The organism is Microbispora rosea (assembly GCF_900156315.1).
GTDB lineage: Bacteria > Actinomycetota > Actinomycetes > Streptosporangiales > Streptosporangiaceae > Microbispora > Microbispora rosea.
Genome location: NZ_FTNI01000005.1, coordinates 202,167 through 311,793, shown reverse-complemented (window position 1 = coordinate 311,793; position 109,627 = coordinate 202,167). Strand labels below are relative to the sequence as shown.

General features: G+C 71.5%; 115 protein-coding genes and 1 pseudogene (1 of these 116 running past the window's edge). 64 read left to right on the top strand and 52 right to left on the bottom strand.

What is annotated here, in order from left to right:
- Together BXA11_RS10250 and BXA11_RS10245 are read right to left on the bottom strand one after the other, a co-directional pair.
- Positions 1–395 carry the 5' portion of a response regulator gene (locus BXA11_RS10250; protein ID WP_076434282.1) on the bottom strand. It extends 250 nt beyond the left edge of the window, so 395 of the gene's 645 nt are visible here — the first part of the coding sequence; its start codon is at positions 393–395; its stop codon lies beyond the left edge, outside the window.
- Positions 386–1,534: a sensor histidine kinase gene (locus tag BXA11_RS10245; protein ID WP_239105206.1), complete on the bottom strand. Its 1,149-nt coding sequence runs from the start codon at positions 1,532–1,534 to the stop codon at positions 386–388. Before BXA11_RS10245 ends, BXA11_RS10250 begins: the two co-directional genes overlap by 10 nt.
- Positions 1,535–1,644: 110 nt before the next feature.
- Between BXA11_RS10245 and BXA11_RS10240 the strand changes: the two genes are divergently transcribed.
- Positions 1,645–3,060: a serine hydrolase domain-containing protein gene (locus BXA11_RS10240; RefSeq protein ID WP_076434281.1), complete on the top strand. Its 1,416-nt coding sequence runs from the start codon at positions 1,645–1,647 to the stop codon at positions 3,058–3,060.
- Positions 3,061–3,316: 256 nt separating this feature from the next.
- Here BXA11_RS10240 and BXA11_RS10235 read toward each other — a convergent pair whose 3' ends face one another.
- Positions 3,317–4,465 carry an epoxide hydrolase family protein gene (locus BXA11_RS10235; protein WP_076434280.1) on the bottom strand — a complete coding sequence of 383 codons (1,149 nt, stop codon included), beginning with the start codon at positions 4,463–4,465 and terminating at the stop codon, positions 3,317–3,319.
- 62 nt (positions 4,466–4,527) lie between these two features.
- Between BXA11_RS10235 and BXA11_RS10230 the strand changes: the two genes are divergently transcribed.
- A complete protein-coding gene (locus BXA11_RS10230) occupies positions 4,528–5,493 on the top strand; it encodes a helix-turn-helix transcriptional regulator (RefSeq protein WP_076434279.1) in 966 nt (321 codons plus the stop codon).
- 158 nt (positions 5,494–5,651) lie between these two features.
- Here the strand turns inward: BXA11_RS10230 and BXA11_RS10225 are convergent, their stop codons facing one another.
- Both BXA11_RS10225 and BXA11_RS10220 read right to left on the bottom strand, forming a co-directional pair.
- Positions 5,652–6,809 carry a radical SAM protein gene (locus tag BXA11_RS10225; protein ID WP_204053929.1) on the bottom strand — a complete coding sequence of 386 codons (1,158 nt, stop codon included), beginning with the start codon at positions 6,807–6,809 and terminating at the stop codon, positions 5,652–5,654.
- A gap of 184 nt (positions 6,810–6,993) precedes the next feature.
- Complete coding sequence (locus BXA11_RS10220; protein ID WP_076434278.1) at positions 6,994–8,163, bottom strand: TetR/AcrR family transcriptional regulator; 1,170 nt, start codon at positions 8,161–8,163, stop codon at positions 6,994–6,996.
- Positions 8,164–8,261: 98 nt separating this feature from the next.
- Here BXA11_RS10220 and BXA11_RS10215 point away from each other — a divergent pair, with 98 nt between their 5' ends.
- Positions 8,262–9,470 (top strand): cytochrome P450 family protein, encoded by a 1,209-nt coding sequence (locus BXA11_RS10215; protein ID WP_076434277.1) that lies wholly within the window; start codon positions 8,262–8,264, stop codon positions 9,468–9,470.
- 203 nt (positions 9,471–9,673) lie between these two features.
- On the opposite strand, the gene BXA11_RS10210 is transcribed toward BXA11_RS10215, so the two are convergent.
- On the bottom strand, positions 9,674–10,159 hold the full coding sequence (locus BXA11_RS10210) for a GNAT family N-acetyltransferase (protein WP_076434276.1): 486 nt from the start codon (positions 10,157–10,159) through the stop codon (positions 9,674–9,676).
- Positions 10,160–10,223: 64 nt separating this feature from the next.
- Complete coding sequence (locus BXA11_RS10205; RefSeq protein ID WP_275409751.1) at positions 10,224–10,709, bottom strand: GtrA family protein; 486 nt, start codon at positions 10,707–10,709, stop codon at positions 10,224–10,226.
- Positions 10,710–11,398: 689 nt separating this feature from the next.
- Between BXA11_RS10205 and BXA11_RS10200 the strand changes: the two genes are divergently transcribed.
- The 4 genes from BXA11_RS10200 to BXA11_RS10185 all read left to right on the top strand — a co-directional run bounded on the left by BXA11_RS10200 (position 11,399) and on the right by BXA11_RS10185 (position 13,291).
- Positions 11,399–11,722, top strand: a complete 324-nt coding sequence (locus BXA11_RS10200) for a DMT family transporter (protein WP_076434274.1) — start codon at positions 11,399–11,401, stop codon at positions 11,720–11,722.
- 107 nt (positions 11,723–11,829) lie between these two features.
- A complete protein-coding gene (locus tag BXA11_RS10195; RefSeq protein ID WP_076434273.1) occupies positions 11,830–12,498 on the top strand; it encodes a TetR/AcrR family transcriptional regulator in 669 nt (222 codons plus the stop codon).
- Positions 12,495–12,812 carry a DUF952 domain-containing protein gene (locus BXA11_RS10190; protein ID WP_076434272.1) on the top strand — a complete coding sequence of 106 codons (318 nt, stop codon included), beginning with the start codon at positions 12,495–12,497 and terminating at the stop codon, positions 12,810–12,812. Before BXA11_RS10195 ends, BXA11_RS10190 begins: the two co-directional genes overlap by 4 nt.
- Positions 12,813–12,892: 80 nt before the next feature.
- Entirely contained in the window at positions 12,893–13,291 is a 399-nt protein-coding gene (locus BXA11_RS10185; RefSeq protein ID WP_076434339.1) for a VOC family protein, read from the top strand.
- A gap of 86 nt (positions 13,292–13,377) precedes the next feature.
- On the opposite strand, the gene BXA11_RS10180 is transcribed toward BXA11_RS10185, so the two are convergent.
- Complete coding sequence (locus tag BXA11_RS10180; RefSeq protein WP_076434271.1) at positions 13,378–14,133, bottom strand: helix-turn-helix domain-containing protein; 756 nt, start codon at positions 14,131–14,133, stop codon at positions 13,378–13,380.
- 28 nt (positions 14,134–14,161) lie between these two features.
- Positions 14,162–15,184: an NAD-dependent epimerase/dehydratase family protein gene (locus BXA11_RS10175; protein WP_076434270.1), complete on the bottom strand. Its 1,023-nt coding sequence runs from the start codon at positions 15,182–15,184 to the stop codon at positions 14,162–14,164.
- 84 nt (positions 15,185–15,268) lie between these two features.
- On the opposite strand from BXA11_RS10175, the gene BXA11_RS10170 reads away from it, so the two are divergent.
- A complete protein-coding gene (locus BXA11_RS10170) occupies positions 15,269–15,718 on the top strand; it encodes a MarR family winged helix-turn-helix transcriptional regulator (protein WP_076434269.1) in 450 nt (149 codons plus the stop codon).
- A gap of 38 nt (positions 15,719–15,756) precedes the next feature.
- On the opposite strand, the gene BXA11_RS10165 is transcribed toward BXA11_RS10170, so the two are convergent.
- From BXA11_RS10165 to BXA11_RS10155, 3 genes are all read right to left on the bottom strand, one after another.
- Complete coding sequence (locus BXA11_RS10165; RefSeq protein WP_076434268.1) at positions 15,757–16,416, bottom strand: response regulator; 660 nt, start codon at positions 16,414–16,416, stop codon at positions 15,757–15,759.
- Positions 16,413–17,600 carry a sensor histidine kinase gene (locus tag BXA11_RS10160; RefSeq protein WP_076434267.1) on the bottom strand — a complete coding sequence of 396 codons (1,188 nt, stop codon included), beginning with the start codon at positions 17,598–17,600 and terminating at the stop codon, positions 16,413–16,415. The genes BXA11_RS10165 and BXA11_RS10160 overlap by 4 nt, the downstream gene beginning before the upstream one ends.
- Before the next feature lie 281 nt (positions 17,601–17,881).
- Entirely contained in the window at positions 17,882–18,376 is a 495-nt protein-coding gene (locus tag BXA11_RS10155) for a GNAT family N-acetyltransferase (protein WP_076434266.1), read from the bottom strand.
- Between the two features lie 113 nt (positions 18,377–18,489).
- Here BXA11_RS10155 and BXA11_RS10150 point away from each other — a divergent pair, with 113 nt between their 5' ends.
- On the top strand, positions 18,490–18,813 hold the full coding sequence (locus tag BXA11_RS10150; protein WP_076434265.1) for a VOC family protein: 324 nt from the start codon (positions 18,490–18,492) through the stop codon (positions 18,811–18,813).
- An 88-nt stretch (positions 18,814–18,901) separates the two neighbouring features.
- On the opposite strand, the gene BXA11_RS10145 is transcribed toward BXA11_RS10150, so the two are convergent.
- Positions 18,902–19,375, bottom strand: coding sequence for a cupin domain-containing protein (locus BXA11_RS10145; protein ID WP_076434264.1), 474 nt, complete (start codon positions 19,373–19,375; stop codon positions 18,902–18,904).
- A gap of 66 nt (positions 19,376–19,441) precedes the next feature.
- On the opposite strand from BXA11_RS10145, the gene BXA11_RS10140 reads away from it, so the two are divergent.
- Positions 19,442–20,404 carry a DUF5937 family protein gene (locus BXA11_RS10140; protein WP_076434263.1) on the top strand — a complete coding sequence of 321 codons (963 nt, stop codon included), beginning with the start codon at positions 19,442–19,444 and terminating at the stop codon, positions 20,402–20,404.
- Positions 20,405–20,429: 25 nt separating this feature from the next.
- On the opposite strand, the gene BXA11_RS10135 is transcribed toward BXA11_RS10140, so the two are convergent.
- The gene (locus BXA11_RS10135) at positions 20,430–21,191 is read right to left on the bottom strand and encodes an SDR family oxidoreductase (RefSeq protein WP_076434262.1); all 762 of its coding nucleotides are present in this window, start codon (positions 21,189–21,191) and stop codon (positions 20,430–20,432) included.
- A gap of 192 nt (positions 21,192–21,383) precedes the next feature.
- On the opposite strand from BXA11_RS10135, the gene BXA11_RS10130 reads away from it, so the two are divergent.
- Entirely contained in the window at positions 21,384–22,238 is an 855-nt protein-coding gene (locus BXA11_RS10130; RefSeq protein WP_076434338.1) for a helix-turn-helix domain-containing protein, read from the top strand.
- Here the strand turns inward: BXA11_RS10130 and BXA11_RS10125 are convergent.
- Complete coding sequence (locus BXA11_RS10125; RefSeq protein ID WP_076434337.1) at positions 22,225–23,256, bottom strand: helix-turn-helix transcriptional regulator; 1,032 nt, start codon at positions 23,254–23,256, stop codon at positions 22,225–22,227. The genes BXA11_RS10130 and BXA11_RS10125 overlap by 14 nt on opposite strands.
- A gap of 242 nt (positions 23,257–23,498) precedes the next feature.
- Between BXA11_RS10125 and BXA11_RS10120 the strand changes: the two genes are divergently transcribed.
- The 3 genes from BXA11_RS10120 (at position 23,499) to BXA11_RS10110 (ending at position 25,934) form a co-directional block, all read left to right on the top strand.
- Positions 23,499–23,921 carry a VOC family protein gene (locus BXA11_RS10120; RefSeq protein WP_076434261.1) on the top strand — a complete coding sequence of 141 codons (423 nt, stop codon included), beginning with the start codon at positions 23,499–23,501 and terminating at the stop codon, positions 23,919–23,921.
- Between the two features lie 104 nt (positions 23,922–24,025).
- Positions 24,026–24,817 (top strand): aldo/keto reductase, encoded by a 792-nt coding sequence (locus tag BXA11_RS10115; protein WP_239105212.1) that lies wholly within the window; start codon positions 24,026–24,028, stop codon positions 24,815–24,817.
- A gap of 4 nt (positions 24,818–24,821) precedes the next feature.
- Entirely contained in the window at positions 24,822–25,934 is a 1,113-nt protein-coding gene (locus tag BXA11_RS10110; protein WP_076434259.1) for a winged helix DNA-binding domain-containing protein, read from the top strand.
- A gap of 51 nt (positions 25,935–25,985) precedes the next feature.
- On the opposite strand, the gene BXA11_RS10105 is transcribed toward BXA11_RS10110, so the two are convergent.
- From BXA11_RS10105 to BXA11_RS10095, 3 genes are read right to left on the bottom strand one after another with little or no spacing between them, the layout of a single operon-like run.
- A complete protein-coding gene (locus BXA11_RS10105; protein ID WP_076434258.1) occupies positions 25,986–26,786 on the bottom strand; it encodes an ABC transporter permease in 801 nt (266 codons plus the stop codon).
- The gene (locus BXA11_RS10100; protein ID WP_076434257.1) at positions 26,786–27,559 is read right to left on the bottom strand and encodes an ABC transporter permease; all 774 of its coding nucleotides are present in this window, start codon (positions 27,557–27,559) and stop codon (positions 26,786–26,788) included. The genes BXA11_RS10105 and BXA11_RS10100 overlap by 1 nt, the downstream gene beginning before the upstream one ends.
- A gap of 1 nt (position 27,560) precedes the next feature.
- A complete protein-coding gene (locus tag BXA11_RS10095; RefSeq protein ID WP_081903551.1) occupies positions 27,561–28,496 on the bottom strand; it encodes an ABC transporter ATP-binding protein in 936 nt (311 codons plus the stop codon).
- A gap of 184 nt (positions 28,497–28,680) precedes the next feature.
- Between BXA11_RS10095 and BXA11_RS10090 the strand changes: the two genes are divergently transcribed.
- A complete protein-coding gene (locus tag BXA11_RS10090; protein ID WP_208865558.1) occupies positions 28,681–29,130 on the top strand; it encodes a universal stress protein in 450 nt (149 codons plus the stop codon).
- 45 nt (positions 29,131–29,175) lie between these two features.
- Here the strand turns inward: BXA11_RS10090 and BXA11_RS10085 are convergent, their stop codons facing one another.
- Positions 29,176–29,988 (bottom strand): ATP-binding protein, encoded by an 813-nt coding sequence (locus BXA11_RS10085; protein WP_076434255.1) that lies wholly within the window; start codon positions 29,986–29,988, stop codon positions 29,176–29,178.
- A gap of 200 nt (positions 29,989–30,188) precedes the next feature.
- Between BXA11_RS10085 and BXA11_RS10080 the strand changes: the two genes are divergently transcribed.
- On the top strand, positions 30,189–30,584 hold the full coding sequence (locus tag BXA11_RS10080) for a DUF3224 domain-containing protein (RefSeq protein ID WP_076434254.1): 396 nt from the start codon (positions 30,189–30,191) through the stop codon (positions 30,582–30,584).
- A gap of 29 nt (positions 30,585–30,613) precedes the next feature.
- Positions 30,614–31,570, top strand: coding sequence for a diacylglycerol/lipid kinase family protein (locus BXA11_RS10075; protein ID WP_083744109.1), 957 nt, complete (start codon positions 30,614–30,616; stop codon positions 31,568–31,570).
- A 103-nt stretch (positions 31,571–31,673) separates the two neighbouring features.
- Here the strand turns inward: BXA11_RS10075 and BXA11_RS10070 are convergent, their stop codons facing one another.
- A complete protein-coding gene (locus tag BXA11_RS10070) occupies positions 31,674–33,026 on the bottom strand; it encodes an FAD-binding oxidoreductase (RefSeq protein ID WP_239105205.1) in 1,353 nt (450 codons plus the stop codon).
- A 201-nt stretch (positions 33,027–33,227) separates the two neighbouring features.
- Here BXA11_RS10070 and BXA11_RS10065 point away from each other — a divergent pair, with 201 nt between their 5' ends.
- The 7 genes from BXA11_RS10065 (at position 33,228) to BXA11_RS10035 (ending at position 39,840) form a co-directional block, all read left to right on the top strand.
- Entirely contained in the window at positions 33,228–34,157 is a 930-nt protein-coding gene (locus BXA11_RS10065; RefSeq protein WP_076434253.1) for an RNA polymerase sigma-70 factor, read from the top strand.
- Positions 34,158–34,433: 276 nt separating this feature from the next.
- The gene (locus BXA11_RS10060) at positions 34,434–35,843 is read left to right on the top strand and encodes an MFS transporter (RefSeq protein WP_204053928.1); all 1,410 of its coding nucleotides are present in this window, start codon (positions 34,434–34,436) and stop codon (positions 35,841–35,843) included.
- A gap of 102 nt (positions 35,844–35,945) precedes the next feature.
- Positions 35,946–36,500, top strand: coding sequence for an RNA polymerase sigma factor (locus tag BXA11_RS10055; RefSeq protein WP_076434251.1), 555 nt, complete (start codon positions 35,946–35,948; stop codon positions 36,498–36,500).
- Positions 36,497–37,435, top strand: coding sequence for a zf-HC2 domain-containing protein (locus BXA11_RS10050; protein ID WP_076434250.1), 939 nt, complete (start codon positions 36,497–36,499; stop codon positions 37,433–37,435). The genes BXA11_RS10055 and BXA11_RS10050 overlap by 4 nt, the downstream gene beginning before the upstream one ends.
- Positions 37,436–37,466: 31 nt before the next feature.
- The gene (locus tag BXA11_RS10045; protein ID WP_076434249.1) at positions 37,467–38,156 is read left to right on the top strand and encodes a hypothetical protein; all 690 of its coding nucleotides are present in this window, start codon (positions 37,467–37,469) and stop codon (positions 38,154–38,156) included.
- Positions 38,153–38,953, top strand: a complete 801-nt coding sequence (locus BXA11_RS10040; RefSeq protein ID WP_076434248.1) for an ABC-2 transporter permease — start codon at positions 38,153–38,155, stop codon at positions 38,951–38,953. The genes BXA11_RS10045 and BXA11_RS10040 overlap by 4 nt, the downstream gene beginning before the upstream one ends.
- Before the next feature lie 20 nt (positions 38,954–38,973).
- Complete coding sequence (locus BXA11_RS10035; protein ID WP_076434247.1) at positions 38,974–39,840, top strand: ABC transporter ATP-binding protein; 867 nt, start codon at positions 38,974–38,976, stop codon at positions 39,838–39,840.
- 383 nt (positions 39,841–40,223) lie between these two features.
- On the opposite strand, the gene BXA11_RS10030 is transcribed toward BXA11_RS10035, so the two are convergent.
- Together BXA11_RS10030 and BXA11_RS10025 are read right to left on the bottom strand one after the other, a co-directional pair.
- Complete coding sequence (locus BXA11_RS10030) at positions 40,224–40,649, bottom strand: VOC family protein (RefSeq protein WP_204053934.1); 426 nt, start codon at positions 40,647–40,649, stop codon at positions 40,224–40,226.
- Positions 40,650–41,125: 476 nt separating this feature from the next.
- Positions 41,126–41,857 carry a dienelactone hydrolase family protein gene (locus BXA11_RS10025; RefSeq protein ID WP_076434245.1) on the bottom strand — a complete coding sequence of 244 codons (732 nt, stop codon included), beginning with the start codon at positions 41,855–41,857 and terminating at the stop codon, positions 41,126–41,128.
- Between the two features lie 502 nt (positions 41,858–42,359).
- On the opposite strand from BXA11_RS10025, the gene BXA11_RS41220 reads away from it, so the two are divergent.
- Complete coding sequence (locus BXA11_RS41220; protein ID WP_083744108.1) at positions 42,360–43,715, top strand: nitroreductase/quinone reductase family protein; 1,356 nt, start codon at positions 42,360–42,362, stop codon at positions 43,713–43,715.
- Positions 43,716–43,833: 118 nt separating this feature from the next.
- Here the strand turns inward: BXA11_RS41220 and BXA11_RS10010 are convergent, their stop codons facing one another.
- Positions 43,834–44,310, bottom strand: a complete 477-nt coding sequence (locus tag BXA11_RS10010) for a MarR family winged helix-turn-helix transcriptional regulator (protein WP_076434244.1) — start codon at positions 44,308–44,310, stop codon at positions 43,834–43,836.
- 41 nt (positions 44,311–44,351) lie between these two features.
- Between BXA11_RS10010 and BXA11_RS10005 the strand changes: the two genes are divergently transcribed.
- Positions 44,352–45,311, top strand: a complete 960-nt coding sequence (locus tag BXA11_RS10005) for an alpha/beta hydrolase (RefSeq protein WP_076434243.1) — start codon at positions 44,352–44,354, stop codon at positions 45,309–45,311.
- Positions 45,312–45,346: 35 nt separating this feature from the next.
- On the opposite strand, the gene BXA11_RS10000 is transcribed toward BXA11_RS10005, so the two are convergent.
- Complete coding sequence (locus BXA11_RS10000) at positions 45,347–46,582, bottom strand: MFS transporter (protein WP_076434242.1); 1,236 nt, start codon at positions 46,580–46,582, stop codon at positions 45,347–45,349.
- A 184-nt stretch (positions 46,583–46,766) separates the two neighbouring features.
- On the opposite strand from BXA11_RS10000, the gene BXA11_RS09995 reads away from it, so the two are divergent.
- The gene (locus BXA11_RS09995) at positions 46,767–47,654 is read left to right on the top strand and encodes a LysR family transcriptional regulator (protein ID WP_076434241.1); all 888 of its coding nucleotides are present in this window, start codon (positions 46,767–46,769) and stop codon (positions 47,652–47,654) included.
- 57 nt (positions 47,655–47,711) lie between these two features.
- Positions 47,712–48,479, top strand: coding sequence for a group II truncated hemoglobin (locus tag BXA11_RS09990; RefSeq protein WP_076434240.1), 768 nt, complete (start codon positions 47,712–47,714; stop codon positions 48,477–48,479).
- Between the two features lie 13 nt (positions 48,480–48,492).
- Here BXA11_RS09990 and BXA11_RS09985 read toward each other — a convergent pair whose 3' ends face one another.
- Positions 48,493–48,912, bottom strand: coding sequence for an ester cyclase (locus tag BXA11_RS09985; protein ID WP_076434239.1), 420 nt, complete (start codon positions 48,910–48,912; stop codon positions 48,493–48,495).
- A gap of 227 nt (positions 48,913–49,139) precedes the next feature.
- A complete protein-coding gene (locus BXA11_RS09980; protein ID WP_143734172.1) occupies positions 49,140–49,832 on the bottom strand; it encodes an SDR family oxidoreductase in 693 nt (230 codons plus the stop codon).
- Between the two features lie 167 nt (positions 49,833–49,999).
- Between BXA11_RS09980 and BXA11_RS09975 the strand changes: the two genes are divergently transcribed.
- From BXA11_RS09975 to BXA11_RS09950, 5 genes are all read left to right on the top strand, one after another.
- Positions 50,000–50,929, top strand: coding sequence for a helix-turn-helix transcriptional regulator (locus tag BXA11_RS09975; RefSeq protein ID WP_076434237.1), 930 nt, complete (start codon positions 50,000–50,002; stop codon positions 50,927–50,929).
- A complete protein-coding gene (locus BXA11_RS09970; RefSeq protein ID WP_239105204.1) occupies positions 50,926–51,759 on the top strand; it encodes a phosphotransferase enzyme family protein in 834 nt (277 codons plus the stop codon). The genes BXA11_RS09975 and BXA11_RS09970 overlap by 4 nt, the downstream gene beginning before the upstream one ends.
- A 269-nt stretch (positions 51,760–52,028) precedes the next feature.
- On the top strand, positions 52,029–52,976 hold the full coding sequence (locus tag BXA11_RS09960; RefSeq protein ID WP_159454755.1) for a DUF2218 domain-containing protein: 948 nt from the start codon (positions 52,029–52,031) through the stop codon (positions 52,974–52,976).
- Between the two features lie 152 nt (positions 52,977–53,128).
- Positions 53,129–53,593, top strand: a complete 465-nt coding sequence (locus BXA11_RS09955) for a ribosomal protein L7/L12 (protein ID WP_051761737.1) — start codon at positions 53,129–53,131, stop codon at positions 53,591–53,593.
- A 53-nt stretch (positions 53,594–53,646) separates the two neighbouring features.
- The gene (locus BXA11_RS09950; protein ID WP_076434331.1) at positions 53,647–54,759 is read left to right on the top strand and encodes a tyrosine-type recombinase/integrase; all 1,113 of its coding nucleotides are present in this window, start codon (positions 53,647–53,649) and stop codon (positions 54,757–54,759) included.
- A gap of 8 nt (positions 54,760–54,767) precedes the next feature.
- On the opposite strand, the gene BXA11_RS09945 is transcribed toward BXA11_RS09950, so the two are convergent.
- Together BXA11_RS09945 and BXA11_RS09940 are read right to left on the bottom strand one after the other, a co-directional pair.
- Positions 54,768–55,322: a GyrI-like domain-containing protein gene (locus BXA11_RS09945; RefSeq protein ID WP_076434236.1), complete on the bottom strand. Its 555-nt coding sequence runs from the start codon at positions 55,320–55,322 to the stop codon at positions 54,768–54,770.
- Positions 55,319–56,176, bottom strand: a complete 858-nt coding sequence (locus tag BXA11_RS09940) for a MerR family transcriptional regulator (RefSeq protein WP_239105203.1) — start codon at positions 56,174–56,176, stop codon at positions 55,319–55,321. Before BXA11_RS09940 ends, BXA11_RS09945 begins: the two co-directional genes overlap by 4 nt.
- Positions 56,177–56,289: 113 nt before the next feature.
- Here BXA11_RS09940 and BXA11_RS09935 point away from each other — a divergent pair, with 113 nt between their 5' ends.
- From BXA11_RS09935 to BXA11_RS09925, 3 genes are all read left to right on the top strand, one after another.
- Positions 56,290–56,697, top strand: a complete 408-nt coding sequence (locus BXA11_RS09935) for a YciI family protein (protein ID WP_076434234.1) — start codon at positions 56,290–56,292, stop codon at positions 56,695–56,697.
- On the top strand, positions 56,694–57,839 hold the full coding sequence (locus BXA11_RS09930) for an RNA polymerase sigma factor (protein WP_076434233.1): 1,146 nt from the start codon (positions 56,694–56,696) through the stop codon (positions 57,837–57,839). The genes BXA11_RS09935 and BXA11_RS09930 overlap by 4 nt, the downstream gene beginning before the upstream one ends.
- Before the next feature lie 108 nt (positions 57,840–57,947).
- The gene (locus tag BXA11_RS09925) at positions 57,948–58,706 is read left to right on the top strand and encodes a MerR family transcriptional regulator (protein WP_030508118.1); all 759 of its coding nucleotides are present in this window, start codon (positions 57,948–57,950) and stop codon (positions 58,704–58,706) included.
- An 82-nt stretch (positions 58,707–58,788) separates the two neighbouring features.
- Here the strand turns inward: BXA11_RS09925 and BXA11_RS09920 are convergent, their stop codons facing one another.
- Entirely contained in the window at positions 58,789–59,235 is a 447-nt protein-coding gene (locus BXA11_RS09920; protein ID WP_076434232.1) for an SRPBCC family protein, read from the bottom strand.
- The gene (locus BXA11_RS41215; RefSeq protein ID WP_239105202.1) at positions 59,232–59,741 is read right to left on the bottom strand and encodes an ArsR/SmtB family transcription factor; all 510 of its coding nucleotides are present in this window, start codon (positions 59,739–59,741) and stop codon (positions 59,232–59,234) included. Before BXA11_RS41215 ends, BXA11_RS09920 begins: the two co-directional genes overlap by 4 nt.
- Before the next feature lie 97 nt (positions 59,742–59,838).
- Here BXA11_RS41215 and BXA11_RS09910 point away from each other — a divergent pair, with 97 nt between their 5' ends.
- Positions 59,839–60,576, top strand: a complete 738-nt coding sequence (locus BXA11_RS09910) for an HAD family hydrolase (RefSeq protein WP_076434231.1) — start codon at positions 59,839–59,841, stop codon at positions 60,574–60,576.
- A 16-nt stretch (positions 60,577–60,592) separates the two neighbouring features.
- Here BXA11_RS09910 and BXA11_RS09905 read toward each other — a convergent pair whose 3' ends face one another.
- From BXA11_RS09905 to BXA11_RS09880, 6 genes are all read right to left on the bottom strand, one after another.
- Positions 60,593–61,357, bottom strand: a complete 765-nt coding sequence (locus BXA11_RS09905; protein ID WP_076434230.1) for a GNAT family N-acetyltransferase — start codon at positions 61,355–61,357, stop codon at positions 60,593–60,595.
- Positions 61,358–61,365: 8 nt separating this feature from the next.
- Positions 61,366–62,793, bottom strand: a complete 1,428-nt coding sequence (gene purB, locus BXA11_RS09900; RefSeq protein WP_076434229.1) for an adenylosuccinate lyase — start codon at positions 62,791–62,793, stop codon at positions 61,366–61,368.
- A gap of 110 nt (positions 62,794–62,903) precedes the next feature.
- Complete coding sequence (locus BXA11_RS09895; RefSeq protein ID WP_076434228.1) at positions 62,904–63,914, bottom strand: RNA polymerase subunit sigma-70; 1,011 nt, start codon at positions 63,912–63,914, stop codon at positions 62,904–62,906.
- A 98-nt stretch (positions 63,915–64,012) separates the two neighbouring features.
- Positions 64,013–65,347 (bottom strand): MFS transporter, encoded by a 1,335-nt coding sequence (locus tag BXA11_RS09890; RefSeq protein ID WP_083744104.1) that lies wholly within the window; start codon positions 65,345–65,347, stop codon positions 64,013–64,015.
- Positions 65,344–65,973 carry an ArsR/SmtB family transcription factor gene (locus BXA11_RS09885; RefSeq protein WP_076434227.1) on the bottom strand — a complete coding sequence of 210 codons (630 nt, stop codon included), beginning with the start codon at positions 65,971–65,973 and terminating at the stop codon, positions 65,344–65,346. Before BXA11_RS09885 ends, BXA11_RS09890 begins: the two co-directional genes overlap by 4 nt.
- 84 nt (positions 65,974–66,057) lie before the next feature.
- The gene (locus BXA11_RS09880; RefSeq protein WP_076434226.1) at positions 66,058–69,351 is read right to left on the bottom strand and encodes an efflux RND transporter permease subunit; all 3,294 of its coding nucleotides are present in this window, start codon (positions 69,349–69,351) and stop codon (positions 66,058–66,060) included.
- 111 nt (positions 69,352–69,462) lie between these two features.
- Between BXA11_RS09880 and BXA11_RS09875 the strand changes: the two genes are divergently transcribed.
- The 3 genes from BXA11_RS09875 (at position 69,463) to BXA11_RS09865 (ending at position 71,494) form a co-directional block, all read left to right on the top strand.
- Positions 69,463–70,023, top strand: coding sequence for a MarR family winged helix-turn-helix transcriptional regulator (locus BXA11_RS09875; RefSeq protein WP_239105200.1), 561 nt, complete (start codon positions 69,463–69,465; stop codon positions 70,021–70,023).
- 45 nt (positions 70,024–70,068) lie between these two features.
- Positions 70,069–70,842 (top strand): SDR family NAD(P)-dependent oxidoreductase, encoded by a 774-nt coding sequence (locus BXA11_RS09870; protein WP_076434225.1) that lies wholly within the window; start codon positions 70,069–70,071, stop codon positions 70,840–70,842.
- Between the two features lie 193 nt (positions 70,843–71,035).
- On the top strand, positions 71,036–71,494 hold the full coding sequence (locus BXA11_RS09865; RefSeq protein WP_076434224.1) for a hypothetical protein: 459 nt from the start codon (positions 71,036–71,038) through the stop codon (positions 71,492–71,494).
- 246 nt (positions 71,495–71,740) lie between these two features.
- On the opposite strand, the gene BXA11_RS09860 is transcribed toward BXA11_RS09865, so the two are convergent.
- Positions 71,741–72,352 carry a TetR/AcrR family transcriptional regulator gene (locus tag BXA11_RS09860; RefSeq protein WP_076434223.1) on the bottom strand — a complete coding sequence of 204 codons (612 nt, stop codon included), beginning with the start codon at positions 72,350–72,352 and terminating at the stop codon, positions 71,741–71,743.
- A 145-nt stretch (positions 72,353–72,497) separates the two neighbouring features.
- Here BXA11_RS09860 and BXA11_RS09855 point away from each other — a divergent pair, with 145 nt between their 5' ends.
- Positions 72,498–73,232, top strand: a complete 735-nt coding sequence (locus BXA11_RS09855; protein WP_076434222.1) for an SDR family NAD(P)-dependent oxidoreductase — start codon at positions 72,498–72,500, stop codon at positions 73,230–73,232.
- 33 nt (positions 73,233–73,265) lie between these two features.
- Positions 73,266–73,889 (top strand): NADPH-dependent F420 reductase, encoded by a 624-nt coding sequence (locus BXA11_RS09850; RefSeq protein ID WP_076434221.1) that lies wholly within the window; start codon positions 73,266–73,268, stop codon positions 73,887–73,889.
- Between the two features lie 143 nt (positions 73,890–74,032).
- Here BXA11_RS09850 and BXA11_RS09845 read toward each other — a convergent pair whose 3' ends face one another.
- Together BXA11_RS09845 and BXA11_RS09840 are read right to left on the bottom strand one after the other, a co-directional pair.
- Positions 74,033–74,446, bottom strand: coding sequence for a hypothetical protein (locus tag BXA11_RS09845; protein ID WP_204053927.1), 414 nt, complete (start codon positions 74,444–74,446; stop codon positions 74,033–74,035).
- 56 nt (positions 74,447–74,502) lie between these two features.
- The gene (locus tag BXA11_RS09840; RefSeq protein WP_143734170.1) at positions 74,503–74,967 is read right to left on the bottom strand and encodes a MarR family winged helix-turn-helix transcriptional regulator; all 465 of its coding nucleotides are present in this window, start codon (positions 74,965–74,967) and stop codon (positions 74,503–74,505) included.
- A gap of 79 nt (positions 74,968–75,046) precedes the next feature.
- Here BXA11_RS09840 and BXA11_RS09835 point away from each other — a divergent pair, with 79 nt between their 5' ends.
- Positions 75,047–75,427 (top strand): ester cyclase, encoded by a 381-nt coding sequence (locus BXA11_RS09835; RefSeq protein WP_076434219.1) that lies wholly within the window; start codon positions 75,047–75,049, stop codon positions 75,425–75,427.
- An 18-nt stretch (positions 75,428–75,445) separates the two neighbouring features.
- Here BXA11_RS09835 and BXA11_RS09830 read toward each other — a convergent pair whose 3' ends face one another.
- Both BXA11_RS09830 and BXA11_RS43870 read right to left on the bottom strand, forming a co-directional pair.
- Positions 75,446–76,198 (bottom strand): hypothetical protein, encoded by a 753-nt coding sequence (locus BXA11_RS09830; protein ID WP_076434218.1) that lies wholly within the window; start codon positions 76,196–76,198, stop codon positions 75,446–75,448.
- Between the two features lie 153 nt (positions 76,199–76,351).
- Positions 76,352–76,864: pseudogene (locus BXA11_RS43870) on the bottom strand (zinc-binding dehydrogenase); the annotation flags it as partial.
- A 23-nt stretch (positions 76,865–76,887) separates the two neighbouring features.
- On the opposite strand from BXA11_RS43870, the gene BXA11_RS45295 reads away from it, so the two are divergent.
- On the top strand, positions 76,888–77,016 hold the full coding sequence (locus BXA11_RS45295; RefSeq protein WP_275409749.1) for a hypothetical protein: 129 nt from the start codon (positions 76,888–76,890) through the stop codon (positions 77,014–77,016).
- A gap of 292 nt (positions 77,017–77,308) precedes the next feature.
- On the opposite strand, the gene BXA11_RS09820 is transcribed toward BXA11_RS45295, so the two are convergent.
- Positions 77,309–77,593 carry a hypothetical protein gene (locus BXA11_RS09820; RefSeq protein WP_076434217.1) on the bottom strand — a complete coding sequence of 95 codons (285 nt, stop codon included), beginning with the start codon at positions 77,591–77,593 and terminating at the stop codon, positions 77,309–77,311.
- A 79-nt stretch (positions 77,594–77,672) separates the two neighbouring features.
- On the opposite strand from BXA11_RS09820, the gene BXA11_RS09815 reads away from it, so the two are divergent.
- The 4 genes from BXA11_RS09815 to BXA11_RS09800 all read left to right on the top strand — a co-directional run bounded on the left by BXA11_RS09815 (position 77,673) and on the right by BXA11_RS09800 (position 81,949).
- A complete protein-coding gene (locus BXA11_RS09815) occupies positions 77,673–78,305 on the top strand; it encodes a TetR/AcrR family transcriptional regulator C-terminal domain-containing protein (RefSeq protein WP_076434216.1) in 633 nt (210 codons plus the stop codon).
- A 156-nt stretch (positions 78,306–78,461) separates the two neighbouring features.
- Entirely contained in the window at positions 78,462–80,534 is a 2,073-nt protein-coding gene (locus BXA11_RS45290) for a cellulose binding domain-containing protein (protein ID WP_076434215.1), read from the top strand.
- Positions 80,535–80,594: 60 nt separating this feature from the next.
- Entirely contained in the window at positions 80,595–80,972 is a 378-nt protein-coding gene (locus BXA11_RS09805; RefSeq protein ID WP_076434214.1) for a MerR family transcriptional regulator, read from the top strand.
- On the top strand, positions 80,969–81,949 hold the full coding sequence (locus tag BXA11_RS09800) for an aldo/keto reductase (RefSeq protein WP_076434213.1): 981 nt from the start codon (positions 80,969–80,971) through the stop codon (positions 81,947–81,949). Before BXA11_RS09805 ends, BXA11_RS09800 begins: the two co-directional genes overlap by 4 nt.
- 210 nt (positions 81,950–82,159) lie before the next feature.
- Here BXA11_RS09800 and BXA11_RS09795 read toward each other — a convergent pair whose 3' ends face one another.
- The gene (locus tag BXA11_RS09795; RefSeq protein WP_204053925.1) at positions 82,160–82,987 is read right to left on the bottom strand and encodes an SCO6745 family protein; all 828 of its coding nucleotides are present in this window, start codon (positions 82,985–82,987) and stop codon (positions 82,160–82,162) included.
- 273 nt (positions 82,988–83,260) lie between these two features.
- On the opposite strand from BXA11_RS09795, the gene BXA11_RS09790 reads away from it, so the two are divergent.
- On the top strand, positions 83,261–84,616 hold the full coding sequence (locus tag BXA11_RS09790; protein ID WP_076434212.1) for an FAD-binding oxidoreductase: 1,356 nt from the start codon (positions 83,261–83,263) through the stop codon (positions 84,614–84,616).
- Between the two features lie 9 nt (positions 84,617–84,625).
- On the opposite strand, the gene pdxR is transcribed toward BXA11_RS09790, so the two are convergent.
- The 3 genes from pdxR to BXA11_RS09775 form a co-directional block, all read right to left on the bottom strand.
- Positions 84,626–86,101: a MocR-like pyridoxine biosynthesis transcription factor PdxR gene (pdxR, locus tag BXA11_RS09785; protein WP_076434211.1), complete on the bottom strand. Its 1,476-nt coding sequence runs from the start codon at positions 86,099–86,101 to the stop codon at positions 84,626–84,628.
- 144 nt (positions 86,102–86,245) lie between these two features.
- The gene (locus BXA11_RS09780) at positions 86,246–86,989 is read right to left on the bottom strand and encodes an alpha/beta fold hydrolase (protein ID WP_076434210.1); all 744 of its coding nucleotides are present in this window, start codon (positions 86,987–86,989) and stop codon (positions 86,246–86,248) included.
- Positions 86,986–87,576, bottom strand: a complete 591-nt coding sequence (locus BXA11_RS09775) for a LysE family translocator (protein ID WP_076434209.1) — start codon at positions 87,574–87,576, stop codon at positions 86,986–86,988. The genes BXA11_RS09780 and BXA11_RS09775 overlap by 4 nt, the downstream gene beginning before the upstream one ends.
- Before the next feature lie 255 nt (positions 87,577–87,831).
- Between BXA11_RS09775 and BXA11_RS09770 the strand changes: the two genes are divergently transcribed.
- From BXA11_RS09770 to helR, 3 genes are all read left to right on the top strand, one after another.
- Positions 87,832–88,296, top strand: coding sequence for a GbsR/MarR family transcriptional regulator (locus tag BXA11_RS09770; protein WP_076434208.1), 465 nt, complete (start codon positions 87,832–87,834; stop codon positions 88,294–88,296).
- Between the two features lie 9 nt (positions 88,297–88,305).
- On the top strand, positions 88,306–89,118 hold the full coding sequence (locus BXA11_RS09765; protein WP_076434207.1) for a class I SAM-dependent methyltransferase: 813 nt from the start codon (positions 88,306–88,308) through the stop codon (positions 89,116–89,118).
- A gap of 344 nt (positions 89,119–89,462) precedes the next feature.
- Positions 89,463–91,610 carry an RNA polymerase recycling motor ATPase HelR gene (helR, locus tag BXA11_RS09760; protein WP_076434206.1) on the top strand — a complete coding sequence of 716 codons (2,148 nt, stop codon included), beginning with the start codon at positions 89,463–89,465 and terminating at the stop codon, positions 91,608–91,610.
- Positions 91,611–91,652: 42 nt separating this feature from the next.
- Here helR and BXA11_RS09755 read toward each other — a convergent pair whose 3' ends face one another.
- Entirely contained in the window at positions 91,653–92,396 is a 744-nt protein-coding gene (locus BXA11_RS09755) for an SDR family NAD(P)-dependent oxidoreductase (RefSeq protein WP_076434205.1), read from the bottom strand.
- 196 nt (positions 92,397–92,592) lie between these two features.
- Between BXA11_RS09755 and BXA11_RS09750 the strand changes: the two genes are divergently transcribed.
- Positions 92,593–93,522: an RNA polymerase sigma-70 factor gene (locus BXA11_RS09750; protein ID WP_076434204.1), complete on the top strand. Its 930-nt coding sequence runs from the start codon at positions 92,593–92,595 to the stop codon at positions 93,520–93,522.
- A gap of 8 nt (positions 93,523–93,530) precedes the next feature.
- Here BXA11_RS09750 and BXA11_RS09745 read toward each other — a convergent pair whose 3' ends face one another.
- On the bottom strand, positions 93,531–94,538 hold the full coding sequence (locus BXA11_RS09745) for a helix-turn-helix transcriptional regulator (RefSeq protein WP_076434203.1): 1,008 nt from the start codon (positions 94,536–94,538) through the stop codon (positions 93,531–93,533).
- A 70-nt stretch (positions 94,539–94,608) separates the two neighbouring features.
- On the opposite strand from BXA11_RS09745, the gene BXA11_RS09740 reads away from it, so the two are divergent.
- The 3 genes from BXA11_RS09740 (at position 94,609) to BXA11_RS09730 (ending at position 97,343) form a co-directional block, all read left to right on the top strand.
- The gene (locus BXA11_RS09740) at positions 94,609–95,388 is read left to right on the top strand and encodes a DeoR/GlpR family DNA-binding transcription regulator (protein ID WP_076434202.1); all 780 of its coding nucleotides are present in this window, start codon (positions 94,609–94,611) and stop codon (positions 95,386–95,388) included.
- Between the two features lie 409 nt (positions 95,389–95,797).
- Positions 95,798–97,018: an MFS transporter gene (locus BXA11_RS09735; protein ID WP_076434201.1), complete on the top strand. Its 1,221-nt coding sequence runs from the start codon at positions 95,798–95,800 to the stop codon at positions 97,016–97,018.
- 64 nt (positions 97,019–97,082) lie between these two features.
- On the top strand, positions 97,083–97,343 hold the full coding sequence (locus BXA11_RS09730) for a GntR family transcriptional regulator (RefSeq protein ID WP_030508081.1): 261 nt from the start codon (positions 97,083–97,085) through the stop codon (positions 97,341–97,343).
- Between the two features lie 27 nt (positions 97,344–97,370).
- Here BXA11_RS09730 and BXA11_RS09725 read toward each other — a convergent pair whose 3' ends face one another.
- Genes BXA11_RS09725 through BXA11_RS09715 form a run of 3 tightly spaced genes read right to left on the bottom strand, consistent with a single transcriptional unit; the run spans position 97,371 to position 100,118 of the window.
- Positions 97,371–97,976, bottom strand: coding sequence for a GNAT family N-acetyltransferase (locus BXA11_RS09725; protein ID WP_083744102.1), 606 nt, complete (start codon positions 97,974–97,976; stop codon positions 97,371–97,373).
- On the bottom strand, positions 97,973–99,445 hold the full coding sequence (locus BXA11_RS09720; RefSeq protein WP_076434200.1) for an APC family permease: 1,473 nt from the start codon (positions 99,443–99,445) through the stop codon (positions 97,973–97,975). Before BXA11_RS09720 ends, BXA11_RS09725 begins: the two co-directional genes overlap by 4 nt.
- A 31-nt stretch (positions 99,446–99,476) precedes the next feature.
- Complete coding sequence (locus BXA11_RS09715; RefSeq protein ID WP_076434199.1) at positions 99,477–100,118, bottom strand: GOLPH3/VPS74 family protein; 642 nt, start codon at positions 100,116–100,118, stop codon at positions 99,477–99,479.
- Between the two features lie 565 nt (positions 100,119–100,683).
- Here BXA11_RS09715 and BXA11_RS09710 point away from each other — a divergent pair.
- Together BXA11_RS09710 and BXA11_RS09705 are read left to right on the top strand one after the other, a co-directional pair.
- Positions 100,684–101,223 (top strand): hypothetical protein, encoded by a 540-nt coding sequence (locus BXA11_RS09710; RefSeq protein WP_204053924.1) that lies wholly within the window; start codon positions 100,684–100,686, stop codon positions 101,221–101,223.
- Between the two features lie 60 nt (positions 101,224–101,283).
- Positions 101,284–101,484 carry a DUF3072 domain-containing protein gene (locus BXA11_RS09705; RefSeq protein WP_030508076.1) on the top strand — a complete coding sequence of 67 codons (201 nt, stop codon included), beginning with the start codon at positions 101,284–101,286 and terminating at the stop codon, positions 101,482–101,484.
- 230 nt (positions 101,485–101,714) lie between these two features.
- Here BXA11_RS09705 and BXA11_RS09700 read toward each other — a convergent pair whose 3' ends face one another.
- The gene (locus tag BXA11_RS09700; protein WP_076434198.1) at positions 101,715–102,578 is read right to left on the bottom strand and encodes an SDR family oxidoreductase; all 864 of its coding nucleotides are present in this window, start codon (positions 102,576–102,578) and stop codon (positions 101,715–101,717) included.
- A 135-nt stretch (positions 102,579–102,713) separates the two neighbouring features.
- Here BXA11_RS09700 and BXA11_RS09695 point away from each other — a divergent pair, with 135 nt between their 5' ends.
- The 6 genes from BXA11_RS09695 (at position 102,714) to BXA11_RS09670 (ending at position 109,481) form a co-directional block, all read left to right on the top strand.
- Positions 102,714–104,288, top strand: a complete 1,575-nt coding sequence (locus BXA11_RS09695) for a pentapeptide repeat-containing protein (RefSeq protein WP_076434197.1) — start codon at positions 102,714–102,716, stop codon at positions 104,286–104,288.
- A 113-nt stretch (positions 104,289–104,401) separates the two neighbouring features.
- Positions 104,402–105,286, top strand: a complete 885-nt coding sequence (locus BXA11_RS09690; RefSeq protein WP_076434196.1) for an ABC transporter substrate-binding protein — start codon at positions 104,402–104,404, stop codon at positions 105,284–105,286.
- Positions 105,277–106,230: an amino acid ABC transporter permease gene (locus BXA11_RS09685; RefSeq protein ID WP_083744100.1), complete on the top strand. Its 954-nt coding sequence runs from the start codon at positions 105,277–105,279 to the stop codon at positions 106,228–106,230. The genes BXA11_RS09690 and BXA11_RS09685 overlap by 10 nt, the downstream gene beginning before the upstream one ends.
- Positions 106,231–106,247: 17 nt before the next feature.
- Positions 106,248–107,000, top strand: a complete 753-nt coding sequence (locus BXA11_RS09680) for an amino acid ABC transporter ATP-binding protein (RefSeq protein WP_076434325.1) — start codon at positions 106,248–106,250, stop codon at positions 106,998–107,000.
- Positions 106,997–108,622: an N-acyl-D-amino-acid deacylase family protein gene (locus BXA11_RS09675; protein WP_239105199.1), complete on the top strand. Its 1,626-nt coding sequence runs from the start codon at positions 106,997–106,999 to the stop codon at positions 108,620–108,622. Before BXA11_RS09680 ends, BXA11_RS09675 begins: the two co-directional genes overlap by 4 nt.
- Positions 108,623–108,635: 13 nt before the next feature.
- Positions 108,636–109,481 carry a serine hydrolase gene (locus tag BXA11_RS09670; protein ID WP_143734169.1) on the top strand — a complete coding sequence of 282 codons (846 nt, stop codon included), beginning with the start codon at positions 108,636–108,638 and terminating at the stop codon, positions 109,479–109,481.
- Positions 109,482–109,627: the final 146 nt, after the last annotated feature.

Below are 109,627 nucleotides of genomic sequence, written 5' to 3'. Positions count from 1 at the left end.
GGGTCGAAGGCCGTGCCGCCCGCGCGTATCCGCTCCAGCGCGTCGAGGAAGTCGGCCACCTCCGTGACGCGGTCTTTGAGCAGGTAGCCCAGCCCTTCGGCATCGCCCGCGAGGAGCCTGGCGGCGTAGGTCTTCTCCACGTACTGGGACAGTACGAGCACGCCGACGCCCGAGTGGCGCCTGCGGATCTCCAGCGCCGCGCGGAGTCCTTCGTCGGTGTGAGTCGGTGGCATGCGTACGTCGATCACCGCCACGTCGGGCGGATGTTCATCGATCGCGTTCAGGAGCGCCTGCGCGTCGCCGACGGCGGCCACGGTCTCATGCCCGGCGTCGGCGAGCAGCCGCGTCAGCCCTTCGCGGAGCAGTACCGAGTCGTCGGCCAGGATCACCCGCACGGGACCTCCTTGGGCAGCGTGGCCGCGACCCTGGTGGGCCCGCCCGGCGGGCTGTCGACGGTGAACGACCCGTCCAGCGCCCGGACGCGCCTGGCGAGACCGGACAGCCCTCCGCCGGAGGGGTCGGCGCCACCCGTGCCGTCATCGGAGACCGCCACGCTCACGGTCTGCTCGTCCTCCTCCACGGCGACCAGGATGTCACGTGCGCCCGCATGCTTGATCGCGTTGCTGATCGCCTCGCGAACGATGAAGTACAGGGCAGTCTCGATCTCGGAGACGGGCCGTTCGCCCAGCAGGTAACGCACGGTTACGGGGACGCTGGACTGCTCGGCGACGCCGGAGAGCGCGGCACGCAGCCCCAGATCGTCGAGCGCGGTCGGGTAAATCCGCCAGGCCACGCTGCGCAGCTCGTCCAGGAGCCGGCGTGACTCGGTGTAGGCCTGGGCGACCAACTCGCCGGCCTTGGCCGGGTCGGCAGCGTGCTGGGCGCGGCCGATCAGCATGGCCAGCGCGATCCCTCGCTGCTGGACGCCGTCGTGCAGGTCCCGCTCGATCCTGCGGCGCTCCTCGTCCACGGCGCGGACGATGTCGGACCTGGTGGCGGTGAGCTCGGCGATGCGCCGGCGCATCCGCTCCTGGCTGCTCGGCCCGAGGAGCCGGTCGGCGAGCAAACGCTCCGTGGCAGCGGCGGCAAGCGCTCCGGCCTGAGTCAGCACGAGTACGAATCCGCCGATCAGCAGCCCTACGACACCGCTGTTGCTGATCACCTTCACACCGGGGAAGTCGACCGGTACGGACTCGCTTTCGCCGGTGAGCAGGTCCCACATCCCTCCGAATATGAGCAGGCCGCTGAGGAACAATCCGGCGAGCACGCCGTACCCTGCCACCACTCCTACTGTGGCCCGCACAGCGAGAAAGCCGTACCCGCGACCGGCTGGGGCCGTCCGATGCCCCAGCCATGTGGCGAGCCGTGCCCGTTCGAGTGACAGCAGCCGTTTCGCGATCCGGTCGCAGGGGCGCCGCATCGCCGGGATGAGGTGGAGCGGCCCGGCCACGCAGAGGAACACCAGCTCGACCACGCCGAGGACCGCTCCCGCCAGAAGTCCCACCAGACTGTGCGCACCACGCCGACCTGACACGGCCCGCAGTCTAGGCATCACACCACCTGAGCGCTCATAGCGGTTTCCCGTAAAGGACGCGGAGGGTTCCCACAATGGTGGACGGTGAGGGACCTCCGTAGCTTCGTCAGGTGCTCAGAACCACCCTTGTAGCAATCTGTCTCGCCTTTGTCCCCGTCATATCCGCGTCGGCCTCCGCGTTGGCCTCCGGGTCGATTCCCGCGTCGGTCGACGCCTACGTCGAGCGATACCGGGCGGCGACGGGCCTGCCGGGCGTCGAGGTGGCGATCACGAAAGGGGGGAAAGTCATCCACGCCAACGGATACGGCAAGACCGCCACCGGCGAGCGCGTCACAGCCGACACCCCCATGGCGATGGCCTCGGTCAGCAAGTCCTTCACCGCCTTGGCCGTCATGCAGCTGGTCGAGAAGGGCAAGGTCGCCCTCGACCAGCCGGTGTGCCGCTACCTGCCCGAGTTCACGATGGCCGACCCCCGGGCCGCGAAGATCACCCTACGGCAGTTGCTCAACCAGACCTCCGGCATGGCCGACTCGGCCTTCCACGAGAAGAGCCTGCCTCAGCCCGGCACGCTCGAAGGTGCCGTGGCACGACTCAAGACGGCCAAGCTCGCCACACCGCCGGGAACCGCTTTCAGCTATCACAACACCAACTACCAGGTCGCTGCGCGGCTCGTCGAAGTGGTGAGCGGCGAGCCGTTCGCGGCATACCTCCACGCGCACGTCTTCACGCCGCTCGGGATGGGCAACAGCAAGACCGTTGACACCGATCGTGACCTGCCCGGCAGCGCCCGCGGCCATCTGGTCCTCCTCGGCCGGGCCGTCGCCGTGCCGGAGCCGGCCGGGTTCGGCAATGGGTCCGGCGGTGTCCTCAGCACCGCCAACGACATGGCTCGATGGCTGATCGCGCAGAACAACGGCATCCTCTCCCGCGAAAGCATCAAGGAGATGCGCACGCCTTCGGAGCAGAACCAGGAGTACGCCCTCGGCTGGATGATCGGCACGACGGAACGCGGCACCCCCGTCATCGAGCACGACGGCGATCTGTTCACCTCCACCGCCGCTCAACTGCTGATGCCGGAGCCGGGGTACGGCGTCGCGGTCATGGCGAACACCGGAACGGCCTACGGCGACGCCGACGCCCTCATGGACGGCATAGTCGCCATGATCGAGGGAGGCGCACCCCAGATTCCCTCCTCGCCGCCCTACCTTGTCACCGACATCCTGTTCACCCTCCTGACCCTGGCGACCGCCGGGCTGGCCGTTCGCGGCGTGGCCCGCTCCCGGCGCTGGGCCGCCACCTCCGGGGCGTGGCGGCGGTGGCGGCTGCTGCCCTACCTGGGCCCGCTCGCACTGTGCATCATGATCGTCCCAGTGATGCGCGTGCTTCTTCGGGGCGGTGACATCAGGTGGATCCAGGTGGTCTACCTCTACCCGACGTTCATGGTCTGGCTGGTGACGGCCTCGGCCGCGGGCCTCACGGTGGTCACCGCGCGCCTCTGGGGCACAGCACGTCTACGACGGCAATGAAGCGTGCCGTGGCGAGATCATCTGGTCGCGGTTCTGCTCGATCAGAGGGCAGGTACGTCTCCGGGTCACGGACCAGGTCTCCACAGTCCGGGTGGCAGCTCGATCGAACGCACCGCCGTCAGCGTGCGGATCTCGGTCATCGACCACAGGCTCACGTTGCCCGACGCCGACGTGACGAAGGCCGGCAGGTCGAAGCCGTCGTCCTCGTCCGCCGTGGGCCGGCGGCCGGTGTGGCCCGTACACGCCGGCCACGCCCCTACCGGGCTCTCAGACTCCGGAAGAAGTCCCGGACGTCGGCGACCAGGAGATCCGGGGCCTGCAGCGAGGCGAAGTGCCCGCCGCGGGGAAACCGCGACCAGTGGACGACGGTGTTCGACAGCTCGGCCAGCCCGCGGATCGCCCGGTCACCGAGGAAGTTCGCCACCCCCGTCGGCACCGGGGATGGCGGGGGGCGCCGGCCCCACGCCTCCGAGGCGGTCTCCAGGTACAGCCGCGCGGCCGAGCCCGCCGTGGCGGTCAGCCAGAAGATCGTGACGTTGGTCAAGACGGTGTCGCGGTCGACGGGGGTTCGCTCGGTCCGGGTGGGATCCCAGTCCACGAACCACTCCAGGTTCCACGCGAGCTGGCCGGCCGGGGAGTCGTTGAGCGCGTACGCCAGGGTCTGCGGCCGGGTGGACATCTGGGTGGCGTAGCCGGAGTGGCCGTACCACCACGACTGGTTGCGCCTGGCCTGTTCGCGCTCGTCGTAGGAGAGCTTGTCCAGCTCGCCGGGGTCGATCGGCGTCGAGGCGGTGGCCAGCGCGTTGACATGGACGCCGATCACGCGTTCCGGCGCGATCCGGCCGAGTTCCGGGGAGACGATGCTGCCGAAGTCGCCACCCTGAGCGCCGTAACGCTCGTATCCCAGGCGTCGCATGAGCTCGGCCCAGGCCCGGGCGACGCGGCCCGCCCCCCAGCCGGTCGCGCGGGTCGGCCCGGAGAACGCGAAACCCGGCACCGAGGGCGCGACGACGTGGAAGGCGTCCGCCGGATCACCGCCGTACGCCCGGGGGTCGGTCAGCGGCCCGAGGATGTCCAGGAAGTCGTACACCGTGCTCGGCCAGCCGTGCGTGATGATCAACGGGGTGGCGTCGGGCTCGGGGGAGCGTACGTGCAGGAAATGGATGTCCTGGCCGTCGATCTCGGTGGTGAACTGCGGGACCCGGTTGAGGCGGGTTTCGTGCTCGCGCCAGTCGTAGCCGGTGCGCCAGTGCTCGACCAGCTCCATGAGGTAGTCCTTGTTCACCCCGTAGGACCAGCCGGTGCCGGGAAGCTCGTCGGGCCAGCGGGTGCGGGCCAGACGGCCGGCCAGGTCGTCGAGGTCGGCCTGCGGGACGTCGATGCGAAACGGTCGTGGTGTGCTCACGGCAGTCAGCCTGCCCGGTGTGTAGGACAGCAGCGGTCCTACACATCCGTCACCATGGACGAATGGTGGACACCGACACCCCGGCTCGCCTGCTCCGGCTGCTGTCGCTGCTGCAGACCCACCGCGACTGGTCGGGCACCGAACTCGCCGAACGCCTGAACGTCACGACCAGGACGGTGCGGCGCGACGTCGAAAGGCTGCGCGGGCTGGGCTATCCGGTGCACACCACGATGGGCCCCGCGGGTGGCTACCGCCTCGGGGCCGGCGCCTCACTGCCCCCGCTGCTGCTGGACGACGAGGAGGCGGTGGCGGTGACCGTGGGGCTGCGCGCCGGCGCGCCGAGCAGTGTCAGCGGGTTCGAGGACGCGTCGCTGCGTGCGCTGTCCAAGGTCGAGCACGTCCTGCCGTCGCGGCTGCGTCACCGGGTCGAAACCCTGGGAGACGCCATGGTGGCGATCCCGCCGCGCGGCGGGCCCACCGTGGACGCGGCGGTCCTGACCGCTGTCTCCGCCGCGATCCGCGCTGCGGAGACCCTCCGCTTCGACTACGTCGGCCACGAGGGGGCGCCGTCGGCCAGGACCGCCGAACCCCATCGCCTGGTCTCCTGGGGCCACAGGTGGTACCTCGTCGCCTGGGACGTGGACCGGGGCGACTGGCGCACGTTCCGAGCCGACCGGATGTCGCTGCGCACACCCAACGGGCCCCGCTTCACACACCGCGAGCCACCCGACGGCGACGTGGCGGCCTACCTCCGCAGGACGATCGGCCGTGACATCTGGCCGTACCGCTGCCGCCTGACGGTGCACGCCCCCGCTTCGCGGATCGCCGGACGCGTCGACGGGGTCGTCACCCCCATCGACGACGACAGCTGCCTGCTCGAACTGGCCTCCGACTCGCTCGACCTGGTCGCGCTCGTGGTGGGCACGCTCGGCGTCGACTTCGACGTCCAGTCGCCGCCGGAACTCGCCCGGCACCTTCGCACGCTGTCCGGCCGCTTCGCCAGGGCGGCCGGACAGCGCCGAAGGTGACGGGCCGGGGAGGCGTCGTTCAGCTCCGACCGGCGGGCGATGCGGGCCGGCGCGCCGATTTCCGGCGTCGCCCACAGCGCCCCTGCCGCGACTCGGTCCTCGGTCCTGCCACGGCCCGGACGGCTCGGGACCGGTGGCGGCTCAGGTCACCCGAGGAGTCAGACGAGGGCGAGCTGGCGGGCGGGGGAGCGGCGCCGCCGCCAGCGCCGCGCGTCCCTGCCGATGCCGTAGGTCTCGGCGAGGGACCGCACCTGCTCGGCGATCCGCAGGCGGTAGCCCTCCTCGGCGACCTGGCCCCTGCCGTACAGCGCCTGGTAACGCGGCACGAGACCGGGATGCTCGCGCTCCAGCCACCCCATGTACCACTCCCGCGCCCCCGCCGGCAGGCGCAGCACGACGGGGGTCACGCTGACCGCGCCCGCCTCGGCCGCCCGCCGCACGGTCGCCAGCAGGTGATCGGTGGAGTCGGTGATGAGCGGCAGGATCGGGGCCATCAGCACCCCGCAGGGAATGCCGGCGTCGTTCAGCGTCGCGCAGATCTCCAGGCGCCGCTGCGGCGTCGCGGCTCCCGGCTCGACGGCGCGCCGCAGGCGGTCGTCGACGAACCCGACCGACACCAGGGCGCCGACCTGGGTCACCTTCGCCGCATCGCGTAACAGGTCCAGATCGCGCAGGACCAAAGGGCTCTTGGTGAGCACGGTGAACGGGTTGGCCGCGTCGGCGAGGGCCCGGATGACACCGGGCATCAGGCGGTAGATCTCCTCGGCCGGCTGGTAGCAGTCGCCGGTGAGGCCCAGCGCCACCGGATCGCCGCCCCAGCGGGGGGATGCCAGCTCGCGCCGCAGGCGGCGCGCCAGGTCGGTCTTGACCACGATCTTCGTGGCGAAGTCGGCGCCGGGGTCCAGGCCCAGGTAGCGGTGACCGCGGCGGGCGGCGCAGTAGCCGCAGCCCGCCTCGCAGCCGCGATAGGGGCTCGCACCCCATGTGAAGGGCAGCTCGGCGCCCTCGGGCACCCGCTCCAGCGCCGCGCGGGCCGGCACCTCATAGCAGGTGATGCCGTCGAAGACGCGGGTGACGGCCTGCCGCTCGATGCGCGGGCGGGCGGGCCCCTCACCGACGAGCGACTGCTGCCCAGACTCCCGAGGCTGTCGCTCAGGCTGTCGCCCAGCCTGCACGGGCCGCCGCGCCTGCTGCTGTGCGGACTGTCCGGACTGTCCGGGCTGTCGCACGGGCTGCCCGGGCTCCTGCACCGTCTCCTGCACTTGGGGCCGCGCCGGGATCTGGTCCTCCGCGCGGGAAGTGGCGTCGCGACGCATGAGGTTCAGTAGAACACGCATTCGACCGTCGCGCCAAGTGTCCACGCCCACACGCATCCCGCCCGTGCAGGGCTCGCGGCGTCCCGCGCGGCTGCTCGGCGCTCGAGGTTCGGGGTCGGGGTTCGGGGTCGGGGTTCGGCGGTCCCCGCGGCTGCTCAGGGTTCTGCGCTCGGGGGTTCTGCGCTCAGGGCTCGGCGGAGGCGGCGGCGTGACAGGCGCCGTATCCGTCGGCGCGCGCGACCACACGGCCTGACCGCACCCGCACGGCCGCCTCGGTCCCGTCGCTCACCGCGGTCACCCCGGCCGCCGCCGCCACGGCACCCTCATCGTCGTGCACCACGCGCAGGCGCGGCCAGGCCGCCTCGGGCAGGGCCTGCCGGAGGCAGGCGCGTACGTCGGCGAGGGCCAGCCGGGCGAGCGGCCCCAGTTCGCCGGGATCGCCGGTGACCAGGACCGCGGTGACCTCGTCGCCGGGCGGCGTCGCGCGCACCGCCTCCTCCACGGCCTCCAGCCGGTTCAGTCCGAGGACCGCCACCACGCCGTCACGCGCGAGCGAGGCCGGCTCACCCCGCACCGCGTCCACCGCGAGCGGTGGCGACCAAGGCTCGTCGGCGGGCCGTGCGCGGGGCGCGAAGGGCAGGTGAGGGGGGTCCCACCGGTCGCCGAGGTCGAGGTCCGCCAGCGCGGCGCACGCCGTGACGATGTCGAACGGCTCGGCGAAGCCGGGCGCCGCGTCGGCCATCTGGCTCGCGCCGTGCAGGGTGGTCAGGGCGGTCTCCGCGATCCGCACCCGGCGCCGCGCGGACGTGTTCCCGTCGAGTCGTTCGAGCGCGAGCCCGAGCACGATCGCGTTCAGCTTCATCAGCTGCGCGAACGGCTGGCGGACCCGCTGGTCGGCGAGCACCTCCGGCATCAGGTCCATGCCGAGCCTGCCCGGGCCGTCGGTGGCCAGAGGGAGCCGGGAGACCCAGGCGCGCGCGAACGCGGCGAGCGCCTCCCCGGCCGTGGCCGCGCCGGGTGTTCCCAAATCAACTGTCCCGAAATCAACCGTCCCTGCAGCGTTCGTCCCGGCATCGGCTGCCTCGCCGACGGGCGTTTCGCCTGACGCGGAGGAGGACCGCCGTAGGCCGTCCGGCCCGGCTTCGCGCTCGGCCAGGCCGGCCAGCACCGAGAAGTACAGCGCCCGTTTGCCCGGGAAGTTGGAGTAGACCGCGCCACGGGTGAGCCCGGCCCGGTCGGCGATGGCGTCCACCTTGGCGTCGCGGAAGCCCCGCTCGGCGAACTCGTCGCGGGCGGCGGCCAGCACCTTGGCCCGGTTGCGTGCCTGAAGCTCGGCCCTGGTGAGGCGTCCCATCCATCTCCTCGTCCGCATAACGCCCGCTTGCCGTAGGGGCGGACCCAAGATACCGTCGCCACTCAGATGATAGGAACATCTGATTTAAACATCTGGAGATGCTCGTGATCACACTGCCCGAGGTGGACATCACCGATCCCGAGGTCCTGCGCGACCCGTTCACGACGTACGGACGGGCGCGCGAGCGCGCGCCGCTCGCCCGGCTGCTCGTCCCCGGCCTCGGCCCGATATGGGCCCTCACCAGGCATGACGGGGCGCGGGCGATGCTCGGCGACGCCCGTTTCGAGCTCACCGCCGACAGCTTCATGCGCCCGCGGGTCCCCGACGACTGCCTGCCGTACATGCGGACCATGAGCGAGATGAGCGGCCCCGAGCACGCGCGGCTGCGCAAACTCGTCGCCCCGGCCTTCACCCCCCGGCGGGCCGCCGAGTTCCGGCCCGCGATGGAGGCCATCGTCGACGCCCTGCTCGACGACCTGCCCGCTCACGCCGACGGCGGGCGGGTCGACCTGCTGCGGCACTTCGCGCGGCCGCTGCCGATGGACGTCATCTGCGCGCTGGTCGGCATCCCCGAGGAGGACCGCCCACGCTGGCGCGAATGGGGCGCCGCCGTCGTCGCCGGGGCGGGTCAGGACTTCGCGCGGGCCATCCCGGGAATCATGGCGGGCGCCAGGGACGCCGTCGCCGCCCGCCGGGCCCGGTCCCGGCAGGAGGACGACCCCGGGGACGTGCTGGGCGAGCTCGTGCGGGTCCAGGCCGAGGACGGGGACCGGCTGAGCGACACCGAGATCGTCACGATGGTCTGGCACCTGGTCCTCGCCGGGCAGACCCCGACCAACCTCATCGCCAACGCCGTGGCCGCCCTGCTGTCCCATCCCGCCCAGCTCGCCGCCGTACGCTCCGACCCCGCGCTGATGCCCGGGGCCGTCGAGGAGCTCATCCGCTGGTGCGGCCCCTCACTGCTGGCGGTCCCGCGCCACGCCCGCCAGGACGTCGAGCTGTACGGCGCGACCGTGCCCAAGGGCGCCAAGGTCACCGCCCTGATCGCCGCAGCCAACCGCGACCCGCGGGTGTTCGCCGACCCCGACCGGCTGGACGTCGGCCGGACGCCCGGTGCCGGCCATCTGGGGTTCGCCCACGGCCCCCACTTCTGTCTCGGCGCGTCCCTCGCCCGCGTGCAGACCCAGGTCGCGCTCACCGCGCTGCTGCGCCGCTTCCCCCGCTTGGCGATGGCCGGGCCGCCCGAAGAACTGCGCGCCCCCGACCCCGGCACGTGGCGGCTGGCCGCGCTGCCGGTGACCCTGTGAACGGGGCTTGAGGAACATCGGAGAGAAAGCCGGCGCTGAGCCCCGTCGGGGCTTTCAGGCGCTTCGACATGGTTCGCGGGGGTGTCTCGATGCTGGGCCGCTACTCCTTCTCCCTTCCCGGACTTGCCAGAGGTCTGCGGCCCCTGCGCGAGCCGGCGGACGAGCAGCTATAGGAGCCGGCAGGAAAAAGCCGCTCAACCCGTTCACGGCAGTTGTTCCAGCACATGTTTCATCGGCAGGAAGCCGGCGGCTTCATAGAACGACCGGGCTTCATCGTTGCAATCCAGGACCTCTGTGAGGAGGCGCCGGCATCCCGCCTGCCTTCCTGCCTCACGGACCGCGTTCACCAGGGCGATTCCAACCCCGTGGCGCGTCGCCTTCGGCGCCACGGCCAACTGGTTCAGAACGATGAAGGAATCCGCGTGCATGAGAGCACTGGCGGCACGCTGCTGCAAAGACGCGGACGCGTACCCGACGCACTTGCCCTCCGGAAGCTCAGCGATGAAGATTCGCACAGACTCCCGGCTCAACTGGTCCTTGTAGAGCGCCATGAGCTCGTCTGGTGACGGATGCTCTCTGTATGTGTCCGGCCGACGCGCCACGTGCAATCCATCATGCACGTGGCCGTTCAGCTCGGCCAGAAGGCGGGCGTCCTCGGGCGTCGCTCGACGAATCGTCAGAAGTGACATTCACCGAGTGATTCTCCTGTTGAACGACAAGCCGACGGAGCCTCGATGCAGCAGTACATCGCGGCTACTCGGCGGGCGGAGGGCTGGAGCAGACCGCCTCGTCCTTCGACTTGGGCTTGGGAACCGGAGCCAGCCGTACACGGCCGGGGCGGGCCTCCTCGTGCGGGAAGACCCACCTCCGAAATGCCCAGAAACGGAAGGCCGCGGCGATCAGCGTGCCGATGACCTGCGCGCTCACGAAGTCGGCGATCTCCTGGGTGACCAGGCTCACGTCCGGGGTCTCCAGCAGGAACATGTACCGGGAGATCCACAGCGGCACTGAGCTGAGCACCAGACCGACGCCGCTGACCAGGAAGAACAGCGCCGCCTCGTGGTGTCGCTCGCGGCCGCCTCTCGTCCGGAACGACCATTCACGGCTCAGCACATAGGACACGATCGTCGCCACAAGCACCGCGATGACCTTCGCAGTCACCGGCTTCGGTTCCAGAATAGTTAGCTTCAGCCCGTAAAACACGGTGTTGTCAACGAGGAACGACGTTCCACCTACCACAGCGAACTTCAGCAGCTCACGATGCTTCACGGCAAAGGCGGGCACTGCTGGTAATCGTGCGAGTGCTGTTTGTGTTATTGCGAAACGTCCTGATCTTCTCACCTGCCGGACACCCTGGTTTCAGACTCACTGACACGGCCTTTCCGGCTCGGGCGACTGGAGCCGCGCCTGTCGGCATCTGGTATCAATGCTCACCCCCACCACAGTCGAGTACTGCGCGATGGAGCGCCCGTCAGGAGTCGAACCATCTCGGTGACCGGATGAGCCACCCAGTAAAACTGCGGTCCGGACACGACGTCGGTATGACTTTCCCGCTGAATCCGATGCTCACCACCGATCAGGCGGCCACCATACATCGCTTTTCACGGCCTTCACTCGGCCGGCACACGCCGCCTCACTCCCCGGCACCTCTGTACAGCCTGCGAATGGCAGGCTTTTGGCGACATGCAGTCGTACCTCGCCACAGGGCTGGACGTGCCGCCAGAACAGCGGTGTCACCCCACGCCGGTCGGCGGGCTTGGGCAGCCCGACCTATTCGGTGTCGGCGAGGACGTCCTGCGGCGCTGAACCACGGTCGGCGCGCGATCGGCCCACAAGCCTGGGGTTCCTGGTCGGCCCGCCCATGGCTTTGCCGCGCCGCGCCGCGTAAAATTGGGACAAGCGTACCGTTTTTATAGATGAGGTTCCCCATGGCCTGGCTCCTGCTCGTCGGCGCGATCGCCTCGGAGGTCCTGGCCACCTCCGCGCTCAAACTCAGCGACGGCCTGAGCCGCTGGGGGTGGACCATCGTGGTCGCCGCCGGATACATCGCCTCGTTCCTCCTGCTGGCCTGGGCGCTCAAGCTCCGCATGCCCGTCGGCATCGCGTACGCGGTGTGGGCGGGCACCGGGACCGCGGCGATCGCGCTGATCGGCGCGTTATTCCTCGGCGAGCACATGAACCTCGTCAAGGCGGCCGGCATCGCCCTGATCATCGCCGGGGTCGCCGTGCTCAACCTCTCCGGCGCCCACTGATCGCTCGGCGCCGATCGTTTGACCCGGCGGCGCGCGCCCGTTAAGGGTGATCAGGACGACTTCCCGCCCAAGGGCGGAGCCCCGACGACCCAGGGGAGGAACACGGCGTGCCCGATAAGGACCGGCCCGCGCCCGTCCCGGCGGCGGCCCCCGCACGCGGCGTCGCCGTGCGGGCCGTCTCGCCCCAGCCGCGGCGCCCGCAGGAGCGTGCCGTACGCCGCAGGGAGGCGCTGCTCGACGCGGCCGTCGACCTGCTCGGCGACGGCGGCTTCGCCGCCGTGACGCACCGCGCCGTCGCCCGCCGGGCAGGCCTGCCCCTGGCCGCCACCTCCTACTACTTCACCAGCCGCGACCAGCTGCTGGCCGAGGCGTTCGCCCTGCTGGTCGAGCGGGAACTGGCCCGCATGCGGGCCACGGTGGACCACCTCGCGGGCCGTACGCCGCTCGCGGTCGCCGAGACGCTCACCGGCGTGTACGCCTCCGACCGGATGCGCCAGCTCGGTTTGTGGGAGCTGTATCTGCAGGCGGGCCGGGACCCGGCGCTGCAGGCCATCGCCCGCGCGTGGACCGACGGCTGCGACGACATCGTCGCCGCGGTGCTGGGCGGCGCGGGCTACCCGTGCGGGCCCGGGGAGGTCCGCTTCGTCGCCGGTCTGCTGTCGGGACTGTGGGTGGAAGAGGTCGTCGAGGCCCGCCCGGACGGCAGGCAGCGGGCCCGGGAGGCGGTGGCCCGCGCGCTGGCCGCACTCGGACCGCCCGCTAAGGTCGGCCCATGATCTTCCATCTCGCGCTGGCCGCCGACTGGGACGCGGCCGTCCTCGCGGGCGAATACCGCGTCTCGACCCTCGGCCGCACCCTGGAGGAGGAGGGCTACATCCACGCCTCGGCCGACCCGGGCCAGGCGCGTGGCGTGGCGGGCCGCTATTACGGGCACGTCACCGAGCCCCTGGTGCTGTTGGAGATCGACGAGGACCGGCTCGGCTGCCCGGTCAGGCTGGAGGTGCCCGAGGGGGCGGACGAGGCGTTCCCCCACATCTACGGGCCGATCCCGGTGACCGCCGTCACGGCCGTCACGCCCTTCTCCCGCTGAGTGCGCAAGTCCTGGCGCCCGCAGGCGGCTGTCCGATTCGTTCAAGACGACCGAGCGGGCCGCCCCCTAGCGTGGTCGTCATGGCACCTTCGTTCGATCTCATCGGCCTGGTCGTGACCGACATGGCCGCCTCCCTGTCCTTCTACCGCCGGCTCGGGCTGGACATCCCACCCTCGGCCGACACCGAGCCCCACGTGGAGGTGACCCTGCCCGGCGGGCTGCGCCTCGCATGGGACACCGCTGATGTCGTCCACTCGTTCGACCCCGCCTGGTCGCCCGGCAGCGGCGGGCCGCGCATGGCGCTGGCCTTCCGCTGCGACGGCCCCGAGGAGGTCGACCGCCTGTACGCGGACCTGGTCGAGGCCGGATACGAGGGATACCTGCCGCCGTGGGACGCGTTCTGGGGGCAGCGCTACGCGGTGGTGCATGACCCGGACGGCAACGGCGTGGACCTGTTCGCCGCCCTGCCCACCGTCTGAAGGGCCGCAGGGCGGCAGCAGGGCGGCAGCGGGTCAGCAGCAGGGCGGCAGCGGGTCAGCAGGCCACCAGGCAGGGGCTCAGCGGCTCAGCGGATCAGCGCGCCGAGGGTCACGCCGGTCAGGGACCTCACCTCTCGAGACAGGTGGGCCTGGTCGGCGTACCCGGCCACGGCGGCCACCGTGGCCGGTGGCGTGCCCCCGCGGGCCAGGTCCACCGCCCGGTTCATCCGCAGGATGCGCCCCAGCGTCCGTGGCCCGTATCCGAACGCGTCCAGGCACCGGCGGTGCAGCCGCCGTTCGCCGACGCCCGTGTCGGCGGCGATCCGCGCGACCGGCAGGCCCGCGCGCACGCCCGTGACGACGGCGCCGACGAGAGCGGCGTCGACGCGGCGGGGCGCCCTGCCCAGCCGGCGTGCCGCCTCCTCCTCCAGCACCGCGCCCAGCCAGGGGCCCGCATCGGCGGCCTCGCCCGCCCGTTCCGTCAGCCGCCGCGCCTCGGCGCCCGGCCACAGCTCGGCCAGCGGCACCCGCCGGTCACGCAGCTCGTGCGCCGGGACCCCGAAGACCAGCGGTCCGGTGCCCGGGCCGAAGCGCAGCCCCACATAGCGGGCGCCGGGCCGGTCGGTCACCACGTGTGCGGCGGTGTCCGGCCCCGCCACCAGCAGCGCGCCGTCCGCCCAGATCACGTCCATGCACCCGTCCGGCAGCACGCGCCGCTCGGCGGCCCCGGTGCCGGGGGAGGCGCCGGGGGAGGCGCCGGGGGAGGCGCCGGGGGAGGTGCCGGGGGAGGTGCTCCACCACAGCACCGCGTCCGGCACACGCGACACCCTCTCCCGGTACATGCCCCGCATTATCCCGTGGGTGCAGCGATCAGCGGCGGTTGCCCGCCCGCAGCCAGCCGACGTAGTCGGTCACGGCCCGATCGAGGTCCCACTCGGAGGCGTAGCCGGTGTCCTCCCGCAGCCGGGAGATGTCGAGACAGGCGTCCACGGCGGGCGCCGCGGGGGAGCGCCCGGGGAGCAGCGCGGGCGCCGCCCCCGGCACGGCCCTGCCGATGGCGGCGGCGACCTCCCGGTTGGCGACGGCCCGGCCGCCACCGACGTTGTAGGTGCGGTGGCGCAACGTCGCCGTCGTCTGCAGGAGCGCGAGAGCGCGGCCGCAGTCGGGCGCGTAGCACATGTCGACGGCGTCCTCCGCGTAGGAGGGTGGCGCCTCGCCTGGCACGCCGCCCTCGCCCGCGGCCTGGGCTTCCCCCGCGCGGGCGGCAGAGGAGACGCTCGCGCCGCCGGCCGCCATCGCATGCCGCGCGGCGGCATGGACGAGCCGGGGAGTGGCGAAGAACGGCGAGGACGGCCTGCCCAACGGGCCCCAGATCGCCCCGATCCGGGCGGCGACCACGTCCAGCCCGGATGACGCGGCGATGTCGGCGGCGACTTCCGCGATCTTCTTGGCGGCCGGGATCGGATGCGGGCTCGCGACCGGCAAGGGCGCGTCCTCGCGGAGGGCCGGGTCCGTGACCCCCGCGTACACGCCGATCGTGCTCGCGACGACGACGCGGCCGGCGCCCCACTCCCGCGCGGCGCGCAGCACGGTGAACAGCCCGGCGGCGTTGGCCGACAGCTCGTCCAGCGGCGCCGACGCGCCCATCCCCGCCGCGGCCAGGTGCACGATGCCGGTCACGCGGTGACGCCTGCCCGCCGCCAGGACGCTGCCGAGGTCGGTGCAGTCCATCTGCTCCACCACGGCCCGCCCCTCCCGCACCTCCCGTTGGGTCACCAGGGCCGGCGGAGGTCCCGCCGCCCGCTGGCCGAGCACGCAGCGTTCGCCGAGGTCGAGCAGGGCACGCACGGTGTGCGCGCCGATGAAGCCGCGTCCGCCCGTCACAAGGATCATGCGGATCCCTCCAAATCGATAGCAAGCTAACGATCAGCGTAACGGTGGGATCATTAGCGCGCAAACGAATCGTAGGATGGCCAGGTGACCGAAGTGCTGAGGCTGCTCACGCGGGCGCAGAAGCTGTTGCGGGCGGCGGCGGACGAGGCGATGAGCCGCCACGGCGTGCGCGTGGGGCAGAACCTCGTGCTGGAGGTTCTGTGGGAGACCGACGGGCTGACACCCGGGGAGCTGGCGGCCCGCCTGCAGGTCACCACCCCGACCGTCGTCAACACCGCCACCCGGATGGAGGCGGCCGGGCTGCTCGTGCGTCGCCGCGACCCGGCGGACGGCAGACTCGTCCGGCTGCACCTGACCCCGAAGGCCCGCGCCGCGGAGCAACCGATCGCCGAGGCCAGGCGCCTGCTGGCCGAACACGCCACCGCGACCCTCACCGACGAGGAGCGGCGCCACCTGCACAGCGCCCTGAAGAAGATCATCGAGCAAATGACCGCATCCGCACCACCCCCCGGCCCCGGTGCGGACGGGGACTGAGGTACCCCCGCGTCCAGCTCCGCCGAGGCAGGACGCCATCAGCGCGGCAGCGTCACGAGTCCCATCTCATAAGCGGAGATCACGAGCTGGACCCGGTCCCGGGCGCCCAGTTTGGTGAGCAGCCGTGACACGTGCGACTTGGCCGTGGCCACCGTGATGAAGAGGTCCTGCGCGATCTCGGTGTTCGACCGGCCGCGTCCGACCAGGGTCAGCACTTCCCGTTCCCGCTCGGTGATGCCCTCGATCGCTCGCGCGGAGCGTTGGGCGGTGCCGGGGCGCCGAACGAAGTCCGCGATCAGGCGGCGCGTCACACTCGGCGCGATCAGTGCGTCGCCGGCGGCCACCACCCGGATCGCGGCGAGGATGTCGTCCAGCGCCATGTCCTTGACCACGAAGCCGCTCGCGCCGGCCCGGAGCGCGCCGTAGACGTGGTCGTCCTCGTCGAAGGTGGTCAGGACGAGGACACGCGTCGTCGCCGCGCCGGCCGTGATCCGGCGGGTCGCCTCGATCCCGTCCATGCCGGGCATCCTGATGTCCATCACCACCACGTCGGGGCCGAGTTCGCCGACGAGCCGGACCGCTTCTGAGCCCGTGGCGGCCTCACCGACGACATCCAGGTCGGGGTGGTCGGCTATGAGCACGCGCAGCCCTGACCGCACCAGCGGCTGGTCGTCGGCGAGCAGGATCCGGACGGTCATCGGGCCTCCACCGCGGATCCGGCGGGTTCGGGCAGCGGCAGCCGGGCTGCTACCCGGAAGCCACCCTCAGGGCGCGGCCCGGCGCTGAGGTGGCCGCCGAGCAGGCCGACCCGCTCCCGCATGCCGACGATGCCGAAGCCCTGAGCCGGTCGGGCCGCTGATCCGTTCCCGGTGGCGCCGCACCCGTCGTCGACGACCTCAACGGACAGTTCCTCGTCTCCGAAGTCGATGGCCACCCGGCAACGGCCGGTGTCCGCGTGGCGGACCACGTTGGTCAACGCCTCCTGCACGATGCGGTAGGCGGCCAGATCGACGTCGGCAGGCAAAGGACGTTGCTCCCCACTGCGGCGCACATCGACGCGTACTCCCGCGTCCGCGGTCGCCGCCGCCAGTTGTCCGACGTTCGACAGGCCAGGCGAGGGGGCGAGCGGTGACCGCTCCGGCCCGATCGCGCCCCCGTCGGCCTGGCGGAGCGCCACAAGCGTGCGCCGAAGGCTCGACAGGGTCTGTCTGCTGGCGGCCTCGATGGTGCGCAGCGCCTCGCCGGCCTCCGCCGGCTGTGTCTGGATGACCCGGCTCCCCACGCCGGCCTGGATCGCGATGATGCCGATGCTGTGCGCGACCATGTCGTGCAGCTCCCGTGCGATCCGCAGCCGTTCCGCGGTCACGGCCTCGGCCACCTCCTGTGAACGCAGCGCCGCCGCGTGCTCACGGCGCTCGCGAGTCAGCAGACCGGCCATGCACGACGCGGCTATCGCCAGGAGGGCGATCACCCCGTTGACGGTCAGGTCGTCCCCGTGCGCGAAGCCGCCGATCAGCAGGAGTTGCACGGTGAAAGACACGGCCACGGCGACGATCGAAGCCCGTCGCGCACGGGTGGCGACGACGAAGCCCAGAACGAGGTCCACTGCCAGATACGACAGGAACTGGCCCTGATACGACGCCGCCAGGCTTTCCTGGGCGGCGCTCGGAGGGCCCGCCACCACGGCTGTGGATCCGATGAGCGTCATCGCCAGAGCCGACAGCGGCATCCGCCGCACCATGCCGGCGAGCAGGCTCACGGCGAGCAGGGAACCGGCGGCGTGGACCGTGCCCGGCGCCTCCGGCGCGCCCCACACCAGCAGGCCCACCATGAGGAGGTAGGAGGCACCCCCCACCCAGGCCATGGCCTTCGTTCTCGTCATCGGCGGCGCGTCCTCTCGTGGACGAAGGTGCGACAGGCAACGCGCGCAGAAGACGGGGCGGCCGTTGAGGGGTTCATGCCCCGAGGCTAACCGGCCGCCGCCGAGGTGGCATCGGCCCGGGGACGTACGCCCGCAGGCCAACCCCGGCCACACGAGTGCCGCCGACGGCGCCGTGACCGTGTTCTCGGAGAGCGATCGCTGGTCGGCGGACGTCACCCATGTGGCCACGGGCGCGCACGCGCTGCGGACGCGCCGGAACGGCGTCACCCGCGTCACCGGCGTCACCCCTCGCCGACGCCCCTGGCCATGACGTATTTGCGCAGGCCAGAGTCGCGCGGGTGGAGTTCGTATTCGCCCGTGTCGCGGAATCCGAGCCGCCGGTAGACGCGTTCGGCGGAATCGTTGCCGGAGATCACCCACAGCTCCACCCGGGACCGCCCTGTCTCGCGCGCCCAGGCCACCACCTCCAGTGCCAGGCGCTCGGCGATCCGCCCGCCTCTGGCCCGGGGACGCACCCACATGCCGAACAGCTCGACGGCCCCGGCCCGGTCCGCCGGCACACGCCCCGCGGCCACGCCCAGCGGCGCGTGCCCGTCGAACGCGACCGCCTTGACACCGTCCTCCGTCCACGCGCGCCACCGCGCCTCGTCGTAGGCCCGCTCCTCTTCCAGGTCGCCGTGGAAGACGCCGGGCGCGTCGGCCAGCGCCGCCAGGCGCAGACGACGCCAGGTGCGCCAGTCCTCACCGCTGAGGCGGCCTATGACAACCGGGCTCATGCTCGCGCTCCTCGCATTTCCTCGGAAGATCCTCCTTCTGCCATGGTCGATATCCGGTCCGGGCCGGACAACCGGGCCCGGACATAATCGATCCGTACGCCGAGAGGGGAGCAATGAGCATTCGCCTGGGTGGCGTGGTCATCGACGCCAACGACCTCGACGGGCTCGCCGCGTTCTGGAGCCGCCTGCTGGAGCGGGACATCACCCGTCGCGAGGACGACTGGATCAGTCTCGGTCCCGACCTGGCCCTGCAGCGGGTCTCCGAACCCAAGACCGCGAAGAATCGCGTCCACCTGGATCTGGTCACCGACGACTTCGCCACCGCGGTCGCCCGCGCCACCGCGCTCGGGGCCACCCCGGTAGGGGAGATGCACGAGGATCTCTGGCAGGTCTGGCGGGATCCCGAAGGCAACGAGTTCTGCGTCTGCGTGTCCTGACTCGTCCCCAGGTGATCACGCCTGAGCGCGGTGAGCGCATGGTCGGGCACCGCGTGGAGCGGGGTGGGGCGGGCTGCCGCCGGTGCCGTCACCGTTCGCAGTCGCCGACGAAATGGTTGTCGTGGGCGTCGTGGAGCCGGCTCAGGTCCCGCTCGTGCACAGTGGCGAGCTCCGCGAAGTACTCCTCCCGGAGCACGCCCGGTGAGAGCACCATGAGGAGGGTGGCGGGTTCGGCGCGCTCCTTGCGGATCGCGTGGACGTCGCCCATCGAGGCATGCGCGGTGTCGCCGGGCCGCAGTGTTCGCCAGGCCCGCCCGTCGAAGTAGTCGACTTCACCTTCTTCGACGATGAAGGTCTCGCTGAAGGTCGTGTGGAAGTGCGGGGAGGGTCCCCGGCTGGAGGGCGACATGCGCCACCGGTAGATGCTCACGATCCCGCCGGTCTCCGCCTTGCGGGCGAGGACCTCGATGGTCGATCCGCCGGCGCCCAGCCGGATCGTTCGCGTCTTTCCGGCTTGCTCGGGCTGGGAGCAGCACCCGTCCGTCTGCGTGGTGTCGGTCATGGCCCGAGTCTCGGGGCTTCGCCGCTCCGCTCGCCCTCACTTCGGCGGTGGCCTAACAATCGGGAGATGATCCGCTACCGATTGGGCGCCGGGGCCGCGGGAGTGCGCTGGGCGATGTCGCCGATCCACGAAGTGGTCAGCCTCGCCCGGCTGTTGACCGAGCCGCAGCGTCACCCGATGTTCCACTCGTGGCTTCGCCGTCGCCGCCACCGCCTTTCCGGCCTGGACCTGACCGCGCTCACGGTCTTCATGGCCGATGGCGCCTATCGGCCCGACTTCCTCGACCCGTCGCCGATGTCCAGCGAGCCGACCTTCGACGAAGGCATGGACGCCCTCCTGTCCACCCCGGCGGATCAGGTCTACGCCGAGCTGGCCGACGCCGCCGCCGGCCGTGGGGCAGAAACAGGCCGTCGGCTGCTCGGCGACCCCGCCCGCACCAGGGTGGAGGCCGCCGACGCGGTGCGCCGACTCTGGAAGGCGGCCGTGGAACCGGAGTGGCCGTCCATGCGGCAGGCGCTGCGTGCCGAGATGCTGGACCGGGCCCTTCAGGTCAACCGCGAGGGGCTGCGCACGGTCCTCCCGCGCCTGCACCCCTCCGCGGGGTGCGAAGGCGACACCATCACCGTCGAGTCGGCCGTCGACATCGACGTCGACTGCCCCGGGGGGCTCATTCTCGTTCCGTCACTGTTCATCACCGACCGCGTGCAGTGCACCACCTCACACCACTGGGCCCCGGCGATCTATTACCCGGCGTCCGGGCGGTACCTCTGGGCGGCGCCCCCCACTCCGAGATCCCTCGACCGGCTTCTGGGAACGACCCGATCGAGGATCCTGGCCGCGCTCACCACACCGCTGCAGACGACCGTCGTGGCCGGGCTCGTGAGCGTCACCGCCCCGACGGCAAGCGAACACCTGGCGATCCTGCGCGACGCCGGGTTGATCGACAGCACCCGGGCCGGTCGCACGGCCACGCACGAGCTCACCGCGGCCGGACGCGCTGTCCTCGAGGCGGCCTCGCCGCGACCGTGACCGGTCCGGGGCTGCCCGTCCGCGCCTACTGACGGCTCGGGAGCATCGCGAGCGCCTGCGACCGCTGGGCGACCAGATCGGCGTAGGTACCGTCGCGCTCGGCCCAGCGGTGCATCAGCACGCCCTTGACGAGGATCTCGTGTGGAGTGGGATCGGCCTGGAGCAGATCCATCACCTCGGTGGCGAACTCGGCGAGGTCGAGCGCGCGGGGGTTGAGCCGAGCCTGCTCGGGCGTGGTGGCGACAGCCGGAGGGACGAGTTCGGACACCTCGATGCCCGTGCCGTCCAGTTGCGCGCGCAGCGCCTCGGAGTAGGCGTGCACCGCGGCCTTCGACGCCGCGTACGTCGGCATGAGCGGGAACGGCAGGAACCCGATACCCGAGGTGACCGTGATGACGGTGCCGGCGCCGCGCCGGACCAGGTGCGGGGTGAACGCGTCGATGACGCGGATGGTGCCCAGGAGGTTGGTGTCGATCATCTGCCGTGCGGCGCCGAAGTGCGCGGGATCGCGCAGATCCTCGGGCATCCCGACCCCGGACATCGTCATGATCGTGTCGAGGTCCGGGTGGGTGCGGAGGATCGTGTCGCGGGCACGGCCGACGCTGTCCTGGTCGGTCACGTCGATGGCAACGGTGCCGAACCCCTCGGCTGCCAGCCGGTCGAGCAGGTCGGCTCGCCGGCCGCCGACGACGACGGAGCTGCCGGCCGCGGCGAAGCGGCGAGCGAGCTCGAGACCGATTCCCGAGGTGGCGCCGGCGATGAAGACCGTGCGGTTGGTGATGTCCATTGAATGCTCCTGCTCAGGGTGGGCCCGTCCGCGGCGAAGCCGCTGGGCGCGCCCGTCGAAGTTCCGGATTGCGGTTCCTGCGCCGCGGCGTCTTCAGTGTCGATCCCTTCTCCGGCTGGAGGCAGTGCCCCCGTCTTCCGGGGTCCTGCCAGGGCCCCCTTGGCGCGGAAGGCCCGAAATACGATGGCGAACATGAGCGACGACGACCGCGCCAACCTGCTCGGCGGCTACCTGCGTGCCCGGCGGGCCCTGGTCACCCCGCAACAGGCCGGGCTCGCGCCGGGCCCGAACCGGCGCGTTCCGGGGCTTCGCCGTGAAGAGGTCGCCATGCTCGCGGGCATCAGCGCCGACTACTACCTGCGGCTGGAGCGCGGCCGCGACCGGAACCCCTCAACGCAGGTGCTCGAATCGCTCGCGCGGGTCCTGCACCTCGACGAGCTGGAACAGGACTACCTTCTCGGCCTGGCCGCCGCACGCCCCAGGCCCCGGCGGCGCAGGAAGCCCGAACGTGTCCCCGCGCGGCTGCACCAGCTCCTGGCGAGCGTGCAGGTTCCCGCCTTCGTGGAGGGGCGCGCGTTCGACGTGCTCGCCTCCAACCGGCTCGCGGTCGCGCTCTCTCCCCGCCTCCAGCCCGGGTACAACCGCCTGCGGTCACTGCTGCTCGATCCCGAGGAGCAGGCGTTCCAGCAGGACTGGACACGCTCGGCGGAAGGATTCATCGCCGCCTTCAGGAAGTCCGCCGGGGACGACATCGACAACCCGCGGTTCGTGGAGCTGGTGGGGGAGCTCGCCCTGTCGAGCGAGCGCTTCCGAACCCTCTGGGCGCGCCACGACATCCGCACCCTCGACGGCGGCACCGCCACCGTGAACCATCCCGTCGTCGGCGAGCTGCGCCTGCACCGGGACAAGCTTCCCGTGGACGGCCTGCTCCTGGTGCTCTACTACGCCGATCAGGGCAGCGAGAGCGACGAGAAACTCCGCATGCTCGCCTCCATGGCCGGGACGGCACCCACCTCGACGGGCGCCGGCTCACCTACGGTGACCTGAGCATCGGCTCGGCCCTCCCCACGCCGCCCATCGCGCCGCCCGCGGCCCTGGCATAGCGGCGGGCCAGATGCGCGAAAGCCTCCCTGAGCTCGGCAGGGCCGACGACCTCGATGTCGGCGTCGAACCTGCCGATGGCGGCGGCCAGGCCGGGCCACGACCACGAGCCCAGGACGAGCCGGCAGCGGTCCGGGCCGAGCTCCTCCACGACGCCGTCGCGGGCGTATCGGGACACGGCGGCGGCCGACAGGGCGAGGATCACCTCACCGCGGCAGGGCCAGTCGCCCGAGCCGTCGAAGCCCCGGAACCTGCCGGCCACGAAGGCGGCCACATCGCCTCCGGGCACCTCACGCGGCGTGAAACGCGGCCCCGTGGGGGAGCGCGGGGTGATCCGATCGGCGCGGAAGGTGCGCCAGTCCCCCCGGTCGAGGTCCCAGGCGACGAGATACCAGCGTCCGCCCCAGGTGACCAGATGATGCGGCTCCACTCGGCGCGGCGGCGTCAGCACCCGGTCGTCCGCGTCCGGAGGGGACGCGGCCGCGTAGTCGAAGCGCAGCACCTCAGCCGCGTGGACGGCGGCGCTGAGCGCCATGAGCACGCTGCCGTCGACCCCTACGTCCGGCCGCGCCGCGGCCCGCTCGACGGCGGTGACCTGGAGGGTGTCGATCCTGTGGCGCAGCCGTGCGGGCATGACCTGCCGGACGGTGTGCAGCGCACGCGCCGCGGCCTCCCCGATGCCGGCGCCGGTCGTGGTGGCGGTCTGGAGGGCCACGGCGAGGGCGACGGCCTGGTCGTCGTCGAACAGCAGCGGGGGCAGCTGCGAACCGGCGTCCAGCCGGTATCCACCGTCGGGCCCCTTGAAGGTCGTGATCGGATAACCGAGCTCACGGAGCCGGTCGACGTCACGGCGGACCGTGCGCGCAGTGATCCGCAGCCGCTCGGCCAGGTCCTCGCCGGACCAGGTGCGACGGGTCTGCAGCAGCGACAGAAGCGCGAGCAGCCGCGCGGACGTCTTCGGCATGAAACCCATCCTGCTCCAGTAGAGGACCCTTCCTGTCCTCTACCCGTGGAACCCTGCGGTCGTCGACACCGACCGAGTCGAACAGAAGCACGATCACCGCAGGTCACCATCCTCCCGGACAGGGGGGACGGACGACAGCGGCGATCGCCCGGAGCGCCGTCGCCGAAGCGGCACACCGCCCGGCCGCTTCCGACACGAGCTCGTCCGGCGCTTGCCCGAATGATCGAAAGCTGGGAGTCATCATGTCCATCACCACCACGACCCACCTGAACTTCCGCGGCGACGCCCGCGCGGCGCTCGACTTCTATCACTCCGTCTTCGGCGGGGACGTCGTCGCCGTCACCTACAAGGACGCGGGCAGCGTGCAGAACCCGGACGAGGCGGACTGGGTGATGTGGGGCCAGGTGGTCGCGGGGAACGGCTTCCACGTCATGGCCTACGACGTGCCCTCCCGCACACCGTGGAACCCGGGCGAGAACGCCGTCTTCGTCTCCGTACGCGGCGACGACACCGACGAGCTCACCTCCCTCTGGGGCAAGCTGGCCGTCGGCGCGACCATCGTGCAGCCGCTGGCCCCCGCGCAGTGGGCGCCGCTCTACGGCATGCTCAAGGACCGCTTCGGCGTCGTCTGGGTCCTGGACGTCGCGGCGCCGTACAACGGCTGAGTACGGCTGACCTCCCCCGCGGAGGAGGGGTGCGGCGGGGCGTCCGCCCGTCTGCCGCACCCCTCCGCTTCCCTGAATCGAAGAGGAATCGGACCACTGTGAGAATGCGCGAGCTGGGGCGAACCGGCATCGAGGTCAGCGCCTACTGCCTGGGCACCATGATGTTCGGCCCACTGGGCAACCCCGACCACGACGACTGCGTCCGCATGACCCACCGGGCGCTGGACGCCGGCATCAACTTCGTCGACACCGCCGACGTGTACGGCTACAGCGAGACCGAGGTGATCGTCGGCAAGGTCCGCGCCATCGGCTCCTCGAACCTGCCGCCCTCGGAGATCGTCGAGGCGCAGTGGGTGTCCGAACGGCGTGCTCTGCACCGGCTGCGCACCGAGCAGCCGACGTACTCCATCCTCAACCGCGGGATCGAGCGAGAGGTCCTGCCCGTCTGCCGGCGCTACGGCCTGGGCGTGCTGGTGTGGGGCCCCCTGTCGTCGGGTCTGCTGAGCGGCCGCTACCGCAAGGGCGCCCCCCGCGAGGACAACGCCAGGATGCACTGGGTGCCCAAGCACCTGACCGACGAGCGCAAGCTCGACGCCGTCGAACAGCTCATCGCCGTGGCACAAGACGCCGGCATGCCCCTGGCCCACATGGCGATGGCCTTCGCCACCACCCACCCCGGCATCAGCGCAGCCATCATCGGCCCCCGCACCATGGAACAACTCGAGGACCTGCTGGCGGGCGCCGCCATCACACTCGGCGACGACATCCTCGACAAGATCGACGAGATCGTCCCGCCCGGGACCGACGTCGGCCCCCTCGACATCTCCTACGACCCGCCGGCTGTCACGCACCCGGCGCTGCGCAGGCGCCCAGCCGACGACCGGGCCGTGGCCTGACACCATGACGGTCCTCGACAGCCGCGCGCTCAACCGTGCCACGCTCGCCCGGCAGTTCCTGCTCGACCGCACCGACACACCGGTCCTCGGCGTCGTCGCGCACCTGTGCGGCATGCAGGCACAGGAACCGCAGGAGCCGTTCGCCGGGCTGTGGTCGCGGGTGCGCGCCTTCCGCCCCGCGGCCCTGGACGGCCTGCTGACCGGACGGGACGTGGTGCGCACCCACCTGATGCGCCGCACCGTCCACCTCGTCACCGCCGGCGACGCGCTGGCCTGGCGTGCCCGGCACGACGCCATGCTGCGCCGGCGGGTGCTGACCACCTACCGCCGTGAACTGGCCGGGCTCGATCCGGACGAGGTGGCGGCGGCCGGCCGGGAGGTCATGGCCGACGGACGGCCCCGCACGATGGCCGAACTCGTCGACGCGCTCACCGGCCGCCGGCCCGCGCCGCCGCGCCGGGCCCTGGGCGAGCTGCTCGTCGCCGCGCTCATCCCCATGGCCCAGCTGCCCCCGCGCGGACTGTGGCGCGCCAAAGCAGGGGTACGCAACCTTCCCCTCGCCGCATGGCTGGGACGCGACATCGCCCCGCTCTCCCCGGACGGATCCGACCAGGCCGGGCGGGCGCTGGTCCGCCGCTATCTGGCCGCCTTCGGGCCCGCCGCGTCCGCCGACCTGCGCGCCTGGTGCGGACTGGCCGGGCTGCCCGCCGCGGTCGAAGCCGTACGCGAAGAACTCATCGCCTTCCGCGACGAACGGGGCCGGCAACTGCTGGACCTGCCCGGCGCGCCGCGTCCCGACCCCGGCACCCCCGCGCCCGTGCGCTTCCTGCCGGCGTTCGACAACGCGATCCTCGGCTACCACGACCGCAGCCGCATCGTCGACGACGCCCACCGCGGCCTGTCGGTCGCCGGCGCCCGCGTCGTCCTGGTGGACGGCCGGGTCGCCGCGACCTGGAACCTCACCGCCGGCACCGGCACCGGCACCGTGACCGTCACCCCGCTGCGCCGCCTGTCCCGATCCGACCGCGCCGCCGTGACCGAGGAGGGGCGGTCGCTGGCGTCGTTCCTGTCGGACGGCGACAGCGACCGCGTGCAGATCGACGCGTCATCCGCCTGAGCGCCCGGGCACCGGCGGGTGCGGGGCCGCGAGTCGACCCCGCACCCGCCGTCAGTCACACAGGACCCGGGTCAGGCGCCGGGAGGCGAACCAGACCCCCGCCCCGGCCAGCACGACCAGGTAGACCGCATGCCCCAGCAGCCCCCACCCCAGCACTCCCATGCACAGGCCCCGCACCAGCTCCACCGCGTGGTAGAGCGGCGTGAGCTGGATCAGCACCTCGACCCCGACCGGATAATCCTGCACGGGGGAGAACGTCCCGGAGAACAGGAACAACGCGAACTGCCCGGTGCCCATCAGGTCGAAGTCCTGCCAGCCGCGCATCAACGTGCTGACGGCCATCCCCAGCCCGCCGAAGGCCAGCCCCACCAGCACGGTCGCCGGAAACGCGGCCAACGCCCAGCCGGGCTCCGTCAGCCCCATCGCCACCATCACGACCAGGAAGATCACGGTGTAGAGCGAACCCCGGACGATCGCCCACACCAGCTCGCCCACCGCGACTTCGGCGGGCCGCACCGGCGTCGCCAGCACCGCCTCGAACGTCTTCATGTATTTCAGCTTGAAAAAGAAGTTGTACGTCGTCTCGGCCAGCGCCCCCGACATCGCCGACACCGCCAGCATCGCCGGCGCGACGAACGACGCGTACGACATGGTCCGCCCGTCCACCGTCAGATCACCGACCAGCGCGCCCACGCCGACACCGATCGACAGCAGGTACAGCAGCGGCTCGAAGAAGCCCGACAGCAGCACGATCCAGTACGACGGCCCGGAGCGCAGCGCCCCCACGTTGCGACCGATTACGGCGCCCACCCGGCCGGGGGAGACCCGGGACGCCACCAGCGTCGTCACCATCAGTCCTCCAGCCTCCGGCGGAACGCCCGAACCGCCAGGAAAAGACCCGCCGCCGCCCACACCAGCAGATAGGCGGCATGCGCCGGAACCGGCCAGGCCGGGGCCGCGCCGAGCGTCGCCGCCCGGCACAGCTCCACCGCATGCCACAACGGCGAGGCGTACGCCAGCGGGCGAAACACCGGCGTGAGCTGCTCGACCGGGAAGAACACCCCCGCGAACAACGTCGAAGGAAGAGCCACCAGCCGAAACACCAGGGAGAAATAACTGTCGTGGTCGATCGTGGCGGCGAACGCCGTCACCGGCGCCGCCACCGACACCGTCAGCAAGGCGCACACCAGCGGGGTGACCAGCGCCCACGGCGAGTGCAGCCCGCCGAAGAACACCACCACGACCAGGAAGGCCACGACCGCGATCGTCACCCGGAAGACCAGATAGAGCAGATGCCCCCGGACCATGTCCATCGGCCCCACCGGCGTGGCCCGCATCGCGTGATAGGCCCTGACCCACTTGAAGTCGCCCAGCACCGAAAAGGTCGACTCACCCACCGCGATCTGGAAGGCCGTCGACGCGAGCACGCCCGGCACGATCCACGACAGGTAGTCGACCCCCTGCACCCTGCCGACATAGCTCCCCACACCGATGCCGATGCTCAGCAGGAACAGCACCGGCAGCAGGAACGAGGAGAACACCGACGCCTGCCACAGCCGCCGGTAGAGGGTCAGGTGCCGCTCCAGCACCGCGATCGTCGGATGCACCCCGTGGGTCACGGCCATCTCAGTCCACCAACGTCCGGCCCGTCAGATGGAGGAACACATCCTCCAGCGTCGACCGCCGCACCAGCACGCTCGTCGGCTCCAGACCGCGCCGCTGGATCTCGGCGAGCGCGGCGTCGCCGTCGTCCACGTAGACCAGCACCCTGTCCGGCAGCGGATCGACCCGCTTGCCCACCCCCTCCAGCGCCGCCGCGTATCGCGGCCCCACCTCGGGCATGCCGGGGAACCGCAACTCGACCACCTCGGCCGTCGAGTAGGTCTCGATCAGCGACCTCGGCGACCCCTCCGCCACGATCCTGCCGCCGTCCATCACGACCAGCCGGTCGCACAGCTGCTCGGCCTCGTCCATGTAGTGCGTCGTCAGCACCAGCGTGGTGCCCCGCTGCTTGAGCCGGAACAACCGCTCCCACAACAGGTGACGGGCCTGCGGGTCCAGCCCCGTCGTCGGCTCGTCGAGCAGCACCAGATCAGGATCGTTCACCATCGCCCGCGCGATCGTCAGCCGCCGCTTCATGCCCCCCGACAGCGGCTCGACCTTCCCGCCCGCGCGGTCGCCGAGCTGCACGAACTCCAGCAACTCGTCGGCCCGCCTGCGGCTCTCCGCCCGCGACAGCCCGAAATAGCGGGCGTACGTCACCAGGTTCTCCCGCACCGTCAGGTCGGGATCAAGATTGTCCAGCTGCGGGCACACCCCCAGGCGCGCGCGGATCCTCGGCCCGTCGTGCACCGCGTCCATGCCCAGGATCCGCAGCTCCCCGGCGGTCGGCGTGGACACGCACCCGATCATCCGCATGGTCGACGACTTGCCGGCCCCGTTGGGCCCGAGGAAACCGAACGCCTCACCCGGCGCCACGTCGAGGTCGATCCCGTTGACGGCGGTGAACTCCCCGAAGCGTTTGACCAGGCCACGCGCGTAGATCAAAGGTTGATCGGCCACAATCCGAGACCCTAACCAACGGCCCCGACATTTCCACAACAGGTTATCCGTGCCCCCCGGCCGGGCCCTGCGCCGCCTCCCCGCCTCCCCGCCGCAGCCGTCGCACCGCCACCCGATCCTTCCTGGGCCGCCCCGGGCTCGGGCCCGGATGCGGCCGCCCCCGCGTGGCCGTACCCTGACTTGCGTGAACACGTTCGAGCTGGGCACCGACGGCCCGCGAGTGATCCTCGTCGGCATCGACGGCTCGGAGACCTCCCTACGTGCCGCCGCCTACGCCTGGGGCCTCGCCCGCCGCCAGGGTTCGCACGTCGTCCTCGTCTACGTCACCAACCCCGGAGCGATCAGCACGATGGTGCCGGCCGCGTCGGCATCGGTGATCGAGGCGGGGGAGGAGGTCGCCGCGGACCTGCGCGCGCAAGTGGAGCACTTCGTCCAGACCGCTCACTCCCGTGTCGACTACACCTTCCGCACCGAGCACGGCGACGCCGCCGGCGTCCTGGCCAGGATCGCCGACGAGATCAAGGCGGACGCGGTCGTGGTGGGAGCCTCCACCCAGGCCGGCCACCGCTTCATCGGCTCGGTCGCGCTCCGCCTGGTCCGCACCGGCCGCTGGCCGGTCACCGTCGTCCCCTGACCCGCCGCGCATTCCCCGCGCATTCCCCGGGCATCCGCCGGGGGATCAGCCGCGGTCGGGCCCGGACACGTCCAGGGCCCGCAGGCCCTCCAGCACCCGCAGCAGCGTCGCCTCGTCCGGACCGTCGTCCCGCGCGCCCACCGGGTGCCGCCGCACCCGCCGCGGCAGCGTCCCCGTAGCCGTCCCCGCAGACGTTCCGGCGGACGCTCCCTCAGCGGCGACCGGGACCGCCGCAGCCTGCCGATCCGTACCCTGCTGACCCGCCGCCGGAACCGCCGCCGGAACCGCCGCCGGAACCGCCGCCGGACCCGGCCTCCCGCCCGGTACGGAACCGGCGGCCGGAGCACCCGCCGCCCCCGGCGAGCGCGCCCCCTCCACCGGAGAGATGGCCAGCTCACACCACACGATCTTGCCGCGATCCGGCGCCGAGTAATGACCCCAGCGCCGGGCCAGGCTGCCGACCAGCACGAGCCCCCGGCCGCTCTCGCCCAGCTCACCCCCCAGCTCGCTCCCCGCCTCGCCGTGCGGCACCGGGTCACGGTCGCTGACGTCCCACACCTCGATGAACAGGCTGGGCCGTCCCGACGCCACCCGCACCCGCAACGCCACCGTACGCAGGGCCACCGGGAACATCGACGAGGCCATCGGCGGGCTGACCACGGCGTCCGTCGCCCGCACCGCGTTCGTCACCAGCTCGGACACGACCAGCTCCGCCGTCTCGGCCAGATCCGCGAGCTCCCACCCCCGCAACTGGCACCGCACGAACGCGCGCGCCCGGCGCGGAGCGGTCGCGGCCGACCCGAACACCTTGTACGCGGTCCTGCGGCCCTCCTGGGAAGGGAAGGGGGAGATCAGCATCGCGACGAACGGGCTTGGACGGACCGGCCCGCGAGGACCGGGACGGCCGGTCGGGGAAAACCCATGCCTCCGATCATCTGTCATGAACGGCTGCAAAGTGGCGGGCTTCACGGCATTCGCCTAACTTTCTCCTTCCGCTCACCCATCGGACATCGCCCTACCTGACAGCAGATGACAGGAACACGCGGCACCCTGGACCCATGAACGGACACGCCACCGGCACCTTCGACATCACCAACTGGACCGAACTGGCCACCGAGGACAAGGAAGGCGCCACCTTCGGCCGCAACCACATCACCAAGACCTTCCACGGCGACCTCGTCGGCACCAGCACCACCGAGATCCTCACCGTCGTCACCCCCCAAGGCCCCGCCGCCTACGTCGGCGTCGAACACTTCGACGGCACCCTCCACGGCCGCAAGGGCACCTTCACCCTCCAGCACAGCGCCGGCAGCCACAACGGCGAACAGTGGATGAAATGGCAGATCGTCCCCACCAGCGGCACCGGCGAACTGGCCGACCTCACCGGCGAAGGCGCCATCCGCGTGGACGACGGCCACCACTACCTCCTCGACTACACCCTCCCCGAGGCCTAACCGCCCCCCATCCGGGTAGCCGCCGGTCCATGGTGAAATCCGCTGACCGGCGGCCCGCGGACGATCACGCCGCCGCGCCCGCCACCCCCCGAACCCCGGCACCACCCCGCGTCGCCGTCATCGCACACCGCAAGAAGACCGTCGGCGGCGGCCTCGACGAGCTCCGCAAGCTCATCGCCGGCTACGACGTCGGCGACCTGCTCTGGTACGAGGTCCCCAAGAGCAAGAAGGCCCCCAAGAAGGTCCGCCAGGCGCTCAAGGACGGCGCCGAGCTGTTCTTCCTCTGGGGCGGCGACGGCACCGTGCAACGCTGCGTCGACGCCCTCGCCGGCAGCGACGCCGCCATCGCCATCGTCCCCGCCGGCACCGCCAACCTCCTCGCCCGCAACCTCGGCATCCCCGAAGACCTCCCCGAGGCCGTACGCATCGGCTTCGAGGGCCGCCGCGCCAGACTCGACCTCGGCAAGATCAACGGCGAGCACTTCGCCGTCATGGCAGGCGTCGGCCTCGACGCCGAGATGATCGCCGACGCCGACCGCGGCCTCAAGGACCGCCTCGGCCGCCTCGCCTACATCTGGACCGGCCTGCGCCACGTCGGCGGCACCGTGACCCCGATGAAAATCAAAATCGACGGCAACGACTGGTTCGAGGGCGACGCCAGCTGCGTCCTCGTCGGCAACGTCGGCACCGTCACCGGCGGCATCGACGTCTTCGAAGACGCCCGCTACGACGACGGCTGGCTCGAAGTCGGCGTCTCCACCGCGGAAGGCCCCATCCAGTGGGCCCGCACCATCGGCCGCATGAGCGCCGGCAACGCCGAGAAGTCCCCCTTCGTCCGCATCACCCGCGCCAGAAAGGTATCGGTCAAACTCCGCACCCCCATGGCGTACGAACTGGACGGGGGAGCCCGCGACGAGGTCAAGCGCATCACGGTCAAAGCCGTGCCCCAGGCCGTCACCGTCTGCCTGCCCGACACCCCCGCCTGACCACGCACACCCCGCGGACCACCGCTGCGCGCCCGGCTCGGGACCGACGGCCAACCGCCCGGCCCAGCCGGGCGCCTCGGACGACGCGCCCCGCCCGCGCGGCCTACCGAGGCCGCACGTTGTGATTGCGGGCGAACAGGTTGCCGGGGTCCCACTGGCGCTTGACCGCTGCCAGCCGCTCGTAGGTCCGCGGCGGATAAACCGCCGCCACATCCTCCTCACCCGCCGAAGCGAGGAAGTTCCCGTACGCGCCGCCGACGTGGGGCGCGAGCCCGGCCCAGATCGCCTCCAGAGCCGGCCGCGCGGCCTCCACGACGGGCGCCGGCCCCGCGACCATGGTCACGATCATCAATTCCGCCCGGCGATGCGCGTAGGCCGTGGCATCGCGGGGAACCCGGGCCACCGCGCCGCCGACGCTGCGCACGGACACGAACGGCGCCCCCTCCGCCGCCCCGGCCGCGGCGAGGATCGCAAGGACCTCGCGCACCGACTCCCTGTCGACGAAACCGCTCCGGGTGAACAGACGAATCCCCGGCGGCGCGACGGCGCCGTCCACGAGCGTGTCGGCGTAGGGCCTCAGCGCGACATCGTCGGCGATCACCGTGCCGAGCCGGCGGATCGGATCGATCGCCTGGGCCGCGAGCCGCGGGTCGTCGCCGTCGAAGGCGACCAGGACCTCGATCGGCGCCCGAGGGCCGCCGGCGAGAGGATTGGCGAGATTCGCGGTGGAAGTGAGCTCTTCCGGGGCGCGGCGCAGACACTCCGCCCACCCCTGGAGCACGGTGGCCGCCTCCGACGCCGGGAAGGCGATCCTGCCGAAGAAGACGTCCGTCGTCGGATGCGCGGCGAACGTGAAGGCGGTCACGACGCCGAAGTTGCCCCCACCACCGCGAATCGCCCAGAACAGCTCGGGGTTCTCCTCCGCACCGGCCCGCACCACCTGTCCGTCCGCGGTCACCACCTCGGCCGCGACCACGCTGTCCAACGCCAGACCGTGCTTCCTGACCTTCCAGCCGATGCCGCCCCCCAACGTCAGCCCGCCGACACCGACGCTCCTGGTGTCGCCCGACGAGATCGCCAGTCCGTGCGGGGCCAGGGCGGCCGCGACCTGCCCCCAGGTGGCGCCGCCGCCGATCCGTACGAGGTGACGCTCCTTGTCGACGACCTCGACCTTCGCGAGCCCGCTCAGATCGATCACCACGCCGTCGTCGTTCGTGCCGAAGCCCGCGAAGCCATGACCGCCTCCCCGCACGGACAACACAAGCCCCGCACCGGCGGCGAACCTGACCGCCGCCCGCACATCCCCGACACTCCTGGGCCGCAGGACACAGGCCGGACCACCTGAAGCCAGCACTGTCCGGCTGGCCGACGCGTACTCCGGTGCTCCCGGTTCGATGATGTCGCCGCCGAAATCGCGGCGAAGGCTTTCAACCGCCGCGTTCATGAGGTTGTTCATGACGTTCCTCTCAGCTCTCCATACGGCGAATACGCCGGGCCCCTACGATCCGGCGTCCTGACGAGCAAGAGATCCCGGCGACCCGATCCCTGTGACAGCACAGCTGTGTGACGTGCGTCACCGGCGACGGGTGTCACAAAGCGGTGAGCGGCGGGATCGTATGCAGGCAACGGTCGAGAACCAGCAGACAGGAACCGGTCAATGAGCGAGAGACCACCGGACGCGCCCGGACCCTACGCCCGCGGCGGCCGGACGCAGCCCGCCGTGGACCCGGCCACCGAGGCGTTCGTCGCCCATCGAAATCTGCTGTTCACCGTGGCCTACGAGATGCTCGGCTCTGCCGCCGACGCCGAGGACGTGCTGCAGGAGACCTGGCTGCTGTGGGCGGGCGTCGACCTCGACGCCGTACGGGACCAGCGCGCCTACCTCGTGCGCATCACCACCCGCCAGGCCCTGAAGCGACTCCGCACACTCGGCCGCCGCAGGGAGTCCTACGTCGGGCCGTGGTTGCCCGAGCCGTTGCTGACGGCGCCGGACGTGGCCGAGGACGTGGAGCTGGCCGAGAGCGTGTCCATGGCGATGTTGCTGGTGCTGGAGACGCTGTCGCCGACCGAGCGGGCGGTGTTCGTGCTGCGCGAGGTGTTCGACCTGGACTACGACGAGATCGCCGAAGGCGTCGGCAAGAACCAGGCAGCCGTCCGCCAGATCGCCCACCGCGCACGCTCACACGTCGCCGCCCGCCGCCCACGCGACGCCGTCTCCCCGGACCAGACCCGCGACGCCCTCCACGCATTCCGGCAGGCGGTCGAAACCGGCGACCTCCAACACCTGCTCGACGTCCTCGCCCCCGACATCGTCTTCCTGGCAGACGGCGGCGGACTCAAGCAGGCCGCCCTGACCCCCATCGTGGGAGCCGACCACGTGGCCCACGTGCTGAGCAGGATCACCCCCACGGTTTCGCTGGAGCCCGCACACGTCAACGGCCACCCCGCACTGATCGCCCGGGTCGACGGCCACGTCGACACCGTCATCACCGTACGCATCGACGACGGCCTCGTCACCGGCCTCTATGCCGTACGCAACCCCGAGAAACTGTCACGCATGGAGCGGGAGACCACGGTGACCCGCTGAACCCGGCGCTCCGCCCACCCTCGGCGGCCGTTTCCCGCAATTTCGCCACTGGACAAATCCCGCTCGATATGGCCACGCACCGGCGAGCACGGAGACATTCATCTCATTGCACGGAGCGCCATTTCATGGCCTCCCCATCGCCACCCGATCTGACCTGCGACGAGACACATCGGAAGCAATTTTCCCGGCTTTTCTAGCACCCACGGCAGGCCATTAGGGTGCACAGTCATGGAATCGACCGAACAACCGCACCGAGAAGGTATCCGCGTAAAAGCGTTGCTCACCCTGACCTGCACAGGCCAGTTCATGGTGCTGCTCGACAACACGATCGTCGGCGCCGCCCTGCCCGACATGCAGCAGCGGCTCCACACCGGACTGACCGGCCTGCAGTGGATCGTCGACGCCTACGTGCTGCTGGTCGCCATGCTGCTGCTGTCGGGCGGCGTCTTCGCCGACCGGTTCGGCCGCAGGCGGGTGTTCCTGGCCGGGGTGGCGGTGTTCACAGCCGCCTCCGTGGTGTGTTCGCTCGCACCCTCGATCGGCTGGCTGATCACCGGGCGGGTGCTGCAAGGCGCCGGGGCCGCGGCGCTGAGCCCCGCCTCGCTGGCGCTGCTCGCCGCCGCGTATCCCGCCCCGAGGGAGCGCGTCAGAGCGATCGGGTTGTGGGCCGGGCTCAGCGGCATCGGCCTGGCCGCCGGACCACTGGCGGGCGGAATCCTGGTGGAGGCCTTCGGCTGGCCCGCCATCTTCCTGGTCAACGTGCCCATCGGGGCCGTCCTGCTGCTGGCCGGACTGCGCGTGCTGGGGGAGTCCCGCAACCCGAGCGCGCCGCCGATCGACGTCCCCGGCACGGTCCTGTCCGTCGCCGCCGTGGGCGCCGTGACCTACGGCCTGATCGAGGGCGGTTCCCGAGGCTGGACCTCCCCGGTGATCCTGGGCGGCTTCGCCGCCGGACTGGTGCTCCTCGCCGCGTTCGTCGTCGTCGAGAGTCATGTGCCGACGCCCATGCTGCCGCTGCGGCTGTTCCGCCGGCGACTGTTCACGGCGTCCAACACCGCGATGGTCGTGGTCGGGTTCGCACTCATGGGGTCGTCGTTCTTCTTCTCCCAGTTCTTCGTCTACGTCCAGGGCACCTCGATCCTGGTCGCCGGGCTGCGGACCCTGCCCACCTCGCTGGCCATGGTGATCGTCAGCCCGTACGCGGGCCGCCTCGCGGCCAGGTACGGCTTCCGGGCCGTCGCCGCCATCGGCCTGGCGCTGGCCGGGCTGGGACTGCTCGCGCTGGGCTTCGTCCACGCCGACACCGGCTACGGGAACGTGTGGTGGCGGCTGGCCGTCGTCGGCACCGGATTCGCACTCACCATGTCACCGCTGACCGGGGCCGCCATCCAGGCGGTCAGCCCACAGGAGGGCGGCCTCGCCTCGGGCGTCAGCAGCACCACCCGCCAGATCGGCGCGGTGCTCGGCGTGGCCGTGCTCGGGGCGATCGTCCACACCCGGGAGTCCGGCGGCGCCTCCTTCGAATCCGGCCTCAACAGCGCCTTCCTCGCGGCCGGTGCCGTGACGCTGGCCTGCGCCGTGTTCACCGGCCTGTGGCTGACCGCCTCCGTCCGGTCCGAACAACCAGCAGACCAGGTAGTCAGTGAGCCGCCGCTCACAGCTCCTCCCAGCCGGCTCACGTCATGAGCCGCCCCACGTAGGCACCCGCACCCGAAGCAACCGGACATTGTGAGGGGTATCACACCGGATAGCGCCGAACCCCGCGGCCCGGCACAGTACCCACACACGATGGACGACACGGACCTCCCGCTGCTGCGCCTGGTCGCCGCAGGAGACGAGCACGCCTTCGAACTGCTCTACACCCGGCACGCCCACGCCCTGCTCGCCTACGCCGAAGGACTGCTACGCGACCGCGGCGCCGCAGAGGAGGCCCTCCAGGAAACCTTCATCGCCCTCTGGCGCTCGGCCCGAACCTACGAAGGCCGCTCCACCGTCCGCACCTGGCTGTACGGCATCTGCCGCCGCCAAGCGCTCAAACGCATGAACGGCGGCCGCCCCGCCCCCCGCCCCCTGGACGAGGCCGCCCTCCTCCCATCCACAGAACCCGACCCCGAAGTCGTGACCCTCGCCCGCGCCGACACCGCCGCCGTCGCCGCCGCGCTCACCGCACTGCCCGCCGCCCACCGCGAAGTCCTCACCCTCGCCCTGTCCGCCGGACTGTCCCACGCCGAGATCTCCCAAATCCTGGACATCCCCGTCGGCACGGTCAAAAGCCGGCTGTTCGCCGCACGCGCCGCCCTGGCCAGAGCCTTGCCCGTCGAGGTCGAGGGGAGACCACGATGACCCACCCCACCCACCAACTGCCCGCCTACGCCGCAGGCCACCTCACCGGCGCCGCCGCCGCCGCCGTCACCGCCCACCTGGCCGGCTGCCCCGCCTGCGCCACCCAGGCCCGCGCATGGCACGCCACCGCCACCGCCGTACACGACACCACCGCACGCGTCGCCCCACCATCCCCGGGCATCCTCACCGCCATCCGCCGCCGCCTCGCAACCACCCCCGGCACCACCCCAGGCCTGGCCACCACGCGGCCCGTCCCCACCTACCGGCGCGACATCGGCACCCGGCCCCTCCACCGCGCACTCGGCATCCTCACCCGCCAGCGAACCCTCATCCGATGGCCCGTCTGGACACTCGCCGCCGCACTCATCGCCGGCGGCGCCATCCTGGCCGCGCTCGCCCCCACCAGGCACGCCGCACAGATCCTCGCCATGACCGTGCCACTCGCAGCCGCGCTCGCCGTCGCCGGAGCCTGCGGAACCGACAACGACCCGCCCGCAGAACTCGCCGCCGCCCTGCCCACCCCACCCCGCGTGGTCCTGCTCGCCCGGCTCACCCTCGTGCTCACCGCCACCGTCACCGCCGGCCTGCTCGCCACCCTCGCACTGACCGCACTCACCCCCGGCGGGGGAGCGGCCGGACTGGTCACCGCCTGGTTCGGCCCCCTCGTCCCCCTGTCGGCAACCAGCTTCGCCCTCTCCGTCCTCTACCGGCCCTCCGCCGGCGTCACCACCGCCCTCGCACTCTGGCTGGCCCGCGCCCTGTCGACCGGCCAGACCGCCCCGACCGGCCTCAGCCCGGCCGTACTCCGCCTCGTCGACCCCCTATGGACACCCGGCCCCGCCGTACTGACCGCGGCCGCCGCCGTCGTGGCCACCACATTCCTGCTCAGCCCGCGCCTGCCCCGATCCCGGCACGCCCGACACATCTGGCGATGAACCTTCACACCCCCGCCGGTACCAACCCCCCGTGAAGCACCTACCCCTGTGGCGGCACGAACTGCGCCGCGCGGGCTGGACCGCGTGCGCGGCCCCCGCCGCCGCACTCGCCGCCACCCTCGCCCTCACCGCGACGGCCGCGGCCTTCGGCACCCCACGTCCCCAACTCGAACGCATCCTGCTCACCGGACTCGAAGCACTCATCCCGCTGTCCGCCGGCATGGCCGCCGTCGCCGTCGTCTCCCACGACCCCAGCCGCGAACTCCAGCTCACCCTGCCCACCCCGTACACCACGACCCTCGGCCGCCGCCTGGCCGTCCTCGGCATCCTCAGCGCCGCCCTGTCCATCGCCCTCTCCGCCGCACTCGCCGTCGGCGGCTGGTGGAACGGGCCCGGCCTGCCGTACGCGCCCCTCGTCTGGGCCGCCCCACTCCTGTGGCTCACCGGGCTCGCCCTCCTGGTCGCCGCACTCGGACGCAGCGTCGTGCTCGCCACCACGACCGTCGCCGCCGTATGGCTCGGCGAACAACTGTTCGCCGCGTCCTTCGCCACCACCCCCGGGCTCCGCCCGTTCTTTCTGTTCATGACCACCCGCATCGGCGTCCCCACCGACTGGAACGCCAACCGCGCGGCGCTGGCCACCTCCGGGGCACTGCTCGCGGCCCTCGCCCTGATCCTGCTGCGCCGCCCCGAACGCCTGCTCACCGAGGAGGAGACATGACCACCGTGCGACAGACGTGGGCGGTGACCCGCTACGAGTTCCGCATGCAGGTCCGCAAACGATCCCTGTGGATCACCACCGCCACCCTCGCCGTCGTCCTCACCCTCACCCAGGGCGACCGCGGACCACGCCACCTGCCCCTCGGCACCCCACCCCGCGAGGTGATGGCGGGCTGGGCCCTGCTGATGTCCATCCTCCTGCCGATCGGCTTCGGAATGGTGCTCGCCGACCGCCTCACCCGCGACCGCCGCCTCGGCCTGGCGTCCCTGCTCGAAAGCCTCCCGACCGGCCGGGGCGCGCTCGCCGCCGGCAAGTACCTCGGCGGCCTGACCTCCACCGCGGTCCCCGCCGCGCTGGTCCTCCTCACCGCCGCCGCAGGCGAGACCGCCCACCGGCACGACCCCGCCCTGTTCGCCTGGGCAGCCGTCGCCTTCGCCGTGATCACCCTCCCCGGGCTGGCCTTCGTGGCCGCCTTCGCCCTCGTCTGCCCGCTGCTGACGACCGCCCCGCTGTTCCGGGTGCTGTTCGTCGGCTACTGGTTCTGGGGCAACATGCTCAACCCCGACCTGTTCCCCTCACTGACCGGGACCCTGCTGACCCCCCTCGGCGACTACCCGGCGAGCTGGCTGATGGGGGAGCGGGCCCTGTACGCGGGCACCGACGGCTGGCTGGAGTTCCTGCGACCCGAGCCCGGCGGCGCGACGGCCGTCGTCGCCATCGCCCTGCTCCTCGTGCTCAGCCTCCCACCCCTCGCCCTGGCCCCACCGCTGCTGCGCCGCAGAAACCTGTCCGCCTGACCTCCAGAAAGACACCTCGCATGGACATCCAGATCTCCGGGCTGCGCCGCACCTTCGGCAAGGTCACCGCCCTCGACGGACTCGACCTCACCGTCCCCGGCGGCATGTACGGCCTGCTCGGCACCAACGGCGCGGGCAAGACCACGCTCATGCGCGTGCTCGCCGGAGTCCTGCCGCCCACCGCCGGCACCGTACGCGTCGGCGGCCACGACCTCGCCACCAGGACCGGCCGCCTGGCCGTACAACGCCGGCTCGGCTACCTGCCCCAGGACCTCGGTCTCTACCCCGATCTGTCGGCCCAGGAGTTCCTCGACTACGTCGGCCTGCTCAAGGGGCTCGACGACACCGCCGCCCGCCGCCGCCAGATCGGGGAACTGCTCGACATGGTCGGCCTGGCCGACGCCGCCACCCGCAAGCTGCGCGGCTTCTCCGGCGGCATGCGCCGCCGCGTCGGCATCGCGCAGGCCCTGCTCGGTGACCCCGCGCTCGTCGTGGTCGACGAACCCACCGCCGGACTCGACCCCGAGGAACGCATCCGCTTCCGCACGCTCCTGGCATCCATCGCCGCCGGCCGCACCGTGCTGCTCAGCACCCACATCGTCGAGGACGTCGCCCAGACCTGCCGCGACACGGCCGTGATGGCCCGCGGCAGGGTCGTCTTCAACGGCCCGGTCGCCGACATCGTCCAGCGGGCCGAAGGCGTGACCTGGGAACTGGTCGGCCAGGGACCGCCCGCCACCGGCGTCGTCGTCTCCGCCGTGAGCCGCTCTGACGGCACCCACTACCGTCTCGTCAGCTCCTCCCGGCCCGACCCCCGCGCCGTACCGGTCCAGCCCTCGCTGGAGGAGGGGTACGTCGCGCTCATGCACGCGGGCACGAACGGCTGAACAGCGGGGGAGAGGCGGCCGATCACCGTCGGTGATCGGCCGATCGGCCACACCCGCGGGCGGGGGACCCGCCGATCAGCCGCCGAGCGCGCCGTACGGACCCGATGCCTTCACGCGCCACACCCGCCGGTCCGTTGCCCGCGTACGACCGGTCCGGTCCCGAGTCGCTCAATGTCGAGTGCGCGAGCGCCGTGGCAGGGTCGCACTCGGAGGGAGCCGTCCGGTCGTACACGGGCAGCGGACCGGCGGGAGGAGTGGCCGGGACAGCTAACTTGACATAATGTTCATTATCGAGCAATGGCGGAAGGTGTGGAGAGGGGGCGGTCGGCAGGTTTTCGGAACGCCCTTCGATGTGCGCATACGCCGTCTCCACGACGAGACCGTCAGCCGACCTCCTCGGCCAGCGCGACGACGATTCCCTCGGGCCCGCGGATGTAGCAGAGCCGGTACGCGTCCTCGTACTGCACCACCTTGCCGACGAGTTCGGCGCCGTGGGTGCGCAGGCGCGCGATGACCTCGTCCATGTCGTCGACGGCGAACATGATGCGGCGAATGCCCAGCGTGTTCGCCGGGGCGTCCTCCGGCACGCCGCCGATCGCCGCCGGCGTGTGGTACTTCGCCAACTCGATCCGCCCGTGGCCGTCCGGGGTCCGCATCATCGCGATGTCGACTCGCTGGTCGTCGAGCCCGACGAGACGTGCCGCCCAAGGGCCCTCGATCAGCGCCTTTCCCTCCAGCTCCATGCCGAGTTCCACGAAGAACGCAATGGCGGCCTCCAGGTCGTCGACCACGATGCCGACGTTGTCCATCCGCTGAATCGTCATGGTGATCCTCCTTTGTCGCGGCCCGTCATGGCCGCCCGCAGACCTGGGACGGAGCCGGTGCCGCATTCTCGACACCCGGGTCCCAGGATCTCGCATGTGGCCGTCACCGCCGGGCGTCCACCCTTCCCTAGGTACGACAAAAGCCCCTATTAAGTCCCATACCGGACAGAAGGTGAATTCTGTCTTGTATAGGACGCAATGTCCGCTCTTTCCGTCGGTGACCGGACATTCGCCGATCAGCCTCAGCGCCACCTACGGTGGCGGCCATGAGCATGCATCCCTCAGCACCACGCTCTGATGACCGAGAACGGGGTGATCCCCTGGTCGGCGCAGCAGGCCGTCGAGCTCGGCGACCGGCTCCGCACGGCCCTGTCCGTGGTCGGCGACGACAGATGACCGGAGAGCCGCACGTCGCGCTCCCCCGCACACCGGCCCGGCTCACCCGTGACGTGGCGACGGCCTCAACAAAGGTGCCGCTGGAAGAAGCGCAGCGAGCTGTCGGCCTCGAACGCGGGAAGCTCCCCATGCCTGCCGGGGTTGGCGTGCAGCGTCTTGCCGGCTGAGGCCAAGGCGTCGAACAGCGCCAGCCCCTGGGCCCTCGGCACCCGTTCGTCGTCCCACTGCAGCAGGAACCGCACCGGGACGGTGATCCGCGCGGCGGCCTCGGCCGATGCCAGGGCCCCGCCCAGGCCCAGCACCGCCGCGCGGACCCGGGGTTCGGCGGCGACGAACGGAACGCCGAGACCGCACCCCAACGACACGCCCCAGTAGCCCACCGGCCCGGCGCCGACGTGCTCGAGTCGCTGGAGCTCCCGCAGCACCGTCCGCCATTCCGGGACGGTCTGGCGAGCCACGAGTGCCTGAAAAGCGGCGATCAGCGGAGCCGGCTCCTCCCCTGCCGTGACACGGGCCTGGTTCTCGGTCGCGATCCTGTCGTACCTCTCGTCCTTGGGGCGGTCACCGTGGCCGGGGACGTCCACGGCGGCGACCGCGAAGCCTCCCCCGGTGACGAAGCGGCGCGCGCGGGCCACGACGTCGGGGTCCTTCTTGTGCCTGCCGCCACCGTGGCCCATCAGGATGAGAGGACGGGCGCCTGCGGTGTTTTCCGGTGTCCAGAGCACACCGGGGATCTCACCGAGGATGAAGAGTTGTTCGGTGACGCCGTCGGACGACGTCTGGGAAATGAAGCGCACAGCGTTTCACGCCTTTCGGGATGCCTGCTGCGGGCACTCCCCTAGGCCATGCGAAGGAGGGAGTCCCGACCTGTCACAGCGTTGATCGGTCTCACCTCCTCGGTTCGCGGCGGCGCGCGGTGTCGGCGAACGTATCACAGACAGTCCAGGACGGGACCGCGATGTCATAAATGGGTACAGATGCGGTGTTGCCGCGTTCCTGAGGTGGCGATAGCGTGAGCGCCGTGACTGCCGGGTCGGCCATGGGCCACAAGCGAGTGAGGCACCCGGCCACGGCGTGAGGGCCGGGCGGGCGCGAGGCCCGCCGCGATTTGGACCTCGTGATCTGAATTCTTCCTCCCGCGTATCGGCGCGGCCCGCGGTGTCGGCGAAATCGCCGTCATGCCGCCCCTTTGCCGCCGCGCGCGTTTCCGCTATTCCTTCACAACCGCCTGCCCTCATGTGGCGAGGCGGTCGATTCGCCATGCCCTGACCGAGCAAGCCCTGATCAAGAAAGCAGAGAATGCCGTACGACTTCAATCAGCAGATCATCCAGGAGTTCCGCGCCAATCGGGGAAAGGTGGGCGGCCCTTTCGAGGGGGCCAGGCTGCTCCTCCTGACCACCACCGGCGCCCGTTCGGGAGTCCGTCGCACGGTTCCCCTGGGCTACCTGAATGATGAGGGGGGCCGCATGCTGGTCATCGCCTCGGCCGGCGGCGCGCCGCACCACCCGGCCTGGTATCACAATCTGCGTGCCGATCCCCGCGTCACCGTGGAGACCGGGGTCTTCACGGTCGAGGCCGAGGCCGCCGTTCTGGAGGGCGAGGAACGCGAGCGGCTGTTCGCCCGCGCCGTGGAGGCCGACTCCGGCTGGGCGGACTATCAGGCGCGGTCCGGCCGCGTCCTGCCGGTCGTCGCGTTGACTCCGCGCTCCGTGTCCTTCCCGGACCTGCCGGAAGGCGCCTCTCCCCCGCTGCACGCGGATCGTCTGGACGCCACGCTGGTCCCCGCCACCTCAGACGATCGTGCGGCCGTGATGGCCGCGATCAGGTCCCTGCTCGCCGGTGCTCCGGCGCTCGGCGCCGACGTGACACCAGCGCTTGCTCACACCGGAGGCGTTCCGGGAGTGTGGGTGAGCGCCGCGGGAGGGTCGGCCACCGGGGACGGCGTCACGCTGTACGTGCACGGAGGCGGTTTCGAGCACACCCAGCCGGCGCTGGAGCCGCTCATGGCCTGCCGCCTGTCCGAGGCCACCCGGCGTCCCGCGTTCAAGGTGGAGCAGCGTCTGGCCCCTGTCCATCCCTATCCCGCCGCCCTGGACGACGTGGTGGCCGTGTATCGGAGCTTGCTGGAGCAGGGGGTTCCGTCCGATCGCGTCATCGTGTGCGGCGAGTCGTCGGGCGGCACGCTCGTCCTGTCGGCGTTGCTTGCGCTGAAGGAAGCGGGCGATCCCCTCCCCGGTGCTGCCGTGGCGATTTCCCCGCTGACCGATCTGACCCTGTCCAGCCGCTCCCTGGACGTCGACGACGGCCGGGATGTGATCAGTCGCCGGGTCGCCGAACACGTCACCGCTCAGTATCTGGCCGGAGCTCCTGCCGATCAGGCTCCTCAGTCTCCGCTGCACGGCGACCTGAGTGGCCTGCCCCCGCTCCTGCTCGTGGCCGGGACCGCGGAGGTGCTGCTGGACGACACGCGGCGTTTCGCGGCAGCCGCCTCGGCCGCCGGTGCCGAGGTGACCCTCGACCTGTACGAGGGCATGCCGCACGCCTTCCACGCGAGCGTGATGGCACAGGATCCGCCTGCCGTCGCCATGACGTTCCTGCGCCGCCTCGCGGACTGGGTGGCGGGATCCCGGGCGAGGGGCCGGAGGGGGTGCTGATGCATCCGTAGACGCCTCTGATCGCGCGAGCGGAACAACCGGCTGAGCGTCCCGTCCCGAGGGAACCGCCCGGGCTTCGCGGTTGGGGCGGTCGCCTCGGGGCTCACGTCTCTCGCGGTCAGCCTGTGGGCATGCCGACCTGGTCGCGTTCGAGCAGGGAGCGCAGCGTGGAGACGACCTGCCGGGTGGCCGCCCCGGGGGGACCGTCGAGTGTGTCTCCGATCAGCTCGGCCAATGCGTCGGTGACGGTCGTCTCCGCCGCGTCGACGAGTTGCGAGCCGTCGTCGGTCAGGGCCAGCAGGGAGGATCGGCGATCGGCCGGGTTCGGGCGGCGGACGGCCCATCCGTGTTTTTCGAGGCGGTCGATGCCCTTGCTGGTCGCGCCGATGCCGATGGCGAATTCGGCGGCGAGGTCCGCCACGCGGGATCCGGGGTGGTCGCGCAGGTAGCGCAGCGCCTCGAACTGGGAGGTGACGATGCCGTGCCGTTCACGTAGACGGTCGTTGAGGGCGTTGTACAGGCGCGTCTCGCATCGGACGAGATCGGCGAAGAAGCTCTGGAGGCCGGCTGCCTCCCCGCTCCATTTAGATGCCATGGCATATAGTGTACGGGAATCTACTTACGGCGGGAGTACGCATGAGCAAGGAACAGCGCGCCCGAGTCGACGCGTTGCTGCGGCAGCCACAGCCCGAGGGCCCACGGTCGGTCGAGGCGCTCCGAGCGGGCTTCGAGGCGCTGATGACGCAGATGATCGTGCCTGACGCCCTTCGCCTGACGCGGACGACGCTCGGCGGCCGGCCCGCTCTGCATGTCGAGCCGGACAACGGGCGCCGCGCCGGGACGATCCTGTACTTCCACGGCGGCGGCTGGGTTTACGGATCCCCCGAGACCGCCCTGTCGCTGACGGGAAACCTGGTGGCCAGGACCGGCTTCGAGGCCTACTCGGTGGACTACCGGCTTGCCCCCGAGCATCCGTTCCCCGCCGCGATCGAAGACACCGTGGGCGCCTACCGCGCTCTTCTCGACAGCGGCGTGGACCCGTCGGCCGTCGCGTTCGCCGGGGAGTCCGCCGGCGGCGGCCTCGCGGTCACCACCTGTCTCGCCGCGCGCGACGCTGGTCTTCCGTTGCCCGCCGCGGTCGTGGCGTTCTCCCCGGGGCTGGATGCCACGCGGACGGGCGAGAGCATGGATACCAAGGAAGGCGTGGACCCGATTTTCACCCGCGAGGCCGTCGAGCGCACCGGGGTCATGTATCTCGCCGGGGCCGACCCGCACCAGCCTCTCCTCAGCCCGGCCGTCCTCGCCGATCTGACGGGTTTCCCTCCGATGCTGCTCCAGGTGGGCACCAACGAGCTCCTGCTGGACGACTCCACGCGCCTGGCCGCGCGCGCCCGGGCGGCCGGAGTGGATGTCATCCTGGACGTCACCGCCGGCGTGCCGCACGTGTTCCAGTCGTTCGCCGGCGTGCTGGACGAGGCGGACGAGGCGCTGGACCGCGCGGCTGTCTTTCTCGGCCAGCGGGTCGGCGGGCGCGTTCTCGGCGGGAGAGCGGCGCGCGCGTCCTCCCCCGCCGAGAACCGCTCGGCCGAGTCGTGATCGGTCTCGCCGGGGATTTCCCGCGCCTCGGCTGCTCACGCCCGGTCGGCCGGCTGCGTGCGGGTGGGTGCCGGCGTATCGCCGGGGAGAGCGCGTGAGGTCTTCCGGCGGGTGCCGACGGTGAGGAGCAGCGAAGCCGCTGTCAGCGTCACACCGAACCAGACGACGCTCGTGACGCCCAGGTGATCGGCGAACAGCCCGCCGAACAGCGCGCCGAGTGCGATGGACGTGTTGTACGCCATGGTGTTGAGTGACATCGCGGCTTCGAAGGTGTCGGGTGCGGCGGCCTGCGTCATGGTGATCTGGGAGAGCTGGACGACGCCGAAGGAAACGCCCCAGACAGCAAGCGCGATGATCGACCCGGCCTGCCCGTGAGCGATCGTGAGCAGCAGCAGCAAGGACGTCACGAGTCCCGCGCAGCCGACGATGAAGCTGCCCCTGGGGTTTCTGGTCACCGTGTGTCCGGCGACGAAGTTTCCCGCCGCGCCTCCCGCGCCGTAGGCCATCAGCGCCGCGGTGATGAAGAAGGGTGTGGCGGCCGCGCTGTGCTCCAGGTAGGGGCGTACGAACGTGTACGCGCCGAAGTGGCCGAGCACGAAGAGCACGACGGTGAACAGCACCAGGCGCAGCGGCACGTTCTTCAGCGGGAGGCCGAAGACTTCCCGCACCGAGACCGCGTTCGTCGACGGCAGCGACGGGATGACGGTGACGACCGCGAGGAACACCAGCACGCTGAGGCCGGCCCAGATCAGGAAGGTGGTTCGCCAGCCGGTGAGGCTTTCCAGGAGTGTTCCCACTGGTATGCCGACGACGGCGGCGATCGAGATGCCGGACATCACGATCGCGGCCGCCCTGCTCGCGTGGCGTTCCGCGACGAGGCGCATCGCCATGCTCACGCCGATGGCCCAGAACACCCCGCTGGCGAAGCCCATGATGAGCCGTGTCGTCAGGACCAGTGGATAGTTCGGGGAGATCGCGGTGATCGTGTTTCCCAGGGTCAGTATCGCCAGCAGCGTGGACAGCAGGACGCGCCGGTTGACGCGCCTGGTCCATGCCACGATGAAGGGCACGCCGAGCCCTGCCGAGACGCCGTACAGGGTGACCATCAGCCCGGCGGCGCCTACGGATATGCGCAGGCTGGTGCTCATCGGGGTGAGCAGGCCGACGGGCATCAGCTCGGTCGTGAGGAAGGCGAAGAGGCTGGCGGTGATCGCCGCGACGCCGAGCCATGACCTTACGGTCGCATGCGGGTGTGTGCCGTGAGTGATCATTGGCGTTCTTTCTGGTGGTTGATCGTCCGCCGACGGCATGCGGGCTCGGCCGACGGAAGGAGCCGGCGGTGGAGGGCGTGGTGGAGGGCGTGGTCGAGCCGTCGCCATCAAGGGTGCGCGATCAACGATTGATGAGTCCAACACATACTTTTCATCGATATCGATCGTGGTTCATCATGGTTGAGTGGAGCTGCAGCAGCTGAGGTATGTCGTGGCGGTCGCAGAGACCAGGAACTTCACCCGGGCGGCCGAGCGCTGCCGTGTGGTGCAGTCGGCGCTCAGTCATCAGGTCGCCGCTCTGGAGCGGGAGCTGGGCGCGCGGCTGTTCGAGCGGACCAGCCGGCGGGTGCGGCTGACGCCGGCCGGGGAGGCGTTCCTCGGCGCGGCCCGGGAGTGTCTGGAGGCCGCGGATCGCGCGCGGGCCGAGGTCGCGGCCTCCGCCGGGGAGATCCGGGGACGGCTCGCCGTCGGCGCCATCCCCACGGTGACGGCCGTCAACCTGCCGGTCGCCTTACGGGACTATCGCCGGCGTTATCCGGGGGTGCACATCACGCTCACCGCGGCGGGCAGCGATGAGCTGATCGAGCGGGTCCGGCAGGGTGGTGTCGACGTCGCGTTTCTCGGCCTGCCGGCGCGTGCGGAACCCAAGGGCGTCCAGAGTCGCCGCCTCGGCGGGGGCGAACTGGTCGCGGTGGTCGCGCCCGATTATCACCGGACGGAGACCGAGGTGGACCTGCGGGGGCTGGCGGACGAGCCGTTCATCGACTTCCGTGTCGGCGCGGCCGGTCGGGCGCAGTCGGACGAGGCGTTCGCGGCGGCAGGGGTGCGGCGGGAGGTCCCCTTCGAGGTGTCGTCCGCCGATCTCATGGTCGATTTGGTGCGGCAGGGCCTCGGCGTGGGCATGCTTCCCGCCGCCTATGCGCCGCGCTTCGCCGACCTGCGTGTCATTCGTCTTCGCGATGCTCCCACGCGGGTGGAGCACCTGATCTGGGACAACCGGCGGTCTCCGGCGGCCGCGGCATTTCTTGAGCTGATTCACGCCGATCACGCCGACCCGCCGACCATTACATGATTACAATGCAACCATGATCCTATTTTCGAGTGGCGCAGCCCCCGGGACGGTGCTCACGTGATCGTCGAGTACATCCGCTACCGGATCGACCAGCAGGACGCGGAAGCGTTCGAAGCCGCCTACGAGCGTGCCGCGGTGTCCTTGGCGGCCGCGCCCCAGTGCGTGGACTACGAGCTGTCCCGGTGCGTGGACGAGCCCGAGTCGTACATCCTACGCATCACGTGGACCTCGGCCGAGGATCACCTGCAGGGTTTCCGGGGTGGCGAGCACTTCGGGGAGTTCTTCTCCGCGATCAAGCCGTACGTCCGGCAGATCGAGGAGATGCGGCACTACGAGCGCACCGCGGTGCGCGGCACCGGATCCTCCGTGCCGAGCCTGTACGACTGGGCGGGCGGCATCGAGGCGTTCGAGCGGCTCACCGAGACGTTCTACGAGCAGGTTCTCAAGGACGACCTGATCGGTCCTCTGTTCGCCCACATGGACCCGGGACACCCGAAGTATGTCGCGATGTGGCTGGCGGAGGTCTTCGGCGGGCCGTCCCGCTACACCGACGAGCGGGGCGGCTACCACCACATGCTGGTCCAGCACCTCGGCAAGGCCATCAGCGAACCTCAGCGCCGCCGATGGGTCGATCTCCTCATGAACGCCGCCGACGTGGTCGGCCTGCCCGCCGACCCCGAGTTCCGCGCCGCCTTCGCGAGTTACATTGAGTGGGGCACCCGCCTCGCCTTCGCCAACTCCCAGCCCGGTGCCCGTCCCCCGCAGCAGGCTCCGGTCCCCCGTTGGGGCTGGGGTGTGGCGCCGCCCTACTCCCCCACGTCGTGATCTCGGCGGCGGGTCACCCGATCGGCTCGCCGAGCTGGGACAACAGCTCCAGCTGGTCGAAGTAGAGGCGCATGCTGACGATCAACCCGTTCTCGATCGCGCAGATGTAGCAGCAGCGGAGGTTGAGGGGGCGGCCCGTCGGCGGGATGATCCTGCCGGCTGGTCCCAGGTATGGCCCCTTGTGGGTGCCGATGAGCACGAGCTCGTCGACCGTCGTGTCATCGATGTCGAGCGACTCCAGGAGCACCGTGTGCACGTCAGGGAAGGCCGCCCAGAACTCCTCCAGGTAGGAGCCCAGCTCCTCGCGGCCCTCGGCCACGCCTTCGGGGGTGAGGAACGTCCCGTCAGGGCTGACCGTGCCGAGCAGCGCGTCAATGTCATGCGCATTGAACGCTTCGTTGTATCTGTCGCGCACCCGGCGGGCTTCGCCCACGATGTCGGCCCTCCCCTATCGATGAATGCCCTCCGTACGCGGCGGCGTGTCCCTCGCGCCGCAGTTTTTGCCGAGGTCTGCTCATGGCCGTAGCCCGCTGGGGTCGTCCTCGTCCCGTACGGTGAAGCCGCCGCGGCCGTCGAGGATCACCGTGTGGACCGCGTCGAATCCGTCCGAGGGGCGCGGGCGGCGCGGGCCTCTCACCGTGGTGTGACAACCGAGCATGGTCAGACGGGCTGGCCCATGGGCCGGACGGTCAGGGTGTTGAGGTCGACGCCTGCCGGCTGGTCGAGGGCGAAACGGATGGCCTCGGCGATGGGCTGGGGAGGCAGGGCGAAGGGGGGAACGCCGGCGCCTTGCCAGAACGCGGTGTCGATCATGCCGGGGTTGACAAGAGTGACACCGACGCCGCGGATCGTGGCGAGCAGGCGCAGGTTCTCGGCGAGTCCGGTGACAGCCCACTTGGTGGCCGAGTAGAGATTGCCGGGAGAGTTCTTCAGCCCGGCGACGCTGCCGACGAGCACCAGCCGTCCGCCAGTGGCCTCAAGGTGGGGCAGGGCGGCATGGGCCAGCAGGGCGGGGCCGAGGACGTTGGTGAGCACCATCGGCGCCCACGACGCCGGGTCACCGGCCCCGATGGAGTCACCGGTCATGAATCCGGCGTTGGCCACTGCGGCGTCAAGGGCACCGAAATGCTCCACGGTGCGGGTCACGACCGACTCGGTGGCGTGCCAGTCCGCCGCGTCCGCGACCAGGCCCAGCAGCCGGTCGGGGTGGCCGGCCTCGTCGAGGAAAGCCTTCAGTTTGCTCTCGTCGCGTCCGGTGACCGCCACACGGTGGCCGCGGTCGAGGAGCAGTCGCGCGGTGTGGGCGCCGATACCGCTGGTCGCGCCGGTGATCAGTACGGTCTTGCTGGACATGGTCATGCTCCTGAGGTGTGAAGGGGGACGGCGGACGGCGCTGAAGGAGCGCCGCTCACGTCCGCCGACTCCATGGAACCGGCGCTGTATAAGGCGGGAAAGGTCGCGTTTATGGGGGGTATAAACACAACCTCTCTACCGGCCGCATCATGGGTACTGTTGAACAGATGGAACCTCTGTCCGGAAAACACACCGGTGATCCCACCGACAACCGCTCGGACATCCGCGACTTCCTGACCAGCCGGCGCGCCAAGCTCGCCCCGGAGCGGGTCGGACTGCCCACCAGCGGACGCCGACGGGTTCCTGGACTACGGCGCGAGGAGGTCGCGGCCCTCGCCGGCGTGAGCACCGAGTGGTACACGCGGCTGGAGAAGGGCCACATCGGCGGTGTCTCCGAGAGCGTGCTGGAAGCGGTCGCGCAGGCGTTGCTCCTCAATGAGGACGAGCGCACCTACCTGCTCGATCTGGCCAGAGCGGCTCGCCCCGCCCGCCGCGGGTCGCCGCGCCGCAAGGACGTCAAGATCCCGTCTGCCGTCCAATGGATGGTGGACTCCATGACCATGGCCCCCGCCTTCGTGCGCAACGGCCGTTTGGACATCGTCGCGAGCAACGCGCTGTGCAGGGCCCTGTACTCACCGATGTTCGACAGCGACACCACCGCCGACCGGGGCTGCGCCAATTTCGCCCGTTACTTCTTCCTCGACCCCGGCTCCGCTGACTTCTTCGTCGACTGGGAGGAAGGCGCCAGGGCCACGGTCGCAGTGCTCCGCGCCGAAGCCGGACGTGAACCTCACGACCGGGCCCTGCGTGAGCTCGTCGGCGAGCTGTCCACGCTCAGCCCCGACTTCCGCACCATGTGGGCCAGTCACGACGTCCGGATCCGTCACGAAGGCGTCAAGCGGCTGGACCATCCCGACGTCGGCCGTCTGGAGATGACCTTCCGCTCCCTGAACCTGCCCCTGCCTCAACAGGCCGTCCACGACCTGATCATCTACACGGCCGAGCCGGGCACGCCCGCGGAGGAACGTCTCAAACTCCTCGCCAGTTGGACAGCACCGCAGACCTCCCTCACGGAACAGATCCGTTCAGGCGGGTGAGCGTGGCCGTTCCGGAGCGCGGGGAGGAGGAGCTGACCGGGGGCGGAGTCAACCGCGTCGTCCGGGTCGGGGGCACGGTGCGCCGGCCGGCCCGCAGGTGGACGCCGGCGGTGCACGCCCTGCTGGACCATCTGGCGGAGGTGGGGTTCGGCGGCGCGCCCAGGGCGTACGGGTGCGACGGCGAGGGCCGGGAGGTGCTGGATTTCGTCCCGGGTGAGGTGCCGGACTATCCCCTGCCCGCGTACGTGATGACGGATGAGGCGCTGGCCGGCGCCGGGGTGTTGCTGCGGGGCTACCACGACGCGACGGTGGGCTTCGCGCCGCCGGAGGCCGCCGAGTGGTATTTCCCGCCGCGCGCTCCGGCGGAGGTGGTCTGCCACGGTGACGTGGCGCCGTACAACTGCGTCTTCCGGGAGGGGCGGCCGGTGGCGTTCATCGACTTCGACACCGCGCATCCGGGGCCGCGGGTGTGGGATGTGGCCTATGCCGCCTACCGGTTCGTGCCGTTGCACGATCCCGGCCGTGACGAGAGTGCTCCCGGGGTGGAGGAGCAGGCGCGTCGGCTGCGGGTGTTCGCCGGCGCGTACCGGCTCGGCGTGGAGGACGGGCAGGCGCTGACGCGGACGGCGCGGGCGCGGCTGGGGCATCTGGTGGCGCATATGCGTGCGGAGGCGGCGGCGGGTCATGCGGCGTTCGCCGCTCATGTCGCAGAGGGACACGATCTGCTCTATCTCACCGACAGCGCGCATATCGCGCGTCATGAGGCGGTGTTCCTGGCGGCGCTTTCGCCGGAGGGGCGGGGCGGCGGGGCGGGGATGTCGGCGGGGTAGAGCGAGAGCGGCAGCCCGTACGGCTCGCCGCCGGGGGGCGGGGTGTGCTCGGCCTGGCCGGGCCGGGAGCATCGCCGGATGCCGCGGCTGACCAGGGCGAGGGTCTGTTCGGTGCCGCCGCGTACGTGCCGGCGAGGCGGACGATGCCGGCTTGGCGCAGGACGCGGACGTGGTAGCCGACGGTGCCCTTGGCGGCCTGCAGTGCCGCAGAATTGCCGGGCCGGAAGCTTTGGAAATCTCGACGCTTGATGCGTCACGTGGAGGAAGCCATGCCTCATTCGACGGCGTACGTCGTCACCGACAGACCCGAGCGCTACATCAGGCAGCTCGTTTCCCACATGGGTCACAAGGCGGAGGCCGTGCTCGGCGGCGACGGCCGGGCGGTCATCGAGTTGTCGTCCGGGCGTTGCGTGCTGCGGCCCCGCGGCGGATTGGAGCTGATCGCGACCGCCGCCGACGCGGAGTCGCTGCTCGGCGTGCGGGATGTCGTCACCCGTCACCTGCTGCGGTTCGCCACCCAGGAGGAGCTGGTGGTCGACTGGTCGCCGCCGGTCGCGGGCGACGCGGCGTGGACGGTGTCCCCCGTCGTGGACGACTACCTGCTCACGCACTGCTCCCCCCCGGACGAGGTGCTGAACGACCTGGTGGTCAGGACGCGGGAGGAGACGGGCGGCGCGGCCGGGATGCAGGTCTCGCACGACGAGGGCGCCCTGCTGACGATGCTGGTGCGGATGTCGGGCGCCCGACTGGCCGTGGAGGTGGGGGTGTTCACCGGCTACTCCTCCATCTGCATCGCCCGGGGACTGCCGCCGGACGGGCGGCTGCTGGCGTGCGACGTGAGCACGGAGTGGACGTCGATCGCCAGGAACTACTGGGAGCGCGCCGGTGTGGCCGACCGCGTCGACCTGCGGATCGGCCCGGCGCTGGAGACGCTGCGCGCGCTTCCCGCCGAGCCGGTCATCGGTTTCGCCTTCATCGACGCCGACAAGCAGAGCTATCCGGACTACTACGAGGAGGTGGTCACGCGGCTCAGCCCGGGCGGGCTGGTCGTGCTGGACAACGTGTTCCAGGGCGGGCGCGTGTTCGACCCGGCCTTCCAGGGGGACGCGCAGGCGGCCATACGGCGTCTGAACGAGACGATCGCGCGGGACAGCCGGGTCGAGTCGGTGATGCTGCCGGTGCGTGACGGCGTCACGATCGCCCGGCGGGTGGGCTGACCCACGACGCTCCCGGGTCGCCCCCGAACCAGGCACACGCGGCGATCGGGGCGCCCGGCGCAAGCTGCCGCCCAGGCCCGCCCAGCGCGGTGATCGACCTTCCCGGCCGGCAAGGGCTGGCTGTTGCATGGGGCGGGGCTTACGATGATCACATGTTCGGCTTGGGCACGGTCGAGGTGTTGGTCCTCGCCGTCATCGTGATCGCGCTCGTCGGTGTGGGTCTCGCGGCGGTGCGAGCCGGCGCCCGCCCCGCCGGGCCGCTGGCGTGGCGCAGCCCCGGCCTGCTGCCGCCGGTCTCGGCCGACCTGCAGCACCGGGTCCGGGAGCTGTACGCCGAGAACAAGAAGATCGAGGCGATCAAGCTGATCCGCGAGCAGACCGGGCTGGGCCTGAAGGAGGCCAAGGACCTGGCCGAGGCCCTGGTCGCCGGGCGGCCGCTGCCGGTGGCTCCGGGCCACGCACGGCCTGATCTGGCGTCGCGGGTGCGGGAGCTCAAGGCGGCCGGGCGCGGCGAGCAGGCGGTGTTCCTGGTGCGCGGCGAGACGGGCATGGGCCAGGCGGAGGCCGAGCGGTTCGTCGAGGCGATCGACGTCGCCGACGCCGCCGGCGAGGCGTAGGAAAGACGCCGCCGCGGCGTTTGCTGTCGGTGCGGCTCGGTACGGTGTCGATCATGCTGCCCGTACAGGTGAACAGGCTGACCGTGCAGGAGGCCGGGGACCGCTATGTGGAGCTGGTCCGGGCCAAGACCGTGACCGGTGCGCTGTCACCCGCCACCGCCGAGGTGTACGCCCGGGACGTGGCCACGTTCGTACGGCTGGCCGGGCCGGCCCGGGTGCTGGACGACCTGACCGGTGAGGACGTCGACGCGGTGCTGCTGGCCTTCGCGCGCAAACCGGACGAGCGCAGGAGGAACGGCCAGGGGAAGGACACCGCGAAAGGCACGGGGGTAGGCACCGGGGTAGTTACGGGGCAGAGCGCGGCGTCGCAGGCGAGGTTCCGCCGGTCGGTGTCGGCGTTGTTCCGGCACGCGACGTCGGCGGGGTGGGTGCATCTGGATCCGATGGCGGCCTCGTCGGTGCGGGCGCGCGAGCGGGGTGGGCTGCGGCCGGAGCGCCGGGCGCTGACGCGGGAGCAGGCCGAGGGCCTGATCGAGGCGGCGGGTTCGCCCGCCGCGCCGGCCGCGGAGGCGGCCGGTTCCGGCGCGCCGCGCCGCAGGCGGGCCGACCAGCGGACGGAGGTGCGTGACGCGCTGGTGGTGCTGCTGCTGACCACGCTGGGCCCGCGGGTGTCGGAGCTGGTGCGGGCCAACGTGGAGGACTTCTACACCAACGACGGGGTGCGTTACTGGCGGATCTTCGGCAAGGGCGGGCGGACCCGGGACGTTCCGCTGCCCGACGCCGTCGCCTCCGCGCTCGACGCGTACCTGGCGGTGCGGGCGGGCGGGGACGGTGAGAAGGCGCTGCTGCTGTCGTGGCGGGGCAGGCGGCTGGCACGGGGGGATGTGCAGGCGGTCATCGACCGGGTGCAGCGGCAGGTGGATCCCGGGCGGCGCCGGGCGGTGACGCCGCACGGGTTACGGCACACGACGGCGACGCACCTGCTGGCGGACGGCACGGACATGGACGCCGTGCGGCGGGTGCTGGGCCACAGCGACCTGTCGACGCTCGGCCGTTATCGGGACGACCTGCCCGGGGAGCTGGAGGTGGCGATGGGGTCGCATCCGCTGCTGCGCCGACGGCGCGGCCGGGCCGGGCGGGACGACCAGGCCGGGCCGGACGCCTAGCGGGGTGTTCAGGCGTCGCGCACGGGCTGGCGCAGGATGGTGCGCAGCGCCGCGGGGTCGCTCTCCTGGACGCCGCTGAGGTAGATCTCGTGGTGGAGCCCGGCCGGGCGGAGACCGTGGGCGCGCATGAACTCGTCCATGAGCGCGAGCGACTTCGGTTCCTCGGCGAAGGAGCCGTGGTGGGTCATCTGGACGCACCGCCCGTCGGTGAAGGTGACGAGCTGGACGGCGTCGACGCCGGGGGCGGGGCGGGCGGCCTCACGGGCCTGCTCGGCGAGGGCAGGGTCGAGGGTGGCGGGCAGGCGCAGGAACAGGTGCCAGTGCCACTCGTCCCTGGGGACGTCGAGGGGATGGCGGGTGGTGTCCTCGACCCACCAGCGGCCTTCGAGCACGGGCATGGGCAGTGCGGCGAGTCCGGTGAGGGGTCCCGCGACGGCGTACAGGGCGGTGATCGCGGCCATGTGCGCGGATCCGCCGGGCGCGCCGCGCCCGGTGACACCGAGTCCCGTGACGGGGCCGAAGTCGGCGATTTCGGGGGTGTCTGCGGCGGAATACCAGTTCATCGTTCGTCCTCCAGTCGAATCATCAGGTGAGTGACCAGCCGCTCGGGCGGGGTGGTCGCGGGGTCGGAGACGTAGGCCTCGCGGAGCGGGCCGGTGGGGGCGTGCCCGCGTTCGGCGCACCAGGTGAGCAGGGCGTGGGCGGTGAGCGCGATCTGGTCGTAGGGGCCGACGTGGGCGGCGACGGCGAACGTGCCGCCGGGCAGGATCTCGGGGGCGGCGCCGGGCACCTGCGGCAGGCCGGTGCCGGTGAGGGCGACCGCGACGGGGACGGACTCGCCGTAGTCGAGCGGGAACAGCCCGACGAGGGCGGGTGCGGGAGGCGCGGCGGCCAGCAGGCGGGCGACGCACGCGGAGGTGGCGCGGCCGATGTCCTCGGGGGTGGCCGCCAGGTCGCGGACGACGATCGCGGGGCGCGGCGGTTCGGTGACGAGGGTGACCTCGGCGCTGGGCAGGCCGGTGGCGAGGATGCGTTCGAGGCTCTTGAGGGTGCGCCTGCGGCGGGCGAGTTCGGCCTCCAGGTCGTCCCTGACCCGGGCGAGCGCGGAGGCCGCGAAGCCCCCTCCCGGGGTGTCCCGTCCCCCGTCGCCGCCGCCGGACAACACGTCCGCGATGACGGGAAGGGGGACGTCGAGGGAGCGCAGCAGGCCGATGACGAGCGCGTCGCGGGCCTGTGCGGTCCGGTAGTAGCGGTAGCCGCTGGCGGGGTCGATCCAGGCGGGTTCGAGCAGCCCCAGCGCGGCGTAGTGGCGCAGTTGCTTGACGCTGAGCCGGGCGAGGCGGGCGAACTGCCCGATCGGCAGGAGACCGTCGTTCACGCGCCCCAGCATGGCCTCTCCCCCGGTGGGAGAGTCCATCCGCGGGATTTTTCTGAGAAGTTGTCGTGCCGGGTGTCGAGAATGTGGTGCCGGCTCCGTCCCAGGGACACGAGCGGCGACGACGGGCCGCGCGACGACGAAGGAGAACCACGATGAAATACCTGATCCTGAAGCACTACCGAGGTGGCCCGGCCCCCGTCGTCGACTGCGGGTCGATGGACAAGTGGACGCCGGAGGAGGTCGACGCGCACGTGCAGTTCATGCGCGACTTCGCGGCCCGCCTGGAGGAGACCGGTGAGTTCGTCGAAGGCCAGGCGCTGTCGCCCGAGGGCGCGTTCGTGCGGTACGACGGCGAGGGGCGCCCACCGGTGACCGACGGCCCGTTCGCCGAGACCAAGGACCTCATCGCCGGCTGGATGGTCATCGACGTGGACTCGTGGGACCGCGCGGTCCAGCTGGCCGGGGAGCTGTCGGCCGCTCCCGGGCCCGGCGGCGAGCCGATCCACGAGTGGCTCGAGGTCCGGCCGTTCCTCACCGAGCCGCCCACGGTCACCGAGTGAACGAGTCGCTGCTGCGGGAGCTCGTACCCGCGGTGATCGGTGTCCTCGTCCGGCGCGGAGCCGGCTTCGCGTCGGCCGAGGACGCCGTGCAGGAGGCCCTGATCCGGGCGCTGGACACCTGGCCCGGCGATCCGCCGCGCGATCCGAAGGCCTGGCTGGTCGCGGCCGCCTGGCGCAAATTCCTCGACGCCGCCCGCGCCGAGGCGTCGCGGCGGGGGCGGGAACTGGCCGTGGAGACCGAGCCTCCCGCCGGTCCCGCGCCCGCGACGGACGACACGCTGCGGCTGTACTTCCTGTGCGCGCACCCCACCCTGCCGCAGAGCTCGGCCGTCGCCCTGACGCTGCGCGCGGTCGGCGGCCTGACCACGCGGCAGATCGCGGCCGCCTATCTCGTCCCCGAGGCGACCATGGCGCAGCGGATCAGCCGGGCCAAACGGCGGATCGCGGGGCTGCCGCTCGACCAGCCCGGCGATCTCGGGACGGTGCTGCGGGTGCTCTACCTCGTCTTCAACGAGGGGTACGGCGGAGACGTCGACCTGGCGGCCGAGGCGATCCGCCTGACCCGCCAGCTCGCCGCCTTGACCGACGAACCAGAGGTCGCCGGGCTGCTCGCGCTCATGCTGCTGCACCATGCGCGCCGCGCGTCCCGCACCGGCCCGGGAGGCCGCCTGGTGCCCCTCGCCGAGCAGGACCGATCGCGCTGGGACACGCGCCTGATCGCCGAGGGGGTGGCGATCCTGCAGGCCGCCCTGGCCCGCGACCGGCTGGGTGAATACCAGGCGCAGGCCGCGATCGCCGCCCTGCACGCCGACGCCCGCAGCGCGTGCGAGACGGACTGGGTGCAGATCGTGGAGTGGTACGACGAGCTGCTGCTCCTGACCGGCAGCCCGGTGGTGCGGCTCAACCGCGCCGTGGCGGTCGGCGAGGCCGACGGGCCGCGGGCCGGCCTGGCGGCGCTGGCCGGCGTGGATCCCGGCCTGCCCCGCTACGCCGCGGTGACGGCATACCTGCACGAACGCGCGGGCGATCTCCAGCTGGCCGCCGAGCTGTACGCCGAGGCCGCCCGCGCCGCCACCAGCGTGCCGGAACGCGACCACCTCACTCGAGAGGCCGCACGGGCGCGGCAACTGCTCGCGCCGTGAGCGCGCCGCAGTGCTGCCGCCGGGGACGTCCAGTCATCGGGGAGGCGACCGGATTGACCCTCACGTAGCGGGAGGCCGCAGGCTTGGACCCGGAAGGGAGGAGAACCCATGGGCTACTCGGTCGGCCAGGTCGCCCGCTTCGCGGGGATCACCGTGCGGACGCTGCACCACTACGACGAGATCGGGCTGCTGCGGCCCAGCGAGCGGTCGGCCGCCGGATACCGGCGCTACAGCGAGCCGGACCTCGACCGGCTGCAGCAGGTGCTGTTCTACCGGGAGCTCGGGTTCTCCCTGGAGGAGATCGCCGTCATCCTCGACGAGCCGGGCTCCGACCCGGTGACCCACCTGCGCCGCCAGCACGAGTTGCTGCGACGCAGGATCGGGCGGCTGGAGGCGATGGCGGCGGCGGTCAAACATGCCATGGAGGCGAGGAAGATGGGGATTCCCCTCACGCCGGAGGAGCGGTTCGAAGTGTTCGGCGACTTCGACCCCGCGCAGTTCGCCGAGGAGGCGGAGGAACGCTGGGGCGGCACCGACGCGTTCGAGCAGACCCGCCGCCGGACGGCCCGCTACACCAGGGACGACTGGCGGGCCATCACGGCGGAGGCCGGCGAGGTGCTGCAGGCGTTCGCGGCGGCTTTCGCCGAGGGGGCGCCCGCGGACGGCGAGCGGGCGATGGACGTGGCCGAACGGCACCGGGCGCACATCACCCGCTGGTTCTACGACTGCACCTACGAGATCCACAAGGGTCTCGGGGAGATGTACGTGGACGACCCGCGCTTCGCGGCCAACTACGAGCGGGTCGCCGAGGGCCTGAGCCACTACGTGCGCGAGGCGATCCACGCCAACGCGGCGCGCCACGCCTGACTGACCCCGGACCGCTGACCCGGAGTGCCCGGTCAGCGGTGTCCGGTCAGCGGTGTCGAGCCGGGGTCCGCTGAGGGAGGGGTCACAGCACGGCGGCCAGCGAACCGGTCATCAGGCGGCGCCACCCGCCGTCCATGATGGAGCGGGCCCGCCGCTGCATCTCGTTGCCGGGGTCGAAGCCCTCATGGGTGAGGAACAGCCGGGTGCCCCGGCCTTCGGGTTCGAGCGTCCAGGTGATCGTCCAGTCGGCGCCGCCGGGGCTGGTGGGGTCGGCGTCGCGCCAGCCCAGACGGAGCATGCGTTCGGGCTCGAAGGCCAGCACCTCGGCCTGGACCGTGCCGGAGAACCCGGTGCCGGGCATGGCCGTCCCGCGCATGGTGTAGCGGTGTCCCACGCTGAGGCGGAAGTCGCCCGGCATGAACCACCGCGCGAGCAGGTCCGGGTCGGTCAGGGCCTGCCAGACGCGGGCGGGCGGGTGCGCCAGGTATTCGTCCAGGCGCAGCACGGTCGGGTCGTCGGCGTCGCTCATTGCTTCTCCTCGTCCGGGTCCTCCGGCTGGCCGCCGCCGTCGTGCGGGCGGCCTCCGGCGCCGGTTTCGCCGGTGGTTGTGATGCCTGTCGTTTTTGTGCCTGTCGCTTCGGTGTCCGCGGTCGCGCTGTCGTCGAGCAGGTGGCGCAGGGCGGACAGCTTGTCGCGCCAGAACCGCTCGTAGGGGTCCAGCCAGTCGCGGACCCGCACGAGCGGAACGGGCTCCAGGCTGTAGAGCCGGCGCCTGCCGTCTCTGCGTTCGCTGACCAGGCCCGCCTCACGCAGCACCCGCAGGTGCTCGGAGAAGCTGGGCCGGGCCATGGAGAAGCAGGAGGCCAGCTCCTGCACGGACCGGGGGCCGCGCTCGCGGAGCAGGCGCAGCACCTCCCGCCGCACCGGGCTGGCGAGCGCGGCGAAGATCTCGTCTTCCGCCGACGGCGCCGACCATGACGCAGAAGACGCGGGAGACGACGGTGACTGCCGCCGTACGGCGGGGGTGACGTCCACGCCACCATAATAGGTAGGAAACTTCCTACCTGTCATCAGTGAGGGCTTCACTGACAGGAAACGCGCCGGAAACACGACCCAGTCAAGATGAGGACTCGTGATCAGGGCCATTCTGTTCGACCTCGACGAGACCCTTTTCGATCATCGCCGGGCGGTCGCGCACGCCGCGACCCGCTGGACCGAGTCGGTCTGCCCCGGGCATGAGCTGCTGCCGGAGGCGCCGGCGCTGTGGCTCGACCTGGAGGACAAGCACGTGCCCGCATGGCAGGCCGGGGAGTGCTCGTTCGCCGAGCAGCGGCGCCGGCGGCTGCGCGAGTTCTGCCGGCGGCTCGGACTGCCCGAGCCCCCGGACCCGGACGCGGCCTTCGCCGGCTTCCTGACCCACTACGAGTCGGCCTGGGCCGCCTTCGCCGACGTGCACGAGGCGCTGGACGCGCTGGCGGCCCTCGGCGACGCCCCCGTGCTGGGCGTGCTGACCAACGGCGTGGCCGTGCAGCAGGAGGCCAAACTGCGCAGCATCGGGCTGATGGACCGCATGGAAGTGGTGCTGACGCCCGACACGCTCGGCGCGTTCAAGCCCGCCCCGCAGTGTTACCACAAGGCGGCGGCGAAGCTCGGCCTGCGCCCGCAGGAGGTGCTCATGGTCGGCGACAACCTCCTGTTCGACGCGGTCGCCCCCGCGCGGGCGGGGATGCACGGGGTGTGGCTCGACCGCTACCGCGCCGATCCCGGCGTCTCCTCCCCCGCCGTGGCGAGGATCACCACGCTGCGCGACCTGCCCGACGTGCTGGCCGCGCTGAGTCCGCGCCTGCTCGGCCCGTCACGCGCCGCCTGAACCGCCCAAGGTCCGTTCAAGCAGGCAGGCCCGCCGCGGCGACGCGACGGCGGGCGAAGCCGAGCCGTTCGTAGACGCCGACGGCCGCCCGGTTCCAGTCGTCCACCATCAGCGCCGCGCGGCCGTGTTCGGCGATCAGCGCGGAGGCCACGAACCGGCACACCCGCTCCCCCAGCCCGCGTCCCCGCGCCGGTGCGGCGGTCGCGACCCCGGCGAGCAGGCCCACCGTCGGCGCGGACCACGCGTCGGCCGCGACCGCCAGCAGGGCGCCCGAGCCGTCCCGCACGCCGGCCCACCGGCGTACGCGCGGCAGGCCTGGCACGGCGTAGGAGCCGGGGTTGGCGGCGGCGAGCAGCGCCGCCACCTCCGGGGCGGCGGAGTCCGCCAGCCAGGACGCCGCCCCCTCCAGATCTGTCACCCCCGGGCTCGTCACCTCCCCGCGGGGCGGGGCGAGCTTTTCCGTGCCCATCCAGGAGAAGTGCCCGGCCAGTTCCAGTTCGGGCGCGGCCTCGACGACCCGTTCGATCAGCTGTGCGTCGCCGAGGGGCCGGTACGACGGCCCGCACTCGGCCAGGGCGTGCCGCACGAGCGCGACGACCTGGGCGGCCGTGCCCCGCACGATTAGGCGGTCGCGCCGCGACGCCTCGGGGCTGGCCACCGCCACCGCGTCCCCGCACGCCCAGGCGCGTACGCCGGGCCGCATGCCCTGCGCCGCCCACACCACGAGGTCGTCGTCGCCCGAGGCGGCGACGACCTCGGCCTCGCTCACCAGTTCACGCACGCGCGTCCCTACAGGATCGCGCCCGGGGCGTAGGCGGCGTCGCCGGGATGGCGAGCGGTGATCTCGCCGATCCGCTCGGTCACGGCGGCTACCTGACCGGCGGCCGCGCCGGCGAAGGAGGCCCGGTCGGCCAGCAGCGCGTCGAGCTCGGCCCGGCCGAGCGGGAAGCGGTCGTCGGCGGCCAGGCGGTCGAGCAGCTCGTTGCCGGCGCCGCGCGAGCGCATGGCCAGCGCCGAGGCGACCGCGTGCTCCTTGATGATCTCGTGAGCGGTCTCGCGGCCGACCCCGGCCCGCACGGCCGCCATGAGCATCTTGGTCGTGGCGAGGAACGGCAGGTAGCGGCCCAGCTCGGCCTCGATGACCGCCGGGAACGCGCCGAACTCGTCCAGCACGGTCAGCATGGTCTCCACCAGGCCGTCGAAGGCGAAGAACGCGTCGGGCAGGGCGACCCGGCGGACGACCGAGCAGGACACGTCGCCCTCGTTCCACTGGTCGCCGGCGAGCTCCCCGGCCATCGAGGCGTACCCGCGTAGGATCACGGTGAGGCCGTTGACCCGCTCGCAGGAGCGGGTGTTCATCTTGTGCGGCATCGCCGACGAGCCGACCTGCCCCTCCTTGAAGCCCTCGGTGACCAGCTCGTGCCCGGCCATCAGGCGAATGGTCTTGGCCAGGGAGGACGGGGCGGCGGCCAGCTGCACCAGCGCGGTCAGCACGTCGTAGTCGAGCGAACGCGGGTAGACCTGGCCGACGCTGGTGAAGCGGCGGGAGAACCCCAGGTGCTCGGCGACGCGGTCCTCCAGCGCGGCCAGCCGGTCCTCGCCGCCGAGCAGGTCGAGCATGTCCTGCGCGGTGCCGACCGGGCCCTTGATCCCGCGCAGCGGGTAACGCTCCAGCAGGTCCTCAAGCCGCTCGTAGGCCACCAGCAGCTCGTCGGCGACGGTCGCGAAGCGCTTGCCGAGCGTGGTCGCCTGCGCGGCGACGTTGTGCGAGCGGCCCGCCATGACGGTCGAGGAGTGCTCGGCGGCCAGGCGGCCCAGGCGGGCCAGCAGCGCCACGACCCGCGCGCGCACCAGCAGCAGGCTGTCGCGGATCTGCAGCTGCTCGACGTTCTCGGTCAGGTCGCGGGAGGTCATGCCCTTGTGGACGTGCTCGTGCCCGGCCAGGGCGTTGAACTCCTCGATGCGGGCCTTCACGTCGTGCCGCGTGACCTTCTCCCGCTCGGCGATGGAGGCCAGGTCGACCTGCTCGGCGACCTTCTCGTAGTCGGCGATCGCCTGCTCGGGCACCTCGATCCCGAGGTCGGCCTGCGCCTTCAGCACGGCGAGCCAGAGCCTGCGCTCCAGCACCACCTTGTGCTCGGGAGACCACAGGCGGGCCAGCTCCGGCGAGGCGTAACGGGCGGCCAGGACATTCGGGATACGCGGCTTGGCATTCACGTTGGCCCAGTCTATTGAGCCCGCTCCCGCCGGCTGTCCGCAGGTGCCGCGCACACTCACGGGACTCTCACAGTGCGGTTCTCAGCAGTGCGGTCTCAACAGTGGGGTTCTCACAGCGCAGGGGCGAGCCCGAACGCCGCGAACAGCTCCGGCCCGAACGAGGTGATCTCCGCGACCAGCCCGCCTTCCACCCGCACAAGCGTGAGGGCGAACTCGCGATACGCGGCGTCGCCGGGCCGGCGTACGTACGACGCGACGGCCGGCTGCCGGTTGGCGCCGACCGGCAGCATCCGGAACCGCCCCTGGAAGCCGGGCGAGGCGGGATCGAAGCTGTCGGCGAGCGGCGCCGTGATCGCCTCGCGCCCCTCGAACCAGAACGGGTAGGGCGGCATCGACGCGCGGGCGTCGCCCGCCAGCAGCGCGGCGACGGCGGCGGCGTCGGCCGCCTCGTAGGCCGCCATCAGGCGCCTGAGCACATCGCGCTCCGCGGCCGCCGCGGTGGCGCGCGGCCAGTCGGCCCTGCGCGCGGGCAGGTGGCGCCGCATCGTCGTGCGAGCCCGCTGCAGCGCGCTGTTGACCGCCGGCAGGCTCGTGCCGAGCAGGTCGGCGATCTCCCCGCCGGGCCGGGCGAGGACGTCGCGCAGGATCAGCGCGGCCCGCTGCCGCGGCGGCAGGTGCTGCAACGCGGCCAGGAACGCCAGCTCGATCGTCTCCCGGTCGACCACCTCTCCGCCAGGCCCGTCCTCCTCCAGCAGACGGTCGGGGAACGGCTGCAGCCAGGGGATGTCGGTCCTGGGCCCGGCCGCGGCCCGGCCGGGCTCGCTGGCGGGCTCCAGGTGATGCGGCAGCACCCGGCGCGGCAGCCGTTCGAGGGCGTCCAGGCACGCGTTGGTGGCGATGCGGTAGAGCCACGCGCGGAACGTCGCCCGCCCCGCGAAGCCGGCGCGCCCGCGCCAGGCCCGCAGGAACGTCTCCTGAACCTGGTCCTCGGCGTCATCGAGCGAGCCGAGCATGCGGTAGCAGTGCACCCGCAGCTCACCTCGGTAGCGCTCGCACAGCTCGCTGAACGCCGCCGCGTCGCCGGCCGCCGCGGCGGCCGCCTCCTGCGGCTCCTCCTCCACAAGCGTCTCCTTCGCCTTTTCCTTCACAGCGCGGGCCTGGCCGCTGTACGGATGTGACGGCCGGGCGGGGGAAAACTCATCGGTCCCGGGCCACCGTCTCACGCGACGGGCTCGGCCGCCCGCGACTCGTGAGCGCCCCGGCCGCGCAGGCGGTCCATCTCCCGCCACTGCGGCAGCAGCGCGGCCAGGTTGGTGGTCAGGAAGTACGCCGCGCCGGCCACCAGCAGCACCGGCGCGAGACCGGACCACGCCACCGCCGCCCCCGCGATCAGCCCGCCCAGAGGGATGCCCGCCCACGCCATCGCGTCGCCCAGCGCGTTGACCCGGCCGCGCAGGGCGTGCGGCACCCGCTCGAAGGCGATCGCCCCCAGGATCGGATTGAGGAAGCCCCCACCGGCCCCGCTCACCGCGAACACCGCCAGCACCGCCCACATCGGCGCGCCGGAGGCCAGCACCAGGAACCGCGGCGCACCGGCCAGCAGGAACCCGGCGAAGAACACGACCCGGCGCGGCATCCGATGCGCCACGGCCGCGGCGACCAGGCTTCCCGCGACCGCCGTGGCGCTCCACACGCCGTTGCTCAATCCGATCGCGGTCGGGCCGTTGCCGGACCGCTCGGCCCACACGGGCAGCAGGACGGTGCCGAACGCCGCGTCCAGCAGGTTGGTGATCCCGACCATGACGATGATGGTGAGCAGCAGCGACTCGCCGCGCAGGAAGGCGAAGCCCTCACCGAAACGCCGCCAGTAGCCGGAGCCGGACGCGGCCGGGGCTTGGTCCGCCGGGTGACCCATGCCGCGCGGCAGGGCGAACGCGATGATCAGCGACCCGAGGGCGAAGCACACGGCGTTGAGGACCAGACCGGTCAGCGGTCCCAGCAGCGCCACCATGAAGCCCCCGGCCGCCGGGCCGAGGGTCGAGGCCAGCCGCTCGGTCACGCCGGAGAGGCCGGTGGCCCGCTCCAGCGGCACCCGGGCGCGCTCGGCGGCCTCCGGGACCATGATCTCCTTGGCCAGGTCGCCCGGGCCGCGTACGGCGCCGATCACCGCGACCAGGACCAGCAGCACCGGGAAGGACAGCAGGCCCGCGGCGTGCAGCAGGGGAATCGCGCCGGCCGCGGCCGCGCTGACCGCGTCGGTGCTCCAGGACACGACCCGGGATCCCGTCCGGTCCACCAGCGGCCCGGCCAGCGCCTTGACCACCACGTACGGAGTCATCTCGCAGAAGGCCACCAGCCCGGTCTGGGTGGCGCTGCCGGTCGTGACCAGCACGAACCACGGCAGCGCGACGGCCGACACCCGGGTGCCGGTCAGCGCGACCGCCATGGCCGCGAGCAGCCCGCCCAGCGGCCGCAGCCTCCGGGCGCGGGAGGAACCGCCGGTGATCGCGTCCTTGCCCGTGCCCGTGTCGTTGTCCGTGTCCTCGCCGGTCATGGGGTGTCGTCTTCCGGGGCGGCGGGCGCGTCCAGTTCGGGCAGGATCTCCACGATCAGCGACACTCGTTCGGCGTCCTCGGGGGCGCCGGCCGCCTCCGGCACGTCGCGGCGGTGGCGCGCGATGACCGCCCACAGCTCCTCCCGCAGGGCGATGGCCTCCTGCGGGGTCAGCCGCAGCGCCCAGTCGCTCATGTCGCACGCGGCACGCCACTCGCGGGGCATCGTCTGGAGCTCGTTGATCGCCCGCTGGGTGCGCATGGTGTAGGTGGCGGCGACCGACTGCAGGTAGGCCACCGTCGCCTCGGGTTCCTGCTCGGCCAGGTCCAGGTCGTCGAGGAAGGTCGACTGGTGGGCCGCGCGCCACCATCGCTCCCGCGCGTTCCCGCGCGTGGTGTCCTCCTGGACGAAGCCCGCGGCGGCGAGCCGGCGCAGGTGGTAGCTGGCCGCCCCAGAGTTGATGTTCAGCAGCTCGGCGAGCCGGGTGGCCGTCGAAGGGCCGTGCTTGCGCAGCAGGCCCACCACCTGCACGCGCACCGGATGCGCGAGGGCGCGAAGCCCCTTCGCGTCGAGGACGACCGCGTCCTCCGTGAGCGGGCTCTGGGGCATGTCGCCGTGATCGGTCATGACCCCACCATAAACCGCAAACAGTTCTTCGCGAAGGAGTCTTCGCGAAGAACTGTTTGCGGTTATGCCTTTGTGACGGCCGGGTCACTTGGCCGGTTCGAGGGCCTCCTTGCCGTACACGGTGAGGTCGTCGTCGCCCGCCGCGGGCTCCTTCGGCGTACGGCGCATGCGCTCCTTGAGCCGCTCCACCATCGTGTAGAGCGTCGGCACCAGCACCAGCGTCAGCAGCGTCGAGGAGATCAGGCCGCCGATCACGACGATGGCCAGCGGCTGGGAGATGAACCCGCCCGACCCGGTCACGCCCAGCGCCATCGGGGTGAGCGCGCAGATCGTCGCGATCGCGGTCATCAGGATCGGGCGAAGCCGCCGCCGGCCGCCCTCCATGACCGCCTCCACCACGCCCAGACCCTGCTCGCGATACTGGTTGATCAGGTCGATCAGCACGATCGCGTTGGTGACGACGATGCCGATCAGCATCAGCATGCCGATCAGCGCGGGCACACCGAGCGCCGTGTCGGTGGCCAGCAGCAGCCCGATCGCCCCGGTCGCCGCGAACGGGATCGACACCAGCAGAATCAGCGGCTGCACCAGGCTCCGGAACGTCGCCACCATGATCATGAAGACGATCGCCACCGCGAGCAGCATGGCCAGCCCCAGGTCGGCGAACGCGTCCTGCTGCTGAGAGCTCGCACCGCCGATCTCGTACGTCACCCCGGCCGGCAGCGTCAGCGTCTTCAACGTGTCGGTGACCTTCGCGGTGATCGCACCGAGGTTGGACGCGTCGGCGGTGCCCGACACGGTCGCGGTGCGGTCGCCGTCCTGCCGGGTGATCTGGGTCGGGCCGTCGGCCTTCACCACGTCGGCCACGTCGCCGAGCTTCACCATGCCCGTCGCCGTGGGGATCGCGAGCTTCCTGATCGCCGCGATGTCCTCCGGCGCGTCACCGCCGGCGCGCAGGATCACGTCGCTGGACCGGCCGTCGACGTCGATCGAGCCGACCGGCGCGCCGCGGAACGCCTGCGCGACCAGCTGCCCGATCCCGGCCTCGGTCAGGCCCCTGGCGGCGGCCTTCTCCCGGTCCACGTGCACCTCGACCCGCGGGACGCTGTCTTCGAGGTTGGAGGCGACGTCCCGCAGCCCGTCGATCCCGGCCATGGCGTCGCGCACCGCGGTGGCCGCCGTCTTCAGCGCCGCCTCGTCCGAGCCCTGCACGATGACCTGCACCTGGTCGGAGTTGAACCCGCCGCCACTGCCGCCGACCGTGACGTCGCCGATGCCCTTCAGGCTCTCCAGCCTCTGCCGCAGCCGGTCCTCCAGGGCGGACGTCTCCACGCCCTCCTTCAGCGTGACGGAGAACGACGCGCGGTCGGAGCTGCCGCCCACCCCGCCGAGGAAGCGGTTCCCGCCGCCGACCGTCACCTGGTAGGACTTCACGCCCCCGTCGGCCGCGAGCACCTCCTCGACCTTCTTGGCCGCCGCGTCGGTGGTCGCCAGGTCGGTCCCGACCGGCATCCGCTGGCTGATCTGCGTGGTGTCGTTGCCCGAGTTGTCGAGGAAGTTCGTCTTCAGGTTGGGCGCCAGCGCCATCGTGGCGGCGAACACCACCACCCCGATCAGCACCGTGACCAGGCGCCGCCGCGTCGCGAACCGCAGCACCGGCAGATAGATCCGCTGCAGCGGGCTGCGCAGCTCCCTGCGCTCGGCGTCCTCACGTGCGGCCTGCGCCTCCTGCGGAGTGAGCGACGGCGCCTTGAGGAACCAGTACGCCAGCACCGGGATGACGGTCAGCGCCACCAGCAGCGACGCGAGCAGCGCGACGGTCACCGTGATGGCGAACGGGCTGAACAACTGCCCCACCATCCCGCCGACGAAGGCGATCGGCAGGAACACCGCGACCGTCGTGAGCGTCGAGGCGGTCACCGCGCCGGACACCTCGCGCACCGCGCCGAGGATCGCCCGCCGCTTCTCCTCGCCGTAGGCGAGATGGCGCTTGATGTTCTCCAGCACCACGATCGAGTCGTCGACCACCCGGCCCACGGCGATCGTCAGCGCCCCCAGCGTCAGCAGGTTCAGCGAGTAGTCGCCGATCCACAGCGCGATCAGCGCGATCACCACCGACAGTGGGATCGACACGGCCGTGACCAGGGTCGAACGGACCGACAGCAGGAACACCAGGATCACGAGCACGGCGAACGCCAGGCCCAGCAGGCCCTCGGTGGTGAGGTCCTCGATGGACCGCTCGACGTACGGCGCCTGGTCGAACACCACGGTCAGCTCGGCCGTGTCGCCGAGTGCACGCTTCAGGTCCGGCAGCGCGTCGTTCACCTTGTGGGAGATCTGCACGGCGTTGCCGTCGGGCACCATCGTGATCGACACGCCGAGGCTCGCAGTGCCGTTGGTGCGGGTGAGCGTGGTCGCCGAGGCGTCCACGACCTTGACGTCGGCCACGTCGCCGAGCTTGACCGGTTTCGGCCGGGCCGCGGCCGCACGGGCCTGCGCCGTCGCCGCGCTCGCGGACGCCCCCGGCCCGGCGGCGCCGCCCTGTCCCGTGCCCTGGCCAGCGGCCCGTCCTGCGCTCGCGCCGCCGCCTGCGCCGCCGCTTTGGCCGCCCCCGGTGCCCTGGCCCGCCGCGGGCGCGGCGGGGGTCAGGTAGAGGTTTTCGAGGTCCTTCACCGTACGCACCGGGTCGCCGATCTGCACGGTCAGCGACTTGCCGTCCTCGGTCAGCGTGCCGGCCGGGATCGACACTCCGTTGGCCCGCAGGAGATCGGGGATGGCCGCGGCCGACAACCCCAGCGGGGCTAGCCTGCCCTGGTCAGGGGTGATGACGACCTGCTGCTCACTGGCGCCGCTGACGGTGACGTCGCGAACGCCCTCGATCGACTGCAGCTCCGGCACCATGATCTTCTCGATCTTGTCGACCATGGCGTGCTGGTCGCCGCCGTCGCCCACCGCGATCGCCATCACCGGGATGTCGTCGGTGCTGCCCGCGACCACCTGCGGATCGACGTCGGCCGGGAGCTGTGCCTTGATCCGGCTCACGGCCTGCTGCATCTTCCCGATCATCTGGTCGATGTCGGTGCCGAAGTCATAGGCCACCTGCACCTGCGACATCCCCTCGCGGGAAGTGGAGGTGATGTCGGTGACGCCGGCGATACCCTGGAACGCGCTCTCGATCGGCTTGGTGACCTGCTCCTCCACGATCTCGGGAGCGGCGCCCGGATAACTCGCCACCGTGAACGCCGCCGGGAACTCCAGCGACGGGAAAAGCTGTTGCTTCAACGAGGGGATCGCGAACAAACCGACACCCGCGAGCACCAACGCGATCATGATCACGAGGGTGCGGTTGCCAAGGCTCAGCCTGGCCAAGGAGGTCATCCGAGCTCCTGACATCGGGGGAAAGTGTTTGCCCAAGCCTAACACTTCGCCTTGTCCGAACATTCAGCGGTCGCATTAACGGCTGGTAACCTCTTGACCTGAGAGGTGACAGTGAACGACAGCCCAGCCGAGCGCCGCACCGGAACCGGCGCGGCGGCCGCCCCCCGCCCGCAGGACGACCCCGCCACCCCCGCGGAGATCGGGGAGGACCCCGAGCGCGGGTGCCTCATCACCCGCCTCGCGGAGTTGCAGCGCAGCATGGGCCGGTTCTTCGCCCGCGACCGCTCGATGCCGCTGCTGGCCTCCACCCTCACGATGCAGCAGCTCAAGGTCGTCATGTTCCTGTCGTTCGCCGGGTCCACCTCCGGGCAGGAACTCGCCCGCCACCTCGGCGTCGGCCTGGCCACCGTCACCGGCATCGTCGACCGCGTGGTGGCCCAGGGCCTGGCCAGCCGGCACGAGGACCCCCACGACCGCCGCGTACGCCGCGTCGAGCTCACCGAGGCCGGGCGGCGGCTCACCAGCGAGATCATCGAAGCCGGCACCGGAGGCTACATCCGCCTCCTGCGGCGCCTCGACACCGAGACCCTGCGCACCATGGAGACGGTGATGCGCAAGATCGAGGACGTGATGCGCGAGATGCACACCGAAGACGCCGGCCCGCCCGCCTGACCTGTCTCCCGGGCCCGCCCCGGCCTGCTGCTACCTTCCGGCGATATGCCGACCTACATCGAGGAACTCTTCTCGCTCACCGGCCGGGTCGCCCTGGTCACCGGAGGCAGCTCCGGAATCGGATACGCCATCGCCGAGGCGCTCGGCCGCGCCGGCGCCGCCGTGGTCCTGGTCGCCCGGCGGCGCAGGGAGCTCGCCGAGGCGGTCGGCGGACTCGAAGGCCACGGCGTGCGCGCGGCCGCGATCAGCGCCGACCTCGGCGACCGCGCCGACGTCGCCCGCGTGTGCGAAGAGGCGGGCGACGTCTTCGGCGAGATCGACATCCTCGTCAACGACGCCGCCAACAACATCAGAAGACCCATGGCCGAGCTGACCGCCGACGACTACGACCAGACCATCGCCGTCAACCTCACCGCGCCGTTCCTGCTCGGGCAGCACTTCGGACCTCGCATGGCCGCCCGGGGCCGGGGCCGCATCATCAACATCGGCTCCCAGCAGTCCATCAGCGCCTTCGGCGACAGCGGCGTCTACGGCGCGGCCAAGGCCGCCGTCTGCGGGCTGACCCGCTCCCAGGCCGAGGCGTGGTCGGCGCACGGGGTCACCAGCAACACGATCATCCCCGGCTTCGTCCTGACCCCCCTGACCGCGCCCGCCCAGGCCGTCCCCGGACGGGTGGAGCACATGGCCACCCGGTCCATGACCGGCCGCAACGGCGTCCCCGACGACTTCCGCGGCGTGGCCGTCTTCCTCGCCTCCGACGCCTCGTCGTACGTCACCGGCCAAACCCTCTGCGTCGACGGCGGCTTCAGCGTCCACTAGGAAGCGCCCGGCGGGCGGCGCGACCGGCTCCCCGGTCCACCCGCGGGTTTCCGGGGTCGTGGCCGACAGCTGATCGCCACTTGGCTCCGCGCCGCAGCTACGCAGGTCCAGGCCGGGTATGAGGGTCACGTCCCGGCGGAACCGGACGAGCGACAGCGAACGCCGGGTCAGGAACAGGAAGGCCGTTACCGAGATGTCCCGCTCCCGCACGCGCGACCCGCGCGACACCAAGGTCCTCGCGTCGGGCCTCCCCGCCCGGCGGCTGTTCGTGGCCGCGCTCGTGATCACCGCGGCGGGGGTCGCGCTCGCGCAGCCGGCGAGTGCCCGCGTCGCCCCGCATCATTCGCGCGCGGAGCACATCGCCCTGCGCAACCCCGGTCCGGGCGGAGACGGCGGGCAGATGATCGGACGACGGCGTACGGGCGGCGGCCAGGTGATCAAGGGAGGACGCGCGGGCGGCGGCCAGGGGCAATCCGGCGCGGGCCGTCACAACCAGAACCTGACCGGCGTCATCAGCCCCACCTTCGTCCGGGGACAGGCACAGCAGGCCATCACCGACCACGGCGTGTTCGAGGTGGAGTCCTCCTTCTGCGGATCCGCACCGGACGTGTGCCTGATCGGGCAGAACATGTCGACCCGCCACGGGTCGTGACGCAACGAGACCATAACCGGGACAGGCCTTCGGCGAGCAACCCCGGCTCGCCGCGGGGACGCCACGCGTAGGCGGCACCGGCTCCCTCGCCGACCCTAAGGTGGCCGCCAGGGACGGCTTCGACGTCCGCGACGAGGACGTCTCTCGCCTCTCCCCGTTCGCGCGGCACCACAACCACATCACCATGCCGGGGCGGGTGCAGCCGCACGACCGGCAGCGCGCCCAGCCCGGCCGCGGAGTGCCAAGTCAACCTGACTCTTCCTCTCGCCGTCGGTCATCGCCGGCCGCGGCGGGAATGGCGTTGTCGATGAGGACGGCGGCGATGGCGGCGGCGGTGGGGAAGGCGTCGGCGTTGAGGACCCGGGTGCGGGCCGCGGCGCCGTCGATGAGCAGCGCGAGCTGCTCGCCGAGCTGTTCGGGGTCGGCGGCGCCGGCTTCGCGGGCGGTGTCGGCGAGCCGCGCGGCGACGGCTTTCTTGTAGTCGCGTGCGTACTGGGATGCGGGGTGCTGGGGGTCGTGGAGTTCGACGGCGGCGGCGATGTAGGGGCACAGCGGGGTGGTGGGGGGGATGTCGAAGGCGGCGAGGAGCCGTTCGCGGGGCGTGAGGTCGGTGCGGTCGAACACGCCGGACAGAACGGAGGGGTCGAACCGGCGCAGGTATTCGGCGACGAGTTCGTCCTTGCCGGTGAAGTGCTGGTAGGCCGTGCGCTTGGACACCTGGGCCGCCGCGCAGAGCTCGTTCATGCCGGTGCGGTTGATGCCCTGCTCGCGGAACAGCTGTTGGGACGCGCTGAGGATGCGCTCGCGGGCGCCCCGGCCGCGGCGGCGGCCCTGGGGGCCCTTCTCCACTTCCGTCATGGGCCCATGGTACCCGGGCTGGGTAACGGCCGGTGTACATAGTTTGCGTCCCGGCCACCCGCCCCGTACGGTAAGCACACAGAGCGGTGTACTTAACACCGTCACCCCCAGGTGCACACAGCACCACCGACCCAAGGGAGCGACTATGGGAAAGCTCGACGGCAAGGTCGCGGTCATCACTGGCGCCACCACCGGCATGGCGCTGGCCGGCGCGAAGCTGTTCGTCGACGAGGGAGCGCACGTCTTCATCACCGGCCGCCGCCAGGACGCCCTGGACGAGGCCGTGAAGCAGATCGGCCGCAACGTCACCGGCGTCCAGGGCGACGCCGCCGACCTGGACGACCTGGACCGCCTGTACGACACCGTCAAGCGGGAGAAGGGCAGCCTCGACGTGCTGTGGGCCAGCGCAGGCGGCGGCGAGCCCGCCCCGCTCGGCGAGATCACCGAGGCCCAGTTCGACACCTGGTTCGGGCTCAACGCCCGAGGCACCCTGTTCACCGTCCAGAAGGCCCTCCCGCTCTTCAACGACGGCGGCTCCATCCTCATGACCGGCTCCAACGCCTCCCTCGGCGGCTTCCCCGGCTGGAGCGTCTACGCCGGCAGCAAGGCCGTCCAGCAGGCCTGGGCCCGCGTCTGGCTCAACGAGCTCAAGGACCGCCGCATCCGCGTCAACGTCCTGACCCCCGGTCAGGTCGCCACCGCCAAGCAGGAAGAACTCTTCGACGAGGCCACCAAGCGCCAGTTCGAGTCCCTCATCCCCCGTGGCCAGATGGGCCGGCCCGAGGAAATCGCCACCGCCGCCCTCTTCCTCGCCTCCGACGACTCCAGCTACGTCAACGGCATGGAACTCGTCGCCGACGGCGGCACCACCGCCATCTGAACCAAGCAACCCACACCCACGGCAGGACATCTCATGAGCAAAATCAGCATCATCGGCACCGGGAACATGGCCCGCACCATCGGCGCGCGGGCGATGGCGGGCGGCAACACCGTCGAGATCATGGGCCGCGATCAGTCCAAGGCCGCCGGCCTGGCCAAGGCTCTCGGCGACGGCGCCACGACCGGAGAATGGGGCACCACCCCGGCCGGGGACCTCGTCATCGTGGCCCTGTTGTACAACGGCGTCGTGCCGGCCGTCGCCCACTACGGAGACGCTCTCGCGGGCAAGGTCATCGTCGACATCAGCAATCCCTTCAATTCCACGTTCGACGGGCTGGCGCACGGCGAGGAGACCTCGATCGCGCAGGAAGTCGCCAAGGTGGCCCCGGCCGGCGCCCGCGTGGTGAAGGCGTTCAACACCGTCTTCCGCCATGTCCTGGAGAAGGGGCGGCCCGACGTCTTCATCGCCGGCGATGATGCGGAGGCCAAGGCAAGCGTGGAAGCGTTCATCGAGAGCCTCGGGCTGCGCCCGCTGGACGTCGGCGGCCTGAAAATGGCGCACTGGCTGGAAGGAGCGGGCGTGGTCACGGTGGGCCTCGCCAACCACGGGGTGGGGAACGTGGACTTCGCCCTCAGCATCACCGAACTTCCCGTCTGAGCAAACGGCTGACGGGTGCCCGCCGCCGCATCACGGCGACTGACAGTAAGCGGCGCCCAGGCCATGCGAGGCAGGCCTACCTCCTGGTGATGTCGAGCCTGCTGGGACATCCCTCCGGTCCTGTCCCGGGCTGTTCCAGGCCCTCAGCGTCGGCTGTCTCCCGGCGCGAGCAGGCTGGTGACCTCGGCGATCGACTCCGCCGACGGGTGGAGGTACTTCCGTACGTTCTCCGGCCTCTTGTGCCGGGACTTCGCCATGAGCATCGCAAGGCCGGCCCCGGCCTCGCCGAGGTGGGTCAGGCTGGCGTGCCGGCATTCGTGCAGGTCCCAGCCCGCGCCCGGCACGCCGCCGACGGCTGTGTGCGCGTCGAGGAGGGCGCGGGCCTGCCCGTACGACAGCCGGACCAAGCCGGTGTCCTCCGATCGTGCGACGGTCTCGTACAACATTCGCCACAGCGTCTTCTCCCGAAAGTGGACGTCGCGGCGGGCGATCAGCCGGTCAACGGCCGTCTTCGAGCGCGCCGGGGCCTGCGAGTCCGGCGGAGGCGCGACCGTCACGGGACTCGAACCCGACCCCGCGACCGCCCGCGTCGCTGCCGCACTCGCGCGGGCTCCTATTCGGCGCGCATGCGTGCGACCTCGGACTGGAAGACCTCCTGCGTCCGGCTCAGGAAGGTGGCGATCAGCTCCAACTGCTCGTCCGTGTAGTCGTCCATGGCACCCCGCCATGCCTGGACGAACGGCCGGAACACCGGTGCGACGTCCTGCGCCGCCCGCTGCACCTGGAGCGTGACCGTGACCTTGCGGCGGTCGGAGTCGTCGCGTTCGCGCCGTACGTAGCCGGCCGCTTCCAGCCGGTCGATCACCCCGGTGACGGACGCGGTCGTGATGCCCGCGCGCCTGGCCATCTCGCCGGCCGTCATCGGGCCATCGCTGAGCAGGTTGAGGCAGTGCAGGTCGGTCGTGTTCACGCCGATCCGTTCGGCCGCGGCCTGGCTCATGGAGACCGACCACGCGCCATTCCGGCGCAGTGCGTCGAGCAGCCGGGCCATGAGGTCGGCGCGCCTTGACACAACCACACTTACTCCTTAGCCTTCCAAGTATCTAGCTAAACTAGAGATATGGCTCTCTAGTTGTTAGAGTACCCGGGAGGGTGTTGTGATCAAAGACGTGGTCAAGCGCTTCTATGACGAGGTGCTCAATGTCGGCGACCTCGACGTTGCCGACGAGATCGTCGGCCCGGAGTTCGCGCCCCGCGGCGGCTCCGTCCGCGGCCCCGAGGCGCTGAAGCAGACCGCCCGCTACCTCCGCAACGCGATCCCCGACCTGCGCTTCGACATCGAAGACCTGATCGCGGAAGGCGATCGAGTAGCCATCAGGTGGACCTTGCGCGGCACGCACGAGGGCGACTTCTTCGGCTTCCCCGCCACCGGCCGCCCGCTGGAAGTGCGCGCCTGCGTCGTCTTCCGGCTGGAGGACGGCAAGGTGGCCGAGATCTGGCCGGTCATCGACTCCAGCTCGCTCCCGCGCGCCGCATGACGCCTGCGGCGCCAGCCGTCACCCCGGCACTACGGCGATCGATTCGGCGGAGAGCGTGACCTCGACGGTGATGTACGGATTGTCCGGCTGCGGGAGCTGAAGCCCACGCGTGAACTCCTCCAGATCGTCCGGCATCACCTTCGGCTGGACGACGACCTTGACGCGGCCGGTCTCGTCGTCCGGGTGCGCCGTCATCGTGGCCACCTCGGGTCGGGACCTGAGCCAGGAGACGACCGTGTCCTGGGCCCGGCGGAGCTCCGCGGCCGAGAATCCCTTGCCGCCGATCAGAGTGACCTCCAAGGGGAGAGTCCTGGCCAGCTCGATCGCGCGAGGCGGGATGGAACCCTTGAAGCCGACGCGCAGCCCCCGCTGCTCGTCGACGTATCCGACGCCGGAGATCTCGTCGGGGAACTCCGCATTGAGCTGGTCGATCACCCGGCTGTTGGACGACTGCGAGCCGAAGCGGTCGATGGCCTCCTCATAGGAGATGCCCTCCGATCTGGCGACGGTCCCGAGGTCGACCAGCTCGGCGTAGGGAATGCCGTCGATCATCACGTCCGGGTCGGTCACCGCAGGGTCGTACCCCTCGAAGTCCGTCCGCCTGGGCGACGAGGTGGCGGCCACCCGGGCCGCGTACCGCTTGACCACCTCCTCCAGGGGCCGGCCCGACGACGCCGCCTCTCGCTTGAGCCGCTCCAGGGTGGGCCGGTGCACTTCGGGCTGATCGGCCCGCGGCAACACGATCGTCTCGGTCCCCGCCACAGTGGACATCGGATCAGCACCAGACTGGCCGCAGGCGCACAACGACATGAGCACCGCGACGACGGCCAAACGCGATCTCTTCATACCTGAGGGACGCGCCACCGGCCCAAAGGGTTCATGGCCCTGTTGATCACCACTGATGTGTACGTGGACGGGGGCCGGTCACGGCATCACGACGAGTCGCCTGCCTTTGAGGTCGGTTCGCCGCCAGGCGGTCTCGATGTCGCTCAACGGGACCCTTTCCACGTCGAAGGTGAGCTCGCCGGACCGCGTCCATGCCACGATCCGCTGGTACACCTCGTCCATGGTCCGCGGGTCGAGCCCCTTGGCCGCGCCGTAGATCTCCACGCCGGACGTACGCAGGCTCGACGCGGCGAGGGTGAGTCCGGCGCCGGCCGACTCGCCGATCTGGACCACGCGGGTCGGCTTGCCGAACGCGAACGACCGCGGCACCAGCGCGCGCAGCAGGATCTCGCTGGGCCTGCCCCACAGGTAGTCGAGGACGATGTCGTAGCCGTCCCCCCTGGCGTCGAGGTAGGCCTGCGCCAGCGCCTCGTCGGAGACCGCGGTGTTGATCACCGTGCCGGCCCCGAGGGCCTGCACCTCGCGCAACTGGTCGTCGTCGCGGCCGGTGGCGACGATCCGGCCGGCGCCCAGCAGCCGGGCCACCTTGACCGCGAGCCGCCCGGCGACCCCCGGTGGCGCCCTGCACCAGCACCGTCTCCCCGGGGACGAACCCCGCGGCCGCTTTCATCGACATCGCGGTGACGGCCGAGGCCATCACGCTCGCCACGGCCGGGTCGACGCCCTCGGGGATCGGCACGTAGGAGCCCTGGGGCACCACGGTCTTCTCGGCGAGCGCGCCGTAGGGCGGGCGGATTCCGCCGAACCCGACGAGCGTGCCGTCCGGGAGAGCGCCGACGCCGTCGAAGGCAGGGATCACCGGAAACCGGCCGATGTACTTCTCGCCGGCATAGTGCGTGCCTGCCGCGATCGCCTTATCGACGTTTTCGACGGCGACCGCCTTGACGTCGATGATCACCTCGCCGTCGGCGGCCACCGGATCGGGGAAGTCCTCATAGCGCGGGATGCCGCCGGCTTCGTGGAGCACCGCCGCTTTCATCCCAGCTCCTGCCCGAACAAGCGGGCGATCCGCGTCTGCCACGCGGCCAGCACGCGAGGCGGACGGGCCGGAGAGTGATTCAACCAGTGATGGAGCGAGCGGTGGTCCGGACGGCGATTCGCACGGTGGTGCGTGAGCGAGTGCTGCCACCCCTGAGCGTGGCGGGCCTGGCCCTGATGCTCGGCCGAGTGCCCGGCCGGCTGCTCGGCGTGCGCGGGAACCCCCGGAATGCGGTGGGTCGCCCGGTGCAGCAGGTCGCGGAGCGAGTGCCGATGTCTCATCGTTGCCTCCTGGCACGCGTTTCTCTATCACTGATAGAGAAACCTATCACTGCTAGAGTGCGCAAGGGAGGTGCCGGAATTGGCTCTGGACAAGCAGCGGATCGTCACCGAGGCGGTCGCGCTACTGGACGCGGAAGGTCTCGACGGCGTGACCACGCGCAAACTGGCCGCCCGGCTCGGCGTACAGTCGCCGACCCTCTACTGGCACTTCCCGAACAAAGCCGCGCTGGTCACCGCGATCGCCGAGGCGATTCTCGAGCAGCAGTTCCCCGAGCTGGAGCCACCCGCGCCGGAGGAGCGCTGGCACGAATGGCTGATCGGCCTGGCCGGGCGGCTGCGCCAAGCGCTGCTGGCCCACCCGGACGGGGCCCGCATCATCGCGGTCTCCCAGCTGTCCCTCACGATGGCCGCCATCTCCGAGCTGGCGATGAGCACACTCGTCGGACGGGGCATCGCCCTGCGACAGGCTCGCCTGATCGTCTTGACGGTGCTGCGCTTCACCGTCGGCTACGTCCTGGAGGAACAGGCCGGCCGCCCCGACGCGGACGCCCTCGACGGCTTCGACATGGCCGCCTACGCCGCGGCGTACCCCACCGTGATGGCCGGCGTGACCGAGTACTTCCAGCCTGGCCGCACCGTCGACGATCTGTTCCGCGATTGCCTGGAACAGATCATCCATGGTCCTGCGGCGCAGCCCGGCCCCGCGTCCTGACCGCCCATCCCGGCACGCTGCGGCATCGTGCGTGAAAGTTGCACGACCCGCCTAACTGCGCCGCAGCTCAAGCCCCCACCAGGGGTCTTCCGCTTGACCGTTTCAGTACGTCCTGATCACGATCGCACGGGCAAGATCCTCCAGAAAAGGGACGTAATGAGCACCCTGCGCATCGCCAGGCCGGCCATCGCACTCCTCACGGGCGCAGCGGTCGCCGCCCAGGTCCTCACCGGCGTACCCGCCGCGACCGCCGACACCGCGCTCGACACTGCGCCCGTCAACGTCACCGTCAACACCCGCGCGGGCCTGGCCGCCGCGTCCGACACCGCCGTCGGCACCAACCACGCGATCTGGGACGGCAACCTCGGCACGAACGAGACCGCCGACCTCCTCAAGGCCGCCGGCGTGAAGATGCTGCGCTACCCGGGCGGGTCGTACGCCGACATCTACCACTGGAAGACCCACACCGCCCCCGGCGGCTACGTCGCCCCCGGCACCGACTTCGACACCTTCGTCAGCGGAGCCAAGCGCACCGGCGCCCAGCCGATCGTCATCGCCAACTACGGCACCGGCACCGCCCAGGAGGCCGCTGACTGGGTCGAGTACGCCAACGTCACCAAGAAGTACGGCGTGAAGTACTGGGAGATCGGCAACGAGAACTACGGCAACGGCCACTACGGCGCCGACTGGGAAGCCGACGACCACGCCGACAAGAGCCCCGCCGAGTACGCCAGAAACCTCGTGCAGTACTCCGACGCCATGAAGGCCGTCGACCCCACCATCAAGATCGGCGCGGTTCTCACCACCCCCGCCAACTGGCCCGACGGCATCGTCGCCGAGGGCGACCAGGCCACCTGGAACGACACCGTCCTGTCGATCGCCGCCTCGAAGATCGACTTCGTCATCCTGCACTGGTATCCCCCGTACAACAATGTGGCCGACGTCCTCACCAAGACCGCCCACATCCCCGACATGATCTACCTGGTCCGCAAGCAGATCGCCAAGCACGCCGGCGCCCGCGCCGGCGACATCGGCATCGCGGTCACCGAGATCAACAGCGGGATCGCGCCGAACACCCAGCCCGGCGCGCTGTTCGCCGCCGACGCCTACGCCGGCTTCATGGAACAGGGCGTGTTCACCGTCGACTGGTGGAACGTCCACAACGGCGCCGGCACCATCAGCACCGTCGCCGGCCACACCGACTACGGCGACTTCGGCATGCTGTCCAGCGGCACATGCTCGGGCGACACCTGCGAACCCCCGCTCAACACGCCCTTCGCCCCCTACCACGCGCTCACCATGGTCAGCGCGTTCGCCCGCCCCGGCGACCGGTTCGTCCGCGCCGCCACCGACGAGCCGCTGGTCGTCGCGCACGCCGCCCGCCGCCCCAACGGCGACCTCGCCGTCCTGCTGATCAACCGCGACCCGGACGGCGAACACCAGGTGGAGATCGACTACGCCGGGTTCACCCCCGCCGCCGGAGCGCCCACCGTGCAGACCCTCACCAACGGCGCCACCTCCGTCAGCACCGGCCACGCCGGCACCGCCACCACCCAGACCCTCCCGCCGTACTCGCTGACCACGCTGGTGCTGCACCCGGCCACCGCCACCACCGGCTCCCCCGCGGCCCCCGGACAGCCCACCGCGAGCGGCGTCACCGACAAGACCGCGACGATCTCCTGGCCCGCCGCCGCGCCCGGCGCGAGCCCCGTCGCCAAATATGAGATCCACCGCCAGAACGGCGCCGTCACCGAACAGCTCGGCGAGACCTCCGGCACCTCCTTCACGGTCCACAACCTCGTCCCCGGCACCCGCTACACGGTCAACGTCGTCGCCCGCGACACCGCCGGCCGCGTCTCCTGGGCCTCCGCGCCACTCACCTTCACCACCGGCACCCCCGACAAGAGCTCCTGCTCGGTACGCCTGACGGACACCAGCGACTGGGGCAACGGGTTCGTCGCCACCGTGGACATCACCAACACCGGGACGGCCGCCGTCGACGGCTGGACGCTCCACTTCACCTGGCCCACCGGATGGCAGACCGTCAGCAGCGGATGGAGCGCCAACTGGACGCAGAACGGAACCTCGGTGAACGTCACCAGCACCCCGGACAACGGCAAGCTCGCCCCCGGCGCCGCCACCTCCATCGGCTTCGTCGGCGCCTACAGCGGCCCCAACGTGCTGCCGACCGCCTTCACCCTGAACGGCGCCCTCTGCACCGCACAATGAGCCGCGTGCCATGATCGCGGATTTGACTTAGAGCGCGCTCCAACTCCCAGACTGGTCCCCATGGACGAGGGCATGACCATCGCGCAGGTAGCGCAGCGTACCGGCCTCACCGCTCACACGCTGCGCTACTACGAGCGCACCGGACTCATGCTGGAGCCGCCGCCACGCGGCGACAACGGCCACCGGCGCTACACCGAGCGGGACGCCGACTGGATCGCGCTGCTCACCCGCCTGCGGGCGAGCGGCATGCCCATCGCCGCCATGCGCCGGTACGCCGAACTCGCCCGCAGGGGCCGGGACAGCTACGTGGCCCGCAAGGAGCTGCTCGAGGCCCACCGGGCCGACATGATCGCCAAGATCGAGCAGCTCCGAAGCGATCTCGAGATCGTCGACTACAAGATCGATCTCTACAGCCGCAGAATCAGGGGAGAAGAATGAAGCAGCACACGCTCGGCCAGGGCCTGCGCACCTCGGCGCTCGGCCTGGGCTGCATGGGGATGAGCGACTTCTACGGTCCGGGCGACGAGTCCGAATCGATCCGCACCATTCACCGCGCGCTCGATCTGGGGATCACCCTCCTCGACACCTCCGACGCGTACGGGCCGTTCACCAACGAGAGGCTCGTCGGCAAGGCCGTCGCCGACCGGCGCGACCAGGTGGTGCTGGCGACCAAGTTCGGCATCGAGCGCCTGCCCGACGGCACCCGCAGGGGCGTCAACGGCCGCCCCGACTACGTGCGCCGCTGCTGCGACGCCTCGCTGGAACGGCTCGGGATCGACCACATCGACCTGTACTACCAGCACCGCGTCGACCCCGACGTCCCCATCGAGGAGACCTGGGGCGCCATGAAGGAGCTGGTCGAGGCCGGGAAGGTCCGCCACCTCGGCATCTCCGAGGCCGCGCCCGCCACCGTCCGCCGCGCGCACGCCGTCCACCCCATCACCGCGGGACAGTACGAGTACTCCCTGTTCACCCGGGACATCGAGAACGAACTGCTGCCCACGCTCCGGGAGCTCGGCATCGGCCTGGTGGCCTACAGCCCCCTCGGGCGAGGCCTGCTGACCGGTGCGATCGCGGACACCGGCGAGCTGGCCGGCGACGACTTCCGTCATCACAACCCCCGCTGGCAGGGCGACAACTTCGCCGCGAACCAGGCCCTGGCGGCCAAGGTCGGCGAGATCGCCGCCACGCTCGGCGCGACCCCGGCCCAGGCGGCCCTCGCCTGGGTGCTGACCAGGGGCGGGGACGACGTCGTGCCGATTCCCGGCACCAGGCGGGTCACCCGGCTGGAGGAGAACGTCGCGGCCCTGGACATCACGTTCGAGCCGGAGCACCTCGACGCGCTCGACTCCCTCGCCGGTCAGGTCGCCGGCGACCGATACAACCCGGCCGGAATGAGCACCGTCAACCACTGACCACCAACCTGGCACCGGAGCCCGGCACGGACCTCGTGCCGGGCTCCTCTGTCGTAGGCAGGGGTTTCTGAGTTGATCTTGATCTCCACTGACCGGGCGCCTTTACATTGTAGATCAGGAGAGGAACTCACTCAGCAGACGGGTGACCTCACACTCCAGGCTCGGCAGGTGACCGGGCCGGGGGTCGTCGCCCTCGCCCGATGCGTCCGCTCAGCCGTCGAGGGCCTGCACCGCGGCGGCGATCGGCTCGAGCCCCGCGATCAGCTCGTCGAGCTCGTCCGCACTGAGCACGCCGTACGCCGGGGCCGCCAGCTCGTCGGTGAGCGCCTCGATCCGCTCCTTGGTCGTGCGGCCGGCGTCGGTGAACCCGCCGGCGGCGTCCACGAGGCCGCGGCTCCGCAGCCCATCGACGACGGCGGCCAGCTGCGCCGTGGGCAGGTGGTGGATCCGGCCGAACTCCTCCGGCTTCATGCCGAGGGAGAGAGCGAGCAGGACATGGGCCTCGGTGCCACCGATGCCGTGGGCGACAAGGGCCGCGTTGTGGCCGTCCCCGCGGTGCTCCCGCAGCAGCGTCGCCGCGTGCCACAGCCTGGCCACCGGCTCCCCGGGCACCGCCAGCGCCCGCAGCCCGGCGTACAGGGCTCGGCCCTCGATCGGCGCGCTGACCGCTGCCCGGGTGGCGAGGTCGGCGATCCGCACCAGACCGGGAAGGTCCGCGTGCTCCCCCATCATCTGCCGCAGCGCGGCTGCGCTGGCCCGCTCGCGCACGGCGATGGCCTCCTCCGGGCTGGTCTTCCCCCACACCCATGGGATGTGGCGCGCCACCTCGCCGGGGGCGAAGTTGTAGAAGACCGCGTGCACCACCTCGGCCGGTGCCGTCCCCAGCGGCGCGGCCCGGCCCGCGAAGTATCCGTCCCAGTAGTTGCGCATGCCGAGGGCCAGGAACGCCTCGTTCACCACCTCGGAGAAGGTGACGGTGGCGATCGGCTCGACGAGTTCGAACATGCGGTGGACCTTGGCCCGCGGGTGCAGCAGCATCGGCCGGCATCTCCCTTGGTCGTGACAGCTGATCGTGCCAGCTGATCGTGACGGTGCCCTCGTGGCGACCGCTCACCTTGGCTACGAACAGCGTGGCCCGGATACGACAACTCCGGCCGAAAAACTCCGGCCGAAAAACTCCGGTCGATTCCGCCGGGCAGCGCCGGGGGGTCGTCCGGACTGGATCGCCGCCCGGTCGCCGCAAATTGGTCCTCAATCGGCCCGCAGGATCGGACCTTATCGACCGTACCGATTCCTGCCAGGCTGAGGGGCATGACGACGACGACAACGCGTTTCGACGGCCAGGTGCTCAGGCCTGGCGACGCCGGCTACGACACCGCCCGCACGGTCTGGAACGCCATGATCGACCGGCGCCCACGAATGATCGTCCGCGCGGCGAGCGTCGCCGACGTGGTCTCCGCCGTGCGGACGGCCCGCGAGCTGGACCTCGAGATCGGCGTCCGCTGCGGCGGCCACAACGCCGCCGGCTTCGCCGTCCCCGACGGCGGACTCATGATCGACCTGACGCCCATGGGCGGCGTGCGGATCGACCCGGCCCGTCGCCTGGCCCGGGTGCAGGGCGGCGCGCTGCTCGGCGCGCTGGACCGGGCGTCCCAGGCGTACGGCCTGGCCACCACCGCCGGCAACGTCTCACACACCGGCGTCGGCGGGCTCACGCTCGGCGGCGGCATGGGCTGGCTGGCCCGCCAGTACGGCCTGGCCTGCGACAACGTCGTCTCCTACACGGTGGTCACCGCCGAGGGCGACGTGGTCACCGCCAGCCGCACCGAGAACCCCGATCTGTTCTGGGGCCTGCGCGGCGGCGGTGGCAACTTCGGCATCGTCACCGACTTCGAGTTCCGGTTGCATCACACCGGCACGCGGACGCTGGTCGCCGAGTTCGACTTCCGCGCTGAGGACGCCGTCCCGGTCATCGAGGGCTGGCGCGACCTGAACACCGTCGCGCCCCGGCAGGCGACGTTCACCGCCGGCGTCGCCGGCGCTCCCTCCGGCCCGATCGCCACGCTGGGGTTCGTGTGGGTCGGCGACCCGGCCGAGGGCCGCCGGCTGCTCCCCGCGATGGCCGCGCTCGGACGCCCGCTCGCCTCCCGCGTCACCACACCGTCCTACCTCGAACTACAGCGACGCGACGACTCCACCGGCGGCCACGCCTACCGCCGCTATTCCAACGGGCACTACCTGCGGAGCTTCCCCACCGCGGCGATCGAGGCCTTCTTGCTGCGCGGCCGCCCCGACCTGAGCGCCAGTCCGGAGCTGCCGAACGTCGGCCTGCAGGCGCACGGCGGCGCGATCGCCGATGTCCCGGATGCGGACGCGGCGTTCAGCCACCGCGGCACGATGTTCGAGTTCGGTGCCGGCGCTCGCTGGACCGACCCGGCTGAGGACGACGCCAGGATGGGTGCCGCCCGCGCCGCCGGCGCCTCGCTCGAGCCGTACGCCAGCGGAATCTACGTCAACTCGTTGACGGCCGACGAGCTGGCCGACGGGCGGCGCGGCGTGCGGCGGGCGTACTCGGCGCCGAAGCTGGCCCGGCTGACCGCGCTGAAGACCGCCTACGACCCGGCGAACGTGTTCCACCTGAACCAGAACATCCGTCCGGCGCAGTGACGGGCCGCGTCAGGAGCCCCGCACCTCACGGATGGCCGTCGCCAGCAGCGCGACCCCCTCGGCGATGGCGCTCTCGCTGAGGATGGCGTAGCCGAAGATCAGGCCACCGGGCCCGGCGCCGGCGATCCGGAACGGCCCGACGCCCTGGATGCCGAGCCCGTGCCGGGCGGCGGCCGCCACCACCGCCGCCTCGTCGAGGTCGGGCGGGAGCCAGGCGACCACGTGCTGCCCGGCGGCGATCCCGGCCGGCCGCAGATCCGGCAGATGAGTGCGCAGCGCGTCCAGCAGCGCGTCACGGCGGCGCCGGTACACCGGACGCATCCGGCGCAGGTGACGGTCGAACTCGCCGCGGGTGAGGAAGTCGGCGAACGTCAGCTGGTCGATGACCGACGAACCGCGGTCGGCGAGCAGCTTCGCCGCGGCGACGTCGGCGACCAGCTGGGGAGGCACCACCATCCAGCCGAGCCGCAACCCCGGCGCGAGCGTCTTGCTGGCCGTGCCGCAGTAGACGACGTGCTCGGGCGCCAGGCCCTGCATGGCGCCCACCGGAGACCGGTCGTAACGGTACTCCGCGTCATAGTCGTCCTCGATCACGATCGCGCCGCGGCGCCTCGCCCAGCGGATCACCTCGGCCCTGGCCGTCGCCGACAGCACCCCGCCAGTCGGCCACTGGTGCGACGGCGTGAGGACCAGCGCGTCGGCGTCGGCCAGGTCGAGGGCGTCGACCCGAACGCCGTCCGGACCCACCGGGATGCCGACCACGTCCAGTCCCGCGGCTGCGGCCAGCACCCGGGCATCGTCGCGGGACGACGGGTCCTCCAGGGCGATCCGCCTGGCCCCGCGCCGCGCGAGCACCTGGATCAGCAACGCGACGCCCTGCCCGTAGCCGTTGCAGACGACCACGTTGCCGGGGACGGCCAGCGTGCCGCGCACCCGGTTGAGGTAGTCGCACAGGGCCTGACGCAGTTCCGGCACGCCGCGCCCGTCGAGGTAGGCGAACCGGTCGTTGGGTGTGGTGGTGAGCACGGTGCGAACCGAGCGCAGCCAGGCGGCCCGCGGGAACTGCGACACGTCGGTGCGCCCGTACCCGAAGTCGATCCTGAAGCCGACGCTACGGGCGGCCTGCTGCGCCGTCGAACCGGCCGTCGAAGCCGCCATTGAGGTCGCCGTCGAAGCCGCGGAGCCCGCGCCGGCGACCGTCTGCGGCATCGTCGCGGCGACCTGGGTGTAACCGCCCGATCGGCTGGCGAGGTAGCCCTCGGCCACGAGCTGCTGGTAGGCCTCCACGACCACCCCGCGGGAAACCCCGAGCCCGGCCGCGAGGGTGCGGGTGGGGGGCAGCGACGCACCCGCTCGCAACCGACCGGCCCGGATGCTCGCGCGGATGGACGCCTCGATCTGCCGGTGCAGCGGCACCCCGGCGTCCCGGTCCAGCTCGATGAGCAGGTCCTCGGCCAGCCCGGAGTTGGTCCTCGATCGCCCCACAGGATCGGACCTTACCGGGCGTGTGCCGCGTACAGGCTCCTGGTCATCTCAGGTTTCCCCTGCGGATTTGTCGTCACGTGCGCACGGCGGGGCGCCGCGCGGGGGCTCGGTTGTTCCACCGACCGAGCGCCTTTACAAAGTAGATCAGGACAGGAACTCGTTCAGCAGTCGGGTGACCTCGGCGGGGCGCTCCAGGCTCGGCAGGTGACCGGCCCAGTCGAGTTCGAGCAGCGTCGCGTCCGGCAGCTCCTCCGCGATGTGCCGCCCGCTCTCCCGGAAGTACGGCAGGTCCTGCCCACCGGTGACCACGAGCGTGGGCGCCGTGATGACCGTCAGGTCGATCGGGTCCCTGCGCCGCTCGATCTCGGGGTCGGCCGCCAGCTGCACCTCGAAGGCGTGCCGCTGCATCGCCGCCACCCGCGCTCTGACCGGCTCGTCCGCCTCGGGACCCAGCCATGTGCGCACGTTGAGGTCCACCGCTCCCCCGACGTCGCCGGCCTCGATCAGCCGGTCCTCCTCCGCCCCGAAGGCTTCGAGGTCGGGAGTCGGCGGCAGGCCGCAGCCGGCGTTCAGCAGCACGAGCCGCGAGACGAGATCGGGATGCCCGGTCGCGAGCTCCAGCGCCACCCGCCCGCCGTACGACGATCCGACGAGCCCGACCCGGCGCAGCCCGAGCGCCGCGAGCAGGTCCGCGACGTCACCGGCGTCCGAGTAGGGCCCCTCGGCGACGCACGGTGTGCGCCCGTGCCCCCGGAAGTCGAGCCGGATGACGCGGAACCGCTCGCCCAGCGGCTCCCACTGGGGATCCCACATGCCCGAGTCGGCGACGCCGGAGTGCAGCAGGACGACGGGCTCGCCGGAGCCCCGTTCCTCGTGCCAGACGGTCATCGGGCCTCCAATGCGACGCGGACGCCGAGGGCGACCAGGACCGTCCCCGACACCTGTTCCAGGCGGCGGCGGACCGCGGGCCGGCCGAGCACGGCACCGACTCGGCCGATCAGCCAGATCACCCCGACGTACCAGATGACGTCCACGACCACCCAGATCACCGCGAGCATGGTCAGCGTCAACGGCACATGGGCGCCCTGGGGCACGAACTGCGGCAGGAACGACATCGCGAAAACAGCGGCCTTCGGGTTGGCGCCGCAGGTGGCGAGCCCCAGACCGTACGAGCGGCGCCATCCGCCGCGCACCTCTCCCCCGCCGTACGGCACGGGCGGGTCGAGCGCCGCAGGCGCGCGCCTGGCCTTCCACAACGACTGCACGCCCATCACGATCAGCAGCGCCGCGCCCACCGCCTTCATCGCGCCGTAGGCGACCTCCGAGGCCAGGACCAGCGCGGACAGCCCGAACACGGCGGCCATCGCCCACAGGAGGATGCCCGTCTCGTTGCCGAGGAGAGCCGCCACACCGGACGAGCGCCCGGCCCTGAGCGTCTGTCTCAGGATCACCGCGGTGCTGACACCCGGGATCATCGCGAGCAGGAAACACGAACCGACAAAAGCGATCCAAATCACGCGGTCATCGTCCCGGCGGGCGCCCGAGCGCCGCAACCGCTTTCCCGGCCGTTGCTCGGCCTCTGCCTTGCGCAGCCTTCGGATCGACATTGCTATATATTTCAGTCAGAGTTGAAATGACTAGCGAGCAATCACCACCCGACGCCCGCCTACGAGCCGGTGGCCGCCATGACACAGTGAACCGGCACACGATCAAGAACGGAGGACGCGGTGATGAGCACTGAGGAACAGCAGGACCGGCTGCTTCGCTGGGTGGAGCGGGTGGCGGCCTTCTGCGTCGAGGAGTGGGGGCTGCCGCCCATCACCGGACGCGTCCTCGGCTGGCTCATGATCTGCGATCCGGCCGAGCAGTCCGCCGGCCAGATCGCGGAGGTCATCCAGGCCAGCAGAGCCTCGCTCACCTCGAACATGCGCTTCCTCACGGCCATCGGCCTGGTCAAGAAGGTGAGAAGGCCCGGTGATCGCATCTCCTACTACCGCATCGAAGACGACGCCTGGCAGAAGGTCATCCAGCGCAAGCTCGAAAGCCTGAGCGCGTTCGGCGAGATCGCCGACGAAGGGCTCGACATCGTGGGCGGCGAGGGGCGCGAGGGGCACCGCACCGAGCGCATCAAGGCCGCCCACGACTCCCTGACGTGGCTGCAGAACCTCGCGGCCCGCCATCCGCTACGCCGTTAAGGAACCCCCATGCACCTCCGGCAACCCGAACTCGGGCTGGTCCAGGAAACGCTGCTGCTCACTCTCCACGCCAGGGCCCTGGACTCCGGGCGGCCCAGCCCGATCCTCGGCGACACGCTCTCAGCCGACCTGGCCGGCACCATCGATTACGACTTCGGCAAGCTGAAGGTCAAGCCCAACCTCGTCGTCACCACGGCACTGCGCGCCAAGATGCTCGACGACGTCGTCCGCGCCTACGTCGCCGCTCATCCCGGATGCGTGGTGCTCGACCTGGGCTGCGGCCTGGACCCGAGAGTGTTCCGCTGTGATCCCCCGCCCGGCGTCGACTGGTACGACATCGATTTCCCTGAAGTGGTGCACCTGCGGGCCGAATGGCTGCCCTGCCGTTCCCACCTGGTCGGAGCCGACCTCACTGGCTCCGGCTGGCTCAGCGCGATCCCCGGCGACCGGCCGGCGATGATCGTCGCGGAAGGGCTGTTCCCCTTCATGCCCGGCGACTCCTTCCAGGCGCTGACCCGCGCGCTGGCCGGTCACTTCCCTTCGGGCGAGCTCGCGCTCAACGGCTACACCCGCTTCGCCGCCTGGGCCATGAAGTATCACCCGACCATCAAGGCACTCGGCATCAAAGCCGCCCAGGGCTTCGACGACCCGCACGAACCCGAGTCCTGGCGCGCCGGCCTCGAACTGGTCGAGGAGCAGTTCCTCACCCGCGCACCGGAAATCGCCCGGTTCCCGCAGCCCCTACGCGCGCTGACCCGTCTCACCGCCCGCAGCACGGCCTTGTCCCGGCAAGGGGCACGCATTCTCCGCTACCGGTTCTGAGCCCATCGCGAGTCGCGCCCGCCCGACGAGCGGCCCCAGAGGCCGAGGACGGGTCCAGGAGGTATGGCGGTGACCGGCCCGGCAGGCCGACCGCCGATACGAGGAGACGAAAAGGAGACTGTCCGCTCCTTTCCACTTTCAACGTATAGCGCCCAGGGGGGCTTGCGGCAAGACCCCCGTCGTGCCGCACAATCGTCCGCCGGAAGCAGCGCCTGCGGACAACGGGGGACGCGACGTGCGCGCGTTGCCGTCGACGCATGGGCCGCGCGGGGACTTCGTCACGCCGGTTCGGGGCGCCTTGATGTGTGAAACGGTCGCAAGCGACCCAGATCGGAGCTGATGACGTGAACCCGCTGCCCACCAGCGCGTTCGACCTTCCCGACCGCCTCTCCCACAAGGCCGATCCGAAGTTGATCGCCGCCGACGAGCGGCACTTCGCGGCCATCGCCGAAAGCCTCGAACAGTCGATCGCCGACCTGGCCGGTCGCCTCGACGCCGAGCTGAGGGCGCCCAGCGGCGCAGGCCGGCAGGCGCTGGACCGGGACCTGGAGGTCCATCGGCTGACCGCCCGCCTGCGCGTCCTGCGCCGCTTCGGCCTCGACCTGTGCCTCGGACACATGGTCGGCGAGGACGATCCCGAGCCCGTGTACATCGGACGGCTCGGCCTCACCGACAGCGCCGGTCGCCGACTGCTGCTCGACTGGCGCTCCCCCGCGGCCGAGCCGTTCTTCGGCGCCACCCACGCCAACCCGATGGGTCTGGCCAGCCGCCGCAGGTATCGCTGGACCCGCGGCCGCATCAGCGACTACTGGGACGAGGTGTTCACCCCGGACGGCTTCGACGGGCACGCCGCGCTCGACGACCAGTCCGCGTTCATCGCCAGCCTGGGCGGCAGCCGGTCGCCGCGGATGCGCGACGTGCTCGGCACCATCCAGGCCGACCAGGACGCCGTCATCCGCGCGGGATCCGAGGGCGCTCTCGTCGTCGACGGAGGTCCGGGCACGGGGAAGACCGTCGTCGCCCTGCACCGCTCCGCCTACCTCCTCTACTCCGACCCTCGCCTCGGTCACCGCCGGGGCGGCGTGCTGTTCGTGGGCCCGCACCAGCCCTACCTGGCGTACGTCGCCGACGTCCTGCCCAGCCTCGGAGAGGAGGGCGTGCAGACCTGCACCCTGCGGGACCTCGTCCCGCAGGGTGCGGCCGCGACCGTCGAGAAGGACCCGGACGTGGCCCGCCTGAAGTCGTCCGCGGACCTGGTGAAGGCCATCGAACCGGCCGTCAGGTTCTACGAGAACCCGCCCGCCGCGCCGATGACGGTCACGACCCCCTGGTCCGACATCTCGCTGAGCGCCGACGACTGGGCCGAGGCGTTCGACGCACCGGACCCGGGCACTCCCCACAACGAGGCGCGCGACCAGATCTGGGATGAACTGCTCACCATCCTGGTGGACAAGTACGACGGCGACGCGCCGGCCGAGCTGGTCCGCAAGTCGCTGCTGCGCGACAGGGAACTGCTCACGACCTTCAACCGCGCGTGGCCGCTGATCGAGCCGGACGACCTCGTCGGAGACCTGTGGTCGGTGCCCGCCTACCTGCGGATGTGCGCACCCTGGCTCAGCCCCGACGAGGTGCGGAAGCTGCAGCGCGCGGACGCCCAGGCCTGGACGGTGTCCGACCTGCCGCTCCTGGACGCGGCGCGGCAGCGGCTCGGCGACCCGGAGGCGTCCCGGCGCAGGCGTCGCCGTGACGCCGCCGTCGCGGCCCGGCGCGAGGACATGGACCGAGTCGTCGAGGACCTGATCGAGGCCGACGACTCCGAGATGCTCGTGATGTCGATGCTGCGCGGACAGGACCTGCAGCGGGCCCTGGTCGACGACACCGCGCTGCCCGCCGCCGACCCGGACCGGCTCGCCGGCCCGTTCGCGCACATCATCGTCGACGAGGCGCAGGAGCTCACCGACGCGGAGTGGCAGATGCTGCTGCTGCGCTGCCCGTCCCGCAGCTTCACCATCGTCGGGGACCGTGCCCAGGCGAGGCACGGGTTCACCGAGTCGTGGCACGAACGGCTCAAGCGGATCGGGCTCGACCGGGTCACCCTGGCCTCCCTGAGCATCAACTACCGGACGCCGGAAGAGGTCATGGCGGAGGCCGAGCCGGTCATCCGGGCGGTGCTCCCGGACGCCAACGTGCCGGCCTCCATCCGCAGCGGCGGCGTCCCCGTCGTGCACGGCTCCGTTCCGGATCTGAGCGCGATCCTCGACACCTGGCTCGCCGAGCACGCCGAGGGGACCGCCTGCGTCATCGGCGACCCCTCGTTCGAGGAGACCCCCCGCGTCCGGTCGCTGACCCCCGAGCTGTCGAAGGGGCTCGAGTTCGACCTGGTCGTCCTCATCGACCCGGAGAGGTTCGGCGAAGGGATCGAAGGAGCGGTCGACCGCTATGTCGCCATGACCAGGGCGACCCAGCGACTCGTCATCCTCACCAGCTCCTGACGCCGGCCGTCCATCCCTAGCCGGAGAAGGCGGTCACCGATGTCACCACCCGACGGGGCCGAGGCGGTCGGTGAAGATTCCCGTCGGCCCGTCGGGGCCGATCATCGCGAGTCCGACGATCGAGTCGGTGCCCTCGGTGACCGTCAGCTGACCGGTGTGGTTGTTCATGTCGGTGGCGGCGAACGTGTGATTCGCGACTTCTCCGGGAGTCGTGGCGTTGAACTTGATCTGCGGAAGCGCCTGGGCGTACCGGACGGTGATCATGTTCAGTGCCGCCTTCGACGAGGTGTAGGCGAGCTCGTGCATCTTCGCGACGGGCTGGTCCGGATCGGTCACGACCGCGAAGGATCCGGCGGCGCTGGACACCATCACCACCCGAGGATTGTGCGCCGCCCGCAGCAGGGGAAGGAACGCGTTCGTGACCCTGATCGGCCCGTAGACGTTGGTGTCGTAGACGGAGTGGATCTCGTCCACCGTCGTCTCCGCGGGTGGGGTGACCCTTCCCGGCGCGCCGGCGTTGTTGATCAGCACGTCCAGGCGGTCGGTGTGCTCGCGGACGAGCCGTACGGCGCCGGCCACCGACTCGTCCGAGGTCACGTCCAGTGGGACCACGACCACACGAACGCCGTCGGCGGCAAGCTTGTCCGCGGCCGCCCGTCCCCGGCTCTCGTCGCGCGAACCGAGGAAGACCGTCCACCCCTCTGTCCCGAGCCGGCGGGCCGCTTCGAGGCCGAGTCCCTTGTTGCCTCCGGTGATCAGCACCGAGGTCTGCTCCGAGTTCGTCATTCGTCCTCACTCCGTGGAGTCGCATGCCGCCCGGATTGTCCGCGCGGCGTCCTGACGAACACGAGATGCCGTCGCCCCGCCGCCTGTGACAGCACGGTTGTGTGACGTACGCCACCTGCCACCGCGGTCACAGAACCCCGAGGATTGGCATCTTGTGCGTGTGGCACAGTCGAGAGCGATCGGGCAGGAGCCGGTGATGGGCGAGGGACAGGTGGGCGCGGCCGAGCCGTTCGACCATGGGATATCCGTGGACCCGGCCACCGAGGCGTTCGTCGCCCACCGCAAGCTTCTGTTCACCGTGGCCTACGAGATGCTCGGCTCTGCCGCCGACGCCGAGGACGTGCTGCAGGAGACCTGGCTGCGCTGGGCGGGGATCGACCTCGGCACGGTGCGGGATCAGCGTGCGTACCTGGTGCGGATCGTCACCCGGCAGGCCCTGATGCGGCTGCGCGCGCTCGGGCGGCGCAAGGAGTCGTACGTCGGGCCGTGGCTGCCCGAGCCGTTGCTGACCGCGCCGGACGTGGCCGAGGACGTCGAGCTCGCCGAGAGCGTGTCCATGGCGATGCTGCTGATGCTGGAGACGCTGTCGCCGACCGAGCGGGCGGTGTTCGTGCTGCGCGAGGTGTTCGACCTCGACTACGACGAGATCGCCGAAGCCGTCGGCAAGAACCAGGCGGCCGTCCGCCAGATCGCCCACCGCGCACGCTCACACGTCGCCGCCCGCCGCCCACGCGACGTCGTCTCCCGGAGCGAGACCCGTGACGCGCTGGACGCCTTCCAGCGGGCGGTCGAGACCGGCGATCTGCAACGCCTGCTCGACATCCTCGCCCCCGACGTCGTCCTCCTGAGCGACGGCGGCGGAATCAAGAAGGCCCTGGCCCACCCCATCGTGGGGGCCGGCAAGGTGGCTCGTCTCCTCGCGGCCGGTCTGGACAGGTTCGGCGGCAAGGTCTGGATCGAGCCGGTGCAGGTCAACGGCCATCCGGGCCTCGTCATGCGGATCGACGGGGAGGTCGACGGCGTCGTGGCGATGCAGATCGAGGACGGCCTCGTCACCGGGATCTACTTCGTCCGCAATCCCGCCAAGCTGACGCATGTCGAACGCGAGACCGCACTGAGCCGCTGAGCTCCGCCTCAGGGACCATGGGCGGCGGCGCCGGAGTCGTCCTCCGGCGCCGTGCCGTACAGGCGGGACAGGTCCGCGACGGCCTCGGCCATCAGCGCGCGCAGCTCGGCCGGCTCCAGCACCTCGACGAGCACGCCCATGCGCAGGAACAGCCACCTGGCGTGCGTGACGGACTCGATCGGCAGCGTCAGCCGGGTCCAGCCGCCGGGCTCAGGCAACCCGTTAGCAAGCGCCTTGTCGACGACGTCCTGCCCGACGGTGAATCGGAACAGGTCCTCCGCGCCCGGCGCGAGCCGCACCACCGCCTCGGCCGTGTACATGCGTGAGGCGAACTCCGCGGCGAACTCGCGCCAGAACTCGGCGAGGTCGAAGTCCTGCGGCCGTTCGAAGCGCTCCGAGAGCACCTCGGCCTCGATGATCCGGCCCACCCGATAGGTCCGCACCGTCCCCGAGCAGGCGGCGGCGAGATACCAGGAACCCCCCTTGAGCACCAGCCCGTAGGGATGCAGCAGCCGTTCCACCTCCGTCGGCCCCCACCGGCGGTAGCGCAGGCGGAGCACCCGCTCCTCCCACACCGCCTCCGCGACCTCCGTGAGGAACGGCGCCTCGTCGGCGCCGCGGTACCAGCCCGGCACGTCGAGGTGGAACCTCTCCCGCATCCTGGCGGCATGAGAGCGCGGCTCGGGCGGCAGCGCGGCCAGCAGCTTCAACTCCGCCGCCGCGGCGAAGTCGGCGAGCCCGAGCTCGGCGGCGGGGCCGGGCAGGCCGGCCAGGAACAGGGAGGACGCCTCCTCCACGGTCAGTCCGTTGAGGCGGGTACGGTAGCCGTCGAGCAGCCGATATCCGCCGAGCGGCCCGCGATCGGCGTAGACCGGCACGCCGGCGGCCGACAAGGCCTCGACGTCCCTGTATACGGTGCGGACCGACACCTCCAGCTCGTCGGCGATTTCCGTGGCGGTCATCCTGCCGCGGGTCTGTAGCAGGAGCAGCAGGGACAGCAACCGGCTCGCGCGCATGCGCCCAGTCTGCCACCTTTACAAAGTAGATTTATTTGCTTTCGAACATGTGCTGTGTTCAAATGAACGCATGGAAAGTGCCGACCGGATCCGGGCCATCATGAACGCGCTGCGGACGTCCGACAGCGTCTCCGTGGCCGAACTGGCGCTGGCGTACGGCGTCTCGGAGATGACCATCCGGCGCGACCTGGACGAACTCGCCCAGCAGGGGGTGGTGCGGCGCGTCCGCGGCGGCGCCCTGAGCCTGCTGTTGCGTGGCGAGGAGCCGCCGTTCGGCGTACGCGAGCGGGAGGCGCTCGACGCCAAGCGCCGCATCGGCGCCGAGGTCGCCGGGCTGCTGGCCGACGGCGAGGCCGTGCTGCTCGACGGCGGCACGACCGCGCTCGAAGTCGCCCGGGCCGTGCGCGAGCGCCGCCTGACCATCCTGCCGCTGGCACTGCAGGCAGCGCAGGAGCTGGCGGGCGCGCCCCGCATCCGCCTCGTCCTGCCCGGCGGGGAGGTGCGGCACGGAGAGATGAACTTCGTGGGGCCGCTCACAGAAACGTCGATCAAGGCCCTTCGGTTCGACACCGCGGTGATCGGCTGCTGCGGCCTGTCGGCCGAACACGGCCTGACCGCGCACGACCTGCCCGAGGTGGCCATCAAGCAGGCCGCGATCGCCTCGGCCCGCCGCGTCGTCGTCGCGTGCGACTCGGGTAAGTTCACCCGTACGGCGTTCGGCGCCGTCTGCGGACTCGACCGGCTCGACGTGGTCGTGACCGACGAGAACATCCCTCGGGATCAGCACGACGCTCTCACCGCCGCGGGCGTCGCCGTACGCACCGTCCCCGCCTCCGTTCCGGTCGGCTGAGCATCGCCTCCGCTCGGCGGGAACCGGCGTCGCAGCATGCCGACATCCGGAGGCCTACCCGCGCCGCACCCGCATCGGCCCCGCATCGGCCCCGCATCGGCCCCGCATCGGCATCCGGAGACCTACCGCCCCGCCCCGCCCCAGCCCGGCTCGGCCCCGCACCCGCATCGGCCCCCGGTGGGCCGCGGATCGGCCCTCGGTCGGCGCCTGATCGGCGGGTGCGCGAGGCGGGAACCCACCCTCAGCGCCCTCAACCCAGCAGCCCTCCCCTCCCGAGTCCCCTGGAGCCCCGGATCCGGGCCGTCCCTGAGCCTGACGCCTCCCGCGTCGGAGGCGCGAACACCTCCATTGATCGTTCGCACAGCCTGCCCGCACAGCAGGTGCGCCCTGCCGCCCCGAGGAGCACCACATGGCCTTGTCCGCCCCCGCCCGCCCGGCGCTTCTGCGCGCTCGCGTGGCCGTCTACGGACTGTTCCTGCTGTCCGGCATGGCCATGGGCACGTGGACCAGCCGGATCCCCGCCATCAAGGCGGCCCTGCGGCTGAGCGACGGCGCGCTCAGCCTGGGGCTGCTCGGCATCGCGGCCGGCGCCATCACCGGCATGCAGGTCGTCGGCAGGTTGGTGGACCGCTACGGCAGCTACCGGACCATGCTGCCGGTGGCCCTCGCCCAGGGCCTGGTCCTCGTGCTTCCCGCCTACATGCCGAACCTGCCGGCGCTCGCGCTCTCCCTGTTCGTGTTCGGCGCGGTCTGCGGCACGCTCGACGTCGCGATGAACGCCAACGCCGTGGTGGTGGAGCGGGCGTCCGGAAAGTCGATCATGTCGTCCTTTCACGCGGTGTTCAGCGTCGGAGGGTTCGTGGGGGCATCCGCCGGCGGCATGTTCGCCCACGCCGGGGCGAGCCCCGGCGTCACCTTCGCGGCGATGGGCGCGGTGATCCTGCTCATCGCCCTGCTGAGCGCCCGCTGGGCGACGCGCGACGACCCGGCGCGGGAGGCCGCGCAGGCGGGCTCCCCCGAGGCGCGACCCGCACGCCGGCGCGTCGGCGGCACCGTGCTGCTCCTCGGCGTCCTCGCGTTCTGCTGTATGATCGGCGAAGGCGCCGCGGCCGACTGGGGCTCGGTCTACCTTCGCGACAACCTGGGCTCCTCCCCCGGCTTCGCCGCGGCGGCGTACGCCGCATTTTCGATCATGATGACGGCGGGCCGGTTCGCCGGGGACCGCCTCGCCGCCTGGCTGGGGCAGGTCACCCTGGTGCGCTGCTGCGGCCTGCTGGCCGGGGCAGGTCTCGCGGCCGGGATCCTCGCCGACGAGCCGGTCGCCGGGGTCGCCGGATTCGGGCTGTTCGGTGCGGGCCTTTCGTGCATCATCCCGCAGGTGTTCTCGGCCGCCGGGCACCGCGACCCGGCCCAGTCCGGCCGTGCGCTCGCCGCCGTGGCGAGCCTCGGCTACACCGGCTTCCTGGCCGGTCCCGTTCTCATCGGCGGCCTGGCCGAGGCCGTCACCCTTCCGCACGCGCTGCTGGTGCCCGCCGTGCTCGCGCTGTTCGTGGCCCTCACCGCTCCGGCGCTGCGCTCGCCCCGTCCCGCCCTCGCGACAGATCGCCACGCGGAGCCCGCCCGCGACTGAGGCGTGCGCGGCGTCGGCGCGAGAGCGAAGGGTTGGATCGGGTGGAGCCGGGCAGTGGTGGGGCGTGGCCGTCACCAACGATCCCGGGGAACCGGTCCCCGCGCACCGGCGGCTCGCGGCGATGCTCCGCGAGGAGATCGTCCACGGCCGGATCGAGCCCGATCGGCCTCTGCCGCCGGAGGAGTTGCTCGTGCGCGAGCACGGGTTCGCCCCCGAGGACGTACGCCGCGCCGTCGAGGTGCTCAGCGGCGAGGGCCTCGTGTACACGGTGGAGGGACAGGGGGCGTACGTGTCCACCCGGGCCGAGGAGACGGGCGGCGGCTGACCGGTCGGTCGCCGCCCGTCCCCACCGTTACGGCTGTCCGGCCTGCGCGGCCGGGCGGGGCTCACGCCACATGGGGTACATGACCGGGCCGCCGGGCAGCCTGACCAGCTCGGGCATGTCGACGTAGCCGTGGCGGAGGTAGAGCCGCCGGCTCGCCTCGCTGCTCGCCTCCAGGTAGGCCGGGATGCCTTCGGCGTCGAGCCTGCGGTGATGCTCGCGCAGCAGCAGGGTGCCGAGGCCGCGGCCGGTCCTTCCTCGTTCCAGCGCGATGAACGCCAGGTAGTGGTGCGGCTCCTGGGGGTGGAGCTTCTCCGTCACTTCGCCGAAGAGGCGGTAGCGTGCGGCGTTCTCGCCCGCGAACGACGCGATCGCCTCCTGCTCCCCCGGGACCTCGGGAAACGGCGCGGCGAACCAGACCGCCACACCGGCCAGCTCGCCCGACTCGTGGACGCCGTAGACGTCGCCGTGGTCAAGCGCGTGCCCGGCCCACATGGTGAAGAACCGCCGCTGCATCGGCAGCCGGTCGTCGGCCCGGGGAATGAGCCATCGGGTGATCTCGTCGGTGTGGAAGGTTTCGGCGATGAGCCCCCCGGCCGCGGCCGGGTCCGTCATCCGGGTGATCTCGACCGTCACTTGGCACTCCCGTTGACGGCCTGGGCGCCCAGGCCGATGTTGGCGTACACCTCGGGCCTGATCGACTTCAGCACCCGGCCCCAGACGAGGCCGAGGACGATCGCGACGACGAAGATGCCGGGCAGGATCCAGCGGAGGATGGAGTCGGGCTCGACCCCGAGGACCGTGTCGAAGTTGACCAGGGTGAGCCCGATGATCACGCAGAGCGCCAGGATCGCCAGCGCCGGGGCGATGCGGGTGCGCCAGGTCGTCTCCCCCCGCGGGTCACGGGAGAAGAACACGATCACCGAGATCGAGGTGACGGTGAGCAGGGTCAGCAGCCCGAGACCCCCGAACGTGCCGAAGATGAAGAACATCTTGGTGACCGGGTCGAGGCCGGAGAACGCGTACACGGCGATCACGATCAGTCCGAGCACCGTCTGCAGCAGCGACCCGGAGATCGGGGCGGCGGTGCGGGCCGAGGTGCGGCCGAAGATCGAGGGCAGGACGTTCTCCCGGCCCAGGGCGAAGATGTAGCGGGCCGTGGTGTTGTGGAAGGCGATCATGCAGGCGATGCTGCTGGTCACGAACAGCACCGAGCCGATCGTCGAGACGGCGGTGCCCAGGTGGAGGGCGGCCTGGTTGAAGATGAGCTCGGTCCCCTGGTCCGAGGCGGCCTTGACGATCCCGCCCGGCCCGGTCGGCACCGTCTGCGCCCAGGCGGAGAACGCGTACAGCACGGCGATGATCGCGATGCCCAGGTAGGTGGCGATCGGCACGGTCCGGTGGCGGTCCTTGGACTCCTCGGCGAAGACCACCGACGACTCGATGCCGGCGAACCCCGCGACGACGGTGGCGAGCGCGGCGCCCACACCGGGCACGAACAGGGCGCCGGGGGTGAAGCCCTCGAAACTGATGCCTTCCGGCGCGACATGGGTCAGGTCGCCGAGGTCGAACAGCAACACGATGGCGATCTCACTGACGAGCAGGACGGACAGGATCTTTCCGTTGACGTCCACCCGCAGCAGGCCGAGCACGCCGGTCAGCGCCCACGCCACGAGCGCGATCACCCACCACGGGGGCGAGGCGCCGAACCAGTCCACCAGCAGCGGCTCGGCCGCCGACCCGATGATTCCGTAGAGGCCGAGTTGCAGCGCGTTGTACGCCAGCAGCGCCACCCAGGCGGTCGCGACTCCCTGGGTCCGGCCGAGCCCCTGGGCGGCGTAGGCATAAAAGGCGCCCGCGTTCACCACGTGCCTGGCCATCGTCACGTATCCGACGGCGAAGAGCGCGAAAACAGCGCCCAGCATCAGGAATGCGAACGGGACACCGATGACGCCCGTCACCGTGTACGCGGTGGGGACCGAACCCGCGACGACCATCAGCGGCGCCGCCGCGGAGATGACGAAGAACACGATGGACGGCACGCCGAGCCGGTCCTCGGCCAGTGCGGCGGTGACGGCGCTGGGCCGTTGCTGTGTGAGGGACACCTAGGAACTCCGTGGTGAGGGGGGTTGGAGGTCAGCGGCGGCTGATGACGGCCTTGCCGACGGCGACCTTGGTCTGGGCGATGAGCCTCCGCAGAGCCATGGGGAGCATGGCGGTCGCGGCGGCCACGAACCGGGGATCGTGCTCGGACAGGACCCGCTGGGCGCAGCCGGCCGCGTCCAGGAGCCCCAGGAGGACACAGTCCCGCTCCACCGGCGGCTTGCGCCTCTGGATGGTGAGGTTCAGGCGGGCGAGCGGCCACGCCGCCGTGTTCATGTCCGCGGGAGCCGGAGGCTGCTGCTTCAGCAAGTGCCTTACCGGCGGCTTGAGCAGCTTCGCGGCGATCATCCTGGCGGCGACGTCGGCGTAGATCGTCCGGGCGAAGAAGAGGAGCCACGTGCCGACCGGGTGATGCGGTTCGGCGATGACGTGCCCGAGCACCGCACGGGTGAGCGGTTCATCGGCGGCCTCCCGGGCCGTGGCGTAGAGGCGTTCCGGGCTCGCCGCGAAGTCGAGCGCCACACGCTCGGCGAGCATCAGTTCACCGAGGACCCCGCCGGCCAGCGCCAGCCCCGTGAGCCGGGAATGAAGCAACGGATGCCCCGTCACATTGTCGTGCAGGACAAAGTACAGGTCATCGACAAGGGACGGGCTCGAAAGATCGCTTTCAGCCACGGTCGGCGATGATATAGGCGAAATGTTCCACCTGTCATCGCGCAAATTTACGTTCTGGCGATCTGCGCGCGAATAGGAGAATTGTGCCAACCGGAACGGACTTTTCGGCTAATGCAATTACGGTCCACCTCGAATAGGGTCACGACGGGCGATGAAAGTCGGCGGGAGGCCCCCACGGCGAACGCCGACGATCGGGCCGGGAGTACGACGGCGGCCCCTCTCCCGCGACGAGCGCGCCGGGCCTCTCATCGGAGCAGGGCGTTGGCCAGGATCGTGAGCAGGATCGACGCGACGATCGAGATGATGATCATCAGGAGGCAGCCGGCCGCTCCCCCGAGTGGCCGAATCTTGATGTTTCCGGGCATGACGTCCTCCCCCGTTGCCGCTCCCTGTGCACCTACCCCCAGAGCACCTGTCCTGTTCGTCTGTCCCAGAGCACCTCCCCTCAGAGCGTCTCCACCCCGTACACCTTCACCCTGCTCACCTACACCCAGGGCGCCTGCCCCTGGCCATCCCGCCGAACCGAGCCCGGTTTGTCCGTTTTTCCATCGGGCATCGACGGCCTATGACCATCCAGGACGACAGGGGCGCGGCGGCCCTGGCCCGCGCCCATGGGCTCTTCAACATCGCGGGCGGGCTGTGGCCGCTGCTGCACATGCCGAGCTTCGAGAAGGTGTTCGGCGCGAAGACCGACCGGTGGCTGGAGCGCACCGTCGCCGGTCTGCTCGTGGGGATCGGATGGACGCAGATCCGGGCCGCGTCCACTCCCGGCGGCGCCGACCACGCGCGCCGTCTCGGCATGGCCACGGCGGCGACGCTGCTCGCCGTCGACCTGGCCTACGTGCCCACTGGCCGAATCCGGCCCACCTATCTGCTCGACGCGGGCGCCGAGGCCATGTGGTTGCGCGCCTGGCGGGCCCGCGCCGTACGGCCTGAGCCTGCGTCCACCCGGGCCGGCGCGGCGTTCGCCGCGGCGGCGGCACTGACCGCCGGATGCGTCACGGGCGGTGTGCTGGCCGCGCGGCTGCTGCGGCGGCGACAGGAGGAACCGAGCGAGTCCGAGCTCACCCGGGCCCGATACATGCGTCACCCCGCGGCGCGGTGAACGCAGGTTACGGGCCGCGGCGGCGGGTAGAGCGAACGGCAGTTCGACAATGGAGGAGTCATGGACCGAGGACCTGTGGAGAAGGACCCCGAGGAGTGGGCGACCGGGGACGAGCCGATGACCGCGCCGCAGGAGTCCTACCTGCGCACGCTGGCGAGGGAGGCCGGGCGGGACGTTCCGGAAGGGCTCAGCAAGGCCGAGGCCTCCAAGCTGATCGACGAGCTGCAGGACCAGAGCCGCCGCCTGAACGAGAACAGGTGAAAACGGGTGAAGAAACCCAGGGCCGCCCGGGCAAGACCTCGGGCGGCCTTATGACATCGGCCTGTGAGATCGGCCTGTGAGATCGGCCTGTGAGATCGGCCTGTGAGATCGGCCTGTGAGATCGGCTTACGACCGTCGACCCGGCTCCGTCGCACCGGCACAGTCGCGGCAGGGCGTCGGCCCGGGACGTCGGCCGGCACCCTCGTCGGGCACCCTCATCCGGCGCCCTCTCATCCGGGCAGCGTCTCGCCGCCGATCGGGGCGAGGACCTCGCCCGTGTAGTAAGACGACAGCCGGTTGGCGGCGAAGAACACATACGAGGGAGCGATCTCGTCCGGGTCGGCCGGCCGGCCCATCGGCGCCTGCCGGCCGAACTTCTCCACCTTCTCCGCGGGGAACGTCGACGGGATGAGCGGCGTCCAGACCGGGCCCGGGGCCACGGCGTTGATCCTTATCCCCCGCTCGACCAGCACCTGCGCCATGGAGTAGGTGAACGCGTTGATCGCGCCCTTGGTGGCGGAGTAGTCGATCAGGGTCTTGTTGCCGCGCAGCCCGTTGATCGACGAGGTGTTGACGATCGAGCCGCCCTCGGCCATGTGCCGCAGCGCGGCCTTGGTCACCCGGAAGTAGCTGTGGATGTTGACCGCGAAGGTGCGCTCCCACTGCTCGTCCGGCAGCTCTTCCAGTGACTGCACCGGCGACTGCGTGGCCACGTTGTTCACGAGCACGTCGATCCCGCCGAGCTCGCGGACCGTGCGTTCCACGACCTCCTCGCAGTGGCGGGGATCGGCGAGGTCGCCCGGGATGACCACACAGCGGCGGCCCTCCTGCTCCACCAGCTTCCTGGTGTGCTCGGCGTCGTCGTGCTCGGTCAGGTACGCGATCGCGACGTCGGCCCCCTCCTTGGCGAACGCCACGGCCACGGCCCGTCCGATGCCGGAGTCGCCGCCGGTGACGAGTGCGCGCTTGCCCGCCAGCAGGTCGCGTCCGGTGTAGTCGCGCATCTCGTCCCTGGGCTCGGGCGTCATCTCGCCGGTCCGGCCGGGGTACGGCTGCGTCTGCGGTGGCGGTGTGGAGTTCGGCTGCTCAGACATGCACGTCGGTTACCCCTGCCCGTCCAGGGCAAACGGCCGGCGCACCGCGCGGCGGCGGTTCCCTGACGGATACACACTGTTACCTATCCATCACGCTTTAACATCTCTAGACAGGACATCGGGTATGACGTTGCCATGACACCCCCGGCGCGGATCGCTCCGCTCGACGTGGTCTGGAGAACGTGCGACGCCGTGCCCGAGTGCCTCGGCGTCGCCCACGAGCCGTACGGCAGGTGCCTGGCGCACCTCTCGCCGGGCGAGGCGGGCAGGTTCCTGCGAGCCCTGACGCCCGGCCAGGCCCTCGATCTGCGCGGCACCCTCCTGTCGGAGGATTTGCTCGCTCGGGTCCTCGACGGGGTGGAGCGCCGGGCCGGCAGGGCGAGGTTCGACCGCGCGGTCTTCACCGGCCCGGCCCGCTTCGGCGAGGTCGTCTTCGCCGGTGACGCGACCTTCGACAATGCCAGGTTCGACCGCCTCGCCTCGTTCTACGGCGCCCGATTCCTCCGCAACGCCTCCTTCCGCGAGGCCCGGTTCCACCGCGAGTTCTCCCTGCACGACGCACGGGTGTGCGGCCATGCGGCGTTCGACCACATCACGGTGCGCGGCGACGCCCTCTTCGGCGCGGCGCGGTTCGGTGCCCCGTCGGCCGCGGCCCCGGGGACCGCCTCGCTCCAGAAGGCGTTTCAGAAGGCGTCGTTCCAGAGAGCGTCGTTCCAGAAAGCGCAGTTCCACGGATTCGCCGTGTTCGACGCGGCCGTCTTCCACGGGGACGCCGGCTTCCGCGGCGCCCGGTTCCACCGGGCCGTCTCCTTCCGCGGCTCGGACTGCGGGGCGAGCGCCGAGTTCCAGGGCGCCCGCTTCGAGGGGGCGGCCTACCTCGGCCCGATGCGGATCGTGCGGCGCCTGTCACTCGCGGGCGTACGGGCCTGCGCGCCGCTGCACATCGACACCGGCGGGTGCCGTGTGGTGCTTCGCGCGGCGGCCGTCCTGGGGCGGCTCGCCGCACGGCTGTCCGACGCCGAGGTCGACCTGCGCGACGCCACGCTCGCCGGGCTGTCCGCCGTCACCCGGCGCTCCGGCCGGCTGCGCGTGACCTCGCTCGACGGCCTCGACGCGGACGCGCTCACGCTGACCGGGGCGGACCTGCGGGCGTGCGGCCTCGGCGGGCTGCGCCGCCCCGAGGGCCTGAGCCTGCGGGAGTGCGTGTTCGCCGCCCCTCCGGGCGGGCTCGGGCTGCGCCTGGGGTGGCCGCCCGTACGGTGGTGGAGCCGCCGCAGGGTCATCGCCGACGAGCACCTGTGGCGGGGGTGGGCGGCGCAGAGCGCGGACGAGCCCGCCACAGGTCCGGCCGGCGAGCGCACGCCCGACCCGGCGCGCCTGGCGGTTCTGTACGAGCGGCTGCGGCCGGGCGTCGACGACGCGCGCGTCGCGGCCGACTTCGCGTTCGGCGCCATGGAGATGCGGCGGCTGGGCAGCCCGCGCGGCCGGATGAGACTGCTGCTGTCCCTCTACTGGCTCGCCTGCGGGTACGGCCTGCGCGCGGGGCGGGCCCTCGGATGGCTCGCGCTGGTGACGGCCGTCGTCGCGGGCGCGGCGTGCTGGGCCGCCGGGGCGCGCCCGCCGGGCAAGCCCGCCGTCCAGCGTGCCCGGGTCGCGGTCGTACGGCCCGTGGCGTCCTTCTCCCACCCGGCGCACGGACTCGGAGGCTGAGGACGGGGAGCATCGAAGACTTCGATGCTGAGGACCACAAGCGTTCACGATTGTTACGGCCGTTACCTCCTGTCGCCAGCATAAGCTCAATCGTTCGCAAAACAGGAGGTTCCATGACAAAGCGCCTATATGTGGCCATAGTCGGCGCGCTGGTCGTGTCGGCGCTCGCCGGCGGCTGCGGGCGTTCGTCGTCGGGGACCGCCGCGGGCGACAACGCGGCGGCGACGACGGGCAAGACCGCGAAGGACCTGGTTCCCGAGGACGTGCGCAAGACGGGCACGCTGCGGGTCGCCACGTCGGAGGGCTACCCGCCGATGGAGATGTACAAGAAGGGCACCCAGGAGCTCACCGGTGTCGACCCCGACCTCGGCGCCGCCATCGCGGCCAAGCTCGGGCTGAAGTTCTCCATCACCAACGCGGCCTTCGACGGGCTCATCCCCGGCCTCCAGGGCGGGCGCTGGGACATCGTGATGTCCTCGATGAGCGACACCGAGGAGCGGCGCGCGGCGGTCGACTTCGTCGACTACTTCAACGCCGGCGGCGCCATCATGGTGAAGAAGGGCAACCCGGACGGCATCAAGAACCTCGATGACCTGTGCGGACGCACGGTGGTGCTGGCCAAGGGCAGCTCCAACCTCGCCATCGGCGAGAAGCAGAACGACAAGTGCGCCACGAAGATGAAGATCATGCAGAGCGAGGACGCGCCCACCGGCCTGCTCTCGATCGACTCCGGGCGCGCGGTGGCCACGATCGTGGACTACCCCGTCGCCGTCATGTACGCCAAGGACACCGGCAAGTACGACGTGCTGCCCGAGCAGTACGAGGCCGGCCCGTGGGGCATCGCGATCGACAAGCGCAAGACGGCGCTGCGCGACGCGGTCGCCAAGGCGATGGAGGAGCTCCAGGCCGACGGCGGCTACACGTCCGTGCTGGACGAGTACGGCGTGACGGCCAACGCCGTCGACGGCGTGCTGGTCAACACCCAGCCGTGGAAGTGACGCCGGAAAGGACGGCCGGCGTCGAGCTGCCGATCGAGGCCGTGCGTCCCGTGCGGCCCGGCCGGTGGCTGGGCGCGGCCGTCGCCCTCCTCTTCCTCGTCTGGCTGGCCTACACGATCATCGTCAACGAGAACCTGCACTGGGACGTCATCGTCGCCTACCTGGCCGACGGCAGGATCCTCGGCGGTCTGTGGGTCACGATCCAGCTCACCGTGCTGTCCATGGCCATCGGCCTGGCCCTGGGCGTGCTCGCCGCCGTCATGCAGCTGTCGGACAACCCCGTGCTGCGCGGCACCTCCGCCCTCTACACGTGGTTCTTCCGCGGCACGCCGCTGCTGGTGCAGCTCATCTTCTGGTTCAACATCGGGCTGGTCTTCCCCACCTTCGCGATCGGCGTGCCGTTCGGCGGGCCCAAGCTGATCGAGTGGCAGGCGAACGCGGTCATCACGCCGTTCACCGCCGCGCTGCTCGGCCTGGCCATCAACGAGGGCGCGTACATGGCGGAGATCGTCCGCGCGGGCATCCGCTCGGTCGACCCGGGCCAGCGGGAGGCGGCCGAGTCGCTCGGCATGTCGCACCGGCAGGTGCTGCGCCGGGTGGTGCTGCCGCAGGCCATGCGCGTGATCATTCCGCCGACCGGCAACCAGTTCATCTCGATGCTGAAGACCACCTCGATGGTCTCCGTGATCGCCGGGGCCGAGCTGCTCACCGTCGCGCAGCGCATCTACCTCGGCAACTTCGAGGTCATCGCGATGCTCGTGGTCGCCTCGATCTGGTATCTCGTCCTCACCACGATCGCCAGCGTCGGCCAGCACTTCGTCGAGAAGCGGTTCGAACGCGGCCATGTGCGGCTGTCCTCCCGGGTGCGCCGCAACCTGTCGCCGCTGCCGTCCAAGGAGCCGCTGCCGTCCAAGGCCCCCCTGTCACCCGAGGAGCCGTCGTGAGCACCCCTGACCAGCCGATGGTGCGCATTCGCTCCGTCCGCAAGCGCTTCGGGTCGCTCGAGGTGCTCAAAGGCATCGACCTCGACGTCCCCGCCGGAGAGGTGGTGTGCGTCGTGGGCCCGTCGGGGTCGGGCAAGTCGACGCTGCTGCGCTGCGTCAACCGCCTGGAGAGCATCGACTCGGGGCGGATCTGGGTGAACGGCGAGCTGATGGGCTACGCCGAGCGCGACGGCCGGCTGCACGCGCTGCGCCCTCACGAGCTGTCCCGGCAGCGGCGCGGCATCGGCATGGTGTTTCAGCGCTTCCACCTGTTCCCGCACCGCACCGCGATCGAGAACGTGATGGAGGGGCCGGTCACCGTGCTCGGCACGTCCGCCGCCCAGGCCAGGCGGCAGGCGCAGGAGCTGCTCGATCGGGTCGGCCTGGCCGACCGGGGGCACCACTACCCGGCCCAGCTGTCCGGCGGCCAGCAGCAGCGGGTGGCCATCGCCCGCAGCCTGGCCATGCGGCCCAGCCTGATGCTGTTCGACGAGCCGACCAGCGCGCTCGACCCCGAGCTCGTGCAGGAGGTGCTGGCCGTCATGCGGGACCTCGCGGCGACCGGCATGACCATGATGGTCGTCACCCACGAGATGAACTTCGCCCGGGAGGTCGGCGACCAGCTCGTGTTCATGGACGACGGCGTCATCGTCGAGCGCGGCGACCCGCGCGAGGTGCTCGCCGCGCCCCGCCACGAGCGGCTGCGCGCCTTCCTCGGGCAGGTCCAGTGAGCGGTCTCGATCTGCCCAGCGGTTTCGACCTGCTGATCCGGGGCGGCCTGCTGGTGGACGGCACCGGCCGCCCTGGCAGGCCCGCCGACGTCGGGGTCGCCGCCGGGCGGCTGACCGTGCTGCCTCCGGGTGAGGCGCCGCGTACGGGCGCGGCCGAGGTGATCGAAGCGCGCGGACGCGTGGTCGCCCCCGGATTCGTCGACGTGCACACGCACTCCGACGGCGTCACGCTGCTCGGCGCGTCCGGCGGCGGCTCGACGCTGGTGCGGGCGTCGGTGCTGCAGGGCGTGACCACCGAGATCTGCGGCAACTGCGGGTCCAGCCTCTTCCCCGCGCTGCCGGAGCGGTTGCCCGCCATGCGGGCCGAGACGCGGATCACCTTCGGCGGCGACGTCGGCGCGTACGCCGACTTCGCGGGCTTCGCCGCCGCGCACGCCGGAGTGCCCCGGGCCAACCACCTGGCCTCACTCGTCGGCCACGGCACGCTCCGGGCGGGCGTGCTCGGGCCCGTCGACCGGCCCGCCCGGCCCGACGAGCTGCGCACGATGTGCGCGCTGCTCGACGCCTCCCTGGCGCAGGGCGCGGCCGGGCTGTCCACCGGCCTGATCTACACCCCGGGCTCGTACGCGGGCACCGACGAGGTGGTGGCGTTGGCGGCTGTGGCCGCCCGGCACGGCAAGCCGTACGTCACCCACCTGCGGGACGAGATGTCGCGCGTCGAGGAGGCGCTGGAGGAGGCGATCGAGATCTCCCGGCGCAGCGGCGCGGCGCTGCACGTCTCGCATCACAAGACCGCGGGCCGCTACGCCTGGGGCCGCACCGAGCGCACGCTGCCGCGCATCGCCGCGCTGCGCGCCGAGGGCATGGACGTCACCTGCGACGTCTACCCCTACACGGCGGGCAGCACGGTGCTGGCGGCCATGCTGCCGCCCTGGGCGAACGACGGCGGCCTGGCGGCGCTGACCGCTCGGCTCGGCGACCCCGCGCAGCGCGACCGGATGCGCCGCTCCATCGCGGAGGGCGTGCCCGGCTGGGAGAACACGGTCGGCAACGGTGGCTGGGACCGGATCTCGGTCGCGTGCGCGCCCCGCCACCCGCAGACCGAGGGCAGGACCATCGCCGAACTCGCGGCCTCGGCGGGCGCCGACCCCCTCGACGTGGCCGCCGATCTGCTGGTGGCCGAGGCCGGCGAGGTGACGATCATCAGTCACTCGATGGTCGAGGAGGACGTGCGGCGGGTGCTGGCCGCGCCGTACGCGATGATCGGCTCCGACGGCGTGCCGAAGCCGGGCGGGCGTCCGCATCCGCGCTGGGCCGGGACGTTCCCGCGGGTGCTCGGCCGATACGTCCGGGAGCTGGGGCTGCTGCGGCTGGAGGAGGCGGTGCACAAGATGACCGGGATGGCCGCGGCGCGCTTCGGGCTGACCGGGCGCGGCGTGATCCGCGACGGCGCGCACGCCGACCTGGTGGTCTTCGACCCCGCGACGGTGGCCGACCGGGCGACGTTCACCGAGCCGCTGCTGCCGCCCGCCGGGATCGGCGCGGTCGTCGCGGGCGGTGTGGTCGTGGTGCGCGACGGCGAGGAGACCGGCGCCCGGCCGGGAAAGGTGCTGGCCCTGTGAGAGAGACGACGTGATGAACGGAGAGGTCACCGGCGTAGGCGGGACGGACTCTCGCGCGACGGACTCCCGCGCGCTGGAGGAGGTGGCGGCCGCCTGCCCGGGCACGCTGGCCGTCTGCGTTCCCGGGCTGCTCGGCTTGAACGAGGACGTGGTGCTGCCGCTCGCCAGCACCGGCAAGGTGCTGCTGCTCGCGGCGCTCGCGCAGGACGTGGCGGCGGGCGTCGTGGACCCGGACGAGCGCGTGACGCTGCTCGACGAGGACTACGCGGGCGGGTCGGGCCTGCTGACCGGCCTGTCGGCCCGCGATTGGACGACCGGCGACCTCGCGCTGTTCACCGCCGCCGTCAGCGACAACACCGCGACCAACGCGCTGCTGCGGCGGCTCGGGCTCGGGCGGGTGGACGCGGCCGCCGCCGCGCTCGGGCTGACCAGGACCCGGATCCACGACAAGATCCGCGAGCCCCGGCTCCCCGAGCACCCGCCCTCCTTCGCCACCGGGACGGCGCGCGAGCTGGCGGGCCTCATGCGGTCGCTGACGTACGGCCGCGAGCCGTGGCAGCGGCTGCTGCTCGGCTGGATGGCGCACAACACCGACCGCGCGCTGGTGCCCGCGCTGCTCCCGCACGAGCCGGAGGACCGCGACCCGCCGGCGGTCCTGCCGTACGCCGCGGGGGTCTGGGTGGCGAACAAGACCGGCACGGACGCCGGGACGCGGGCCGACGTGGGCGTCATGGTAGGGGCGCGGTGGGAGGGCTACGCCGTGCTCGCGCACGGACCCGCGGGCCGCGAGCACGGCCTGGTCGAGGCGATCCGCCAGGCGGGCCTCGCCATAGCGGACACCGTCCTCCGGCCCGGGTGACGCTGCCGCCGCTGTGTGACCCAGGCCACATGGAAGTTCCTGTCAGCAATCGAGGCGCTGCTCCGCTCAATTCCCCGGAAGCAGGCGAACCGACAGGAGCATCACATGAAGCACCGCATCGTCGTCCTCGGCGCCGGTTATGCCGG

What these genes read in the sequence shown, in the direction of transcription:
- BXA11_RS09740 (WP_076434202.1), top strand. Translation starts at nt 94,609, where the DNA reads ATGGAAAGTGCCGACCGGATCCGGGCCATCATGAACGCGCTGCGGACG.
- BXA11_RS10140 (WP_076434263.1), top strand. Translation starts at nt 19,442, where the DNA reads ATGATCCGCTACCGATTGGGCGCCGGGGCCGCGGGAGTGCGCTGGGCG.
- BXA11_RS09705 (WP_030508076.1), top strand. Translation starts at nt 101,284, where the DNA reads ATGGACCGAGGACCTGTGGAGAAGGACCCCGAGGAGTGGGCGACCGGG.
- BXA11_RS41220 (WP_083744108.1), top strand. Translation starts at nt 42,360, where the DNA reads ATGCCGTACGACTTCAATCAGCAGATCATCCAGGAGTTCCGCGCCAAT.
- BXA11_RS09920 (WP_076434232.1), bottom strand. Translation starts at nt 59,235, where the DNA reads ATGAGCGACGCCGACGACCCGACCGTGCTGCGCCTGGACGAATACCTG.
- BXA11_RS10115 (WP_239105212.1), top strand. Translation starts at nt 24,026, where the DNA reads ATGCGCGAGCTGGGGCGAACCGGCATCGAGGTCAGCGCCTACTGCCTG.
- BXA11_RS09755 (WP_076434205.1), bottom strand. Translation starts at nt 92,396, where the DNA reads ATGACGAACTCGGAGCAGACCTCGGTGCTGATCACCGGAGGCAACAAG.
- BXA11_RS09800 (WP_076434213.1), top strand. Translation starts at nt 80,969, where the DNA reads ATGAAGCAGCACACGCTCGGCCAGGGCCTGCGCACCTCGGCGCTCGGC.
- BXA11_RS09885 (WP_076434227.1), bottom strand. Translation starts at nt 65,973, where the DNA reads ATGACCGATCACGGCGACATGCCCCAGAGCCCGCTCACGGAGGACGCG.
- BXA11_RS09855 (WP_076434222.1), top strand. Translation starts at nt 72,498, where the DNA reads ATGGGAAAGCTCGACGGCAAGGTCGCGGTCATCACTGGCGCCACCACC.
- BXA11_RS10145 (WP_076434264.1), bottom strand. Translation starts at nt 19,375, where the DNA reads ATGACCGACACCACGCAGACGGACGGGTGCTGCTCCCAGCCCGAGCAA.
- BXA11_RS09780 (WP_076434210.1), bottom strand. Translation starts at nt 86,989, where the DNA reads ATGACCGTCTGGCACGAGGAACGGGGCTCCGGCGAGCCCGTCGTCCTG.
- BXA11_RS09745 (WP_076434203.1), bottom strand. Translation starts at nt 94,538, where the DNA reads ATGCGCGCGAGCCGGTTGCTGTCCCTGCTGCTCCTGCTACAGACCCGC.
- BXA11_RS09670 (WP_143734169.1), top strand. Translation starts at nt 108,636, where the DNA reads ATGAACGGAGAGGTCACCGGCGTAGGCGGGACGGACTCTCGCGCGACG.
- BXA11_RS09735 (WP_076434201.1), top strand. Translation starts at nt 95,798, where the DNA reads ATGGCCTTGTCCGCCCCCGCCCGCCCGGCGCTTCTGCGCGCTCGCGTG.
- BXA11_RS09710 (WP_204053924.1), top strand. Translation starts at nt 100,684, where the DNA reads ATGACCATCCAGGACGACAGGGGCGCGGCGGCCCTGGCCCGCGCCCAT.
- BXA11_RS10050 (WP_076434250.1), top strand. Translation starts at nt 36,497, where the DNA reads ATGACCCACCCCACCCACCAACTGCCCGCCTACGCCGCAGGCCACCTC.
- BXA11_RS10080 (WP_076434254.1), top strand. Translation starts at nt 30,189, where the DNA reads ATGAACGGACACGCCACCGGCACCTTCGACATCACCAACTGGACCGAA.
- BXA11_RS10135 (WP_076434262.1), bottom strand. Translation starts at nt 21,191, where the DNA reads ATGGACATCACCAACCGCACGGTCTTCATCGCCGGCGCCACCTCGGGA.
- BXA11_RS09820 (WP_076434217.1), bottom strand. Translation starts at nt 77,593, where the DNA reads ATGAGACATCGGCACTCGCTCCGCGACCTGCTGCACCGGGCGACCCAC.
- BXA11_RS10010 (WP_076434244.1), bottom strand. Translation starts at nt 44,310, where the DNA reads ATGGCATCTAAATGGAGCGGGGAGGCAGCCGGCCTCCAGAGCTTCTTC.
- BXA11_RS10035 (WP_076434247.1), top strand. Translation starts at nt 38,974, where the DNA reads ATGGACATCCAGATCTCCGGGCTGCGCCGCACCTTCGGCAAGGTCACC.
- BXA11_RS10005 (WP_076434243.1), top strand. Translation starts at nt 44,352, where the DNA reads ATGAGCAAGGAACAGCGCGCCCGAGTCGACGCGTTGCTGCGGCAGCCA.
- BXA11_RS09925 (WP_030508118.1), top strand. Translation starts at nt 57,948, where the DNA reads ATGGGCTACTCGGTCGGCCAGGTCGCCCGCTTCGCGGGGATCACCGTG.
- BXA11_RS09870 (WP_076434225.1), top strand. Translation starts at nt 70,069, where the DNA reads ATGCCGACCTACATCGAGGAACTCTTCTCGCTCACCGGCCGGGTCGCC.
- BXA11_RS10190 (WP_076434272.1), top strand. Translation starts at nt 12,495, where the DNA reads ATGATCTTCCATCTCGCGCTGGCCGCCGACTGGGACGCGGCCGTCCTC.
- BXA11_RS10220 (WP_076434278.1), bottom strand. Translation starts at nt 8,163, where the DNA reads ATGGGACGCCTCACCAGGGCCGAGCTTCAGGCACGCAACCGGGCCAAG.
- BXA11_RS09680 (WP_076434325.1), top strand. Translation starts at nt 106,248, where the DNA reads ATGGTGCGCATTCGCTCCGTCCGCAAGCGCTTCGGGTCGCTCGAGGTG.
- BXA11_RS10130 (WP_076434338.1), top strand. Translation starts at nt 21,384, where the DNA reads ATGAGCGACGACGACCGCGCCAACCTGCTCGGCGGCTACCTGCGTGCC.
- BXA11_RS10175 (WP_076434270.1), bottom strand. Translation starts at nt 15,184, where the DNA reads ATGATCCTTGTGACGGGCGGACGCGGCTTCATCGGCGCGCACACCGTG.
- BXA11_RS10055 (WP_076434251.1), top strand. Translation starts at nt 35,946, where the DNA reads ATGGACGACACGGACCTCCCGCTGCTGCGCCTGGTCGCCGCAGGAGAC.
- BXA11_RS09790 (WP_076434212.1), top strand. Translation starts at nt 83,261, where the DNA reads ATGACGACGACGACAACGCGTTTCGACGGCCAGGTGCTCAGGCCTGGC.
- BXA11_RS10225 (WP_204053929.1), bottom strand. Translation starts at nt 6,809, where the DNA reads ATGCGTCGCGACGCCACTTCCCGCGCGGAGGACCAGATCCCGGCGCGG.
- BXA11_RS10105 (WP_076434258.1), bottom strand. Translation starts at nt 26,786, where the DNA reads ATGGTGACGACGCTGGTGGCGTCCCGGGTCTCCCCCGGCCGGGTGGGC.
- BXA11_RS09865 (WP_076434224.1), top strand. Translation starts at nt 71,036, where the DNA reads ATGTCCCGCTCCCGCACGCGCGACCCGCGCGACACCAAGGTCCTCGCG.
- BXA11_RS09700 (WP_076434198.1), bottom strand. Translation starts at nt 102,578, where the DNA reads ATGTCTGAGCAGCCGAACTCCACACCGCCACCGCAGACGCAGCCGTAC.
- BXA11_RS10110 (WP_076434259.1), top strand. Translation starts at nt 24,822, where the DNA reads ATGACGGTCCTCGACAGCCGCGCGCTCAACCGTGCCACGCTCGCCCGG.
- BXA11_RS09805 (WP_076434214.1), top strand. Translation starts at nt 80,595, where the DNA reads ATGGACGAGGGCATGACCATCGCGCAGGTAGCGCAGCGTACCGGCCTC.
- BXA11_RS09880 (WP_076434226.1), bottom strand. Translation starts at nt 69,351, where the DNA reads ATGACCTCCTTGGCCAGGCTGAGCCTTGGCAACCGCACCCTCGTGATC.
- BXA11_RS09765 (WP_076434207.1), top strand. Translation starts at nt 88,306, where the DNA reads ATGCACCTCCGGCAACCCGAACTCGGGCTGGTCCAGGAAACGCTGCTG.
- BXA11_RS10215 (WP_076434277.1), top strand. Translation starts at nt 8,262, where the DNA reads ATGCTCGTGATCACACTGCCCGAGGTGGACATCACCGATCCCGAGGTC.
- BXA11_RS10125 (WP_076434337.1), bottom strand. Translation starts at nt 23,256, where the DNA reads ATGCCGAAGACGTCCGCGCGGCTGCTCGCGCTTCTGTCGCTGCTGCAG.
- BXA11_RS09750 (WP_076434204.1), top strand. Translation starts at nt 92,593, where the DNA reads ATGGGCGAGGGACAGGTGGGCGCGGCCGAGCCGTTCGACCATGGGATA.
- BXA11_RS09795 (WP_204053925.1), bottom strand. Translation starts at nt 82,987, where the DNA reads ATGCTGCTGCACCCGCGGGCCAAGGTCCACCGCATGTTCGAACTCGTC.
- BXA11_RS10000 (WP_076434242.1), bottom strand. Translation starts at nt 46,582, where the DNA reads ATGATCACTCACGGCACACACCCGCATGCGACCGTAAGGTCATGGCTC.
- BXA11_RS10100 (WP_076434257.1), bottom strand. Translation starts at nt 27,559, where the DNA reads ATGGCCGTGACCCACGGGGTGCATCCGACGATCGCGGTGCTGGAGCGG.
- BXA11_RS10160 (WP_076434267.1), bottom strand. Translation starts at nt 17,600, where the DNA reads ATGACGAGAACGAAGGCCATGGCCTGGGTGGGGGGTGCCTCCTACCTC.
- BXA11_RS10075 (WP_083744109.1), top strand. Translation starts at nt 30,614, where the DNA reads ATGGTGAAATCCGCTGACCGGCGGCCCGCGGACGATCACGCCGCCGCG.
- BXA11_RS10070 (WP_239105205.1), bottom strand. Translation starts at nt 33,026, where the DNA reads ATGAACAACCTCATGAACGCGGCGGTTGAAAGCCTTCGCCGCGATTTC.
- BXA11_RS10150 (WP_076434265.1), top strand. Translation starts at nt 18,490, where the DNA reads ATGAGCATTCGCCTGGGTGGCGTGGTCATCGACGCCAACGACCTCGAC.
- BXA11_RS10210 (WP_076434276.1), bottom strand. Translation starts at nt 10,159, where the DNA reads ATGTCACTTCTGACGATTCGTCGAGCGACGCCCGAGGACGCCCGCCTT.
- BXA11_RS10065 (WP_076434253.1), top strand. Translation starts at nt 33,228, where the DNA reads ATGAGCGAGAGACCACCGGACGCGCCCGGACCCTACGCCCGCGGCGGC.
- BXA11_RS09975 (WP_076434237.1), top strand. Translation starts at nt 50,000, where the DNA reads ATGGAACCTCTGTCCGGAAAACACACCGGTGATCCCACCGACAACCGC.
- BXA11_RS09950 (WP_076434331.1), top strand. Translation starts at nt 53,647, where the DNA reads ATGCTGCCCGTACAGGTGAACAGGCTGACCGTGCAGGAGGCCGGGGAC.
- BXA11_RS09850 (WP_076434221.1), top strand. Translation starts at nt 73,266, where the DNA reads ATGAGCAAAATCAGCATCATCGGCACCGGGAACATGGCCCGCACCATC.
- BXA11_RS09945 (WP_076434236.1), bottom strand. Translation starts at nt 55,322, where the DNA reads ATGAACTGGTATTCCGCCGCAGACACCCCCGAAATCGCCGACTTCGGC.
- BXA11_RS10165 (WP_076434268.1), bottom strand. Translation starts at nt 16,416, where the DNA reads ATGACCGTCCGGATCCTGCTCGCCGACGACCAGCCGCTGGTGCGGTCA.
- BXA11_RS10180 (WP_076434271.1), bottom strand. Translation starts at nt 14,133, where the DNA reads ATGTACCGGGAGAGGGTGTCGCGTGTGCCGGACGCGGTGCTGTGGTGG.
- BXA11_RS09890 (WP_083744104.1), bottom strand. Translation starts at nt 65,347, where the DNA reads ATGACCGGCGAGGACACGGACAACGACACGGGCACGGGCAAGGACGCG.
- BXA11_RS10230 (WP_076434279.1), top strand. Translation starts at nt 4,528, where the DNA reads ATGGTGGACACCGACACCCCGGCTCGCCTGCTCCGGCTGCTGTCGCTG.
- BXA11_RS10155 (WP_076434266.1), bottom strand. Translation starts at nt 18,376, where the DNA reads ATGAGCCCGGTTGTCATAGGCCGCCTCAGCGGTGAGGACTGGCGCACC.
- BXA11_RS10120 (WP_076434261.1), top strand. Translation starts at nt 23,499, where the DNA reads ATGTCCATCACCACCACGACCCACCTGAACTTCCGCGGCGACGCCCGC.
- BXA11_RS09690 (WP_076434196.1), top strand. Translation starts at nt 104,402, where the DNA reads ATGACAAAGCGCCTATATGTGGCCATAGTCGGCGCGCTGGTCGTGTCG.
- BXA11_RS09770 (WP_076434208.1), top strand. Translation starts at nt 87,832, where the DNA reads ATGAGCACTGAGGAACAGCAGGACCGGCTGCTTCGCTGGGTGGAGCGG.
- BXA11_RS09775 (WP_076434209.1), bottom strand. Translation starts at nt 87,576, where the DNA reads ATGATCCCGGGTGTCAGCACCGCGGTGATCCTGAGACAGACGCTCAGG.
- BXA11_RS09860 (WP_076434223.1), bottom strand. Translation starts at nt 72,352, where the DNA reads ATGACGGAAGTGGAGAAGGGCCCCCAGGGCCGCCGCCGCGGCCGGGGC.
- BXA11_RS45290 (WP_076434215.1), top strand. Translation starts at nt 78,462, where the DNA reads ATGAGCACCCTGCGCATCGCCAGGCCGGCCATCGCACTCCTCACGGGC.
- BXA11_RS10030 (WP_204053934.1), bottom strand. Translation starts at nt 40,649, where the DNA reads ATGGACAACGTCGGCATCGTGGTCGACGACCTGGAGGCCGCCATTGCG.
- BXA11_RS09935 (WP_076434234.1), top strand. Translation starts at nt 56,290, where the DNA reads ATGAAATACCTGATCCTGAAGCACTACCGAGGTGGCCCGGCCCCCGTC.
- BXA11_RS09955 (WP_051761737.1), top strand. Translation starts at nt 53,129, where the DNA reads ATGTTCGGCTTGGGCACGGTCGAGGTGTTGGTCCTCGCCGTCATCGTG.
- BXA11_RS09980 (WP_143734172.1), bottom strand. Translation starts at nt 49,832, where the DNA reads ATGTCCAGCAAGACCGTACTGATCACCGGCGCGACCAGCGGTATCGGC.
- BXA11_RS10040 (WP_076434248.1), top strand. Translation starts at nt 38,153, where the DNA reads ATGACCACCGTGCGACAGACGTGGGCGGTGACCCGCTACGAGTTCCGC.
- BXA11_RS09695 (WP_076434197.1), top strand. Translation starts at nt 102,714, where the DNA reads ATGACACCCCCGGCGCGGATCGCTCCGCTCGACGTGGTCTGGAGAACG.
- BXA11_RS09960 (WP_159454755.1), top strand. Translation starts at nt 52,029, where the DNA reads ATGCCTCATTCGACGGCGTACGTCGTCACCGACAGACCCGAGCGCTAC.
- BXA11_RS10200 (WP_076434274.1), top strand. Translation starts at nt 11,399, where the DNA reads ATGGCCTGGCTCCTGCTCGTCGGCGCGATCGCCTCGGAGGTCCTGGCC.
- BXA11_RS10085 (WP_076434255.1), bottom strand. Translation starts at nt 29,988, where the DNA reads ATGCTGATCTCCCCCTTCCCTTCCCAGGAGGGCCGCAGGACCGCGTAC.
- BXA11_RS09830 (WP_076434218.1), bottom strand. Translation starts at nt 76,198, where the DNA reads ATGTCCACTGTGGCGGGGACCGAGACGATCGTGTTGCCGCGGGCCGAT.
- BXA11_RS10185 (WP_076434339.1), top strand. Translation starts at nt 12,893, where the DNA reads ATGGCACCTTCGTTCGATCTCATCGGCCTGGTCGTGACCGACATGGCC.
- BXA11_RS09940 (WP_239105203.1), bottom strand. Translation starts at nt 56,176, where the DNA reads ATGGACTCTCCCACCGGGGGAGAGGCCATGCTGGGGCGCGTGAACGAC.